Origin of the sequence: Stackebrandtia soli (genome assembly GCF_965137155.1) — a bacterium.
In the GTDB taxonomy this organism is placed as follows: Bacteria; Actinomycetota; Actinomycetes; order Mycobacteriales; family Micromonosporaceae; genus Stackebrandtia; species Stackebrandtia soli.
In genome coordinates this window covers 1-107767 of sequence record NZ_CBCRZX010000012.1, presented here as the reverse complement: position 1 = coordinate 107767, position 107767 = coordinate 1, and the positions used below count along the sequence as shown (strand labels likewise).

At 67.2% G+C, this 107767-nt stretch carries 106 protein-coding genes, 1 tRNA gene, 7 pseudogenes and 1 riboswitch; of the genes and pseudogenes, 57 read left to right on the top strand and 57 right to left on the bottom strand.

Features of this window, described 5'->3' with window-relative positions; genetic code table 11:
* Positions 1-72: 72 nt before the first annotated feature.
* Positions 73-1362: MFS transporter (locus tag ACM9NP_RS10145; protein ID WP_415646388.1), on the bottom strand; the 1290-nt coding region annotated here is incomplete at its 3' end.
* Positions 1363-1761: 399 nt separating this feature from the next.
* Here ACM9NP_RS10145 and ACM9NP_RS10140 point away from each other — a divergent pair.
* The 5 genes from ACM9NP_RS10140 (at position 1762) to ACM9NP_RS10120 (ending at position 8646) form a co-directional block, all read left to right on the top strand.
* The gene (locus tag ACM9NP_RS10140) at positions 1762-2346 is read left to right on the top strand and encodes an NADPH-dependent FMN reductase (protein WP_415646376.1); all 585 of its coding nucleotides are present in this window, start codon (positions 1762-1764) and stop codon (positions 2344-2346) included.
* A gap of 3 nt (positions 2347-2349) precedes the next feature.
* Positions 2350-3336, top strand: coding sequence for a zinc-binding dehydrogenase (locus ACM9NP_RS10135; RefSeq protein WP_415646375.1), 987 nt, complete (start codon positions 2350-2352; stop codon positions 3334-3336).
* A gap of 73 nt (positions 3337-3409) precedes the next feature.
* Positions 3410-6169, top strand: a complete 2760-nt coding sequence (locus tag ACM9NP_RS10130) for a helix-turn-helix transcriptional regulator (RefSeq protein WP_415646374.1) — start codon at positions 3410-3412, stop codon at positions 6167-6169.
* Positions 6170-6395: 226 nt separating this feature from the next.
* On the top strand, positions 6396-7523 hold the full coding sequence (locus ACM9NP_RS10125) for a glycosyltransferase family 4 protein (protein WP_415646387.1): 1128 nt from the start codon (positions 6396-6398) through the stop codon (positions 7521-7523).
* A 31-nt stretch (positions 7524-7554) separates the two neighbouring features.
* On the top strand, positions 7555-8646 hold the full coding sequence (locus ACM9NP_RS10120; RefSeq protein WP_415646373.1) for a mannose-1-phosphate guanylyltransferase: 1092 nt from the start codon (positions 7555-7557) through the stop codon (positions 8644-8646).
* Positions 8647-8708: 62 nt separating this feature from the next.
* Here ACM9NP_RS10120 and ACM9NP_RS10115 read toward each other — a convergent pair whose 3' ends face one another.
* From ACM9NP_RS10115 to cofD, 3 genes are read right to left on the bottom strand one after another with little or no spacing between them, the layout of a single operon-like run.
* Positions 8709-9488 carry an alpha/beta fold hydrolase gene (locus tag ACM9NP_RS10115; RefSeq protein ID WP_415646372.1) on the bottom strand — a complete coding sequence of 260 codons (780 nt, stop codon included), beginning with the start codon at positions 9486-9488 and terminating at the stop codon, positions 8709-8711.
* Positions 9489-9504: 16 nt separating this feature from the next.
* Positions 9505-10794 (bottom strand): coenzyme F420-0:L-glutamate ligase, encoded by a 1290-nt coding sequence (locus tag ACM9NP_RS10110; protein ID WP_415646371.1) that lies wholly within the window; start codon positions 10792-10794, stop codon positions 9505-9507.
* A complete protein-coding gene (gene cofD, locus ACM9NP_RS10105) occupies positions 10791-11738 on the bottom strand; it encodes a 2-phospho-L-lactate transferase (RefSeq protein WP_415646370.1) in 948 nt (315 codons plus the stop codon). The genes ACM9NP_RS10110 and cofD overlap by 4 nt, the downstream gene beginning before the upstream one ends.
* Positions 11739-11792: 54 nt before the next feature.
* Here cofD and ACM9NP_RS10100 point away from each other — a divergent pair, with 54 nt between their 5' ends.
* Positions 11793-12281, top strand: coding sequence for a hypothetical protein (locus tag ACM9NP_RS10100; RefSeq protein ID WP_415646369.1), 489 nt, complete (start codon positions 11793-11795; stop codon positions 12279-12281).
* Between the two features lie 280 nt (positions 12282-12561).
* Positions 12562-12807: pseudogene (locus ACM9NP_RS10095) on the top strand (WhiB family transcriptional regulator); the annotation flags it as partial.
* Between the two features lie 266 nt (positions 12808-13073).
* Here the strand turns inward: ACM9NP_RS10095 and ACM9NP_RS10090 are convergent.
* Positions 13074-13448 (bottom strand): metallopeptidase family protein, encoded by a 375-nt coding sequence (locus ACM9NP_RS10090; RefSeq protein WP_415646368.1) that lies wholly within the window; start codon positions 13446-13448, stop codon positions 13074-13076.
* 295 nt (positions 13449-13743) lie between these two features.
* Here ACM9NP_RS10090 and ACM9NP_RS10085 point away from each other — a divergent pair, with 295 nt between their 5' ends.
* The 7 genes and pseudogenes from ACM9NP_RS10085 (at position 13744) to manA (ending at position 20195) form a co-directional block, all read left to right on the top strand.
* Positions 13744-14211 carry a DUF3499 domain-containing protein gene (locus ACM9NP_RS10085; RefSeq protein WP_415646367.1) on the top strand — a complete coding sequence of 156 codons (468 nt, stop codon included), beginning with the start codon at positions 13744-13746 and terminating at the stop codon, positions 14209-14211.
* Positions 14212-14297: 86 nt separating this feature from the next.
* Positions 14298-15662 carry a phosphomannomutase/phosphoglucomutase gene (locus ACM9NP_RS10080; RefSeq protein ID WP_415646366.1) on the top strand — a complete coding sequence of 455 codons (1365 nt, stop codon included), beginning with the start codon at positions 14298-14300 and terminating at the stop codon, positions 15660-15662.
* Between the two features lie 26 nt (positions 15663-15688).
* Entirely contained in the window at positions 15689-15880 is a 192-nt protein-coding gene (locus ACM9NP_RS10075) for a Trm112 family protein (protein ID WP_415646365.1), read from the top strand.
* A 79-nt stretch (positions 15881-15959) separates the two neighbouring features.
* Positions 15960-16166 (top strand): annotated as a pseudogene (locus tag ACM9NP_RS10070) (SIS domain-containing protein); the annotation flags it as partial.
* Between the two features lies 1 nt (position 16167).
* Positions 16168-17162: SIS domain-containing protein (locus ACM9NP_RS10065; RefSeq protein ID WP_415646364.1), on the top strand; the 995-nt coding region annotated here is incomplete at its 5' end.
* A 766-nt stretch (positions 17163-17928) separates the two neighbouring features.
* Positions 17929-18879 (top strand): cation diffusion facilitator family transporter, encoded by a 951-nt coding sequence (locus tag ACM9NP_RS10060; protein WP_415646363.1) that lies wholly within the window; start codon positions 17929-17931, stop codon positions 18877-18879.
* 113 nt (positions 18880-18992) lie between these two features.
* On the top strand, positions 18993-20195 hold the full coding sequence (manA, locus tag ACM9NP_RS10055; RefSeq protein ID WP_415646362.1) for a mannose-6-phosphate isomerase, class I: 1203 nt from the start codon (positions 18993-18995) through the stop codon (positions 20193-20195).
* 395 nt (positions 20196-20590) lie between these two features.
* Here manA and ACM9NP_RS10050 read toward each other — a convergent pair whose 3' ends face one another.
* The 3 genes from ACM9NP_RS10050 to ACM9NP_RS10040 all read right to left on the bottom strand — a co-directional run bounded on the left by ACM9NP_RS10050 (position 20591) and on the right by ACM9NP_RS10040 (position 22822).
* Positions 20591-21712, bottom strand: a complete 1122-nt coding sequence (locus tag ACM9NP_RS10050; protein WP_415646361.1) for an LCP family protein — start codon at positions 21710-21712, stop codon at positions 20591-20593.
* A gap of 146 nt (positions 21713-21858) precedes the next feature.
* Positions 21859-22290, bottom strand: coding sequence for a methylmalonyl-CoA epimerase (gene mce / locus ACM9NP_RS10045; protein ID WP_415646360.1), 432 nt, complete (start codon positions 22288-22290; stop codon positions 21859-21861).
* 145 nt (positions 22291-22435) lie between these two features.
* The gene (locus ACM9NP_RS10040; protein WP_415646359.1) at positions 22436-22822 is read right to left on the bottom strand and encodes a hypothetical protein; all 387 of its coding nucleotides are present in this window, start codon (positions 22820-22822) and stop codon (positions 22436-22438) included.
* A gap of 272 nt (positions 22823-23094) precedes the next feature.
* Here ACM9NP_RS10040 and ACM9NP_RS10035 point away from each other — a divergent pair, with 272 nt between their 5' ends.
* From ACM9NP_RS10035 to ACM9NP_RS10010, 6 genes are all read left to right on the top strand, one after another.
* Positions 23095-24270 (top strand): acetyl-CoA C-acetyltransferase, encoded by a 1176-nt coding sequence (locus ACM9NP_RS10035; RefSeq protein WP_415646386.1) that lies wholly within the window; start codon positions 23095-23097, stop codon positions 24268-24270.
* Between the two features lie 22 nt (positions 24271-24292).
* On the top strand, positions 24293-25219 hold the full coding sequence (gene meaB, locus ACM9NP_RS10030) for a methylmalonyl Co-A mutase-associated GTPase MeaB (protein WP_415646358.1): 927 nt from the start codon (positions 24293-24295) through the stop codon (positions 25217-25219).
* Between the two features lie 325 nt (positions 25220-25544).
* Positions 25545-28163, top strand: coding sequence for a valine--tRNA ligase (locus tag ACM9NP_RS10025; protein ID WP_415646357.1), 2619 nt, complete (start codon positions 25545-25547; stop codon positions 28161-28163).
* 166 nt (positions 28164-28329) lie between these two features.
* Positions 28330-29610 (top strand): bifunctional folylpolyglutamate synthase/dihydrofolate synthase, encoded by a 1281-nt coding sequence (locus ACM9NP_RS10020; protein WP_415646385.1) that lies wholly within the window; start codon positions 28330-28332, stop codon positions 29608-29610.
* A 164-nt stretch (positions 29611-29774) separates the two neighbouring features.
* On the top strand, positions 29775-30182 hold the full coding sequence (locus ACM9NP_RS10015) for a DUF4233 domain-containing protein (protein ID WP_415646356.1): 408 nt from the start codon (positions 29775-29777) through the stop codon (positions 30180-30182).
* Between the two features lie 190 nt (positions 30183-30372).
* Positions 30373-30541: riboswitch (cyclic di-AMP (ydaO/yuaA leader) on the top strand.
* A gap of 10 nt (positions 30542-30551) precedes the next feature.
* Positions 30552-31553 (top strand): coiled-coil domain-containing protein, encoded by a 1002-nt coding sequence (locus tag ACM9NP_RS10010; protein ID WP_415646355.1) that lies wholly within the window; start codon positions 30552-30554, stop codon positions 31551-31553.
* Between the two features lie 444 nt (positions 31554-31997).
* Here ACM9NP_RS10010 and ACM9NP_RS10005 read toward each other — a convergent pair whose 3' ends face one another.
* Positions 31998-32918: a hypothetical protein gene (locus ACM9NP_RS10005; protein ID WP_415646354.1), complete on the bottom strand. Its 921-nt coding sequence runs from the start codon at positions 32916-32918 to the stop codon at positions 31998-32000.
* A 218-nt stretch (positions 32919-33136) separates the two neighbouring features.
* Between ACM9NP_RS10005 and ACM9NP_RS10000 the strand changes: the two genes are divergently transcribed.
* Positions 33137-33571 carry a MarR family winged helix-turn-helix transcriptional regulator gene (locus ACM9NP_RS10000; RefSeq protein ID WP_415646353.1) on the top strand — a complete coding sequence of 145 codons (435 nt, stop codon included), beginning with the start codon at positions 33137-33139 and terminating at the stop codon, positions 33569-33571.
* The gene (locus ACM9NP_RS09995) at positions 33568-34773 is read left to right on the top strand and encodes an MFS transporter (protein ID WP_415646352.1); all 1206 of its coding nucleotides are present in this window, start codon (positions 33568-33570) and stop codon (positions 34771-34773) included. The genes ACM9NP_RS10000 and ACM9NP_RS09995 overlap by 4 nt, the downstream gene beginning before the upstream one ends.
* A 53-nt stretch (positions 34774-34826) precedes the next feature.
* Here ACM9NP_RS09995 and ACM9NP_RS09990 read toward each other — a convergent pair whose 3' ends face one another.
* Positions 34827-36431 (bottom strand): VOC family protein, encoded by a 1605-nt coding sequence (locus ACM9NP_RS09990; RefSeq protein ID WP_415646351.1) that lies wholly within the window; start codon positions 36429-36431, stop codon positions 34827-34829.
* Between the two features lie 275 nt (positions 36432-36706).
* On the opposite strand from ACM9NP_RS09990, the gene ndk reads away from it, so the two are divergent.
* Positions 36707-37108 (top strand): nucleoside-diphosphate kinase, encoded by a 402-nt coding sequence (gene ndk, locus ACM9NP_RS09985; protein ID WP_415646350.1) that lies wholly within the window; start codon positions 36707-36709, stop codon positions 37106-37108.
* Positions 37109-37254: 146 nt separating this feature from the next.
* On the opposite strand, the gene ACM9NP_RS09980 is transcribed toward ndk, so the two are convergent.
* The 3 genes and pseudogenes from ACM9NP_RS09980 to ACM9NP_RS09970 all read right to left on the bottom strand — a co-directional run.
* Positions 37255-39375, bottom strand: coding sequence for an anthranilate synthase component I (locus ACM9NP_RS09980; protein ID WP_415646349.1), 2121 nt, complete (start codon positions 39373-39375; stop codon positions 37255-37257).
* 212 nt (positions 39376-39587) lie between these two features.
* Positions 39588-39836, bottom strand: a pseudogene (locus tag ACM9NP_RS09975) (carboxymuconolactone decarboxylase family protein); the annotation flags it as partial.
* A 1-nt stretch (position 39837) separates the two neighbouring features.
* Positions 39838-39983, bottom strand: a 146-nt coding sequence (locus tag ACM9NP_RS09970; RefSeq protein WP_415646384.1) for a carboxymuconolactone decarboxylase family protein, incomplete at its 3' end; no start/stop codon positions are given.
* A gap of 280 nt (positions 39984-40263) precedes the next feature.
* Here ACM9NP_RS09970 and ACM9NP_RS09965 point away from each other — a divergent pair.
* A complete protein-coding gene (locus ACM9NP_RS09965; RefSeq protein WP_415646383.1) occupies positions 40264-41367 on the top strand; it encodes an NADAR family protein in 1104 nt (367 codons plus the stop codon).
* Between the two features lie 9 nt (positions 41368-41376).
* Here ACM9NP_RS09965 and ACM9NP_RS09960 read toward each other — a convergent pair whose 3' ends face one another.
* Both ACM9NP_RS09960 and ACM9NP_RS09955 read right to left on the bottom strand, forming a co-directional pair.
* Positions 41377-43002 carry a peptide-N4-asparagine amidase gene (locus ACM9NP_RS09960; RefSeq protein ID WP_415646382.1) on the bottom strand — a complete coding sequence of 542 codons (1626 nt, stop codon included), beginning with the start codon at positions 43000-43002 and terminating at the stop codon, positions 41377-41379.
* Positions 43003-43042: 40 nt separating this feature from the next.
* Positions 43043-43840: a PP2C family protein-serine/threonine phosphatase gene (locus tag ACM9NP_RS09955; protein ID WP_415646348.1), complete on the bottom strand. Its 798-nt coding sequence runs from the start codon at positions 43838-43840 to the stop codon at positions 43043-43045.
* 90 nt (positions 43841-43930) lie between these two features.
* On the opposite strand from ACM9NP_RS09955, the gene ACM9NP_RS09950 reads away from it, so the two are divergent.
* The 3 genes from ACM9NP_RS09950 to ACM9NP_RS09940 all read left to right on the top strand — a co-directional run bounded on the left by ACM9NP_RS09950 (position 43931) and on the right by ACM9NP_RS09940 (position 46394).
* The gene (locus ACM9NP_RS09950; RefSeq protein ID WP_415646347.1) at positions 43931-45106 is read left to right on the top strand and encodes a LuxR C-terminal-related transcriptional regulator; all 1176 of its coding nucleotides are present in this window, start codon (positions 43931-43933) and stop codon (positions 45104-45106) included.
* Positions 45107-45181: 75 nt separating this feature from the next.
* Complete coding sequence (locus ACM9NP_RS09945) at positions 45182-46087, top strand: aminoglycoside phosphotransferase family protein (protein ID WP_415646346.1); 906 nt, start codon at positions 45182-45184, stop codon at positions 46085-46087.
* Positions 46088-46175: 88 nt separating this feature from the next.
* The gene (locus tag ACM9NP_RS09940; RefSeq protein WP_415646345.1) at positions 46176-46394 is read left to right on the top strand and encodes a hypothetical protein; all 219 of its coding nucleotides are present in this window, start codon (positions 46176-46178) and stop codon (positions 46392-46394) included.
* Between the two features lie 245 nt (positions 46395-46639).
* Here the strand turns inward: ACM9NP_RS09940 and ACM9NP_RS09935 are convergent.
* Positions 46640-46990, bottom strand: a pseudogene (locus tag ACM9NP_RS09935) (TRM11 family SAM-dependent methyltransferase); the annotation flags it as partial.
* 674 nt (positions 46991-47664) lie between these two features.
* On the opposite strand from ACM9NP_RS09935, the gene ACM9NP_RS09930 reads away from it, so the two are divergent.
* A tRNA-Ala gene (locus tag ACM9NP_RS09930) sits at positions 47665-47737 on the top strand.
* 73 nt (positions 47738-47810) lie between these two features.
* On the opposite strand, the gene ACM9NP_RS09925 is transcribed toward ACM9NP_RS09930, so the two are convergent.
* From ACM9NP_RS09925 to ACM9NP_RS09870, 12 genes are all read right to left on the bottom strand, one after another.
* On the bottom strand, positions 47811-49052 hold the full coding sequence (locus tag ACM9NP_RS09925; RefSeq protein WP_415646344.1) for a tyrosine-type recombinase/integrase: 1242 nt from the start codon (positions 49050-49052) through the stop codon (positions 47811-47813).
* Positions 49049-49282 (bottom strand): helix-turn-helix domain-containing protein, encoded by a 234-nt coding sequence (locus ACM9NP_RS09920; RefSeq protein WP_415646343.1) that lies wholly within the window; start codon positions 49280-49282, stop codon positions 49049-49051. The genes ACM9NP_RS09925 and ACM9NP_RS09920 overlap by 4 nt, the downstream gene beginning before the upstream one ends.
* Complete coding sequence (locus ACM9NP_RS09915; RefSeq protein WP_415646342.1) at positions 49279-49491, bottom strand: hypothetical protein; 213 nt, start codon at positions 49489-49491, stop codon at positions 49279-49281. Before ACM9NP_RS09915 ends, ACM9NP_RS09920 begins: the two co-directional genes overlap by 4 nt.
* A 5-nt stretch (positions 49492-49496) precedes the next feature.
* The gene (locus tag ACM9NP_RS09910) at positions 49497-50807 is read right to left on the bottom strand and encodes a replication initiator (protein ID WP_415646381.1); all 1311 of its coding nucleotides are present in this window, start codon (positions 50805-50807) and stop codon (positions 49497-49499) included.
* 90 nt (positions 50808-50897) lie between these two features.
* Positions 50898-51818: a hypothetical protein gene (locus ACM9NP_RS09905; protein WP_415646341.1), complete on the bottom strand. Its 921-nt coding sequence runs from the start codon at positions 51816-51818 to the stop codon at positions 50898-50900.
* A complete protein-coding gene (locus ACM9NP_RS09900; protein WP_415646380.1) occupies positions 51811-53160 on the bottom strand; it encodes an ATP-binding protein in 1350 nt (449 codons plus the stop codon). The genes ACM9NP_RS09905 and ACM9NP_RS09900 overlap by 8 nt, the downstream gene beginning before the upstream one ends.
* Before the next feature lie 146 nt (positions 53161-53306).
* A complete protein-coding gene (locus tag ACM9NP_RS09895; protein WP_415646340.1) occupies positions 53307-53579 on the bottom strand; it encodes a hypothetical protein in 273 nt (90 codons plus the stop codon).
* Positions 53579-53851 carry a hypothetical protein gene (locus tag ACM9NP_RS09890; RefSeq protein WP_415646339.1) on the bottom strand — a complete coding sequence of 91 codons (273 nt, stop codon included), beginning with the start codon at positions 53849-53851 and terminating at the stop codon, positions 53579-53581. Before ACM9NP_RS09890 ends, ACM9NP_RS09895 begins: the two co-directional genes overlap by 1 nt.
* A gap of 84 nt (positions 53852-53935) precedes the next feature.
* Positions 53936-54085 (bottom strand): hypothetical protein, encoded by a 150-nt coding sequence (locus tag ACM9NP_RS09885; protein ID WP_415646338.1) that lies wholly within the window; start codon positions 54083-54085, stop codon positions 53936-53938.
* A 41-nt stretch (positions 54086-54126) separates the two neighbouring features.
* Positions 54127-54543: a DUF3307 domain-containing protein gene (locus tag ACM9NP_RS09880; protein ID WP_415646337.1), complete on the bottom strand. Its 417-nt coding sequence runs from the start codon at positions 54541-54543 to the stop codon at positions 54127-54129.
* Entirely contained in the window at positions 54543-54740 is a 198-nt protein-coding gene (locus tag ACM9NP_RS09875; protein ID WP_415646336.1) for a hypothetical protein, read from the bottom strand. Before ACM9NP_RS09875 ends, ACM9NP_RS09880 begins: the two co-directional genes overlap by 1 nt.
* 408 nt (positions 54741-55148) lie before the next feature.
* Positions 55149-55511 (bottom strand): hypothetical protein, encoded by a 363-nt coding sequence (locus ACM9NP_RS09870; RefSeq protein WP_415646335.1) that lies wholly within the window; start codon positions 55509-55511, stop codon positions 55149-55151.
* Between the two features lie 127 nt (positions 55512-55638).
* Between ACM9NP_RS09870 and ACM9NP_RS09865 the strand changes: the two genes are divergently transcribed.
* From ACM9NP_RS09865 to ACM9NP_RS09820, 10 genes and pseudogenes are all read left to right on the top strand, one after another.
* Positions 55639-56454 (top strand): GntR family transcriptional regulator, encoded by an 816-nt coding sequence (locus ACM9NP_RS09865; RefSeq protein WP_415646334.1) that lies wholly within the window; start codon positions 55639-55641, stop codon positions 56452-56454.
* Complete coding sequence (locus ACM9NP_RS09860) at positions 56454-57254, top strand: glycosyltransferase family 2 protein (protein ID WP_415646333.1); 801 nt, start codon at positions 56454-56456, stop codon at positions 57252-57254. The genes ACM9NP_RS09865 and ACM9NP_RS09860 overlap by 1 nt, the downstream gene beginning before the upstream one ends.
* A 1438-nt stretch (positions 57255-58692) precedes the next feature.
* Positions 58693-59097: pseudogene (gene gvpJ, locus ACM9NP_RS09855) on the top strand (gas vesicle protein GvpJ); the annotation flags it as partial.
* Positions 59098-59104: 7 nt separating this feature from the next.
* Positions 59105-59851, top strand: coding sequence for a GvpL/GvpF family gas vesicle protein (locus tag ACM9NP_RS09850; protein ID WP_415646332.1), 747 nt, complete (start codon positions 59105-59107; stop codon positions 59849-59851).
* A gap of 32 nt (positions 59852-59883) precedes the next feature.
* A complete protein-coding gene (locus ACM9NP_RS09845; RefSeq protein WP_415646331.1) occupies positions 59884-60126 on the top strand; it encodes a gas vesicle protein GvpG in 243 nt (80 codons plus the stop codon).
* Positions 60127-60131: 5 nt separating this feature from the next.
* Positions 60132-60614, top strand: a complete 483-nt coding sequence (locus ACM9NP_RS09840) for a gas vesicle protein GvpO (protein ID WP_415646330.1) — start codon at positions 60132-60134, stop codon at positions 60612-60614.
* A complete protein-coding gene (locus ACM9NP_RS09835) occupies positions 60615-60983 on the top strand; it encodes a gas vesicle protein (RefSeq protein ID WP_415646329.1) in 369 nt (122 codons plus the stop codon). It abuts the gene before it with no gap.
* The gene (locus ACM9NP_RS09830) at positions 60983-61774 is read left to right on the top strand and encodes a GvpL/GvpF family gas vesicle protein (RefSeq protein WP_415646328.1); all 792 of its coding nucleotides are present in this window, start codon (positions 60983-60985) and stop codon (positions 61772-61774) included. Before ACM9NP_RS09835 ends, ACM9NP_RS09830 begins: the two co-directional genes overlap by 1 nt.
* Complete coding sequence (locus ACM9NP_RS09825; RefSeq protein ID WP_415646327.1) at positions 61771-61992, top strand: gas vesicle protein; 222 nt, start codon at positions 61771-61773, stop codon at positions 61990-61992. Before ACM9NP_RS09830 ends, ACM9NP_RS09825 begins: the two co-directional genes overlap by 4 nt.
* On the top strand, positions 61989-62291 hold the full coding sequence (locus ACM9NP_RS09820; RefSeq protein ID WP_415646326.1) for a gas vesicle protein K: 303 nt from the start codon (positions 61989-61991) through the stop codon (positions 62289-62291). Before ACM9NP_RS09825 ends, ACM9NP_RS09820 begins: the two co-directional genes overlap by 4 nt.
* Positions 62292-62516: 225 nt before the next feature.
* Here the strand turns inward: ACM9NP_RS09820 and ACM9NP_RS09815 are convergent, their stop codons facing one another.
* Entirely contained in the window at positions 62517-62777 is a 261-nt protein-coding gene (locus ACM9NP_RS09815; protein ID WP_415646325.1) for a Prokaryotic metallothionein, read from the bottom strand.
* A 208-nt stretch (positions 62778-62985) separates the two neighbouring features.
* On the opposite strand from ACM9NP_RS09815, the pseudogene ACM9NP_RS09810 reads away from it, so the two are divergent.
* From ACM9NP_RS09810 to ACM9NP_RS09800, 3 genes and pseudogenes are all read left to right on the top strand, one after another.
* Positions 62986-63209, top strand: a pseudogene (locus ACM9NP_RS09810) (SDR family oxidoreductase); the annotation flags it as partial.
* 151 nt (positions 63210-63360) lie between these two features.
* Positions 63361-63504 (top strand): GPGG-motif small membrane protein, encoded by a 144-nt coding sequence (locus ACM9NP_RS09805; RefSeq protein WP_415646324.1) that lies wholly within the window; start codon positions 63361-63363, stop codon positions 63502-63504.
* A gap of 142 nt (positions 63505-63646) precedes the next feature.
* Positions 63647-63976 (top strand): plasmid stabilization protein, encoded by a 330-nt coding sequence (locus tag ACM9NP_RS09800; RefSeq protein WP_415646323.1) that lies wholly within the window; start codon positions 63647-63649, stop codon positions 63974-63976.
* A 266-nt stretch (positions 63977-64242) separates the two neighbouring features.
* Here the strand turns inward: ACM9NP_RS09800 and ACM9NP_RS09795 are convergent, their stop codons facing one another.
* From ACM9NP_RS09795 to ACM9NP_RS09780, 4 genes and pseudogenes are all read right to left on the bottom strand, one after another.
* The gene (locus tag ACM9NP_RS09795) at positions 64243-65274 is read right to left on the bottom strand and encodes a GNAT family N-acetyltransferase (protein ID WP_415646322.1); all 1032 of its coding nucleotides are present in this window, start codon (positions 65272-65274) and stop codon (positions 64243-64245) included.
* Between the two features lie 373 nt (positions 65275-65647).
* Positions 65648-66652, bottom strand: coding sequence for an MBL fold metallo-hydrolase (locus ACM9NP_RS09790; protein WP_415646321.1), 1005 nt, complete (start codon positions 66650-66652; stop codon positions 65648-65650).
* Positions 66649-67103, bottom strand: a pseudogene (locus tag ACM9NP_RS09785) (PaaI family thioesterase). Before ACM9NP_RS09785 ends, ACM9NP_RS09790 begins: the two are co-directional and overlap by 4 nt.
* A 443-nt stretch (positions 67104-67546) precedes the next feature.
* Positions 67547-68779: a DUF418 domain-containing protein gene (locus ACM9NP_RS09780; protein ID WP_415646320.1), complete on the bottom strand. Its 1233-nt coding sequence runs from the start codon at positions 68777-68779 to the stop codon at positions 67547-67549.
* A gap of 122 nt (positions 68780-68901) precedes the next feature.
* Here ACM9NP_RS09780 and ACM9NP_RS09775 point away from each other — a divergent pair, with 122 nt between their 5' ends.
* Positions 68902-69660: a TetR/AcrR family transcriptional regulator gene (locus ACM9NP_RS09775; protein ID WP_415646319.1), complete on the top strand. Its 759-nt coding sequence runs from the start codon at positions 68902-68904 to the stop codon at positions 69658-69660.
* 98 nt (positions 69661-69758) lie between these two features.
* Here the strand turns inward: ACM9NP_RS09775 and ACM9NP_RS09770 are convergent, their stop codons facing one another.
* The gene (locus ACM9NP_RS09770; protein ID WP_415646318.1) at positions 69759-70421 is read right to left on the bottom strand and encodes a response regulator; all 663 of its coding nucleotides are present in this window, start codon (positions 70419-70421) and stop codon (positions 69759-69761) included.
* Positions 70418-71584 carry a sensor histidine kinase gene (locus ACM9NP_RS09765; protein ID WP_415646317.1) on the bottom strand — a complete coding sequence of 389 codons (1167 nt, stop codon included), beginning with the start codon at positions 71582-71584 and terminating at the stop codon, positions 70418-70420. The genes ACM9NP_RS09770 and ACM9NP_RS09765 overlap by 4 nt, the downstream gene beginning before the upstream one ends.
* Positions 71585-71716: 132 nt before the next feature.
* Here ACM9NP_RS09765 and ACM9NP_RS09760 point away from each other — a divergent pair, with 132 nt between their 5' ends.
* Positions 71717-72205, top strand: a complete 489-nt coding sequence (locus ACM9NP_RS09760; RefSeq protein ID WP_415646316.1) for a hypothetical protein — start codon at positions 71717-71719, stop codon at positions 72203-72205.
* Positions 72206-72442: 237 nt separating this feature from the next.
* The gene (locus tag ACM9NP_RS09755) at positions 72443-73702 is read left to right on the top strand and encodes an MFS transporter (protein ID WP_415646315.1); all 1260 of its coding nucleotides are present in this window, start codon (positions 72443-72445) and stop codon (positions 73700-73702) included.
* 139 nt (positions 73703-73841) lie between these two features.
* Here the strand turns inward: ACM9NP_RS09755 and ACM9NP_RS09750 are convergent, their stop codons facing one another.
* The 14 genes from ACM9NP_RS09750 to ACM9NP_RS09685 form a co-directional block, all read right to left on the bottom strand.
* Positions 73842-74747, bottom strand: coding sequence for a hypothetical protein (locus ACM9NP_RS09750; RefSeq protein ID WP_415646314.1), 906 nt, complete (start codon positions 74745-74747; stop codon positions 73842-73844).
* Positions 74744-75262 carry a SigE family RNA polymerase sigma factor gene (locus ACM9NP_RS09745; RefSeq protein ID WP_415646313.1) on the bottom strand — a complete coding sequence of 173 codons (519 nt, stop codon included), beginning with the start codon at positions 75260-75262 and terminating at the stop codon, positions 74744-74746. Before ACM9NP_RS09745 ends, ACM9NP_RS09750 begins: the two co-directional genes overlap by 4 nt.
* Before the next feature lie 15 nt (positions 75263-75277).
* Positions 75278-75586 (bottom strand): hypothetical protein, encoded by a 309-nt coding sequence (locus ACM9NP_RS09740; RefSeq protein WP_415646312.1) that lies wholly within the window; start codon positions 75584-75586, stop codon positions 75278-75280.
* A gap of 493 nt (positions 75587-76079) precedes the next feature.
* Entirely contained in the window at positions 76080-76490 is a 411-nt protein-coding gene (locus ACM9NP_RS09735; RefSeq protein WP_415646311.1) for a RidA family protein, read from the bottom strand.
* Between the two features lie 40 nt (positions 76491-76530).
* Positions 76531-77139: a chloramphenicol phosphotransferase CPT family protein gene (locus ACM9NP_RS09730; RefSeq protein WP_415646310.1), complete on the bottom strand. Its 609-nt coding sequence runs from the start codon at positions 77137-77139 to the stop codon at positions 76531-76533.
* A 79-nt stretch (positions 77140-77218) separates the two neighbouring features.
* A complete protein-coding gene (locus ACM9NP_RS09725; protein WP_415646309.1) occupies positions 77219-77899 on the bottom strand; it encodes a DUF1707 SHOCT-like domain-containing protein in 681 nt (226 codons plus the stop codon).
* Between the two features lie 288 nt (positions 77900-78187).
* A complete protein-coding gene (locus ACM9NP_RS09720) occupies positions 78188-79093 on the bottom strand; it encodes a C39 family peptidase (RefSeq protein WP_415646308.1) in 906 nt (301 codons plus the stop codon).
* Positions 79094-79290: 197 nt separating this feature from the next.
* Positions 79291-79965: a response regulator gene (locus ACM9NP_RS09715; RefSeq protein WP_415646307.1), complete on the bottom strand. Its 675-nt coding sequence runs from the start codon at positions 79963-79965 to the stop codon at positions 79291-79293.
* Entirely contained in the window at positions 79962-82517 is a 2556-nt protein-coding gene (locus ACM9NP_RS09710) for an ATP-binding protein (protein WP_415646306.1), read from the bottom strand. The genes ACM9NP_RS09715 and ACM9NP_RS09710 overlap by 4 nt, the downstream gene beginning before the upstream one ends.
* Before the next feature lie 39 nt (positions 82518-82556).
* Positions 82557-83462 carry a potassium-transporting ATPase subunit C gene (locus ACM9NP_RS09705; RefSeq protein WP_415646305.1) on the bottom strand — a complete coding sequence of 302 codons (906 nt, stop codon included), beginning with the start codon at positions 83460-83462 and terminating at the stop codon, positions 82557-82559.
* Positions 83459-85594, bottom strand: coding sequence for a potassium-transporting ATPase subunit KdpB (kdpB, locus tag ACM9NP_RS09700; protein ID WP_415646304.1), 2136 nt, complete (start codon positions 85592-85594; stop codon positions 83459-83461). The genes ACM9NP_RS09705 and kdpB overlap by 4 nt, the downstream gene beginning before the upstream one ends.
* A gap of 10 nt (positions 85595-85604) precedes the next feature.
* Positions 85605-87251 (bottom strand): potassium-transporting ATPase subunit KdpA, encoded by a 1647-nt coding sequence (kdpA, locus tag ACM9NP_RS09695; protein ID WP_415646303.1) that lies wholly within the window; start codon positions 87249-87251, stop codon positions 85605-85607.
* Entirely contained in the window at positions 87251-87340 is a 90-nt protein-coding gene (locus ACM9NP_RS09690) for a potassium-transporting ATPase subunit F (RefSeq protein ID WP_415646302.1), read from the bottom strand. Before ACM9NP_RS09690 ends, kdpA begins: the two co-directional genes overlap by 1 nt.
* Before the next feature lie 495 nt (positions 87341-87835).
* The gene (locus ACM9NP_RS09685; protein WP_415646301.1) at positions 87836-88384 is read right to left on the bottom strand and encodes a MarR family winged helix-turn-helix transcriptional regulator; all 549 of its coding nucleotides are present in this window, start codon (positions 88382-88384) and stop codon (positions 87836-87838) included.
* A 250-nt stretch (positions 88385-88634) separates the two neighbouring features.
* Between ACM9NP_RS09685 and def the strand changes: the two genes are divergently transcribed.
* From def to ACM9NP_RS09640, 9 genes are all read left to right on the top strand, one after another.
* Positions 88635-89168 carry a peptide deformylase gene (gene def, locus ACM9NP_RS09680; protein ID WP_415646300.1) on the top strand — a complete coding sequence of 178 codons (534 nt, stop codon included), beginning with the start codon at positions 88635-88637 and terminating at the stop codon, positions 89166-89168.
* A complete protein-coding gene (locus tag ACM9NP_RS09675) occupies positions 89165-89692 on the top strand; it encodes a chloramphenicol phosphotransferase CPT family protein (RefSeq protein ID WP_415646299.1) in 528 nt (175 codons plus the stop codon). The genes def and ACM9NP_RS09675 overlap by 4 nt, the downstream gene beginning before the upstream one ends.
* Positions 89693-89875: 183 nt before the next feature.
* Positions 89876-90262: a hypothetical protein gene (locus ACM9NP_RS09670; RefSeq protein WP_415646298.1), complete on the top strand. Its 387-nt coding sequence runs from the start codon at positions 89876-89878 to the stop codon at positions 90260-90262.
* A 230-nt stretch (positions 90263-90492) separates the two neighbouring features.
* Positions 90493-91572: a DUF4185 domain-containing protein gene (locus ACM9NP_RS09665; protein ID WP_415646379.1), complete on the top strand. Its 1080-nt coding sequence runs from the start codon at positions 90493-90495 to the stop codon at positions 91570-91572.
* Positions 91573-91791: 219 nt separating this feature from the next.
* Positions 91792-92997, top strand: a complete 1206-nt coding sequence (locus ACM9NP_RS09660) for a cytochrome P450 (protein WP_415646297.1) — start codon at positions 91792-91794, stop codon at positions 92995-92997.
* 50 nt (positions 92998-93047) lie between these two features.
* Entirely contained in the window at positions 93048-93644 is a 597-nt protein-coding gene (locus ACM9NP_RS09655; RefSeq protein ID WP_415646378.1) for a TetR/AcrR family transcriptional regulator, read from the top strand.
* A gap of 25 nt (positions 93645-93669) precedes the next feature.
* A complete protein-coding gene (locus ACM9NP_RS09650) occupies positions 93670-93867 on the top strand; it encodes a ferredoxin (RefSeq protein WP_415646296.1) in 198 nt (65 codons plus the stop codon).
* A 153-nt stretch (positions 93868-94020) separates the two neighbouring features.
* Entirely contained in the window at positions 94021-94500 is a 480-nt protein-coding gene (locus ACM9NP_RS09645) for a hypothetical protein (protein WP_415646295.1), read from the top strand.
* Between the two features lie 174 nt (positions 94501-94674).
* Positions 94675-95136, top strand: coding sequence for a hypothetical protein (locus ACM9NP_RS09640; protein WP_415646294.1), 462 nt, complete (start codon positions 94675-94677; stop codon positions 95134-95136).
* A gap of 214 nt (positions 95137-95350) precedes the next feature.
* Here ACM9NP_RS09640 and ACM9NP_RS09635 read toward each other — a convergent pair whose 3' ends face one another.
* The 4 genes from ACM9NP_RS09635 to ACM9NP_RS09620 form a co-directional block, all read right to left on the bottom strand.
* On the bottom strand, positions 95351-95890 hold the full coding sequence (locus tag ACM9NP_RS09635) for a hypothetical protein (RefSeq protein ID WP_415646293.1): 540 nt from the start codon (positions 95888-95890) through the stop codon (positions 95351-95353).
* 254 nt (positions 95891-96144) lie between these two features.
* Entirely contained in the window at positions 96145-96846 is a 702-nt protein-coding gene (locus ACM9NP_RS09630; protein WP_415646292.1) for a zinc-ribbon domain-containing protein, read from the bottom strand.
* Positions 96847-97068: 222 nt separating this feature from the next.
* Entirely contained in the window at positions 97069-97965 is an 897-nt protein-coding gene (locus tag ACM9NP_RS09625; RefSeq protein ID WP_415646291.1) for an RNA polymerase sigma-70 factor, read from the bottom strand.
* An 84-nt stretch (positions 97966-98049) separates the two neighbouring features.
* Positions 98050-98433, bottom strand: coding sequence for a DoxX family protein (locus ACM9NP_RS09620; protein ID WP_415646290.1), 384 nt, complete (start codon positions 98431-98433; stop codon positions 98050-98052).
* Between the two features lie 274 nt (positions 98434-98707).
* On the opposite strand from ACM9NP_RS09620, the gene ACM9NP_RS09615 reads away from it, so the two are divergent.
* The 3 genes from ACM9NP_RS09615 to ACM9NP_RS09605 all read left to right on the top strand — a co-directional run bounded on the left by ACM9NP_RS09615 (position 98708) and on the right by ACM9NP_RS09605 (position 102203).
* Positions 98708-99595 carry a hypothetical protein gene (locus ACM9NP_RS09615; RefSeq protein WP_415646289.1) on the top strand — a complete coding sequence of 296 codons (888 nt, stop codon included), beginning with the start codon at positions 98708-98710 and terminating at the stop codon, positions 99593-99595.
* A gap of 224 nt (positions 99596-99819) precedes the next feature.
* Positions 99820-100443: a TetR/AcrR family transcriptional regulator gene (locus ACM9NP_RS09610; protein ID WP_415646288.1), complete on the top strand. Its 624-nt coding sequence runs from the start codon at positions 99820-99822 to the stop codon at positions 100441-100443.
* Between the two features lie 254 nt (positions 100444-100697).
* Positions 100698-102203: a carboxylesterase/lipase family protein gene (locus ACM9NP_RS09605; protein ID WP_415646287.1), complete on the top strand. Its 1506-nt coding sequence runs from the start codon at positions 100698-100700 to the stop codon at positions 102201-102203.
* 176 nt (positions 102204-102379) lie between these two features.
* Here ACM9NP_RS09605 and ACM9NP_RS09600 read toward each other — a convergent pair whose 3' ends face one another.
* Positions 102380-103258 (bottom strand): Imm61 family immunity protein, encoded by an 879-nt coding sequence (locus ACM9NP_RS09600; protein WP_415646286.1) that lies wholly within the window; start codon positions 103256-103258, stop codon positions 102380-102382.
* A gap of 36 nt (positions 103259-103294) precedes the next feature.
* Between ACM9NP_RS09600 and ACM9NP_RS09595 the strand changes: the two genes are divergently transcribed.
* Positions 103295-103660 carry a YybH family protein gene (locus tag ACM9NP_RS09595; protein WP_415646285.1) on the top strand — a complete coding sequence of 122 codons (366 nt, stop codon included), beginning with the start codon at positions 103295-103297 and terminating at the stop codon, positions 103658-103660.
* Positions 103661-103778: 118 nt separating this feature from the next.
* On the opposite strand, the gene ACM9NP_RS09590 is transcribed toward ACM9NP_RS09595, so the two are convergent.
* The 3 genes from ACM9NP_RS09590 to ACM9NP_RS09580 form a co-directional block, all read right to left on the bottom strand.
* On the bottom strand, positions 103779-104612 hold the full coding sequence (locus ACM9NP_RS09590) for an undecaprenyl-diphosphate phosphatase (protein WP_415646377.1): 834 nt from the start codon (positions 104610-104612) through the stop codon (positions 103779-103781).
* A 141-nt stretch (positions 104613-104753) separates the two neighbouring features.
* On the bottom strand, positions 104754-104906 hold the full coding sequence (locus tag ACM9NP_RS09585; RefSeq protein WP_415646284.1) for a hypothetical protein: 153 nt from the start codon (positions 104904-104906) through the stop codon (positions 104754-104756).
* A 73-nt stretch (positions 104907-104979) separates the two neighbouring features.
* On the bottom strand, positions 104980-107514 hold the full coding sequence (locus ACM9NP_RS09580) for an Hsp70 family protein (protein ID WP_415646283.1): 2535 nt from the start codon (positions 107512-107514) through the stop codon (positions 104980-104982).
* Positions 107515-107767 lie beyond the last annotated feature (253 nt).

The following is a 107767-nucleotide window of genomic DNA, read 5'->3' as shown; positions in this document are numbered from 1 at the left end:
GGATGCCGTCGGTCGCGCCACCGTACCCGGACCGGAGGCGGTGGGTCGCGCGGCGATCCCGGTCGNGNCNGNGNNCGGCGCGGTGGTGATCGGGCGGCCGAGGACGAGGCAGCCGATTCCCAGCGTGTACAGGCCGACCAGGGCCAGGACTCCCGTTGTGTAGCCGGAGGATCCGCCGCCGCCCAGCGTCCATGCGAGAGCGACAATGGACGGTCCGATGGTGGCGGACAGGCTGCGGACCGTGGCGAACATGCCGCCCGCCGCGCCGATCGACTCGGATGGGGTCACTCCCATGAGATAGGTGTTGATCGGGCCGTTGAACAGTCCTCCGCCGACTCCGATCACGATGGTGCGCCAGATCAGGTCCCACACCGAGGAACTCGCGTCGAGCATCGTCAGCGACGCGATACCGGCGAGCGACACGATCGCGCCGAGCATCGCGATGAGATAGGAGCCGAAGCGGTCCGCCAGCCAGCCCGCCACCGGCGAGATCGGGGCCATCGCGCCGCTGAACGCGAGCAGCACCAGCCCCATCGTCGTCGGCGACTTGTGCAGTTCTCCCTCGATGAAGTACGGCAGCAGGAACGACACGAGGCCGACCATCATCGCCATCAACATGAGCCCGAGCGAGGACCAACCGAGCGCGCGAGAGGCGATGATCCGGACGAGCGGGCGACTCGTTCCCAGCCGGGTCCACGTCACCGCCAACACGACGGCGACGACGCCCAGCCCAATCGAGAGCATTGTGGACACGTTCGTGAACTCGAAGGCCAACAGCAGGGCCGTCACCGCGCCGCCCATCACGGCCGCGTCCCGCAGCAACGTCACCGACGGGACCGGCAGTCCCTTGCGGTTGTCCGGGATCGCCCGCCACCCCACCCACGCCGCCGCCGCGACGACGGGCAGCTTCATGACGAACACGGCGGGCCAGCCGAGCGCGTCGGCGATGAACCCGCCCAGGGGCGCGCCGACGATGCCGCCGAGCGTCATGATCGTGATGACGAAACCGATCGCGCGTCCCCGCTGGTCGGGCCGAACACTCGTCGACACGATCGGCATGTACACGGCCATCGTCAACACGCCAGCGACTCCCTGTAGGACACGGGCGGCGACGAGCAGACCGAAGGTCGGGGCGATGGCGGCGGCCACGCTCATGACCGCGACCCCGCCCATCGACAGGAGGAAGACCGCCCTCAGATTCGCCCGGTCGGCCCACTGTCCGGCCGAGATCGCGATGGCAGCCATCGGCAGCGAGTATCCGAGGACGACCCAGGCGGTCGCCGCCGCCGACACATCGAACTGACGGCCGATGCTCGGCAAGGTCACGGACGCGATCGTCATGTCGGACGTGACGATCAACATCGCCATCGCGAGCGCTATGACTGGCGCCCAGTGCGTGACGGCTTCGGCCTGGTGACCGGATTGTTTGATGTCTGTCATGTGATGAACGGTAGTTTCGCGTTGACCCGCACGGCATCCGTCAAGTGACGGTATCCGGGCCCCGTCGGCGACGGCGCGTCCGTGGTCGTTCGACCTTCGCTTGGCGATCTGCCTGTCGGTCGTCCTCAACCCGCCTTGCAATGGAACACGGGCTCCGGGAGTGCGCGCGACGCCGATATCGGTGGTCGTCGATCGACGGATGTCCGGCCGTCGTGGACGCCGACGGAGCCGTCATTCGACCGGTCACGTGACGGATGCCAACGTGGTCCCGTCGTTCCTAACGTGGTCTCGTCAACGACAACCACCCGTCAGGAGAGACGCATGACCACCCCGTTGAGACTCGCCGTCATCATCGGAAGCACGAGGGAGGGGCGATTCGGTCCCGTCCCGGCCGCGTGGATCGCCGATCGGGCTCGTCGGCATGGCGGCTACGACGTCGATGTCGTCGACCTCGCCGATTCCGACCTGCCACGCAATCTCGGCGGTTTCGGGGAATCCCCCCACCCGCACGACCACGTTCGCACGCTCTCGGAGCGCCTTGACCGCGCCGACGCCTTCGTCGTCGTCACCCCGGAGTACAACCACAGCTTCCCGGCGCCGTTGAAGGCCGCGATCGACTACTTCCAGCTGGAGTGGCACGCCAAGCCGATCGGATTCGTCTCCTATGGAGGCGTCGCCGGCGGGCAGCGGGCCGTCGAGCAGTTGCGGCAGGTCTTCTGCGAGACGCACTCGATGACGGTGCGGAACACGATCGCGTTCGCCAGGTACTGGGAACTGTTCGACGACAATGGTGAACCGTTCGACTCCCACAGCGCCGACTCCGCCGCGACGACGATGCTCGACCAGATCGCGTGGTGGGGTTCGGTCCTGCGCACCGCGCGCGTCGACACCCCGTACGGGTGGTGAGTCGTGTACGCCATAGAGCAGACGCGTTTCGGAGGGCCGGAGGAGCTGCGCCGGACCGAGATCCCCGATGTCGAGGCGGCGCCCGGTTTCGTGCGGATCCGGGTCGAGGCCGCGGGGGTCCATCTCATCGACGCTCAGGTGCGCTCGGGAGTCGCGGAGGCCCTGCCGTTCTCGCTCCCGGAGCTGCCGATGGTCCCCGGCCGAGAGGTCGCGGGGACGATCGACCGGCTCGGCGAGGGCGTCGACCCCTCATGGGCGGGTCGTCGAGTCGTGACACACCTCGGGATGGCCTTCGGCGGCTACGCCGAGTTGGCCGTACGTGAAGTCGAAGCGCTGCACGCGATTCCGGAGGGAGTGTCGCCGGAGGTCGCCGTCGCCATGATCGGCACCGGGCGGACCACCGTCGGGATCCTGCGCCGCGCGGCCATCGAGACCGACGAGGTCGTCCTCGTCCTCGCGGCGGGGGGCGGCATCGGCGCGATCGCCGTCCAGGCGCTCGCCGCGCGCGGCGTCACCGTCGTCGGGGTGGCGGGAGGTCCGGAGAAGACGGCGCGGGTCGCCGCGCTCGCGCCGGGCGTCGTCGCCGTCGACTATCTGGATCCCGACTGGCCGAGTCGGGTGCGTCAGCGGCTTTCCGGGCGTGACATCAACGTCGTGCTCGACGGTGTGGGCGGGGACGTGGGACGGGCGGCGTTCGATCTGCTCGGATTCGGCGGCCGCATCGTCCTGTTCGGATGGAGCGCGGGCGATGTGACGCCCGTGTCGGTGGCGGACCTGTACGCCAGGAACGCGACCGCGATGGTGGCACTCGGCTCGTCGATCATCCCGAAGCGGGGCGGAATCCGGGCGTTGGAGACGGAGGCGCTTCGCCTCGTCGAGGACGGCGTCGTCCGACCTCTGACGACGGCGTTCCCGTTGGGACGCGCGGCCGACGCGCACGCGGCCCTTCAGTCGCGGGCGACCGTGGGCAAGGTCGTCCTCATTCCCTGATGCGGCATCGGTACTGATCACACTCTTCCGTGAGCCGCGTTCCGCTCCTTCCGACGCGCAGTACAGTTCGCGCATGCTGTACGGACGGACCCCCGAGATCACCATTGTGGAAGAACTGGTGTCGGGGGTCCGTTCCGGGGCCAGCGGCGTCCTCGTCATCAGGGGTGAGGCGGGCATCGGGAAGTCCTCCCTGATGGACGTCGCGGCGGCGGCCGCCACCGACACACGGCTCATCCGGGGTACGGGTGTCGAGCCGGAGTCGAATCTGCCGTACGCGGCGCTGCATCTTCTGTTGCGGCCGTTCATGTCCCGATTGGCGGCCCTCCCGTCGACGCAGGCGGTGGCCCTACGCGGCGCGCTCGGCTTCGACGTGGACACGGCGCCGGACGCCCGGTTCGTCGGCCTCGCCGTCCTCACTCTGCTGGCCGAGCTCGCGGAGGAGTCGCCCGTTCTGGTCCTCGTCGACGACGCGCACTGGCTGGACCGGGAGTCGACCGAGGCCCTGTTGTTCGCGGCCCGGCGGCTGTCCGTGGAACGGGTCGGCGTGATCTTCTCGGCGAGGTCCGCGCACGCCCCGCCGTTCTCCGCGCCGGGAGTCCCGAACCTCGACGTCGCGCCTTTGTCTACTGAGGATTCAACACGGCTCGTCGCGGGCATCGCACCGGACGTCCCGGCGTACGTTCGCGACCAGATCGTCCGCGAGGCCTCCGGGAATCCCTTGGCGCTCATCGAGTTCCCGACCGCGCAACGCGAAGGGCGACTCTCCGCCGGACCGTACGACGTCCCCGGTCTGCCGACTCACTCGCGGATTCAGGCGAGCTTCACCGAACGCATCTCGGCCCTGCCCGCGCCGACGCGCGACCTGGTCCTGGTCGCCGCCGCCGACGGCTCCGGCGACCTGGGCGTCATCACCGCCGCGGCTGCGGCCCTCGGCGCGGACGCGGACGACCTGGACCGCGCGATCGAGAGCGAGCTGCTCGTGGCCCGCGAACCGACCCGGATCGAGTTCCGGCACCCGCTCGTACGGGCGGCCGCGTACCAGGGCGCCCCGATCGGGCGCCGCTCCACCGCGCATCGCGCGCTCGCCGACGCGTTGGCGGGCACCACCGGCAACGAAGAACGTCGCGCCTGGCACCTCGCCGCCGCGACCACCGGACCCGACGAGGACATCGCCGCCGCGTTGGAGGCCAGTGCCGAACGCGCCAGATTCAGGGGCGGCTACAACGCCGTCTCGATCGCGTACGAACGCGCCGCCGGGTTGAGTCCCGATCGGGGCGACCGGGCGAGACGACTCGTCGCCGCCGCGCGCGGCGCCTTGGACGCGGGCCAGCTGACACGGGCGGAATCGTTGGCGGACAACGTCATTCACCTCAGCGAAGAGCCGGTGAGTCTCGCACTCGCGGCGGACGTGCGGGCCAACGTCGCCAACTGGCGGGGCAGCCCGATGGTCGCCTACGGCATCTGGATGGACGCGGCGGGCGAGGTCGCTCCGCACTCACAGGACCACGCGAGCATCATGCTGTTTCACGCCGCCGAGGCCGCGTGGGGCGCCGGAGACTTCTGCTCGGTCGCCGGGTGTGCCGTGCGGGCGGAGGAACTGGGCCTCCGCAACGCCCACCGGGTCGCGGCGCTCGCGACCGTCGCGAAGGGAATGAACCAGCTCGGCGGTTCGACGATGGCCGACGCCCTGGACGCACTCGACCGGCTCCTCGGTCTCGTCTGCGGCACCTTCGAGACGATGAGTCCACAGTCGGCGGCCGGTGTCGTGTGGTGGACGCTCATCCGCGGTGACCAGCACACGGGAGTCACGCTCGCCGAACAACTGGTCGACCGGTGTCGTCGGCAGGGCGCCGGGGGCGTCTTCCCGCGAGCGCTCGCGCTCCAGGCGAAGGCCTACCTACAGGCCGGTCGCCACCTCGACGCTCGGGCGACCGCGCACGAGGCGTTGGCGATCGCGTCCGACATGGGCAAGAACGCCGTCCTCGTCGGGACGCCGCTCAGCGTCGACGTCTTCCTCTCGGCGATGGAGGGGGACGAGGCGCGCTGTCTCGAACTCGTCGCGGAGGCGGGGAGGATCAAGGCCGATCACGGGATCGTCGTCCACGACGGCGCCTTCGCCCTGCTCGATCTCGGTCTCGGCCGCTACGAGGCGGTCGTGGACCGGGTGGAGACGCTCATCGCGCAACGGAACCGGATGGACATGCTCCACGTCGTGCCCGATTTCGTGGAGGCCGCCGCCAGGCTCGGGCAGCCGGAACGGGCCAGGTCGGCATTGGACTGGTACGCGTCCTGGGCCGAACACAATGGCCAATCGTGGTCGGCGGCCGTCGCCGCGCGCTGCCGGGCCCTGCTCGCGCCCGACGACGACACGTCGGGTGCCGCGTTCGCCGCGGCCCTCGACCTCCATCAGGGCCGGGGCGATCGGCCGTTCGAGCGTGCCCGCACCGAACTGCTGTACGGGGAGTGGCTGCGTCGGCGTCGCCGTCCCGCCGAATCGCGGGCCCGCCTGCGTTCCGCCGCCGAGACCTTCGATCGGCTGCGGGCGGCCCCGTGGTCGGCGCGGGCCGCCGCCGAGCTGCGGGCCGCCGGAGAGAGCGCGCCGACGACTGGTGAAGGTCCGGACCCGTTGGCGGCGTTGACACCTCAGGAGCTTCAGGTCGTTCGGCTCGCCGCCACGGGTCTCACCAATCGCGACATCGGGGCGCAGCTGTTCCTCAGTCCCCGGACCGTCGGCTATCACCTGTACAAGGCGTACCCGAAACTCGGAGTCGTGTCGCGTTCGGAGCTGGGACGCCTCGTCGTCGCCGAGGTCGTGGGCGTAACCAAACCCTGATCGACGCCGTTATTTCAGCATGGGGTCGTGGCGATCCGACGCGACACCATGAAAGGCCGATGGTCCACTCGGTAGTCGCTGTCACGGCGTGCCGACCGGGAGCTGACCACAGGTGGCGGGACGCGGCGCGTGAGGGGCGATCGCGCGCCGGGCGTACGCTTTGCGGTGGGAAGAATCACAAGTATCGCCATCCGTCAGGAGTGAATCTACTGTGTCCGGTGTACGTGTGCTCGTCGACGCCACCTGTGTCTCCGCCGATCGCGGCGGTGTTGGGCGCTATGTGGACGGTCTATTGGCGGCGTTGGCGCGCACGCCCGACGAGTTGTCGCTGTCCGTCGTCTGCCAGCGCACCGACGCCGATCGGTACCTCGCGCTCGTGCCCGGTGCCGAGGTCATCGCCGCACCCACCGCCGTCTCGCATCGACCCGCCCGGCTCGCGTGGGAGCAGACCGGCCTGCCGATCCTCGCCCAACAGCTCAATGTGGACGTCCTGCATTCGCCGTTCTACACGTCTCCACTGCGCTCCTCCTGCCCACTTACCGTCACCATCCACGACGCGACCTTCTTCACCGAACGCGACCACTACGACAAGGCGCGCGGCACGTTCTTCCGCTCCGCGATCAAGACCTCCCTGCGCCGGGCCGCGCGCGTCATCGTCCCCAGCAAGGCGACCAGCGACGAACTCGTCCGCCTTCTCGACGCCGACCCGTCCATCGTGGATGTCGCCTACCACGGTGTCGACCCCGCCGCGTTCCATCGTCCCAACTCGGCCGAGATCGAGCGCGTCTCCGCCCGGCTCGGCCTCGCCGGCGTCGGCTACATCGCCTTCCTCGGCGTGATGGAGCCCCGCAAGAACGTCCCCAACCTCGTTCGCGGTTGGGCGGCCGCCGTCGCCGACCGGCCGAACCCGCCCGCCCTCGTCCTCGCCGGTGGCGCCGGGCACGACGACGCCATCGACGAAGCGGTCGCCGCCGTACCCGCGCACCTGAAGGTCGTCCGGCCCGGCTACCTCCGCCCCACCGATCTGCCCGGATATCTCGGCGGCGCCCTCATCGCGGCCTACCCCTCCCACGGCGAGGGCTTCGGCCTGCCGGTCCTCGAGGCGATGGCCTGCGGGACTCCGGTTCTCACGACGCCGCGCCTGTCTCTGCCCGAGGTCGGTGGGGACGCCGTCGTCTACACCGGCGAGGACTCCGAAACCATCGCCAAGGACCTCTCCGAGCTGCTCGCCGATGATCAACGTCGCGCGAAACTGTCGATTCTAGGCACGGAGCGCGCACGCGACTTCACGTGGGACGCAAGCGCTCGTGTCCACCTGGAGACTTGGCGTCGCGCGGCGGGGAAGGGCGACTGAACGCCTCGGCATGAGTCGGCATACTGATCCGATGTTGCATGCGGTGATCACGGCGGGCGGCAGCGGAACCCGATTGTGGCCGCTGTCTCGCGCGAGTAACCCCAAGTTCCTGCACCCGTTGACCGGAACCGAGCGTTCGCTCCTGCAGGCCACCGCCGACCGGCTCGCCACGATCGCCGACCCCGATCATCGATACGTCGTGACCGGCACCGCGCACGCCGCCGCCGTGGCGCGTCAGCTGCCGGACGTCCCGGAGCGCAACATCCTCGTCGAGCCGTCCCCTCGCGACTCGGCCCCGGCGATCGCGCTCGCGGCCGCCGTCATCGCGGAGCGCGAACCCGACGCGATCATGGGATCGTTCGCGTCCGACCACATCATCGCGGACCCGGACGGCTTCGCCGACACGGTGCGCCGCGCGATGACGCTCGCCGCGGACGGCCTGCTCATGACGATCGGCATCACCCCGACGGGCCCGGAGACCGGCTACGGATACCTGCGCCGGGGGGCGCCCGTCGGAGACGGGAACCTGTTGGCGGAGTACAAGGAGAAGCCCGACCATGTGGCCGCCGTCGAGTACGTCTCGTCGGGGGACTACCTGTGGAACGCGGGCATCTTCGTATGGCGGGTCGACGCGTTCCTCGGTGAACTCGCGCGGCAGCGTCCCGTCCTGCACGAGACCGTGACGCGTCTCGCCGCGGCGTGGGAGGGCCCTGACCGGGACGAACTGTTCGGGCGCCTGTGGCCGAAGCTCGAGAAGATCTCCGTCGACTACGGCGTCATGGAGCAGGCCGCAGCGCGCGGCGTCGTCGGTGTCGTACCCGGTGACTTCGGGTGGAACGACGTCGGGGACTTCCACACGCTCGGCTCCGTACTCGCGCCGAGCGACGAGTCGCTCAACGTCGTCGTCGCGTCCGCCGGACACAAGGGCGAGGTGGTGTCCCTGGACGCCCGTCGCAACGTCGTGGTCGCGGGCTCGGGGCGGTTGATCGCCACCCTCGGCGTCGACGATCTGATCATCGTGGACACTCCGGACGCGTTGCTGGTCGCGCCCAGGGATCGCGCACAGGACGCCAAACTCATCGTCGACAAGCTCCGCGCGCGAGGCGAGACCGACCTCCTCTGATGGTCCGCTAGGGACCGTCCGTCATGGGTGTTCATTTCGTCGAGCGAGGGAAGCGTTCCGCCTCAACGATTCCGGTGCGGTGCTCGTCGGACCGGTGACAACACGATGGGACGCTCGCGGCTGAGGAAGTCGTCGACGATCGTGTAGACCTCGACCGGACGCTCCATGATCAACAGATGCGAGGTGCGTGGCACGATCGCCAGCGCCGCATCGGGAATCGCCCGGTACAGCGCGACGGTGTGCTCCAGCGGCATGACATCGTCGTCGGCCGCCATGACGAGCGTCGGCACGGCGATGAAGGCGAGCTCCGTCGTCGTCAGCGTCGGGCCGCTCCGTGCCATCGCCAGGTCCTTCGCCGCGACGACGTCGAAGTGCTCGGCACCGTCGGGTGATACCTCGCCGTGGCGGCTCGCGAGGCGTTGGATCGACCGGTCGTCGGCGAAACCGTCGAGGACTCCCGGTAGCAGGCCGTCGTGATGGAAGTTGCCGCTGATCGTGACGAGCCGTCGTACCAGGTCCGGCCGCCGCGCGGCGACGATCAACGCGATGTTCGCGCCGTCGCTGAAACCGACGAGATGGGCGGAGCCCTCGACGACCTGTTCCAAGAACGCGATCGTGTCGTCGGCCAGCAGCTCGTAGGAATACGGACCGTCCATATCGGGGGTACGGCCGTGGCCGCGCCGATCGACGGTGAAGACGCGATACCGGGGCGACAACAGCGTGACGGCCCGCTCGAAGCTTCGCGAATCGACGAGTCCTCCGTGAAGGAGGACGACCGGTTCGCCGGCACCGTTCACGGCGTACCAGGTCGGCACGCCCCCAATGAGTGGCAGCTCCGTCATCGTCGTTCCTCTCCCGTCACCTGTCGATGAGGAAGTCGGTGGCGACGCGCTCGGGTCGCACCGCCGGGTCGCTCGCCGGATAGCCGATCCCGATCGTCCCCATCGGACGCCAGTCCGGGGGCAGGTCGAGCTCCTTCGTCACGACGTCGGCGCAGAACATCGTCGACGACACCCAGCATGAGCCGAGACCGCGCGCGGCGAGTGCCACGAGCAGGTTCTGCACGGCCGCTCCGGCCGCGACCGCGAACATCGTCGCCTCCGCCTCGGCGCGTCGGGAGTCCGGGTACGGGTGGGCGCCGTCGCCGGTCACGAACGGCACGACGAGTTCCGGCGCGTTCCACAGGACGTCGCCACGGGCGATCCGCCGACCGATCGCGTCGGGGCCGAAACCGTCGCGGCGCAGGTCCTCGATCCACGCGTCGCGCATCGCCGTCAACAGCTCCACCCGGCGTCGGCGCACGTGGACGAACCGCCAAGGCGTCGTGTGGTGCGGCGCCGGCGCGGTTACCGCGGTCGCGACCGCCTCGGTGATCGCCTCGCGGGGGACGGGCGCGTCGGTGAACGTTCGGACGGTGCGGCGCAGCCGGGCCGCGTCTCGTCGTCCGGCGGCGTGGGCCTCGGCGGTCCCGAGTCGGAACAGGTCCTCGTGAGGCGGTCGGACCAGCGCCACGGCGCCGGGACCGTCCTCGCCACCCACACCCGACAGTCCACGAAGGATCGCCACGGGCACTCCGCCCAGTTTGCCCTTGACGAGGTCCGCGGCGGCGGCGATCTCGTCGGCGACGGCGGTGATGGTGGCGCTCAACGGATTGCCGTAGTCGTCGACGCCTCCGCGGAGGTCGTGGGCGGGTTCGAGCCCGGCGACGCCGATGGCGGCGTCCGTCTGCCCGGCGCGCCACGCACGGCCCATCGTGTCCGTGATGACGATCCCGACGTCCGCGCCCGTCAGCTCCCCGAGCCTGGCTCGCAGCGCGCGGGCGGACCCGTCGGGGTCGACGGGAAGCCGTAGTACCCGGCCCTGCGGCACATTGGACGCGTCGACGCCGGCGGCGGCCATGACCAGGCCGTGGGGGGTCCGCACGATCCGCATGTCGCCCTTGGCGGCCACGACCTCGACCGTGTCGAGCTCGATCGCCGCCCGTCGATCGCCGGCGACGTACCGGTCCTCGGCCTTGCTGACGATCTTGCTGGTCACGGCGACCACGTCACCGTCGCGCAGGGAGGTCGCGGAGGCGATGATCGCGGCGAGGTCGTCACCGGGGGCGATCTCCCCGATGCCGGCCACCGGCACGATCTCGAGCGTCACGGCCGAACTCCCACCAGGCCCAGGCCGTCGCGGATGATCGCCTCGGTCTCCTCCGGCGTCGTCATCCACAGTGGCCGCGCCAGGATCGGAAGTCCCTCGACGGCGGCGCGGGCGTCGGAGTCGTCGACGAGCCAGCCGTCGAGCAGTCCGCCCTCGGCGCTAGGGCCGTACAGACCGGCGACGGCCGCCGCGCTCACCTCGGTGTCGAGGGTGGCGAGGCATTTGTCGGCCATGCCGCGCACCGGTGCGCCGTCGATGATCGGGGAGACGCCGACGACCGGCGCCCTGCTCGCGACGATCGCGTCGCGGACGCCCGGGACGGCGAGGATGGGGGCGATGCTGACGACGGGATTCGACGGCGCGATGACGATCGCGTCGGCGGCGGCGATCGCTTCGACGACGCCCGCGCCGGGCGCGGCCTCGGCGGCCCCGGTGAAGACGAATCGGTCGGTGGGAATCTCGCCCCGGTACCGGACCCACCATTCCTGGAAGTGGATGGCGCGGCGGCCCTCGTCGTCGGTGACAACGGCGTGCGTCTCGACGCGGTCGTCCGTCATCGGCAAGATCGTGATTCCGGGTTCCCACCGGGCGCAGAGCGCGGCGGTGACGGCCGACAGCGGATATCCGGCGTCGAGCATCCGGGTCCGTACGAGGTGGGTGGCGATGTCCTTGTCACCGAGCGAAAACCACGGCGCCTCGGCGCCGTAGGCGGCGAGTTCGGAGCCGACGGCCCAGGTCTCTCCGGCGCGACCCCAGCCGCGTTCCGGGTCGGCGGCGCCGCCGAGCGTGTACATGACACTGTCCAAATCAGGACTGATGTGCAGTCCGTGCAGTGTCACATCGTCCCCTGTGTTGACGATGGCGGTAACCTCGGCGGGCAGCCGCCGTGCGCCGAGCAGGAAACGAGCGCCACCGATTCCCCCGGCGAGCACGACGATACGCATGTCGACCATCCTCGCGCATCGGTCGGGGTGGGTTGCGGAAAGGTGTGGCAAAACGTGACGGAATCGCTGGGACTGACGCCGCGTGCTCGAAGAACGACGGCGGTCCTGCTGCTGACGGTGGCCTTCGTCTTCGTGGCGGTCGCCGTGTCGGCGCTGTTCGTGGGCTCGGGAACGGATCCGCGTGAGTCGATCGGTTCGCGCGCGGCCGGGTTCGGGTTCTCCGATTGGGCGAGCCCGATGGTGTACTCCCCGGTCCCGTTGGTGTCGCCGCTGCTGGCGGTCGCGCTGTTGCCGACGGCGGGGACGCGGCTCGTCGCCGGCGGGGTGTACGGGGCGCTTCTGGTGGTTCAGGCGACGGTCGCCGTCTCCGCTCTGCTGTTCGGTCTCGACGTGGGCGCGGAGCAGTCCCTCGCGGCCGGGGTGCGGTTCATCGACGAGCGTGCCGCCGTCGAACGGTTCGCCGTAGACGTCGCGATGATGGCGTTGACCTGCGCGGGGATCGTGCTGACGCGGACTCTGACGCGTCGACCGAAGGCCGCCTGAGTCGTTGTCCCCCAAGTGGGCTACTGTGCGTGATTGATTGGCTCCTGGTGGGTTTGGGGGGCGGAATGAAAAAATTTGTGCCTAATACCAGGTTTGGCGAGACAAGACACGGATGACACGCGTGTAATTTCCCTGTGGGGTATCGGTGACGGCCGTGACGGTCGACGCCACCACAAAGGCCGGTTCGGCGAGGTCCGTCTGGGGAGGCGGTGCCGGGTCGGCGTCATTGGGGGCTTTGCGTCGGTGCGATATCGACGGATCAAAGAGGAGGCGGACGTAGATGGACGGCCGAGACTTTCTGGCCGATCTTTTGGGAAGTGTTCCGCAGTGGCAGGAACGCGCGTTGTGCGCGCAGACCGACCCTGAGGCGTTCTTTCCGGAAAAAGGGGGATCAACGAGGGAGGCGAAGCGGATCTGCACGCGGTGTGAAGTGAAGGCCGAGTGTCTGGAGTTCGCCTTGGCGCACGACGAAAGGTTCGGCATCTGGGGCGGTCTATCCGAAAGGGAGCGTCGAAAGGCGAAGCGAGAGGCCCGCGAGGCGGCCCGTTTGGCCGAGGAACAGTCGGTCGTCATCCCGATGCCCGCTCGACCCCTGGCTCGCGCCGAGTCCGAGGACGCCGCTCGTGAATCCGAGGCGATCTCGACCGCCGCGTAACAGTGCGGCCTCATCCCGCCAACACGAGGCGTCGCGGCGGACCGTCCGGACAGGATGGTTCGCGCCGCTCGTGACGACCCGGTGGACATCGACGGCCCCGCGCACCACGTGTGCGGGGCCTTTCGCTTGACCGGCGGTCAGAGATCCGGGTCGATCTCCTCCGGCCGCACGTTGAGCAGGTTCGCGACCTGCTCGACGACGACGCTCCGGATCAACGCGGACAACTCCTCCGAGCCGTGCGCCCGCAACTCCAGCGGGCGTCGGTAGACGATGATGCGCGGCTTCGGACCCACCGAACCCGATTGCGCCGGAAGCAATCGCGCCAACGGCACGTCACGGTCCTCCAACACGTCGGTGTCGTAGCCGGTGACCTCACCGGGAACGTCCTCCACCGCGAACTCGACGCCCTCCAATCTGGTGTCGCTGAACCGACCGTCCGAGACGGAGCGTTCCACCGCCTCGACGGCCTCCAAGACCAGATCGTCGAAACTCTGCGCGCGTGTGCGCGACATCGGCACGGTTGTGGGCACCAACCGACCTCTAAGGCCGCGACCGCGGCGATCCCTATGACGCACCCGTTAAGGGTAGGGGAGGCGGTCGGCCTGGTCACGGACACCGGCCTCGCGGGTGTGTTCGGGGCCATCGGCGCGGTGGATCCGTGACGGCGGTGGTGCTTTCGTACGTGGCCGCATTGACGTACATTCGTCACGTGACAGCTGTAAACCGACTCGCCCGCAAACCGTGGCCCCGGCGTGTCGATCGCATATCGGCTACCGCTCGTCGCCCACAAGCGATAGCGTCTCGCCCGTGAGGTCGCATCGGCGTTGTTCCCGCAACGGCTGCCGCCAAGGCGCGGTGGCCACACTGACTTATGTCTACAATGACTCGACGGCGGTGGTCGGTCCGCTGTCGACCACACAGGAGCCGCACACCTACGACCTGTGTGAGGAACACGCGCGGAAGCTCACCGCCCCACGCGGGTGGGAACTCGTCAGGCACGTCGACGACTACGCGACCCCGATGCCGTCGGGCGACGACCTCGTCGCCCTAGCCGACGCCGTCCGCGAGGCCGCCAAGTCCAAACCGGAACCCGTTCCCGACGTCCCACCGACGCCACGCCGCCCCGGCGTCCCCACCGGACGAGTCCTCACCGGCGAGCCCGCGCCGTCACCCGCTCGTCCCCTACCGACGGCCCCGCCCCTGACCGGCCGATCCCACCTGCGCGTCGTCGGCAGCGAACCGACCGGTGACGAACGCCCACCACGCCGAGACTGAACCGCGACGTCCCGTGCGCGACCGTCACCGCCCATCCGTTCGGTAGGCTTCCACAGCGTTGACCGTCGAGAAAAGAGGGCGTGGGCGTGCCGGAACTGGCTGAGATCGTCAAGGCATACGACATACGGGGACTCGTCCCAGCACAGTGGGACGACGCGGTGGCCGAAGCGCTCGGCAACGCGTTCGTGACAGTCACGGGGGAGCGGCGGGTCGTCGTCGCACGAGACATGCGCGAATCGGGACGCGACCTGTCCATCGCGTTCGCGCGCGGCGCCGCCGACGCCGGGGCCGACGTCGTCAACGCGGGCCTGTGCTCCACCGACGAGATGTACTACGTGTCCGGCAGCCGCGACATCGCCGGCGCCATGTTCACCGCCAGCCACAATCCGGCCGGATACAACGGCATCAAACTGTGCCTGCCGCACGCGCGCCCGATCTCCCTCGACTCCGGCCTGGCGAAGATCCGCGACACCGCGCAGGCCATTCTCGACGGTGAACCGCCCCACGCGGCCGACCTCCCGGGCACGATCACCGACAACGACTACCTCGCCGACTACGCGCTGCACCTCCACAGCCTCGTCGACCTGACCACGATTCGCCCGCTCACCATCGTCATCGACGCGGGCAACGGCATGGCCGGGCACACCGCGCCCGCCGTCCTCGGCACGATCGGCACCCTCACGATCATCCCGCTCTACTTCGAACTCGACGGCACGTTCCCCAACCACGAGGCCAACCCGCTCGAACCGTCGAACCTCGTCGACCTGCAACGCGCCGTCGTCGAACACGGCGCCGACATCGGGCTCGCCTTCGACGGCGACGCCGACCGCTGCTTCGTCGTCGACAACACCGGCGCGCCCGTGTCGCCCAGCGCGATCACCGCGTTGGTCGCCGAGGCCGAACTCGCGGCCCACCCCGGCGCGTCGATCATCCACAATCTCATCACCTCCCGAGCGGTGCCCGACATCGTGACGGAGAACGGCGGCACCCCGATCCGCACGCGCGTCGGCCACTCCTTCATCAAGGCCGAGATGGCCGCCCACGGCGCGGTCTTCGGCGGGGAGCACTCCGCCCACTACTACTTCAAGGACTTCTGGAACGCCGACACCGGCATGCTCGCCGCGATGTACGTCCTGCGGGCCCTCGGCGGCGGTGAGACCCCACTGTCCGAACTGGTCGAATCCTACGATCGGTACGTCGCCTCCGGCGAGATCAACTCCACCGTCGACGACGCGCTCGGCACCGTCGACGCCCTGGCGGAGCACTACGCGGCGACACCCGGCGCCACCATCGACCGGCTCGACGGCCTCACCGTCGGCTTCGAGGACGGCGCCTGGCTCAACATTCGGGCCTCCAACACCGAGCCGCTGCTTCGCCTCAACGTCGAGGCCGCGACCGCCGCCGAGATGGAACGCCACCGCGACGACGCGCTCGCCCGGATCCGCGCATGACCGTACCAACCACACAGGAGAGTCCCATGTCCCTCGACCCGGCGTTGCTCGACATCCTCGCCTGTCCCGACACGCACCACGCGCCCCTCGACTACGACGAGGCGGCGCAGACCCTGACGTGCACCGAGTGCGGCCGAGTGTTCCGCATCGACGACGGCATCCCCGTGCTCCTGCTCAGTGAGGCGGACGAGCCCGACACCGGCGCCGAACCGGCCTGACGACGTCAACTCCGACGGCGACGCTCGCCGTCCATCATCGACATACCCATCGCCCACGCGGCCAGCACGAGGGGACCACATGACCGACGACAACCAGACCGGCGTCTCCGGTGATCGCAACGTCGACCCCGACCGGATCGACAAACCGGAGACCCTCGCCAAGAACGACCCGAAGGGCGCCCTACTCGCCGTCGCCGCCGCCGGGCCGCAACTGCGCGAAGCCGCCGCGCTCGCCGCGGAAGCCGACCTCGCGCAGCTCGCGGACGGCGGGCGTCCCCGAGCCGTCNTCGTCGCGGGCGTCGGCACCGCCGCCCGCACGGGCGACATCCTCTCCGCCGTCGCGGGGCCGCACTGCCCGGTCCCCGTCATGTCCCATCGCAGCGCGGGCGTTCCCGGCTGGGTCGGCGCCGCCGACGTGGTCATCGCCGTCTCCGCGTCCGGGCGCAGCCCCGAGGCGCTCGCCGCGGCCGAGGCCGGCGCCCGGCGCGGCGCCCGTCTCATCGCCGTCGGCGCACCCGACTCGCCGTTGCAGGCCGTCGCCGAGCGCGCTCGTGCGCCGTACATCCCCGTCCCGCGTCGCTCCCCGGCCAGAATGAGCCTGTGGGCGCTCGCCGTGCCCGTCCTGCTCGCGGGCCGCGCGTGCGGGATGGTCCGGGTCAACGAGGCCGACATCGCCGAGACGGCGGCCCGCCTCGACAGCGACGCGGAACGCTGCAACCCGCGCAACGACTCCTTCGTCAACCCGGCGAAGGCGCTCGCGCTCGATCTCGCGGGCGCGATCCCGGTCGTGTGGGGCGGTTCCCCGCTCGCGGGCATCGCCGCCCGTCGTTTCGGGGACATGCTCGCGGCGAACGCGCGATACCCCGTCATCGCCGGTGAACTGGGCGAGGTCGGCCGGGGGCGGGTCGGATTGCTCGACGGCGTGTTCGGATCGCTCGCCGAGGGCAGCCGCGACATCTTCGCCGACCCCGACCAGGACCAGGAGTCGACCCGGCTTCGCATCGTCCTGTTGCGGGACAACGGTCTCGACGGTGACGACGCGCCCCGGCCGGACACCCGCAGAGTCGACGCGGTGGCCGAGCTCGCGGAACGCCGGGGCATTCGCTGCGATGTCATCGCGGCCGAGGGCGGCTGCGCGCTCGAACGGCTCGCGTCGTTGGTCGCGGTTCCGGACTTCGCGTCGATCTATCTCGCGCTGGCGCACGATCTCGACCCGATGGCAGTGCCTGCGGTCGGTGAGATGAAGGATTTGACGAACAACTTCGGTGAGTCGACGCTCTAGGGCGGCTTCGGGAACCGCGTTCTCCGTTGCGTGCACCGGTGGCGCCTCACGGCGTTCTCGGCGCTTCCGCGAGCCGGAGGTGTCGAACACCGGGACGCGGCGACTCTTCCGACTCGCGACGCGTCCGCTTGGACCCGTTCGCGAGGAAGATGATTGCGAGCACGCCAAGGTTCGTGTCCGATATCGATAGACGCCCGGCCGGGGCCCCACCCCCGGCCGGGCGTTCGGCCGTCACGGTTCGCGCGTGGCGTCGAACGGCCCATACGATGGGGACGGCACGGTCGCCGTTCCCACCAGTGTGATGCGGACAAGCTCAACCGACGACGATTTTCGCCGTGACGAAAACCGTTGTGGTGGAGCCATTCTGACCTATCGCTCGGCGCGACGGCGTCGACCCCGCCCCGTCGTCCGGTTTTGCCTCTCCAGCGGGGGCGACCGAAGACTCGGTTCGAATCGTGTCTGATTCGGACAGAACGATTCGGATCTCCAGGGTGTGGCCGTGACCGTCGCGCGACCACGTCGTCCGCGCGTCGCGCCGAATATCCATTGTGCAATCACACGGTATCGATCGATGGCGATCGTGGATGTCAAGTGTCGGTAACCGGACACTCGGGATGGTGCTCGCGTCGGCGGGGGAGCAGACCGTGAAACCCGCGTTGGCGGGCTCGGGTGATAATCGTCCGGCGGTGCGGCTGTCGCGCCGAAGGGTTGTCATCGTGGGCGGATTGTCGCCGCCCCGTGAAGTCATGGATAAGGACACACGTGTATGAGCGTTGAAGGCGGGACCAAGGCGATCGTCGCCGCCCTAGTGGCGAATCTCGGTATCGCGGTGACGAAACTCGCCGCGTGGCTGTTGACCTGGTCGTCGTCGATGTTGGCCGAGTCGATTCACTCCCTCGCCGACTCCGGCAACCAGCTTCTGCTGCTCATCGGAGGCAAGCGCGCCCGCCGCGGAGCGACTCCCGAGCACCCGTTCGGGTACGGCCGGGAACGGTACATCTACGCGTTCATCGTCTCCATCGTCCTGTTCAGCGTCGGTGGCCTGTTCGCCTCGTACGAGGGCATCCACAAGATCGAGCTGACGCTGCACGGCGAGCCGAACGAGTTGTTGGCGTCATCATGGTGGTGGTTGCCGCTGGTGGTGCTCGTCGTCGCGATCGGCCTCGAGGCGTACTCCTTCGGCACCGCCATCAAGGAGTCCCGCATCGCCAAGGGAACCGCGACCTGGAGCCAGTTCATCCGCCGCGCGAAGGCCCCCGAACTTCCCGTCGTCCTGCTCGAGGACGCCGCCGCGATGCTCGGTCTGATCTTCGCCCTCTTCGGCGTCGGTCTGACGCTTCTGACGGGCAACGCGATCTTCGACGGCGCGTTCACCCTCGCGATCGGTGTCCTGCTCATCGTCGTCGCGGTGATCCTGGCGCTCGAGACGAAGAGTCTCCTGCTCGGCGAGTCCGCGACGCCCGAACACGTCGCCGACATCGAGCGCGCAATCCTCGCGGGCAACGACATCGAGCGGATCATCCACATGAAGACCCTCCACCTGGGACCGGAGGAGCTCCTCGTCGCGGCGAAGATCGCCGTCAGCCGCGACGAGACGGCCAGCCAACTCACCGAGGAGATCGACGGCGCCGAGCGTCGAATCCGAGAGGCCGTGCCGATCGCGCGGGTCATCTACCTGGAGCCCGACCTGTACAACCCCGAGCGCGACGCCAACTGACACGCGCCCGCCCGACCGTCGCCGCTGTGGCACATGAGCGCTGAGTGACGGTTGGGCGGGTATCATAGGCCGTTGCGGTGAATCGACGAGACGACGACAGGAGCTTTGGCGCTGTGGAACTCCTCGACGGGGCTATCCGACGGTATCCGTGGGGGTCTCGCACCGCGATCGCCGCGTTGCAGGGCCGTCCCATGCCGAGCGCCACGCCCGAGGCGGAACTCTGGTTCGGCGCGTACGAGTCCGCCCCCGCGACTCTGTCCGACGGTCGTTCGCTGACGTCGTACATCGGCGCCGACCCGACGGGCGTGCTCGGTCCCGACAGCGTGAAGCGTTTCGGTTCCCGGCTGCCGTTCCTGCTGAAGGTCCTGGCCGCCGACGAACCGCTCTCGTTGCAGGTGCACCCGAGCCGGGAACAGGCGGAGGAGGGTTTCGCGCGCGAGAACGAGGACGGCGTCCCACCGGACTCGCCACTGCGCAACTATGTCGACGCCAACCACAAGCCGGAACTGTTGTGCGCCATGGCGGACTTCGAGGTCCTATGCGGGTTTCGGGATCCGCGGCACTCGGCGTCCGTACTCGAGCGGCTCGGCCTCGGCGGCCTCTCGTCGGTCGTCGCGCTGTTGCGTCAGACGGATCCCGTCCAGGCGCTCCGCGAGACCGTGACGACGCTGTTGACGCTGCCGATGGATCACCACGGCGCGCTCATGCAGGAGGCGATCGGCGCGGCGGCCCCGCTCGCGGCCGGGGGCGGCGATGACGCGTCCGATTTCGCGATGCTCATCGACCTGGGGAAGCGCTACCCGAACGACCCAGGGGTGTTCGTGACGCTGCTCCTCAACCACGTGACCCTGCGGCCCGGCGAGGCGATCTACATGCCCGCCGGAAACCCGCACGCGTACCTGTCCGGGGTCGGAGTCGAGATCATGGCCGCCAGCGACAACGTGCTGCGCGGCGGACTGACGCGCAAGCACGTCGACGTTCCGGAATTGTTGCGAGTATTGGACTTTCGAGTGTTGGCGGAGCCGCTGGCCAGGCCGCGCACGATCGCGCCGGGTCTGGCCGAGTGGCCGGTTGACGTCGCCGACTTCCGGTTGGCTCGCCTTCGGCTCGACCAGGGCGCCGCCGAGACGCCGATCCCGATTCCCGGTCCGAAGGTGCTGCTGTGCTGGTCTGGCCAGGTCAGGCTGGACGACGGACGTCGTCCGATCACGCTGCGCCCTGGTCAGGCCGGGTTCGCGTCGGCGGACGCGGGTGACGTGTACGCCTCCGGATTCGGTGAGGTCTTCTGCGCGGGCATCGGCGCTTTCGACCGATAGCCGATACCGGTTCTGTCCGAACGGACGATGGTGTTTTTTCGTTCGATCCAAAATTTTTCGACGACTTTCGCGGAAAGCCCTTGACATGGCCGATGCGGTGAGTCAGTATCTAAGTACGCAGCGTCACTGAGTGAGGCCGAAACGGCCGAGATTCTCGCCGACGCTCGCGGGGGAACCAAACCGGGGGGAGTGCCGGGCAGTCTGGGGTGGCTGCCCGGCACGTTCCGTTTGTGGGCCCATTCGATCGCCACCGTCTCACGGTTGCGCCCCGGCGATCAGCGCCTTCCCAAGAAAACTCGCCGCTCGATCTCACATTTCGCCATCGCGGAACGTTTACATGAAGAACGGCCCGACACGCGGGCCGCTCGACGATGGGGGAGTTGAGGTTGGTGAGGTCAGTCGCCCTTGCTCACGAGATCCGGGTTGGCCTTGATCCACTTGTCGAGCGTGTCCTCGCGCAACGCCGTGAACAGGTCGTTCATGATCGCTTCCTCGGGAGAACCGGGGACGACGGTCTCGTAGTCCTCGTTCTGGCCGGTGAAACTCTCCGTGGACGTCGTCGTCGGCAACCGGATCGTGTCGATATTCCCGGGTTCGATATTGCGCATCGCCAGCGCGAACTCGGGGATGCTCCCGTTGACGTCGACGTCAAGTGACGGGCCGATCTGCTCGATGAGATCGGTGATCTTCCCCGGGTTGGAGGTGTAGCCCTCCTTGCCGGCCTTGACCAGCAACTGCTTGATGAAGTGCTGCTGCATGCGCTGGCGCCCGTAGTCACCGACACCGAACTTCGGGTCGGCGTTCGGGTTCAAGTCGGGGTTGTACGCGTAGCGCTCCCGGACGATGTACAGCGCCTCGGTGTGGTTGTACTCCTTGCAGCCCTTTTCGTAGAGCTTGTGGTTGTCGGGGTTCTCGAGCTTCTGGTGTTCCAGGTACATGTCGAACGGCAGACACAACTCGATACCGCCGAAGGTCTTCACCGCGTTGAGGAAGCCCTCGAAACCGAGGATCGCGGCGCCGTGGAACTTCTCGATACCCGTCACGGAGCTGACGGTCTTGGCGAGGTTTCCGAACTTCTGCTTACGATCCCACTCGTCGGGGCGCGCGTTGTACGAGGAGTTGATCTTGTAGGTACACGGGCTCGAGAACAGGACCCCGCAGTCCTCGATCTCGACCTTGAAGTCGCGCGGAATCGACACGAGCGTCGCCTGGTCATGCGCCTCGTTGATGTGCATGATCATGATCGTGTCGGCACGGTCCTGACCGTCGGAGTCATTGACCCGCAAGTCCGTCCCCACGATGAGGAGGTTCAGTGGACCTTCGATCTCCTGCGCCTCGTCACCGTCACCGAGCAGGTCGGTCTGGTTGACCGAATCGTCGATCGTGTTCAGCAGAACGTTCGCGTAGACGATCGTTCCCGCCGCCAGCACCATGAGAACGCCACCGACGCCGATGAGCAGTTTCGCCCACAACGGCGATCGGGGGGACAACGGCCGACGCACTCCATGTTGACTCATGTGAATCCTTAACTGGCGGGGAACGACGAGCTCAACGGTAGCTGACCGCGGCAATACCCAGAAAGCTTGCGGTGCAGACAATCCGACTATAAAACCGACAAAACGGACCTACGATCTGCCGGGGAGAACTCACTGTGCCGGACAGATTACGGTGCGGGCTCGACCAGTTCGACGAGTACCCCACCGGCGTCCTTCGGATGCACGAAGTTGATCCGCGATCCGGCCGTTCCTCGCTTCGGAGCGTCATACAGGAGACGCACCCCGCGCTCCCGAAGGGCGTCGCACGCCGCGTCGACGTCCACGACCGTGTAGGCCAACTGCTGAAGACCGGGCCCCCGCCGATCCAGGAACTTAGCGATCGTCGACTCCGTCGTCAGCGGCGCGAGCAGCTGCAACCGGGTCGAACCGTCACCGATCGCCAGCATTGCCTCGCGGACGCCCTGCTCGGTGTTCTCCTCGATGTGCACGCACCGCGCGCCGAACACGTCCTCGTACATCCGAATCGCCGCGTCGAGATCCGCCACCGCGATTCCCACGTGATCGACCGCCACGAGCCCGACTGGTTTCACCGTCTCCATGCGCCCAGTCTGCCGAAGGGCCACGACGTTCACCGCGCGGACCACCGAATCGCGACCGACCGTCGTCCGCCCCGCCCGAGCCCGAGGTGGCGACGCGACCGACCGGACCGTCGCGATCGCCACCCCGGGGCCCGGAAGACGCGAGTCAAACGAGCATTGACTCCACCCGAGACAGGATCGCGTCACGGATTTCGGCGGTGTCGGGAACCTCGCCGTTCATATCGCCGTTGACATCGACCTGCACCACCACACTCGCGCCGGGGATCGCGAAACTCGCGAGGGCGGCACCATCGATCTCCCAACCGCAGTAATCCCGCTGGCCGACCGAGCCGTCCTCGAACGAGCCCGCCTCTGCCTCGCCGACCGACCGCACCTCCGCGCACGCCTCGGTCCGAGCCTCCTCGGACGGTTCCGCCACGACGATCCGCCCATCGAGTTTCGGTCCGCGCGGTTCGTCCATCGGATCATCGGCACAACCACCGACGATGGCGGCGATGGCGGCGAGCGTCACCACCTGCGTCCAAGTCGCCACCGGTCTTCCATCCGCCATCGAGGTCATCCCAGCTCTGTTCCCCATGGTGTCCCAGTGGTGCAAGCGGTGTCGTGACGTAATTTGTCCTCGTTCGCGATCGTCGCTCGCGTTCCGGCGGCAGGGACGGTTCCAGGCGACGCGTGACGGGCGCCGACATGTCCGACGCCACAAAGACACACGGTTACCTGCTGACCCGAACGACCGTTAAGCTGGAAGCAGGAGCTACACCCCCGACCAATGGAGGCGGACAGAACATGACAGGTGGCGACCCCATCACCAGCGTCATCGTGCATGGCGCGCGCACGCCGAACGGCAAGCTGCTCGGCGCCCTCACCGACGTCTCGGCCACGAAACTCGGTGGGCACGCGATCAAAGCGGCCCTGGAACGCGCCGGTGTCACCGGCGACCAGGTCGACTACGTCATCATGGGCCAGGTCCTCCAAGCTGGCGCGGGGCAGATGCCCGCACGTCAGGCCGCCGTCAACGCCGGCATCCCCATGAACGTCCCGGCCATCAGCATCAACAAGGTGTGCCTGTCTGGCCTCAACGCCGTCGCCCTCGCCGACCAGCTCATCCGCGCCGGCGAGTGCGAGATCGTCGTCGCCGGAGGCATGGAATCCATGACCGGGGCGCCGCACCTGTTGATGGGGCAGCGCAAGGGCTACAAGTACGGCGACGTCACGATGGCCGACCACATGGCCCTCGACGGTCTCACCGACGCCTACGACGGAATCCCGATGGGCGAGTCCACCGAGAACCACAACGGTCGCCTCGACATCTCCCGCACCGAGCAGGACGAGTTCGCGGCGAGCAGCCACGTCCGCGCCGCGGCGGCCCAGAAGGACGGGCGTTTCGACCGGGAGATCGCGCCGATCGAGATCCCGCAACGCAAGGGCGACCCGCTCGTCATCGACACCGACGAGGGCGTCCGGCCCGAGACGACCGTGTCGACGCTCGCGCGCCTGCGCCCGGCGTTCTCCGCCGGTGGAACCATCACGGCGGGCAACTCCTCGCCGATCTCCGACGGCGCCGCCGCGCTGGTCGTCATGAGCAAGGCGAAGGCCGAAGAACTCGGTCTGCCCTACCTCGCCGAGATCGTCGCGCACGCCAGCGTCGCCGGCCCCGACAACTCGCTGCACTCGCAGCCGTCCAACGCGATCAAGGCGGCGCTCGCCAAGGCGGGTCGTGACGCCAGTGAGCTGTCCGTCGTCGAGATCAACGAGGCCTTCGCGTCCGTCGGCATTCAGTCGACGCGCGACCTCGGCATCTCGCCCGAGATCGTCAACCCCAACGGTGGCGCGATCGCGATCGGTCACCCGATCGGCGCGTCCGGCGCTCGGCTCGTGCTGACGCTGGCCCACGAGCTCGCCCAGTCGGGCGGGGGCCTCGGTGCCGCCGCGTTGTGCGGCGGCGGTGGCCAGGGCGACGCGTTGTTGTTGAAGGTCTGAGCGGACGGGACAACGTACCCACATGAGCCACATCGACGAATGGGCGCCGCGCGCGTTCGATGGCGACCCGCGCGCTCTCGGGCGCCTCATCAGCATCGTTGAAAACGGTGGTGACGGCGTGCGCGAGATCGCGGCGGCTTTCGCCGCGCGCGCGGGGCGCGCCCAAGTGGTGGGGCTGACCGGTTCGCCGGGGGTCGGCAAGTCCACGACGACGACGGCCCTGGTCAGCGCGTATCGGGCGCAGGGCCGTCGAGTCGCGGTTCTCGCCGTCGACCCGTCGAGCCCGTTTTCGGGTGGCGCGATCCTCGGTGACCGGGTTCGGATGCAGGAACACGCGACCGACCCGGACGTCTACATCAGGTCGATGTCGTCGCGGGGGCACCTCGGTGGTCTCTCCGCGACGACGCCGCAGGCCGTTCGCGTACTCGAGGGCGCGGGCTTCGACGTCATTCTCATCGAGACCGTCGGCGTCGGACAGGCCGAAGTGGACATCGCCGGGCTCGCCGACACGACCTTGGTGCTGCTCGCCCCAGGCATGGGGGACGGGATCCAGGCCGTCAAGGCCGGGATTCTCGAAGTCGCCGACGTGTTCGTCATCAACAAGGCCGACCGGGACGGCGCCGACGCGACGTACCGCGACATCCGGTCGATGATGGCCTTGGTGACGCGGGAGCCGCACGAGTGGCGGCAACCCATCGTGAAGACGGTCGCGCACCGCGTCGAGGGCATCGACGAGTTGGTGGAGGCGATCGACAAGCACCACACGTGGCTCGGCGAGCACGGCGAACTCGCCCGCCGCCGACTGGCTCGGGCGCGCGCCGAGGTCACCGCGATCGTCTTGGGCACGCTCGCGTCTCGGTACTCGGTGTCCGAGGGGCTCTCGGCGAAGGTTGCGGACGGCGAACTCGACCCGTACGCCGCCGCCGACGAGGTGCTCGCCGCATCGTAGTGAACGGTCGCGAAACGCCCGTCGTTTCGCGACCGTCGACCGGTCGGCAGCGGATATCTCTGCGGCGCAAGCGGAAGCGCGCCGTCCACTCCCGGTCTCATGCCCGACCGATCTCGTCAATATTCCACTGTGGCCTGGATGTGGGGGCCTCCAACCTCCGCCCCTAAGGTGAACGTAACCCTGAAACGCTGAAGCCACGCTAAAGCGGGCTGAAGAACGCTTCAGGCTGCCTGGTCTGCCCCCGTTCGCGCGGTGCCATCGGTCGCGGCCAATGGCCGAAACCTCGGTGACAACGTCGCGGACGGCTTCGTAGAATTGTCCCGTGATGAATGAAGCGAAAAACCAGGCCCGTACGGAACTCTCTTCTCAGTACGCGCCCGCCGACGTAGAGTCGCGGCGCTACGAGAAGTGGGTATCCGACGGCCGGTTCTCCGCTTCCGACGACAGTGACAAGCCCGCTTACACGATCGTGATCCCGCCGCCGAACGTGACGGGCAGCCTGCACCTCGGGCACGCGCAGGACCACACCATCATCGACGCGTTGACCCGTCGCGCCCGCATGCGCGGCTTCGAGGCACTGTGGATGCCCGGCATGGACCACGCCGGCATCGCCACGCAGAACGTGGTGGAGCGGCAGCTCGCCGCCGAAGGGCTATCCCGCCACGACCTTGGCCGCGAGGCGTTCGTGGCGAAGGTGTGGGAGTGGAAGTCCGAGTACGGCGGCAAGATCAGCGGGCAGATGCGCCGCCTCGGTGACGCGGTGGACTGGGACCGCGAACGGTTCACCATGGACGAAGGCCTGTCGTCGGCGGTCCAGACGATCTTCAAGAAGCTCTACGACGACGACCTGATCTACCGCGCCGAGCGCATCATCAACTGGTGCCCGCGCTGTATGACGGCGCTGTCCGACATCGAGGTCGAGCACTCCGACGACGACGGCGAACTCGTGAGCATCCGGTACGACGACGGCGACGACTCCATTGTGGTGGCGACGACCCGCGCCGAGACGATGCTCGGCGACACGGCCGTCGCGGTGCACCCCGACGACGACCGCTACCGGCATCTCATCGGCCGAGAGGTGACGCTGCCGTTGACCGGGCGTCGCATTCCGGTCATCGCGGACGCGCACGTCGACCCGGAGTTCGGGACCGGCGCGGTGAAGGTGACTCCCGCGCACGACCCGAACGACTTCGAGATCGGCCGCCGCCACGACCTGGCCGCGCCGCTGATCATGGACGAGCGCGGCGCCATCACGGCGCACGGGCCGTTCCAGGGCATGGACCGTTTCGAGGCGCGGCCCGCGATCGTGGCGGCCCTGCGCGCCGAGGGTCGGATCGTCGCCGAGAAGCGCCCGTACGTGCACGCGGTCGGCCACTGCGAACGGTGCAAGACGACGGTGGAGCCGCGCCTGTCGAAGCAGTGGTTCGTGAAGGTGGGGCCGCTCGCGGAGGCCGCAGGTGACGCGGTGCGTTCCGGTGAGGTGCGCATTCACCCGCCGGAGCAGGAGAAGCGCTACTTCTCGTGGGTGGACAACCTGCTCGACTGGTGCATCTCTCGGCAGCTGTGGTGGGGCCACCGGATTCCGATCTGGTACGGCCCCGACGGTGAGATGGTGTGCGTCGGTCCGGGTGAGACCGCGCCGGAAGGCTACACACAGGACCCGGACGTGCTGGACACGTGGTTCTCGTCGGCGCTGTGGCCGTTCTCCACTCTCGGCTGGCCCGAGAAGACACCGGCGTTGGACAAGTTCTATCCGAACACGGTCCTGTCGACGGGTTACGACATCATCTTCTTCTGGGTGGTGCGGATGATGATGTTCGGCATCTACGCCACCGACAAGGCGCCGTTCAGCGACGTGTTCCTGCACGGGCTCATCCGTGACGAGCACGGCAAGAAGATGTCGAAGTCGGCCGGCAACGGCGTCGACCCGATCGACCTGATGGACGAGTACGGTTCGGACGCGTTGCGGTTCTTCCTTGCGCGCGGCAGCACCCCGGGCGGCGACATCGTCATCAACAACGAGTGGATCGCGGCCTCCCGCAACTTCTGCAACAAACTGTGGAACGCGACCCGTTTCGCGCTCATGTCCGGTGCCACCGTCGACGGTCCACTGCCGACCGAACTGTCCACGATAGATCGATGGATGCTGTCGCGGCTGTCCGCGACGATCCGCGAGGTCGACGAGCAGTTCGAGAAGTTCGAGTTCGCGAAGGCCACGGAAGCGCTGTACCACTTCGCGTGGGACGACGTCTGCGACTGGTACCTCGAACTGAGCAAGCCCGTGCTCGCGGCCGGTGGCGCGCCCGCCGACGCGACCAGGCGCGTGCTCGGCCACGTCCTCGACAACCTGCTGCGCCTGCTGCACCCGATCACGCCGTTCGTGACCGAGGAGCTGTGGTTGGCCCTCACGGGCGGCGAGGAGCGCGGTGAGTCCATCATGGTCGCTCCGTGGCCGACGGTGGGCGAGACCGACGCGGCCGCCGAGGAGACGGTGGGGCGGCTTCAGCACCTCGTCACCGAGATCCGTCGATTCCGTTCGGACCAGGGCCTCAAGCCGGGCCAGCGGGTGGAGACCCGACTGGTGGGCCTCGACTCGGTCGGCCTGGCCGCGTACGAGCCGCTGATTCGCGCCGTGGCTCGGTTGGAGCACCCGGGCGACGGTTTCACGGCTTCGGCGACTTTGGCGGTGTCGGACAGCCTGACGGCCGAGCTCGACACGAGCGGCACGATCGACGTCGCCGCCGAGCGCGCCCGTCTGACGAAGGCGCTCGCGGAGGCGAACAAGGAACTGTCGACGTGTACGGCGAAGCTCGGCAACGACGCGTTCCTGGCGAAGGCGCCGGAACCGGTGGTGGCGAAGATTCGCGGTCGCAAGGACGCCGCCGAGTCCGACATCGCCCGGTTGACGGAGCGTTTGGCGGCGCTGGGGCAGACCGCCGCGTGACGCCGTTCACGCGAGTCGATACGAGACACTGATGGGGTGGGGGCCGATTGGCCTCCACCCCATCACATTGATCGCTACTTCCGGGGAGTCCGACGTGAGCAGTGCCCGTGAGCACGCCCAGTACCTGGCGGCCGAGGCCGCGCTGTTCGCGCGGGGCTACTCGCGCATGCACTTCGATTTGGACAAGGTCAAGCGGTTGCTGGAACTGCTCGGTGATCCGCAGCGGTCGTTCCGGGCCGTTCATGTGACGGGTACGAACGGGAAGACGTCGACGGCGCGGATCACGGAGTCCTTGATCAGGGCGCATGGTCTGCGGACCGGTCGGTACACGAGCCCGCACCTGGACAGTGTCCGTGAGCGGATCACGATCGACGGCGAGCCCATCGGCGAGGCGGCGTTCACGGCGCTGTACGAGGAGATCCGCCCGTACGCGGCGATCGTCGACGCCGAGTTCGATGAGCCGTTGACGTTCTTCGATGTGACGACGGCGATGGCGTTCGCGGCGTTCGCCGACGCGCCCGTCGATGTCGCGGTCGTCGAGGTGGGGCTCGGCGGGGAGACCGATTCGACGAACGTTCTGGGCGCGGAGGTCGCCGTCATCACCCCGATCGGGCTCGACCACACGCAGTGGCTGGGGGAGACGGTGTCCGAGATCGCGCAGATGAAGTCCGGGATCGTCCACAAGGGTTCGACTTTGGTGACGTCGGAGCAGGACCCGGAGGCGATGATTCCGCTGGTCGAGCGCTGTCACGCCGTCGGGGCGAGCCTCATCGCGGAAGGCCGACGGTTCACCGTGGACGAGCGGCGGGTCGCGGTCGGCGGGCAGCAGTTGACGATCACGGCCCCGTCCGGGGCGACGTACGACGAGATCTACCTGCCGTTGCACGGCGCGTACCAGGCGCACAACGCCGCCGCCGCGCTCGCCGCCGTCGAGGTCCTGCTCGGAGCGGGGGAACCGAAGGCCCTCAACGGTGAGGTCGTGGGCGAGGGCTTCGCGAAGGCGACGTCGCCGGGCCGACTGGAGCGCGTACGCTCCGCGCCGACGGTCCTGCTCGACGCGGCGCACAACCCGTCGGGGATGACCGCGGCCGTCGCCGCGATCGAGGAGGAGTTCGCGTTCTCGCGTCTCATCGGTGTCGTCGGGGTGTTCGGCGACAAGGACGCGGCGGGCATGTTGCGGTTGTTGCGTCCCATCTGCGATCGACTCGTCGTCACCCAGTCGTCGGCGGAGCGCGCTCGCCCGGCGGCGGAGCTCGGGGCGCTCGCCCGCCAGATCTTCGAACCGGAGCAGGTGACGATCGAGCCTCGACTCGCGGACGCGATCGAGACGGCCGTTCGGATCGCGGAGGAGGACGAGGACGCGTTCGGCGGCGCGGGCGTCCTCATCACCGGTTCCGTCTACACCGTTGCGGACGCCCGGAAGCTGCTCGTCAGGGACGAGCGCTAGGCGTTCGACCCGTCGAGGACGGAACACCTTGCTCTGCTCGGTCGGGCAAAACTGTCGAGCGGAGCGAGCAGTCTGCTCGCGCGAGGGGACGGTTCGTTCGGCGTCGTGACGCGGCTCATCGACCCCGACACGGGCGGGAGGCGGCGATCCGCCACAATCGGTTCATGAGCGCTGTGGAGGTCGAGGAAGGTCGGGGCGTCGAGGACGACGAGACCCGGTCGGGGCTTAAGGACCCGGCGCGAGCAGTGGCCGCGCTCGGGGCGATCATGCTCGGGACCGAGGCGCTCGTCTTGTTGATGGCGCTCGCTCCACTGCGGATTCTTTTGGATGACAGTGGGACGGCGATCTGGGTCGTGCTCGCGTTGACGGTCGCGTGTGTGGTCGCGGCGGGGCTGATTCGGCGTCCGTGGGCGTGGCACCTGGGTTCGGTCATTCAGGTGGGCTTGCTCGCGTCCGGCGTCCTGCATTGGGCTTTGGCAGGTGTAGGCGTCATCTTCGCGATCAGTTGGGTGTTCGCGTTGTCGGTGCGGCGCAAGTTGAGCCGTCCACCGGTTCGGGTGACGCAGCGCTAACGATTTTCGGAGTGTCGACTACTCTGTGCTGTCGAAAGGTTCGTTATCGTGGGCTTGGAACCCCGTCGGGATAACGGAATCGTCTCAATCAGTACCGTGATGACAACGTTTTGTCGACTGTTGTATTTCGCGCCCGATGCCTCTAGTCTTGCCGTGGTCCGTCGCACCCACCCCAGCCGACCAACGGCTACGACGGCCCACGCTTAATCGTCTGGCGACAGGCGAACCGGGGACCCACCCGCTGCAGACGGTGCATCCGTTGGGCGGCAATGAACCGGGGTGAATCCGCGAACCAAGCGGTAGGGCGTTCTTCGGCCCGAACCCGACAGCTAACCCGGTAGGCGTTCGACGGAGAAAGACAGCGACTACGTGACACGACACTTCCTCAGCCGTCAGACGCTCCTGTTGACGGCGATCCTGTGTGCTCTGAGCCTGGTGTTCGCACAGCCCGCCGCCGCGGACCCGGATGAGGGCAGTATCGACGGTGAGCTCAGCGAGGCCATCGACGCTTACCTGGAGGCCGAACAGGTCTTGGCGGGCACCAAGGAACGGCAGAAGGAGATCAAGACCGAGATCAAGGAGGGCAAGGCCCGGATCAAGGAACTCTCCAAAGAGGTCAACGCGTTCGCCGAGGCGGCTTACCGCAACGGCGGGATCTCCTCCGCCGCGGCGATTCTGTCGACCGGCTCCCCGGAACGCGCCGTCGAGGGAATCTCGATCATCAATTATCTGGGGGAGCAGCAGGGACGGCAGATGCAGGACCTGCTGGACGCGCGCGAGAGCCTTGAGGCCGAGAAGGAGGCGTTGGCCGACGAGGTCGAGGCCGCGGCTCAGGCCGTCAAGGACATGCGGTCCGCGCGAGACCAGGCCGCGAACAACATCGCCGCGGGCGGTGGTGGCGATTCGGCCGGTCCGACCCCGGGTAACTTCCGTGCCGCCGATCCGGCGCCGCGCAACAGTGACGGGACCTGGCCGTACGAGGGCTGCGACGTCGACGACCCGACCACGAACGGCTGCATCTCCGGGCGCACCCTGCACGCGCTTCAGCAGTCGATCTACACCGGCTTCGACCGGTACACGGCCTGCTATCGATCGGCCGAGGACGGCGGTGAGCATCCACGCGGCAAGGCGTGCGACTTCTCCGTTGAGCCGGGCGGTTTCGGCGGGCACGCGGGCGGCGAGGCCTTCACCTACGGCGAGAATCTCGCGGCGTGGCTCGTGGAGAACGCGGGCGCGCTCGGCGTCCGGTACGTCATCTGGAACAACCAGATCTGGGAACCGGCCAACGGTGGTTGGGGGTACTACGCGGGATGCGGCGGCGGTAATCCGTCCTGCGACCACACCAATCACGTGCATTTGTCGATGATCTGAGCGTGACGTGATGCGCCCGCCCTGGCAAGGGGCGGGCGCATCGTCGTGTTCGGGGTATCCGTCATCGGCCGCGAACCGGCGATGACGTCGCGGCGGACCCGTGAGTCGGGTCGGGTTCCCCGGCAGGACGCGAGACCGGTGTTCGAAGCCCCGCTGGCGTACGGCGCGGGAGCTTCGAGGACGTGGTCGACGTCGTTCCGGCCCGGGCGAGAACCACCGGCCTTGAGCTTGTCTCGTTCCCTCAGATCGTGTGAGGCGAGCGGCACGTCGTCACTCGGCGGGGCGCAGGATCGCCCGCATACGGGTGTCTGCCATGCCTTCCGGCGTGCTGGAGCACGGCCGGTGATCCGACAACGCGGCCGATGGCCGTCGAACCGCGTCGGTGGTTCGATCATGAACACCGCGACACCGCCGGAACCGATCCGCCGGGGAACGAGACGGTCTCTAATCGGGGGAGGCCCTGCCGAGGATCGCGTCGACGCGGTGGACGCGGGCCGTGACCTGATCCGGGTCGAGGATGAGACACGTCGGCGCGCCGAGTTGGGTCTCGTGGACGATCTCGTCGTCGAAGACGATGACAGCCGAGTCCGTGTCCGACCACCATGACGCGATCGTGTCGTTCTTCACGAGGGACACGTCGGCGTCGGTCGAGCGCAGCGCGCGGACGGCGTCGTCGGCGTCGGTCGTCGCGTCGACGATGACCGTCCACGCCACGGTGACGCCCCGGACGACGGCCGCGGAGCAGCGGTCGATCAGGTCCCGGTCCATGTGCCGGGCGACGTCGGAGGTCACGACGCCTCGCAGGCTCGTTCCCGCTCGCGCCGTCAAGCCCAGCAACCAGTCCCTCGACTCCGTCTCGGCGATGATCTCGCCACCGTCGAGACCGTCGAGGAATCGGGCCATTCGGCGCAGTTGCGCGTTCGCGAGACCGACGGCCAGGGAGGGTGTCTCGGCGGGGACGCGGGCTCCGGCGCGGATGACGCCTTCGACGGTCGCCGAGTCGACGGGGGAGCGGTCGAGGTCGGCGAGGGCGCGCGAGATGCCGCCGAAGCGGGAGAGGCCGCGGTTGAGAATGCGCTCGGTCGTCTGGTGGTGCTGTCCCTGTCTGGACTCGATGCGTCGTAGTCGACGGTCGACCTCGACGAGGACGATGCACACGAGCGCGGCCCCGCCGACGGCGGCGGCGGCGACGAGGGCGACCGCCGTGTCCCCCGCCATGCGCGCGGCGAGCACGTGGGCGAGTGCGGCGAGCCCCGTGGCCACGGCCGATGCGAGCGCGAGCCGGGTGGTTGGTCCGGGGCGCCGTCGGACGATGGCGGGCCGGCGACGGGGTCCTGAGGGGTGAGCGGTCGCGGTGGGGGACATGACGGCACTATAGGCCGCAGCCCTGCGAAATCGTTGCAGTGGAACGAATACCCGGCGGACAGTGCGCCGAGCGGACGTGCTAAGCGGCGCCCGATGATCATCCTTTTTCGACAGTCGTGGGTGTCGGATCGCACATCGTCGCCCATCGACCGCCGCACCCACGCGGAGATATGCTTAGGCGAACTAACTTAGTCAGGCTAACTATTGAAGGGTCGTCCATGACGCGTCAACTCGCCGACGAGGTCAACCGCCTCCTGCGCGATCTCGTCCTGCTTCTGCGCCGCACCCACGTCACCGCTGACGCCAGCCCGCAGCAGCTCGCCGTGCTCGGTTCCCTCTCCGATCGGGACTGCCGGATGAGCGCCCTCGCCGACGAACACGGCGTTCGGCTGCCGACGATGACGGCGCAGATCAACCGGCTCGAACGAGACGGCCTCGTCGCCCGACGCGGTGACGCCGCCGACGCCCGCGTCGTCGTCGTCACCCTCACCGACGCGGGACGAACCACGCTCGCCGACGGCCGTGCCCGCCGCGTCGAGGCACTCGAACACCGATTGGCGACGCTCACCGACGACGATCGCGCCCGCATCGCCGCCGCCCTCCCCGCCCTGTCGAGGCTCGCGGCCGCCGAACCGACAGGAGGAGAACGATGACAGCTCCCGGCACAACGATCCTGAGGCAACCGCCCGCCGTGTGGGCGACCGCGTTCGCGGCCGTCGTCGCCTTCATGGGCATCGGTCTCGTCGACCCCATCCTCCCGTCGATCGCGACCGGCCTCCAGGCCACACCGAGCGAGGTGTCACTGCTGTTCACGAGCTACTTCCTCGTGACGGCGGTCGCCATGCTCGTCACCGGGTACGTCTCCAGCCGCATCGGCGGCAAGCGAACCCTCCTGATCGGACTGAGCCTCGTCGTGGTGTTCGCGATCCTGTCCGGGACGTCGAACTCGGTCGCCGAACTCGTCGGCTTCCGCGCAGGCTGGGGCCTCGGCAACGCGATCTTCGTCGCGACGGCCCTGGCCGTGATCGTCGGTGCCGCCAGCGGAGGAGCGGCCTCCGCGATCCTCCTGTACGAGGCGGCGCTCGGCCTCGGCATCTCCGCCGGACCGCTGCTCGGAGCCGTCCTCGGCGACTGGCACTGGCGGTACCCGTTCTACGGGACGGCCGTGCTCATGGCCATCGGATTCGTCCTGATCGCCGTCCTGCTACGGCGGGACCGCCCCACGAGCCGTACACGCCTGTCGGACCCGATTCGCGCCCTGGCGCACGGCGGTTTGTCCACGACGGCCGTCGCCGCGCTGTTCTACAACTTCGCGTTCTTCACCGTGCTCGCGTACACGCCGTTCATCCTTGGCATGACCGCGTACGGGATCGGCGCCGTCTTCTTCGGCTGGGGCGTCGCCGTGGCACTGTCCTCGGTGCTGCTGGCACCGCGCCTGCACCGCGTCATCGGCTCCGTGCCGACCATGTACCTGGCATTGGGATTCCTCGCGCTGTGCCAGATCGGCGTCGCCGTCTTCGCGGGATCGGACGCCCACGCGGGCGTCGTCACGTGCACCGTCCTGACCGGCCTCGCGATCGGCGTCAGCAACACCGTCTTCACCGAGTCGGCGATGGAGGTGTCGGACGCGCCCCGCGCTGTCGCCTCCGCCGGTTACAACTTCGTGCGCTGGCTCGGCGCCGCGTTCGCGCCCGTCATCGCCAGCCGGCTCGGAGACGAGGTCGGCGTGAGCGTCCCATACGCTCTCGGAGCGGCCTGTTGTGTCGTCGCCGTCGCCGTGCTGGCCGTCAGGCGCCGTCATCTCGTCGCACTGACGGGACGACCGGAACCCGCGCTCGCCGAGGCCGCCGTCTGAGCCGACGATCGGCACTGTCGATAAGGCTCGGGTCCGCGCCGACCCGAGCCACATCACTCGCGCCGCTTCAGTTCGGTGATCGCGAGGCCGTGCCCGTCCGGGTCGAGGAACGACGCCGCCTTCACCTCGTGAATGGCCCCGGCCAGGGCCGAACGCGGTGGGTGCGTGAAGGTGATGCCCTTGCCGCGCAGGGTGCGATACGCGACGTCGATGTCGCCGACCTCGAAGGTCAGGTGCATCACGGGATTGCCACCGGCGGGCGCGTCGTCGCGCTGCCACAGCAGGACCCGGCCGAAACCGGCCTCCAGCAGCACCGCGTCGGAGGCCCGATCGACTTCCACCAGACCGAGCAGCTCCGTGTAGAACATCAAGGATCGGTCCAAATCGGACACAACGAGGGTCGCGGCGACGTCGCGGACCGCCTCGGCGGGCAGGCCCTCCTCCGCCCCGACATACGCCGACAAGACCTCGGCCGCGCCACTCGACAGCGCCGGGATCGCGCGCGACTGCGGCTCGTCGTCCTCGTCCTCGTCGTCACGGTCGAACACGTCCAAGTCGAGGACGTCCAAGACCGCCAGGGCCTCGGCGGCGTCCACCGCGGCCTGATCGTCGTCGACGACTCCGGGGCCGGTCGCCGCGTCGAGCGTGTCCACGTCCTTGGCGGTCTGCTGTTTCGGGATCGAGACCGGTGCCGTCGTCGGCGACTCCGCCTCGGTCTCGGACTCCGCGGTCGCCTCCGATGCCGCGGCGGGCTCGGATTCCGGGCTCGTCTCGGACGCCGGTGTCGGTGCCGGTGGTTGCGCGACGGAGTGGCTCACCGCCGTCGTCACATTCGTTGTACCACCGGTCGGCGGCTCCGGGGCGGGAGCCGACTCGGGGGGCGGTGGTGCCTGCGCCGGCGTGTACAGCGGCATGCCACCGCCGAAACTCCGGTCGAGGTCGTCCAGAGAACCGAGCTCGTCGTCTCGCTCATCCTCGATCCGCAGATCGTCGACGGTGAAGTCCCGCACCGGTGCCAGCGGCTCGGAGGCCTGCGGGTACGCCTGGAAATGGGCCGCGGCGCGTGCGGCGGTCGCCAACGCGACCGACCCGCCGAGGAAGGCGAAACCGATGATCCCCGCGATGACGCTGCTCGCGCCGAGCGCGATCGACAGGGTGAAGAAGCCCAGGAGCAGTAAAGTGAACACGCCCGTCAGGCGTCCCCCGCTCCAGTACCGCATTCCCGCGATCATGCCGATTCTCGGCTGCGGCGCGCCAATGCCGCGGTCCTCCTCGCGGGCGAGGCGGTCCATCTCTGCGGTCGCCCACCAGCTGCGCCAACCCCGATACGAAGCGGACACCCGCGTTCGGGGCACGGCACGCCCCGCCGTCCGAGTGGTCGCGCGCCCAGCCCGCCCCGCCCGGGCCCGCTGCGCCTGTGCGCGGGCCTGAGCCTCCCTCGCGTGCTGCGCGTTTCGGGCGTTCGTCGTAGCCGCTCGCTGCTTCGGAGTCGGAGCCTTCGCCGCCTTGACGTTCTTCGCGGCGCGCGGTGCCGCCTTCGCCTGACGCGCGGCCTTAGCGGCCTTCGGAGCCGGTTTGGCCTGCCGGGCCGCCTTCGGGGTGGCCTTCGCGTTGTTGCGCGGTGGTTGCCGTGGCGGCTGACGCGGTGTTTGAGCCATAGTTGTGTGCCTCCCGCAGACGCATGATGTTCGATGGTACGTGTGTGTCCCGCGCGTCACAACACACCGTGGAGGGAACGCGCCCAAGCGTTTCCGCCACTTCATCCTTAATGGATGGTCCATGGCGGTCGATTCGGTCGGCACGCCGTCACCGTCTCGCCCGTGACCACGGCGTCTCTCCTCTGTCCCCACCGGGCCGGACGGCCCCGCCGAGCGACCTCTAAACTCAACGCCCCACAGTTCGGCCCCTCAAAGATGCTGCCTAGGAGCGCACCGTGTCCCAACAGACCCTCGTCCTGATCAAACCCGATGCCGTCGCCAGGGGCCTGATCGGAGAGGTCGTGTCCCGCCTGGAGCGCAAAGGGCTGACGATCGAGGAGATGCGGATGCGGACGATGGACGCGGCCCTCGCCGACGCCCACTACGCGGATCACGTCGAGAAGCCCTTCTACCCGCCGCTGAAGGAGTTCATGACGTCCGGGCCGCTCGTCGCGTTGATCGTCTCGGGTGACGAGTCCATCGCCGCCGTGCGGGCCCTCGCGGGAGCGACCGACGGGCGCAAGGCCGTGCCGGGCACGATCCGCGGCGACCTGTCGCTGTCGAACCGGGAGAACCTGATCCACGCCTCCGACTCGCCCGAGTCCGCGAAGCGTGAGATCGCCCTGTGGTTCTCCTGATCCTCCTGTCGCGCGGTCGAACGCGCGGATGATCCTCGGGTCGTCATCCTTCGACGACGCGACCGGTCCTCGCGCGGCCGTTCCGCGCCAGAGGCCTTTTAGGACCAACATCGGCCGCCCCTGGACCAGGGGCGGCCGAACCGTGTTCAGTGGGCCGTGAGTCGAAGCATGTTACCGAGAATTCGCAGCCCCGCGGAGTCGTGCGCGGTCAGGATCGACTCGGGATGGAACTGCACCGCGAAGCGCCGATGTGGACGGTCCTCGATGGCCATGACGACGTCGTCGGTCATCGCCGTCACCTCGAAACCATGCACATCGGACGGTGTCGCGTACAGCGAGTGGTACCGAGCGGCCGTGAACTCCCCGCCGAGCCCCTCCAACAGCTCGCCCCCGGCCACCTTCACCGTCGCCGGCTTCCCATGCCACGGCACCGCCAGACGGGCGAGCGTTCCGCCCGCGTGCTCCACCATCGCCTGAAGCCCGAGGCAGACCCCGAAGACGGGCAATCCGCGCTCGTACAGGCGATCCAGCAGCTCGGCGCAGCCGAAGTCGGCCGGGACTCCGGGCCCCGGCGACAGCACCACGAGGTCGGGCGCGATCCGGTCCAGCACCTCATCGTCGAATCCGAATCGGACGGTCGTGACCTCGGTGCCGTGCTGCCGTAGGTAGTCCGCGAGCGTGTGCACGAAGGAGTCCTCGTGGTCGACGAGCAGGATTCGCCGACCGACGCCCGCCATCCCACCCGCGACCTCGATCGGCGCCGGCTTGACCGGCGCGGTGGTCTCCGCCCCGCCAATAGCCTCCAGGAGCGCGCTCGCCTTCAGGTAGGTCTCGTTCTCCTCGGCGTCCGGATCCGAGTCGAACAGCAGCGTCGCCCCGGCCCGCACCGTCGCCACGCCGTCCTCGATGTGCGCGGTCCGCAGGGTCAGGCCCGTGTTCATCGAACCGTCGACACCGATCTTGCCGACGGCCCCGCCGTACCAGCGACGCGGCGTCGTCTCGTGTTCCTCGATGAACCGCATCGCCCACGTCTTCGGCGCGCCCGTCACCGTCACGGCCCACATGTGCGTGAGGAACGCGTCGAGGGCGTCGAAACCGGGGCGGAGGGTTCCCTCGATGTGGTCGACGGTGTGGATCAGCCGTGAGTACAACTCGATCTGACGCCGCCCGAGCACCCGGATCGACCCCGGCTCGCACACGCGGGCCTTGTCGTTGCGGTCGACGTCGGTGCACATCGTCAGCTCCGACTCCTCCTTCGGCGACGCGAGGAGCGCGGCGATGTTGGCCGCGTCAGCGAGCGCGTCGTCGCCGCGCTTGATCGTGCCCGCGATCGGGCAGGTCTCGACCCTGTCCCCGGTGACCCGCACGTACATCTCCGGAGACGCGCCGACGAGGTACTCGGCGTCGCCCAGATTGAAAAAGAACTCGTACGGCGCGGGGTTGTCGCGTCGGAGGCGGCGGAAGAACGCCGCGGGCGACGGGCACGGCGCGTGCATGCGATGGCTCGGCACGACCTCGAACAGGTTCCCCGCCGCGAACTCGTCGCGTGCCCGGCGGACGGTGTCCGCGTAGGCGCCGGGCGTCGGCGGCTCGGGCGCGGTGGTGGCCGGGACGTAGGGAACCGTCGCCGTGGTTCGGGCCAGACCGTCGGTGCTGACCCCGTCGACGGTGAACTCGTACCGGAACCGGTGAGCCAGTTCGCGTTTGCGGTCCCACACGCTGATCTCGTCGGGCAGCAGGAGGACGAGATCGCGGGCCGTCGGGTCGCGGTCCTTGGCCGGGGCGATCGGCTCGAACTGGAAGGCGAGGTCATAACCGAAGGCGCCGTAGAAGCCGAGATGCGGGTCGTCGCAGGCGAACGCGTGCCACAGGGCGCGGACCGCGGTGAACACGCTCGGCTGGCGGCTGCGCTCCTCCTCGGTGAACGGTCGGTCGGACGCGGGCACGTGCGCCGCGACCGTGTCGGGCCCGACCGTCGGGTCGAGCCCGACCGCGACCAGTGCCTCCCGGCAGACGGGTAGGAGAACGGCCCCGCGCTCGTTGAGTGCCCGCACCGTGACGTCTCGGCCGATCGCCGACAGCTCCAGACATGGATCGACGAACGCCATGTGCCAGCGGCTGTACCGACCCGGATACTCCATTCCAGAGCTCAGGACACCGCCGCGTCGGGTCTGCACGCTGTCGATGACGGAGTCGAGGTCGCCCTCGGGGAGGTCCTCGTCGGTGCGGCGTATCCGCACTCCGCCCGGGGTCGTCAGGTCGGTCAACGGTCTGCCCTCTTTCGGGTTGGGCCGAGCCGGGCGGGCCGAAACGCAGACGACCGCCTGGCGAGGCGGTCGCGGTTGGTGCGAGAGTGCGCGTCAACGTCGATGGGCCGCCTTTAGCGGCGCCACCAGCATCGGGGCATCGTTGAACGCATGCGGCAAACCATACACGGAGGGGCGCGCGTTCCACGGTCCCGTACCAACGGGTGGGCGTGTCAGGGGGCGAACGGCCGCAGCGGTGGATCGATCGGCGCCCGGGTGAGCCGATTGGCGAACGTCGACAGCGTGTAGGCGCCGACGCCGAGGACGACGTCGAGGGCGTCCCGCGCGGTGAAGCCGTGCTCGGTGAACGCCGTCAGCTCGTCGTCGGACACGCCTCCGGCGGTCGTGACGACCGCGAGTGTGAAGCGGCGCAACGCCTCCAACCGCTCGACGGGGATCGGGCTCGCGGCACGCAGGGCCGCNACGACGTCGGCGTCCGCGCGCAGCCGTCGCAGGATCGTGGTGTGCATCGCGACGCACAGTTCGCAGTCGTTGCGGGTCGCGATGGTCATGACGACGACCTCGCGTTCGATCGGTGCCAGGGCGGACGCGTCGAACAGGCGGGTCATGATGCCGAAGCCGTCGAGCAGGCCGGGCGAATGCGCCATCCGCGCGACGGCGTGGGGTAGGTAGCCGAGGCGGTCGCGCATCGCGCGCATGTGCGGTCTGGCCTCCTCGGGGGCGGTTTCGATCGTCAGGTCGGGGAAATAGGGGTGCGACATGAGAACCTCCGTTTAGTCAATGCACTTGACAATATAGTCAAGCTGCTGGACTTTATCGACGGGGGTCCTCGTATCTCTTGTGGACCAACGGATGGGCTCGCGGATGTCGGAAGGCGCCGCTACCGTGATGTTCGTGAAGCGCACATATCGATATGTCGATGGTGCTCGCGTCGAGGGGACGTGGCAGCACATCTTCATCCGCAACGGAGACACGTACTTCCTGACCGACATGGCGATCTACGCGGACGGCACCGTCGACTGCTGGGGTCTCACCGATCTGGACGGTCTGCGGCGACATCTGGAGACCGGCTGGGTCGCCACCGAGATTCCGCAGGGCGCTCGGGCGTCCGCCTCCGACCTCGTCGACTGGAACTTCGACGAGCCCGAGTTCTTCGTCTCGGCCCAGGGCCTACTCGGAGAAACCGCCGACAAGATCGACGAACTCAACGGCCGCCCCGACTCGAGCGTTCGGTGCCTGATGGCGGTGGACACCTTCCTCGACGATCCGACCGAGTCGAATCGCACCGCGGCCAGGGAGGCCTACCTCGCGATCCCGGAGCACCTGCGGATGTTCGCACTCGGCGACATGGACAGCAAGGACTGGCCGCTCGCGACCCTCGTGACGGCGGTGGGGCAGAGGCGTGCCGGGTACGACGACCGCGTCGTCACGGCGGAGATGCACGCCCACACCGAGAAGTACTTCCGCGATCGGGAACGCCTGCGCGCCAGCCTGCCCGTCGCGCCCCCGGACGGCCCCGTGACCGCGGCGTCCCCGACCGTCCAGCTGCCGATGGCCCACTTCCACGAGGACCGTCTCGCCGATCCCGGTCGGCACATCCTCCAGATCGACTATCCCGCGCCGATCGAGTACGACGGCCGGACCTACCCGACGGTGGAGCACGCGTACTGGGCGATGTCGACGAGCGATCCCGAAGCACGCGAACGGATCCGGACCGCCACACGCACTCACGACGCCCGGACGCTCGCCGCCGACGCGCCGCGTCGAGACGGCTGGCCGGTCGCCCGTCTGGCCGTCATGGCCGACCTCAACCGCGCGAAGTACACCCAACACCCCGACCTCGCCGAGACCCTGCTCGGCACCGGCGACGCCCGGATCATGCTCGCCGGAACCTTCTCGGGGTACTGGTACGGGCACGGCAGCAACTGGGTCGGGCGCCTGCTCGAAGTAGTCCGCTCGGAGCTGGTCGTGGCGCGGTGGAGGGACGATTGAGGGGCGGTGTCAGCAGCGATCCCGGTCGATGGTGACGTAGCCGTTCCGGCTGCGGATCACCCGGTCGTAGCAGGTTCCGGCGGTGTCGCTGACGACCACGTAGCGGTTCTGGGACACGCCGACGCCACGCCGATCCGGGCGCGGCTGGTCGATGTCGAACGCGGCGGCGCCGAGGAAGCTGTCGCGCACCTTCAGGTGGCGAACCCGTCCGCTCGGGGCCGTGTGCAGGACCTCGCGCTCGTCGAGCAGCGTGATCGTCGTCGTCAGCCGATTCTCGTCGTCTATGCCGATGCGCCCGTTGACGCTGAACGTCCGGTCCACCTGGGTGACGTCGACGTCCGACTCGTTGGAGAGCACCGTGCGCGTCTCCATGTCGAACCACTCGGCCCGCAGCGCGTCCGGATTCTCGCCGGGCGCCCACGAATGGGTCGACATGTTGCCGATCGTTCGATCCACCGTCGTCATGACGCTGCCGTGCGACGTCTCCAGCCAGCCGGTCGCCGTGTGCTGTCGGCCCGCCTCCACCTGAACTCGGGTGTGCCGACTGGCGAGGATCGTGATGTCGTTGGTCAGCGGGGTCGTCTCCGAGGTCAGGACCCCGCCGTTGACGACCTGCGACTCCTCGTCCTGCCAGACGCGGAACGCCACCGGCGTCGACCAACCCGCCGCGTCGGCGGGCATGCCGACCACGCGCACGGCGACGTCATGCGCGGCGCCGTCGTTGAGCAGGCCCAGGTAGGGCGTCAGGTCGTAGCGCAGCGGCTCCAGGTCGAAGGCGCGTGGCGCTGGAATCGTGTACCACAGGTAGGGGTTCGACCATCCACCTGTGTAGATATGCGGATACGGTGCGGCGATCCCGGCGATCTGGCCGTCGATGAGCACCTGAACCTCGCGGTACGGACCGTCCGGCGCCGCGCACGAGTAGCCCGTTTGCGGTGGGGCCGTGAGGTACCAGAACTCCTCGCAGCCGCCGCCCGAACCCGTGGCGTAGACGTCGGCGATGAGCCGTTCCGAGTTCGTCGGCACGGTCAAGGTGCCGCGCAGGTCGGGGGTCGAGTCGTCCTGGTCGCTCAACGGCAGGAGCCGATCGGGCACGTCGGGCGCGGGCGCGGAGGAGGAGGCCTCGTAGAAGGTCAACGAGACCCGCACGTCGAGCACGCCGTCGTGAACGTCGTCCACGACGTTGCCGAGCGACATGAGGGTCGGTTGCGTGGACGCCAGGAGCGGGGCGTACTGCGTGACATCCCGTTCGACCGACCAGGTGATGCCCTGCGGGGACGGTTCCGGGGTCGAGGTCTTGAACACCGGCACGCCACCGATGTCGAGCTGACCCAGGCGGTCGTACTGGCGGCCCGCGACGCTGCCGTCGAGCCGCAGCACCACCATCGACCACTCGTCACCGCACTCGGTCGGGGGTACGAAGGTCCCCGTGAACGGTTCGAAATCGTCGAAACGATGATCGACGATGGGCACCTCGCAGGAAGCAACGTCCGGCGTGTCGATCGGCGGTGCGGCCGTACGGGGGTCGTCCCAGTCGTCACCGAACTCGGGGGGCACGTTTCCGGCATGGGCTGGGACCGGGGAGAAGGTGGTCACCGCGAGGGCGGCGGCGACCAGGGCGGATAGTCCGCGCATCACGCGACTCTCCTCAACTGGGCAGGGGCATCGGGGTTTGTCAACGTCTTGGACGCATTATCCCCACTGTCGCCTTTGGTTGTCGAGGGGGCGGGAAGTTTGTCGAATACCGGCTTCGGGTCAGCACGGACGGTAAAGACGCATCGACAATTATGATTGTGATGTTGTCCGGGCCGCCCGCTTCCAGCGCCAACCGCGTCAGTTCCTCGCACGCGTCCGTGCCGTCGTCGACCTCCGTCAGCGCCCGCGCGATGTCCTCATCACTGACCACATCAGACAGTCCGTCGCTGCACAACAGGTACCGGTCGCCCGCCGCGACGTCCACCTCGCCGATCGTCGGTTCCACCGGCTCACCCAGCAGCGCCTTCAACACCACCGACCGATACGGATGGGTGCGGACGTCCGACTCCGCCAACGCGCCCTTGTCGATGAGCATCTGCACGTAACTGTCATCGCGCGTCAACCTCGCCAGTTCGCCACCGCGAAGCCGATACGCCCGCGAGTCACCGACATGCGCCACGTGCGCGCCCTCATCCGAGAACAGCAGCGCGACGACCGTCGTGCCCATGCCCCGATACGCCTCGTTCTCCTTCGCGGCCGCCGCGATCGCCGTGTTCGCGCCGACGATCGCCGCGCGCAACACCTCGACCGGATCCGGCACCGGCTCCTGGGCGGCGGTCAAGCCCTCGAACGCCTCCACCGTCAACGCCGACGCGACCTCACCCGCCGCGTGCCCGCCGACGCCGTCCGCGATCAACGCGAGCCGTCCCCCGATCGCGTGGGCGTCCTCGTTGTGATCACGAACCGAACCAGGGTGGCTGACTGCCGAAAAACTCACGGTGACCATACTTTAGGAGCATGCCCGTCACCGGCCCCCACGTCCATACGTAGATATGCGTAATCCGAGGAGAAAGGCTCACCGAAGCGAATGCCCTTCGCGGCCGACACCCGGCGCGCCCTCCTCGAACACCTCGTCGAGGCGTGGCGCGACGTGGCCAAACGCGATGAGCCGCAACGCATCGTCATCGTCACCGGCCTGCCCGCGGCCGGCAAGAGCCGCCTCGTCGCCGACGCCATCACCGACTTCACTCCCGCGCCGACCGTCACCCTCATCGGCCACGGCCGACCCGCCGCACCCGGCCCCTACGACTGGACCGCGACCGCGCTCGACGGCCACGAACTCGCCCCCAGTCGACCGGCGGAGGACCGCGACTCGACCGAACCGCCCCTCGGCGACGCGATCGCCTGGCTGACCCGCCGCACCACACCGCAATCCCGACGCATCGAACCGACCGCACTGCGCCGCGCCGCCATCGGCATCGTCAGACACCTCACCGGAGACGGCTCCGCCGTCCTCGTTGCGGACAACGCCCACGCCCTCGACCCGGCCAGCCTCGAACTGCTCGCCACCCTCGCGGCCGCCCCCGACCTGTCCGCGCTCCTCGTCGTCGTCGCCCGCACCCCCGACGCCGCCGGACCGCCGCGCAACGCCGATCGCGCCCTTCGTGACCTCGCCGCCGCCCGCCACGCGACGACGATCGCCCTGCCCGACCCCCGACCACGCCTCACCGAGGTCGACCCGCTGGTCAACTGGGCCCGGTACACGCACGCCACCAACGACGCCGCCCGCCACGCGGCGACCCTCGACGCAGCGGCCGCACTCATTCGCGACGGTCGCGCGACCGACGCGCTCGACCTCATCGAGGAATGCCTCACCACCACACCGGGCTCACTCCCGAGCGACTCCGAGACCTCCGCACGCCTCGCGCTCGCCCGCGCGCTGATGGCACTCGGACACCCCGGCGAGGCGGGCCGCGTCGCCGCCGACATCGACCCACGCCGCGAGCCGGGAGCCGCCGCGCTCGTCGACACCCTCCGCACCATCGACGAACTGACGTCCCGCGAACGCGAGGTCCTGAACTGCGTCGCCGCCGGGATGACGAACCAGCAGACCGCGACCGCCCTCGGCATCTCGATCCGCACCGTGACCGTGCACGTGTCCAACCTCCTTCGCAAGACCGGCACCACCTCCCGTACCGAGGCCGCGCTCTGGGCCGTCCAACACGGTCTGACCCGGCGCGAACCCCCGCCGCCCCGCCGCTGAGCGCCCGGTCGAACCGCTTCGCGAGGACGATTCGCCGCCGCGGAGTCAGCCGACTCACCGAAGGAGAACGCTCACGTGTCCGACCTCCAGATCCCGGAAGCCTTCCAGCGCGGTCGATGGAGCCGCGAGGGAGCCCTCGGACGGCAGTGGCGAGCGGCTCTCCCGTCCGTCGTAACCGGCCTTTGTCGACAGTGGGCGCTGCGTCCGGACGGCGCCGTGCTGTGCGGGGACAACGGGATCGCGGTTCCCGTCCGGCGCGGCTGGGAGGCGGCCGTCCTCAAGGTCTCCTGGCCGGACGACCGGTCGGCCCACGTCATCGCAGCCCTTCGATGGTGGGACGGCGGCGGCGCGGTCCGGCTCCTCGCCGACGATCCCCCGACGAACGCCGCGCTGCTGGAACACGTCCGACCCGGCCATTCGCTCGGCACGATCGAGTGGCGGACGGCGCTGCCGATCGCGGCCCGGCTGCTTCGCCGTCTCGCGATTCCGGTGCCCGCCGACGCGGCGGAACTTCCATGCACAATGGATACCGCGACGTGGATGGCGGAGACCGTGGAGCGGCGTTGGGACGATCAGGGCAGGCCGTTCTCGTCGACCCGATTGGGCTCCGTCGTCGACAACGCCCGCTCCTTGACCGTCGACGCGCCCGAACTCCTCGTCGATCACGACCTGTACGACGACAACATCCTGTACGACCGCAAGCGCTCCTGGGTGGCGATCGATCCCATGGTGATCGTCGGCGATCCGGAGTACCAAGTGGCGCAACTGTTGTGGACCCGATTCGACGAACTGGCCGACACTCGAAGCGTCCGACGCGCGTTCGATCTGATCGTCGACGAGGCCGGTCTCGATCGGGATCGGGCGCTGGCGTGGACGCTCGTCCGTTCCACCGGATACCTCCTGTGGGGCCTGTCCGTGGGCTTCGATCGGGACCCGGCCCGCTGCGTGGGTGTCCTCGACGCCCTCGGATTCCCGAGTTGACGGGCACGCCGATAGAGCCTCGCGGGAACCTGGGACACGCCGGTGTCGTTGGGGGAACCCGCGTCCGACAACTCCTAGTGTCTCCACCATGACTGTTTCATACCGTCGACTCGGAGTCGCCTGTGCGGCGTCCATCGCGAGCCTCGCCGTCGTCGGCACTGCCGCGGCGTCGGCGACGCTCGCCCCCGCCGCCGCCACGCTCACCGACTCCGCCGAATCGACGCTCGTCTCGTGGATCGGCATCATCGGCACCGTCCTGACCCTCACCGGCGCGGCGATCTTCGCCTTCATCCGCCACCGGTCATGACCAGGCGGCTCGGCACCTCGTACCCGCGTCCACGCGGGCGGACCGTTCAGGATGGACCTGTCGATCGCGGGGAAGACCCTGCGGGCCGGTCGATCCCGCAGGACGCCTAACCGGCCCCGGCGGGTGGTGACGACGTAGGCGCTCGGGTGGGCGCCGCCCGTGGTGAAGGTGATGTCCTTGATGATGCGCAGGCCGCGCGTGCGCTGCACGGTGTCGACGAACAGGCGCTTGTCCTCCGTCAGGAAGACGGCCCTTCCCTTGCGCGGCAACAACCGCGCGACCTCGGAGAGGACCGCGGGGTAGAGCGTCTGGTTGCCCGCGTGCGAGCCGACGCGCTTCCCGAACGGGAGATTCGAGACGATTCGATCCGCGACACCGTCCGCCATCGGAATCGCCCGCGCGTCGCCGCGCCAGACCACCCCGTCCACGCCGACCCGACGCAGGTTCTCGGCCGTCGCGGCGGCCCACCGCGCGTCGTGGTCCCCGCTGAGGACCCGGCCGAACGGGCCGCGCCCGACGGTCGCCAAGAGCGTTCCCGCGCCACAGAAGGGATCGAGAACCGTCGACTGGTCCTCGATCTTCGCCAACCTGGCCATGACCGAGGCGATCACGGGGTTCGTCGACGCGGGCGCGCGGAGCAGCTCGCCGAAACGGCGCGTCCAGTACAGTCCGCCGATCTCGGCGCGCCAGCCGCCCACATCCCGAACCGCGAACTGTTGTCCCGGCCGCGCGTGCGGGGGAGCGTCGTCCGGTTCGATGTTGACGTCCCACGCGCCCGGATCGTTGTGCCAGCCGGCCGCCGTCAGCGCGTCACGCAACTCCCACCTCGCGTCACCGATCGGGCCGACCCGAAACCGAACGGACGCAGGCAAACCCGCGAGCACACCGTCGTCGACGGCGGTGACGAGCGCGGCCACGGCCCCGTCGAGATCGCTCGGCAGGGGCACCGCGGCGCTCTGGAAATACGGCACCCGCGCGAGGACGGACAGCGGTCCATCGAGTTCGACGGTGAGACCGTCGCCGCGTCGCCGCAGTATCGTCACCCCGTCCAGGTGGCGCAGTTCTTCGGCGAGGTAGTCGACGGCGCCCGGCACCGTTGACAGCGACAACGGGCCCCGCACCGCCCGATCCAGATCCAGCACGCGGTTCACGGTACGGCCCCGCCTTCCGGCCGCCCCGAGGCGACCCGAAAACGCAGCTCAGCGCCGAGCTGATCCCCGGCTTTGCGCTCGGGAGACCCCCGTGTACGATAATCCAGTCTCAACGATCCGGGGCTGTGGCGCAGCTGGTAGCGCACCACACTGGCAGTGTGGGGGTCAGGGGTTCGAGTCCCCTCAGCTCCACCCGAGGTCAAGGGCGGTTTCTCATCACGAGAAACCGCCCTTTTTGTGTTTGTGCAGCAGCAAAGTACAGCAGCTACTCAAGCAGCTCCCCGAGCTTTCTCAGCGCTTCTCGTGTCGACTTCGACGAGACCTCGGTATAGACCTCCATCGTCATCGAGAACTTCGCGTGCCGCAGAATCTGCATCGCCACCCGAGGGTGGACATCGAGATCGGCGAGGATCGAGGCACAGGTACGCCGCGCGTCATGAACCTTGATCCGGCGAACACCAGCCTCTTTTATCCGAGCGTGAAACGACCGGTTGAAGTTACGCGGTTCGACCGGCGTGCCGAGCCTGGTCGTGACAACGAAGCCCGATGCCTGCCAGGCGGTGCCCGCCACCTGTTGCCATTCCGCCTGGCGCGTCATCTGATGTCGAAGCGCGGCAACACAGATGTCCGGCAAAGGAAGCACCGACATCGACTTTGGAGTCTTCGTCTTGCGGTGCAGCAACTCGCCTCGGACCCGTTGAAGCTGCCGTTCGATACGCAGTTCGCCACGGTCGAAATCGACACACGACCACGTGAGCCCCAGGACCTCACCTCGCCGAAGTCCAAGAACAAGCGTCAACACGTAGGCGACGTACGCGGGATCGTTGCCATCACGCGCGGCCTGAAGAAACGCGTTAACCTCCTCAGTGGACCACCATGATCGGGATCCTCGATCAATCGAACCCAACTCCACGGATGCCATCGGATTCGAGCCGGTGACCACGCCCGCCTTCGCCGCTCGGTTCCACAAAGCACTGAACGTGGTTCGTATGCCGTGCAACGTATCCGCCGACGGAACCGCTTCACAGCACGCTTTTGGGATTCGCGCACAGCACTTCCGATCTGCGACCAGCCGACCTTCATCAGTTCCGCGATAACAGCACTGACACGTTGCCGCGATCTTGTTGAACCACGACTGCAACATGAGCGGGCGGAGCGTCGACAGCTTCTTTTGCCCGAGAGTCGGAAAGATGAACAACCGACAGAACCGCTCATGGTTGTCGAACGTGCCCGGAGCACGATACGGCTTGATGATCTCGTTCAACCAGAACGTCCCATACGATGCGACGGTCGGCGCTTTCGACGCCACAGGTCCCGCAGCAGCTTCACCATGCAGCTTGATCCACTTCGCATGGCATGTCGCCCGATCCGGTCCGTAGACGTACTTTCGGGACTCCGTTCCGTCAGGCCGTGTCACCCAGGCGTAGGCCGCCCATCCGAGGTCGCGGCCGTCCTTGGCGGACCCGCGGTGGTAGATCGAGCCCTCCTTGCTGCTGCGCTTGCTCATGCGGCCATCCCGAAGTTGTCGTCGTGCTGGTCGGCGACGACGGAGGCGATGTACTCGTCGATCCACTCGGGAAGGATGCGACGCGAGCCGCCGTCCTTGATCGAGCGGAGGCGTCGCTGTGCGACAAGGCCCTTCGTTTTCGAGAGCGAGTAGCCGAGGGCGGTGGCGGCCTGGCGGACCGTCAGCCAACGCGGACGGATGATCGACGTCGAGGAAGCCGAGGTGTTCATGTCAGTGGTCCTTCCAGGTGCGCCACCGGATCAGGGGTGGTCGGGATGAGGTCGAGGTACACGAGATGGTGGCCGTCGTAGCGGTTGGACGGGAACTCTCGGGTGCGGACGTGACCGGCGTCGCCGATGACCCCGCGCATGAAAGAGGCCAACTCATCGGCGAGTTGGCCTCCCACGGGTTGCAGTACCCGTATCTGATATCGCTCCATATTGATCACTCCTTACTAGATTCTACTTTGGATTCCCTCATGGACTGTTGATGCTTCCGTTGGCGTTCGCCGATCGCAGCGGCCAGCTCATACTCAGCGGTCGAGCGGTGGCCCGTGCCGGTCCAGGCCCATTCGTTGACGATGAGGACGTCGTCATCGGACCGACCGAGCTCGTCCAGGAGATCGGCCAGGCGGTGCAGACGCCGAGCCGTGCGAAGTCGACTGAACGTCACGGAGTAGAGCTTGCTCTTGGTGAGAAAGTGCCCGGGGAAGCCGAGCATGTGGCACCAGCGGCGAGCCTGGCCCCCGGCATCCCAAGCGGCGCGCATCATCGCGCGGTGGTGTGGCGAGATTCCCGGCAGGCAGTCGATGGCCTCACGCGAGCGGACCGGCCGATCGATCCCCGAGTTGGAGGCGCCGGACGACTTGGTGGAGTACTTCGCGATGTACCCGGCGAGGACACCCGCGTCAGTGCCGGTCGTGTCGATGCGGCGGACGTCGAGCTGCTGGCCCCACGTGAGCGCTACTTCCTTGCCCGTGTCCGGTCGATCCGCGGTGACCTCAGTCGACGCGACAGCGGCACGAACGGCTTCCTCCAGGACGTCCGGCGTTGCCCACGACGGTGGGGGAGTATCGGGGCCGTCAGGGCCGTCGATCCGCACGACCGCGTGGAAGTGGATCAGGCCCCTCCTCTGATACTCGCCGACCTTCACATAGGACACTCGGGCGACATCGGCAAAATCCTTCACGCGGATGCCCGCCCGCATGGCGAGTTCTCGGCGGACGCGGATCGTGAACCGATGCCACAAGACGCTCGCGTTGAGCTGCCAGATGACCGCGCCCATGTAGTCATACGTCTCCGGGTCGATGGCCTGCCCGAGCATCGGCGAGTCCAGGGCGTGCCGACGTCGACAGGCACACGGCCGGATACCCCCACCCGGCAAAGTCCCAGCACTATGGACAGCACCGAAGCTGCTGGCCGTCAGCGTGAGGAACAGACGTGGCGTTGACGCATCGATGGTGATGTCTTTCGATTCATCACCCGTGATCCCCGCGCGGACGAGGTGGAACGCGTCCTGCGAGTACCGCTGTGCGCAGGACGGGCAGATCGACGCTCGCCGTGTCCCGCAGGCGGCGAGGATGTGCCCCGATCGGTGGCGAAGCACATTGCCCGAGGTTCGATCGGTCACCGTCGAGGAACCCGACAACCGCACCGGCGAGAGGCAGCCGCCCGTTGCTTCGACTTGCTCCCGCCATGCCCGATACCCAGACGATCGGAGCAGGTCACGCCATTCACGATTCTCGCGTGTCAGCACAGTAGACGCCACAGTAGACTCCAATTTAGTCAGTAAGAAGGGGCGCCACTCGGTGTGCGAATGGCGCCCCTAGGGAAGGAGGAGCAAGGACTACGCGGAAGCGAGGCTCCCGTTCAACTGGTCGAAGACTTGTCCAGCGAGTGACGCCGGAATGCGGCCAGCCGTGGCAACATCGTCCACAGTCGGCGTTTCACCCGAGGCGATCACGTCAACCAGGCGTGCCGCGATCCGGTCTTTGATCGATTCGGGCAGTGCCACCGTCACCGGAGACATGTCCACTGTCACCGGTTTCGCTGGAATAGGAGGCGTGATCGGGTCGGGCATGATCACCGGAGCCGGAGCCGGAGCCGGAGCCGGAGCCGGTTTGACGTCGACCACGGGTGTCGGTACCGAGGTGGCCGGAGTCAGTTTCGGAGCCGTTGATTCCACAGTGTCTTCCATTGTGGTTTCCACTGTGTCCTTGATCGGTTCGGGTAGCTCAATATCGCGTCGTGCCTGGGTGCAGTGCCGCTGGATGACGGGCATGACTTCCGCGAGCAAGAACACCAAGAGTGGGACGACGATGTGTGCGGCGATCATGCCGCTCGACGTGTCCGACCCGACCGACAGGACATTCATGAGCAGCGTCGACCCGAGAAGTAGCCACTTCAGGGTGTTGACCCACCCCGATCGGTGCTCAATGCCGCGAGCCAGCATCTCGGCTTCCCACCGTAGGACGGTGACGAGGATGCCAGCAAACGCCGGTTCGACGAGCCAGCATGCCCACCAGATCGGATCATCGATGGTGGCGTCGCCCGCCATGAACTTCTGGACCCCGGCTGACGTGAACGCCAACCCGAGGCAGAGGAAGAACCACAGCGACCTGGTGACCGATCGGCGAAGCCGTTCGATGTCGACCACCTCCAGAACCGGATTCTGTTCGAGAGCGTGCAGCTGACCGGCGACGTCCAGACGTTTCTCCAGCCGCCGCACCACCCGAGGCGCGGACTCCTGTTCGTCCTTTTTAAACATCCTCGGACACCTCCTCGGTGATCGTGGTGGTGGCACCCAGCTCGGTGTGTGGCCATCCGGCGACCTTCACGAACTCCGCGATGTCGCCGTCGCTGGTGTACGCGGCTCGCACGCGAAGTGGTGTGCGGGAGCGTTCGCGGACGACGAACCCGATCCCGGCCGTATCCGGCAGGTTGGGAATCTGGTCGGCGAGGCCGCCGCGTAGTCGCATGTCCTCGCCGAGCACCATGTCGACGTGCGCCGACGAGGTGGTGCGGAGGATGACCCGTTGGGTGAACAGGTCACGAAGCGGAACGACCTCTTTGGTGGGTTCCTGGACGGCTCCGATGACGGACCCGTTCAGGGCGCGTGCCTGAGTCAGGATCAGACCCAGGATTCGTTGAGTCGCGCGCAGCTCGCGTGGTTCGCCACCATAGGCGAGGACGGCCGCCATCTCATCGATGACGAGGACATCCAGGGGCGTTTCACGCGAGAGCGTCGCGGTTCGTAGGCCCTGGTCGGCCAGGATGCTCTTTCGCTTCTCGATGGCGTCCCAGAACTCCGCGATCAGGAGGCGCGACTGTTCGTCGCCAGCGGCGTAGCGGTACGCGACCGGGGCCGCAGCCTTCAACTCGGTGCCCTTGGGGTCGACCAGCCACAGCCGCGCCAGGCCGTCGCGGATGAGCGGAGCGAGCTGGGTGATCGGACCCCAGACGATCGAGCCCTTGCCGGAGCCGGTCGCACCCGAGATGAACCAGTGCTGCCCACGAAGCGGGGCGCGCCACTCGGTCCCGTACTCGGTCTCGCCGAGGTAGAGGTCCGACACGTCGACCACATCGGACGATGTGGGAACCTCGGGAGGAATGATCATCTGTTGGAACGGTTCGGTGCGTTGCACTCGAAGAGCCACCCGGAGCGGTTCGGTCTCCTCGACGGCGACCCGTTGAACCCGCAGTGCGTGGCCGAGAGCCTCAGCCGCGTCCGTCCACGTGCCGGGCGTCTGGCCCATCAGCATGTCCACATAGATGGTCTCTGTGGACGGTGAGTGGGAGACGATTCGACGCACACGCGGAACCAACTTCTCCTTGGTGTCCGGGTCCAGCTTCGTCAAGTCGAGCATGGTCATGATCTTGGCCCAGTGCTTGCCGCGATACGTCTTTGTCAGCCACCGGCGATGCGCCGACCGCATACGAGGAGCCACCACCGAATCCCACGACCGAGGATGACCCCGGTACCACGTCACCGCTCCCGCCGCGATCCCCGCCGCCACCGATCCCGCCGTCACCGGACCCGCCGCGATGACGCCAGCCAACGCAGCGCCAGGCACCAGGGCGAACCCCGGATGCCGCCCAACCCACTTCATCGCCTTGAACTCTTTCCCCTGCGCACGACCCACGACGGGCCTCCTTCCCAGATTGATATGAGGGGTACGACGAGGGGCCCCGCACCACCGTGATGCGAGACCCCTCAACCGTCGATCGATCTAAAAGGACAGTAGTCCTGTGTGGACTAGTGTCCGTGTTTCTTGCTCCGCCCGCACGTCTTGTTCATCGCGTGCGCGTCCTTGACCTTCTTCTTGGCCTTCGCCGGTTCCCCGGTGAACAGCGTGTTGAACTCGGAGACGAAGGTGGTGATCTTGGTCAGCTTCGCCACCATGTCCTCGTGCTCGCGCCGCAGCGGACCGAACCGGTGCGGGATGTATCCCATGGCGTCTTTGATCCGCTGAAGCGCGTGCGTCATCTCGTCACACGCCTCAAGCGCGGTCAGGTTCACTCCAGTCATTACAGCGTCAGCTCCTTAGCCAGCAGCTCGGCGTCACGCACGAGCAAGCCGTGTGAAAATGAATCGATTCCGTCGCGGCCCGCTTTCCACAAGCCACGCATTTCGTCTTCCGTGGGGGCCGTCCAGATCGAGTCGCCCGCCTCGTCGTCGTACTTCGGCATGAGCGCGTCCAGACCTTCCATGGACCGTTTCACCGCATCCAAGGCCGCCATCAGTTCGAAGAGCTTCCCCTCCGAATACGTGCGGACCGCGCGCTTGACGTTCACATCCACGATGTGTCTCCTTCCTTTTTCTGTCCTCGGTGGACCCCACCCGTCACCGCAGTGCAATGACCGATGGGCTTCACCGACGAGGTGCTATCGACCCGACGTCCACCACGCCTTGCGAACCGAGCGACGCCACAACCGCCACGCCCGATCGATTCGCCGCCACAACGCCCGAACCGCCAAGACGTTGACGACGATCGACGCGATCACCAGCAGCGCTATCCACGCCTCACTACTCACTGTCTCTCCCTAATAGATTCTCTTGTGGATTCCCTTGTGTCCTAAGCGATGATCAGCAGCGACACGGGGAGCATCCAGCCGATATGCCAGGACTGATCGAGCAGGTACGGACCGCAGATGCCACCAGTTCTCACTTGGTAGAAGTCCCTCGACCCGGTGACGCCTGCCAACCACTCGATGAACCACCGTCGATCGGCGAGGAAGTGCGTCGCACCCGAGAGCACCAAGCCAGCCGCGAACCACACCGGTTCGAGATCGAGCCCGAGTCGCCATGCGACGACGGCGACAGCCGCGCCCGAGATCACCGTGTGAATCGAGACGTGCAGGGCGCACCAGGCCCGGCCACACCAGCCCGGTTTGGCCTTGTTCGTCGCCTCCACATGGGTCTGTGCCCAGTGGTCGGCGACCATGTGAGCGATGAACAGGGTTACCGCGACCGCCGCGAACTCGCCCGCCATCACTTGGACTCCTCGTTGTGGTGCTGCTCAACGAAGTAGTTGGCTTCCTCCAACTGCCCCAGGGACTGGCACAGCGCGAACTCTGCATGTCCCAGGTTCCTGTGATGGCCTTGAATCCGCCGTGCCTCGCTCCTCGCCCGCTCAACGGCGTCATGCGCCTCGCCGATCAACGCCTTGAAATGCTGCGTATCTACCATTCGATTGCTCCTTTGTCGAGGTACTTACGGCCGCTCACCGACCAAAGCCAATGAACGACCGATGACACCGCGCCACACAATCGATATTCAGTTGTTGATCCCTACTAGCGTCATTCCTCCTTTCTCATGTCTGCCAGCCGCTCACCCACGTCGAACAGGGGAAACGCCCTGGACTTCACATCCACCCACAGCACGAACGACCACACTCGACATACGTGATCTGCTCGTCGTTTGGGCAGGAAGAACCACTATGTTCACTCGTCATGCGAATGATTCTCAAAAAACAATTCACGAGGGAAGCACCAGCAATTTGGGTCCCACCCACAGATCCCGCAGGACTGTGGACCGCTAGCGCCTCGGACCGGAATCGAACCGGTCGAACCTGCCGAACCAGGCGAGGCCGTCGCTCTATGCGACCTTGATCAGAGCCTCAGCCCGGTAGCTCACACCCGAGATCGTCTTGCCCTTCTCGGTCGTGAAGGAGAACGTCGACATCGTCATCCCCGCCACGCTGACGACGTCGTCTTCCTCGATGTCATCGCACGGAGTCGTCAAGGTGACCTTGATTTCCTCGGAGTCCTTCTTTCCGAAGTCGTCCTTCTCGTTCGCGCGGATGTACAGCACCGCCTCATACAGCGCGATCCCACCCGGACCAGACGCCGGAGTCTCCGACACGACCTTGCCGTTCTCCATCTTTCGCTTCATCTTCAGATCCGGAGCCTCCACCACACGAAGCTTGTAGTGACTCACGTCGATCGGCGCACCCTGCATTGCTTCCTCCTCCTCAGTAAGTTTGCTAGTTTGCTAGCAACCTTGTGTGATTGAGGCTACCAGAGGGCAATGCCGGTCCGCAAGGGGTTTGCTAGCAAACTTCCGAAAATTTCTGTACGATGGCCTTATGCAGCCAAAACACACCCCGGCAGACCCAACAAAGGCGATTCAGATCGCGGACTACTTTCGAAACGAAGTCGCCCAAGGGGTTCTTAAGGCGGGGGATTACTTGCCCCCGCTGGACAAGATCGGCGAAGACTGGGACGTCAACGTCGGCGTCGTCAGGGAGGCCCAGACGATCATGAAGGCCGAGGGCTTGATCTCAACGAGCCGTGGTCGGCCAGCGCAAATCCGCAAAGCTCCCGACCGCATAGTTCGTGACTCGCGGCGGCATCAGGAAGAGAAGGACCGTGTCCACCTTGACCATGAGGAGCGTCGCGTGCGGGGCGCCGCTGAGGTGGACCACGGTCAACAGCTGGACGCTCTCACCTTCGTTGCCCACTATTCCCGCATGGATGACCTCGGCAAGCGAAACGATTTGTTCAAAATGGACGATAAGGGTCAGCTTCTCCGTCGGGAATACGAGCTTCGCGATGATCGGAAGCGGTTGGCCTGGAGTGTTTCGTACATTCCGGTGAGTCTCATCGAGGGCAATCCGGACCTGCTTGATCAGGACCAGGAGCCGTGGCCAGGTGGAACCATGCATCAACTGTCAACGGTCGGAATCGAAGTGGCGGAAGTAATCGACGAAGTTCACGCTCGGATGCCGACCACGATAGAGACTCGTGAGTGGAGTATGGAACCTGGTGTTCCGTTGTTGGTCGTTCGAAGGATCTCGATCGATACTCGGGGTCGTGTTGTAGAGGTATCTGACGCAGATTACCCCGCAGACCGTATTGAGCTGCGGTTTCATACGCCCCTCACCGCATGGAAGGCTGAGTAGTGCTGGTTTCAGTGATTACCCCAACTCATGGTGGTAGCCCATTCATTCGCGAGACCTACCGGTCGCTTGTGGATCAGTCGATGCCGGACGGTTGGAGCTGGGAGTGGTTGCTCCAGGAGGATGGTTCAGAGCCGTCCTTGGACGGGTCTACATTTGCCGATCCACGTGTTCGGTACGAGGCGAACGGAACTCGCCTCGGCGTTGCGATGACACGCAATATGGCGCTGTCTCGGGCACGAGGGCAGTTTGTCCAGGTACTCGATCACGATGATCTGCTGCTGGCTGACGCGTTGAACAGGCACATCGATGCTCTTAGTGATGCTCGTATCGGCTGGGCTATCGGCCAGGCAGATGACCTACTGCCAGACGGGACCCGTGAATCGTTCGCTCCCTTGATTCCACTTGGTTTGGTTTCGAAGGGTGCCGTGATCGACTACGCCGTCGCGAATGGCGGGAACTTCCCACTTCATTGTGCAAACCTGTTCGCTCGTACTCCGCTCATTCGTGCACTCGGAGGATGGGCAGCGAGCCCAGCAGATGAAGATCTCGTCCTCGCGGCGGCTTTGTCCGAGCTTGCCTCGGGCTGGCATGGAGCCGACGTAACTTGGCTATACCGTCAGCACGCCAGTCAGATCACCCGAGATCCACGTACGACGAAGTGGAGTGAGCTATCTCGACGGATTGCCCTTCAACGCGCGGATGCCGTTCGGCAGACAGGGTTGGTGTTTGGCAATTCGTCGACCGATGCAGAAGGTGGTCTGCGGATCGAAATTGGTCCAGCTGAGAAGCGGCCAAGCTAACGCGTTTGGTCAGCGCCGGATGATGGCAGCGGCGTACGTGTTCAGACTTTCTTTACTTGTTCAAGGCGGCCGCCTGGCGGCGGCCGCTGGTGGCTTTGGGCGTCGGCTTGCGCGTGCGGCGCAAGCGCCGTTCGCGCCGCCGCCCAGCCACGCGGGAACCGGATCATGAGAAGGGGCCCAACCAGGGCGGTCGATGAGCGCGCGGCCAGCGAACACGGCGGGCAACGTCGGCGCCCCCTGTTCCCACATCCCAGGTAGGAGCTGCTCTACCGAGGCTCTGTGCCTGCTCTCGCATGTTGGCTGAGTCGGTGCACCACGTTCGGCTGGCGTCGTTGCTTGCCTGGCTGTGGCCCGGCCCCAAGACCTGGATTCATCGTGGGCGTCTGTCTTGAGTTCATCGAGGGCCAGCAGACGTTGAAGGTCAAGAGCGCCTCCGGCGGGAACCTCCGCTCCGAGATGAGTGGGTGCGCCGGTTCGGTCCGGGTGGGTGGTCAGGGGTCTGTCATCTCTCTGCGGTGTGCTCGGTCCAAGGACTATCGGACTGAACCTCCCCCTGCAAGGACCCGTGCGAGAGTGCGAGTCTCGTTGTCAGGTTGCAGGGGGAGAACCAGCCCGATCCACAGGGTGCGAGCCCACCGCGACGAGATGACAGACTGGCCAGAGTTACGCTTGCAGCGAGCCCAAACCGGTGTGAAGTCTCCGCCGAGTGTTCTGGCCATTGTGGACTACCGTTACAGCACGAAAGTACAGCAACCACCTTGTCCACGGCTGTACTTCATCGATCAGCATGATCGCTGTGACCTCGGCATTGACCTTCTTTGGACCATGCGCCCCGTTCTGGCAGTGTGGGGGTCAGGGGTTCGAGTCCCCTCAGCTCCACCCGGGAAAGAGCGGTTGGCCTGCATTAGGCCAACCGCTCTTTCGTCTACTGTGCCGCTCAATCGGCGCGCCGGCCACTCGCCAGCGGGATTCGGCATCGGGCACCATCAAAACGCTGGCCCGCAGGACCATCCGGCGATGCCCACCACCTGGATGGACTGTCGTGACGGTGGTTCGTTCCGTCGGCGACGGCGCGATTTCGTGTGGCGCTGTTCGGGAGAAGATGCCGACTCCGAGGCGGGACGGCGGACGACTCTTCGAGTTGATCGGAGGCGTCTATTCCTATGTGGGGTATTGCCGGCTCGTCCCCGTCCCTCGGTGCTGCGATGTTCGTGGTCCGGTGGGTGGTTCGCGCGCAGGACGGCGTGGGGGTGGTCGACTTCGTGGGCGACGAGGCGTGCGACGGCTATGCAAGTGGCCGATGTCGGGTTGGTTGTGCATTGTGCGGAAGGCGTCCTGCGCAAGCCTTAGTCTTGTAGCGTTCGTATGACTCAACGTGATGGGATCTGTCGCTGTCAGGCGCGCGGAACCGCCGTAACTACGCCCGGGGAGGGGCCGGATGACGACGACATCCATGCAATCGATTCGAACGAGAAGCGTGTTGGACCGGCCCTGCTCGTGCGGGTTGCTCGACGTGGTCGACACGATTCTCGACAAGGGCCTCGTGATCGACGTGTTCCTACGGGTCTCACTGGTCGGCATCGAAGTGCTGACCATCGACGCCCGCATAGTCGTGGCCAGCGTCGACACCTACCTCAGGTTCGCCGAGGCGGTCAATCGGGTCTATCTCTCGGACGTCTCCGAGCCCAAGAGGTTGAGCGAGCTGGCCGGAGACTTCGCCGAGGGCGGGGCCAAGAAGTCGACGAAGGGCGTGCTGGAAGCCGCCGGAGACAAGGTCAAGGAAGTCTTCCATCGTGGCGACTCCGATGACGACGATGATGATGAGAAGTCCAAGAAGAGCGGTGGCGGCCGTGCCCGAAGTAAGTTACGTATACGGAATCGTGTCCGCGGGGGCGCGATTGGCGGCCGACACGCGGGGAGTGGGGGAGCCGGCCGCCGAGGTGCGGCTGATCCGGCACGAGAACGTGGCGGCTCTGGTCAGTTCGATGGACGCGGACCGCCCGCTCGGCCTGCCGGACGACCTTCGCGCCCACTTCACGGTCCTCAATGAAACCGCCGAGCGGATGGCGGTTCTGCCACTGCGGTTCGGCGCGGTGATGGCGGATTCCGAGACCGTCGTCGACGAACTGCTGGCTCCTCACCACGACGACTTCGTCGCGTCGCTTGACGAACTCGACGGATACGAGCAATACCTGGTGAAGGGTCGCTATCCCGAGGACCGTGCGCTCCAGGAGGTGTTGGAGAACAATCCCGAGGCATCCCGGTTGTGCGCAGAGATCAACGACCTGGGTCCCGACGCCAGTCACGATCAGCGCGTCGCGCTCGGGGAACTCGTTCACGCCTGCTTGGAAACCCTGCGCGACAGCGACACTCAAGTGCTTCTGGAAACCCTTGGGGCCTGGACTGCGGCCGTCGAGCTGCGGGACGCGGCAAGCGAGCAGGACGCCTTCCAGGTCGCGGTCCTGGTGACTCCCGACAACGCCGAGAAGCTCGAACACGCCGTCAGCGGTCTTGCGCGGGAGTGGCGGGATCGCTTGGCTGTGCGGCTCATCGGCCCGATGGCCCCGTACGACTTCGTCATCGCTCCGGACGCGTGAGGTGTCCCATGTGGTTCATACCGGGTGTGGCGATGATGCCTGTCAAAGGGCTCGTATGGCTCGCCGAGATAGTGCGAGATCAGGTCGACCAAGAGCATGAGAACCAGTCGCACTCCGCCAGGCGACTGCTTGACGAGATCGAGGCCGCGCGAGCCGCCGGCGAGATCTCCGATGAGGAGGCACGGCGAAGGGAGCCGGAGATCCTCGCGCAAATCACGGGCTTGCCGACCGCGGGGGAAGCGGCCCGACACACGTCCAATGCCGACAGTGGGTGATTGAAATGGCCAGGTCCAGGAAACGATCCGAAGACGACGACAACGGCAACGAGGAACAGGAATCTCAGGAGGAGGAATACGAGGACGAGGACGAAGAGGAGTCCGAAGAGTCCGAATCCGAAGAGGAGTCCGAGGAGAAGCCGAGCAAACGGTCGAAGAAGCACACCGGCGGCAAGTCCTCCTCATCGCGAAAGCGGCACAAGCGGACCTCCGCGGATGGCGATTTGAACGCGAACAAGGCCGCCGCATGCGCCATGGAACAACTCGCGGAACTCACCTGTCACGAGGCTCTCAGCGCGACCGCGGTGGAACCCACCGAGGACGGCTGGAACGTGGAGGTCGAGGTACTGGAGGAGAGGCGGATTCCCTCCACTGCGGACCTCCTGTCGCTGTACTCGGTCGTGCTCGACGAACAGGGCGACCTGCTCTCGTATCGGCGCGTCAAGCGCTACGCCCGTAACCGCAGCGACGGAAGCGGGGGATGCTGAGTGAGCTACGCGAAGCTCTCCTCCGCCTCGAGCAACGCGATCGCGCACGGTGGTTCCACGAATCTCGCCGACATCCTTGAACGGGTCCTCGACCAAGGCTTGGTGATCGCGGGCGACATCCGGGTGAACCTGCTCGACATCGAGCTTCTGACCATCAAACTCCGTCTGGTGGTCGCCTCCTTGGAAACCGCGCGGCAGGTGGGCATCAACTGGTGGGAGACCGATCCCTGGTTCAACGGCGACGCCGCGACCTTGGAATCAGAGAACGCGAAACTGCGTAAGCGTGTGCGCGAACTGGAGTGCGAATCCGACGAGAACGGATCGCACAAGGAAGACTCTGAAGAGAGCGAATCCCGGGAGCGTGCATAGTGGTACGAGCTGACGAGGGGGTCTGGCTGTACGCGGTGACCCGCGAAGTCCCGGCACCATGGCTCGCCGACCTCACCGGCGTGGACGGTGAACAGATTCGCGTGGTCGTCTCGACCGGATTGATGGCAATCGTCGGCACCGTCGATCTGGCCGATTTCGGCGAGCAGGTGCTGCCCGCACGTCTTGAGGACATCGATGTTCTGGCCGCACTCGCGCGGGATCACGACGGGGTGATCGAGGCCGCGGTGCACCGTGTCACGACGGCCCCGATGCGCTTGGCCACCATGTACTTCGACGACGCGCGAGTGGGTCAGATGCTCAAGGACCACCACGACGACCTCGACCGGACCCTGCGCCTGATCGACGGTTGCGAGGAATGGGGAGTGAAGGGCTTCGCCCCGACGGTGACGACCCCGGCGCAACGCGAACCGGAGACGTCAGCCTCGCGCGATGCCCCAGGTGGTGGCGCGGCCTATCTGCGCCGTCGAAGGAATCAGCTGATGGCGCGAGACGAGTCCGAGAACATGGCCTACCGGCGGGCCGAACTGGTCCACGACTCCTTGGTTCGACTATCGAAGTTGGAACGGCGACATCCGCCGCAGGACCCCAAATTGACCGGGGTCGATACGGCGATGGTCCTCAATGGCGCATACCTGGTGCCTCGGGAACGGGCGGCGACGTTCGCTGAAACGGTTGCGGTTCTGGGTCGGCAAGCAGGCGGACTACGTCTGGAACTCACCGGCCCATGGCCGGCGTACTCGTTCACGGGGCTTCGGGAGACCACGACATGACCGAGCTGATACCTCCGCCACGTTGTCAGGTCCCAGAGCAACGCCCGGTGGCCTTGGTCGATTTGCTGGACCGCGTTCTGGCCGGTGGGGTCGTCATCGCGGGCGAGGTGACATTGTCCCTGGCCGGAGTCGACATGGTACGGATCTCGCTTCGGGCGCTCGTGGCCTCGGCGGGAGCGTTGGAGTACGGTGCCCAACGACGGGAGATCACGTCATGACCGTGCCCCAGAAGCGGATGACGATTCCCGACCGACTCAACACCGATCCCGACAACGTCGAACGCGGCCTCGTGGGCCTGGTACTCACCATTGTGGAGCTTTTGCGTCAGTTGATGGAACGGCAGGCGATCCGCCGCATGGACGACGGAGTGCTCACCGAGGAACAGATCGAACGGGTTGGCACGACCCTGATGGCACTGGAGGACAACATGGCGAAGCTGAGAGAGCACTTCGGGCTGGAGCCGGAGGAGCTCAACCTCGACCTCGGTCCACTGGGGCCCCTCCTGTCTCACAAGTGACACCGCGGCGAACGGCCGGGTATCTCTAAGCGATCGTTGTCCTCCACGCGCTTCCTTCGGCCTGCGACTCGGACTGAACAGGGTTGTCGGTCCGGGTGTGGCCACCTCGTGAAATCTGTTCTGGACACACTGCGTCTTGCTGCGGACGGACGAGGCGTTTCGATGACGTGGCCAAAGGCGAGGCGTCGACGGGTCATTCAATGCTGGTCGTCGTTCCTATGTTGATCAGGTGTCGGGTGTTGTGGAGTCTTGAATCCGGTCTCCTGCTGGTTGGTCGCTCGAGCGGGCGCAGTGCGCGCAGCAATAGAACCGGCCCGACACCTCGGCTCCGTGGCCGATGATCTTGCAGCCGCAGTGCGCGCAGGTGGGCGCCAGTTCATGGATGGCGCACTCGAACGAATCGAAGGTGTACGTCTCGCCATCTGGCGCGCGAACTTGGAACGCCAGGGCATAGGTGTTACCGCATACGGAACATGGCGCGTTCATGATGAACCTCCCGACTCATGCTGGTCGTGTGCTTGCTCAGGTAGTACCCGGAATCCGTGGCGGTTACTCCTGTGTCGATGACGATGGAGCCGGCCGCCGCAATGGGAGTTCTCATTCAGTCGTCGGAACAGTGGAGGGGCTCATGACCGAGTCGCGACGTCCGCCGCAGGAGCCGGACTGCCGGGACATACCGAGCGGATGCGGCCAGAACTACGCCGCGACCAAGGGTGCCGTCCATGTCTGGACGTACTCGATGGCCAGGCCCTGATGGATCGCGGCATCAGGGTGAACCGCGTCGCTCCAAGTCCAGTGTGGATTTTACTCGGTCCGGCCATGTTCCCCACCGAGAAAGTGGAAGAGTTCGGAACACAGGCGCCGATGGGTCGAGAGGCGCAACCCGACGAGATCGCGCCCAGCACGTTCTTTCGGGCCTGTCCTTGAACTGCTTGTTGCCTTGTAACTGAACGTGTTGGAGAATTCGGCGGTCGTGGTCACTCCTGGATTCATCGGCTTGGCCTCAGCGTCGAAACTCGGTTCGTCTGCCCAGGTGTTGGGTAAACTGGCGAGGGGGTTATCGCAAGCCATGGAATTCGTACTCTGGGTCATCGCGGTTGTACTGGTCATTTCGGGCATCGTGTCGATAGTGCGCGGCAGTCTGCTGTGGGGCATCGTCCTGATCGTCATCGGACTGCTCGTCGGCCCCGGCGGTGTCAGCGTCTTCACGTAGCCGCGCGTTCGATTCATCCCGCACGTCTAGGGATCCGATGCCGTAGGACGACTTCGCGGCATGAGTCTTCACCGATGAGAGGGTTGAACATGCCGCCCGCCGGGTATTACACGCGTGACGCCGTTCTAGGGAGGGATCGACAGTGCCGCAGGAAGCATGGGGTAAGAAGCGAGAGCGTCAGTACCAGCACATCAAGAAGAGCCAAATGGACCAAGGCAGGTCGGAAGACCGCGCTGAGGAGATAGCCGCCCGCACCGTCAACAAGGAACGGGCGCGTGCCGGAGAATCCCAAACCGCCAGCAAGACTTCGACCAAGGACATCTCCTCGGGGCGCCGCGGCGGTAAGCGGTCACATTCAGGGCCGCGGGGTCGCACCAAGGACCAGTTGTACGCCGAGGCCAAGAAGAAGAACATCTCGGGCCGCTCCAAGATGAACAAAGCGCAACTGGAGAAGGCAGTTGGGCGGGGCTGACGACGCCGGCCGACGGCCAGTTGCGTTGCCACGGCTACGACTGGCAGCGTGAATCCGGTCGGCGCTGTTCGCCCGACGGCGATACCACAGTCCTTAGTGCTCGCGGCAAGTCGACCACACCGCGGCAAAACTGGTCGGGGTGGCTCCTCAGTCGGTGGGGATCGACCGACCGACGCCTCAACACGGGATCACCTCGGCCGGAGACGTGACCTTGTCACGCTCCCCGGCCTAGGTGTGGGTTCCTTGCCGCTCATGCCATCCCAGCGCTACTGGATCGTCTTGATCGGACCTTGCCAGCTGACCGTGGCATCGCAGAGGACGAAGCCCATGGCGTCGTTGATCGCGATCATGTGGTCGTTCTCATCGGCGTTCGTCGTGTCGATGTACTTCAGATCTGGCTCCGCCAGGCGGGACTCGCGCAGATTCGCCAGCTTGACGATCGTCCCCAATCGCCTGCCGCGGTGCTCGGGCGCCACCACGGTGGTCTGTTGGATCGCGTGCGATCGCGGCCGCTGCGGCACTATCAGCGCGGTGTAGGCGGCGAGCCGTCCCGTCGGGCGGTGTCGAGCCGCCGCGTAGTACTGGGTGCGCTTGCGTTTGGCGGCCATCTCCTCAAGCCCGCGCCACCGCGCCACGTCGAACTCGGCCGCCTCCCATTCGAGGTCTCCGGTCGGTACGTCCGAATGGAGGCGACTCTCCAGATAGGCCAGATCCGCGACGAGTGAGTCGTCGGCGCGATCGCGCCACGTCACCACCTCGAATTCGGCGGCCCTCGTCCAGGCTCGGGCCGCGAGTTCGTTCAGCGACGCGGAATCGACGGTCGTCACGTCGAGCCGACGTCGAATCTCCACAAGGGCACGAGTGAGGCCCACGCTCTCGCAGAACGCCGCACCGGCGATCGGATGCCCCACAATGCCGCCAGGCACCGACTCGTACGTCGGGAAGGTGACGGCGTGCCGGTCCAAGTCCCGGGCACGAGCCCCCAACCGGCGGTACAGGGCCGTGGCGACGCCCCGACGCCGGAACTCCGGGTGGACCCACCCGATGGAATGGACGTGGGCGCGGTTCTCCCGCTCCGGCAGCACCATGTCGAAGTAGCCGACGAGGGTGCCCTCCGCGTCGCGCGCTCCCCAATGTTCCACGGAGGTTCCGGGCTGCGAGGAGAGCATCGACGCGCGCAGCGCCTCCTGTCCGAGTGTCGGCTGATCGGCGCGATCATGACTCATGTGTGCGAGGTACAACCGATACTGCTCGGCCATCACCGAGTCGACACCGAGGTCAAGGGCTTCAATACGCATCGACGCAGTATGCGTTCCCGCCCGAACCGGGACAACGGTATTTTCGCCGCTGTTCGCGCCAGGCGATGAGAGGCGCGGACGCTGGACTGCGCTGCCACCGGGATCGGCCCCTCCGCGCTCCGGGCGGGGTCGCCTTGGGGTGACGGTCGGTTCGGCGATGGCGGTTCGCATGATCCGGGTGTCGAGTCGACGATCGTGTCGAACCGACCAACGGCCTCAAGAGAACGCTGCGAACCCGGTCTCCATCGATAATGGACTAATCTGGGATTCGGGCCGGGCGTGCGCCAATCGACTAGCGGTGCCGTCCGGTCGTAGCGAATGGAACCATTGGGGCCCTTCAGTTAGCAGCAGGACGGCTCCGCCGCGTAGTTATCTATTTAGGATGAACGGAGTCGCTTCCCGGTGGCTCGGCAGAAGGCCAGTCGCGGGGGAATCGGACGTCCAGCGCGCTCGCCGCGACCGCCGTGTGTTCGGCGGTGGCGTGGAGGCGTCGGTCGCGCTCGACGATCGCTCCGCTGCGGAGCATGCCGTCGACGAGTTCCGTGGCGAGCTTCTCGGGTGTCAGGCCCAACAGCCGCGCCGCGTCGGTCAGCCACGTTCGCGCGTGCAGGTACGCGTCCACCTCGGCGATGGGAATACCGTCGCGGATCATGAGGGCGAAGGCGAAGATCCGGCGAGCGCCGTACCAGACGGCACCGCCAGGGTCGTCGACCAAGCGTTGGGCGCGTCGCAGCGCGTGGGCGATGGCGGCGCCGGTGTCGGCGGGGATCGGGCCGTGCGACGGGAGCAGCACCCTTGGCGCGAGGTCCGCGAGGCGCTGGATCGAGTTCAGTGCGGTCGTGGTGGCCTCGGGGCCGTCGAGCACGAGGTTGACCCAGCCGACGTCGTAGTCGGAGAGGGCGTCGCCGACGACCAGCAGCCGCTCCTCCGGTTGCCACAGCGCCACATGGCCGACGGTGTGACCAGGTGTGGCGATGACCTCCCAATCGGTGTCGCCGAGCCGGAGCATTTGCCCATCATGGAGTGATTCGTCGACTGTGTACGGCGCGACCGGCTGGTCGAGGAACTCCGCCGAACAGCAACCCGGGTCGCGTCGTCGGATCGCCTCGGCGTCGGGTGCACTGGCGGCGACGCGCGCGCCCGACGCCTGCAGCAAGGCGTTCCCCCCGACATGGTCCGAATGCCAGTGGGTGTTCACGACCAGGTCGAGGCGTCCGGTCCGGGCCTGAACCCAGGAGCGTGTCTCCTCCGCGTGGCCGACGAAGCCGCTGTCCACGAGCGCCGGCGCACGCCCGGGCAGGAGGAGCAGGTTGGCGTCGGGAAACGGCCTGTGCTGCCAGATCGCCCAGGTGGGAAGCAGTTCGGTCGGGTTGTTCACTGTTCCGCTCTCTCGTTCACTCGAATCAGGGTCTGCTGTCCGGTGGCCACAAGGGTTCGCTCGTCGTCGCGGACTCCGTGTACCTCGAGTCGGCGCACGGTCAGCGTCCGTCCGGCCTTCACGACGGTTCCGATCGCCTCGATGTGATCGCCCTGCGCGGGTGCTAGGAGGTTGATCTTGTACTCAACGGTCAGCACGGCCGTGTTCTCCGGGAACAGGGTGAAGGCCGCGTAGCCACCCGCGCTGTCGGCGATGGCGCTGGTGGCTCCCGCGTGGATGTAGCCGTGTTGCTGGGTGACTTCCGGGCGGCTCGGCAGTTCGACGTGAACGCGCGCCCCGACTCGATCCGGGTGATGCGGGCACCGAGATGACGCATCATGCCCTGGTTGTCGAAACTGGCGCGGACGCGTTCCCGTACTTCGGGACTGGCCGGCGCCGCCTGAGTTTCCATGTCTTTCCCATCAGATGTCGAGTCGGGTGAGGACGGTTATCCGGCGAGGTGCCCGGTCACGAGGAACCCGCCGATGGCGATCATCATGGCACCACTGACGCGAGTGACCACACGAGCGGCGTTCGGGCGGGCGCGGAGCACGCGATCCGCCGACGGACGACGTGGGCCGGGCCATCGCTCGCCGGCTGTCCGGCATCCGACTTCGACGGTCGTGCCGGAGTGGTTCGTTCGGCGACTGTTGACAGTGGGCCTCTTCGCGTCCGTTTCGCCCGTTGGGATCGAGGACGATGAGCTGTCGGCCGATCAGTTCCACCTCGCTCGCGCGGATCTCGCCGCCTTCACGTCCGTGTTCGAAGGAGTGCGACGTGCGTTGCGGCAGTGGGGGTGTGGTTCGAGGCCGCCGCTCCGGAAGGCGTGCGGCGGCCCCGAAGTCCAATGTGCTTTTACGTCGATCGGCGTCGGCCGTAGGTGAGGCGACGCAGCAGGGTCTCAGCTGGACCGCGATAACCGTTGCGGTGCATCAGGTAGGCGATCACCACCGAACTCAACCAGATCGCGACGGCGCAGGCCGCCGAGACGTAGGTCGGATGGTCGACTGTCGTTCCGAGCGCCAGCGTGTACGGCGAGGCCAGGACCAACCAGGCGATCGACTGGAGGATGTAACCGCTCAGTGAGCGCTGGCCCAGTGCCGTCAGCGCGGTGACGATCGTGCTGGGCGTGGAACGGTGCGAACGCCTCGACAGGCGGAGTGCGACCAGTCCGAAGACGCAGACGTAGCCGATGCCGCCGAAGAAACCGGAGGTCTGGTACAGCAGCTTGATCAGGTCGCCGGTGCCTTCGTCCACGTGGAGGAAGCCCGCAGCTTGCAGGCCCATCGGGAGGCCGCCCGCGATGCCGACGACGAAACCGAGGATGGCGCCGAGCCGCAGTGCCCGGCGGTGTTTCGCGGGTTCTTCCAGGACGCGGTGCCGCGCGGCCCACGCACCGAACCAGACGACGAGGATGAACGACAGGAACGTCAGCGTTCCCAACGGCCATTCGCCCAGCCGGATCAGTATCGAGTCGAGGTAGTCGGCGCCGGTGGCGGTCATGAACGGGACGGTCGAGACGGTCGCGTCGCCGTCTCCGGAGCCCATGATGCCGACGGTCACCAGGACTGCCAGCACCGCGAGGTACACCGCGCCGAAGACGACGTACGCCACCGCGACACGGTGCACCTTGTCTCCGCGACGGAGTAGGACGAGGGTGAAGATGATGCCGAGGATGCCGTAGGCGCCGAGGATGTCGCCGGAGAAGAGCAGGATGCCGTGCAGGGCGCCGAATACGAACAGCCAGGCGTTGCGGCGCAACAGGATCGATCGGGTGACGCGTGGGTCTTCACCGATCGTGTCCTGGCGGCGAGCGAGCTGGATCAGGCCGTAGCCGAACATCAGCGCGAACAGCGGCAGGCCCCGCGCGTGGACGAAGGTGAACAGGAAGATGTTGTAGAGGCGTTCGAGGCCATGGGGTGTGGTGTCGACGCCGGGGGCGTTGTCGAAGAAGACCGACGGCGCGTGCGCGAGGGCGATGATCAGCAGCATCGCGCCGCGTGCCAGGTCGGGAGCGAGGGCGCGGTCGGCGCGACGCACGGGGCCGGGGACCGCGCCGGGAGGGCGAGTCTGGAGTGGGGTGGTCATGTATGTCCCTGCAATGAAGGCGATCGGATTAAGTATCTTGAAGATACTATCTGAGGGATACTAATTGCTGTGGGATGATCTTCCTCATCGGGTGGCAGTACGAGGCGGAAGGTGGGCCCGCGATGAACGACGAGAAGGTTCCGGCCGAACTGGACCGGCTGTGGCGGCTGTCCGCCGAGTCCCGGCTCGGTCGACCCGCGAAGCTCGACGTCGACCGTGTCGTTCGTGCCGCGATCGAGCTGGCCGACCGCGACGGCCTGTCGGGGGCGACCCTGCCGAAGATCGCCGAGGCTCTCGGCGTCACCAAGATGTCGCTGTATCGGCATACGGGATCGAAGGACGAGCTGCTGGACCTGATGGCGGATCTCGCCGTCGGGCCCGCCCCGCTGTCGTCCGCCGTGGCCGGTGAGTGGCGGACGGGCCTGACGGACTGGTCGCTCGCCCAGGCCGAGGTGTTCCGGCGGCACACCTGGCTGGCGCGACTGCCGATCAGCGGGCCCCCGAAGGGGCCGAACCAGATCAGTTGGCTGGACGCGGCGCTTCGGGTGTTGAGGGACACCGGCCTCGGTTGGCTGGCCAAGTTGGCCGTCGTCGGCCTGCTCGGCGGTTATGTCCGCAGCGCGTCCCAGCAGGCCAATGACATGGCCGAAGGTCGACGGGGCACTGGTCTCGACCAGGACCAGGCGGAGCGGGAGTACGGTCGGGCGCTGGCGAAGCTGGTCGACGTCGAGCGCTTTCCCGAGGCGGCCAAGCTCTTCGGAGCCGAGATCTTCGAGACGCCGGTCGCCGAACCGGAACCGTCCGATAGGGACTTTCGTTTCGGTCTGGACCTCATCCTCGACGGCGTTGCGACCGCGATCGATCGGCGGAACCCGGACTGACTCCGGCGCCGGTCCTCAGGCTCCGCTCGCTTCGTCCACTTTCTTCAGTCGTTGACCGGGTCGGCGTGGGACCGTCCACTCCCGAGGCATCGTTGACGTCAGTCATCGGCGGCGCGATACAGGCCGGAACGGTGGGCGATGACGGCCAGCTCGGTGCGGTCCCGTGCGCCGAGCTTGGCGAGGATGCGGCTCACGTACGTTCGCGCCGTCGCGGGGCTGATGAACAGGACCGCCGCGATGTCGCTGTTGGTGTCGCCGTGGCCGATGCGCACGAGGACCGCGAGTTCGCGCTCCGTCAACTCCGCCAGGCGGGGATCCGGTGTGGGCGGTGGTGGCGCGTGCGCGACATGCTCCATGACACGGCGAGCGATCTCCGGCGACAACAGATTGCCGCCGGCCGCGACGGTGTGGACGGCGCGGCGCAACTCGTCCGAGGGAGTGTCCTTCAGGAGGTACCCCGCCGCCCCTAGTCGGACGGCCTCCAGGATGTCGGCGTCATCGTCGAAAGTGGTCAGTATCAGGACGCGGACCCCGGCGAGGTTCGGATCGGCCCTGATCGATCGGGTGGCCTCGATGCCGTCCATGTCGGGCATGCGAATGTCCATGAGGACGACGTCCGGACGAAGCCTGCGCGCCAAGGTGACCGCCTCGCCCCCGGTGCGCGCCTCGTCGGCGACGTGGATGCCGGGATCGTTCGACAGCAGCGCGCGCAGACCCGTTCGCACGAGCTCCTGGTCGTCCACTATGAGGACATTGATCACGGTTCGTCTCCCAACGGCAGGATCGCCCGGACGGCGAAACCGTCCCGTCCGGGCCCGATCTCGAGCGTGCCACCGACCGCCGCCGCCCGTTCCCGCATGCCCGTCACGCCGTGGCCCGGAGTGAACGCGGCACCGGTCGACGACCGTCCATCATCGATGATGCTCAGTCGCAAGGTCTCGTCGTCGGCCACCGCCTCGACGTGGACCCGGGTGGCGGTCGAATGCTTGACGAGATTGGTGATGGACTCCTGGACGATTCGGAACGCGGCCGTGTCCACGGTGGGCGGCAGTCGACGTGCCAGGCGAATGTCGGACGTGACCTCGATCCCCGACCGAGACGCCGCCCGGAACGTCGCGTCGACGTTGTCCAACGAACTGACCGTCCGCGTCCCGTCGGTCGGAGTCCGCAGTAGACCCACGGTGCGACGAAGGTCGGCCATCGTCGTGGCCGTGGCGTTCTTGATGACGATCAGGGCGCCCACCGCCGCCGCGTCGTCTCGGCCGACGGCCTCCCGGGCGACGTCCGCGTGCAACGAGATCACCGACGTCGCGTGCCCGACCGAATCGTGCAGGTCCCGGGCGATCGCGACACGTTCGGCCTGGACCGCCGTCTCCGCGTCGCGCCGAAGCCGCTCGGCGGTGAGGGCGATCACCCGCCGGGCGCTCGTGGTGGCCAGGCGCCGGGAGCGGACACTGTCTCCGAGAGCGATCGCCGCCGCCATGAGCAGCGCGTGCCCGGCGAGCTCGTAGCCGACGACCAGCGAGAAGTCGTCGCCCTCCGCCAAACGGAAGAACACGCTCGTCGCGAGAACGAACACCGCCATGCCGACCGTCCATGCGAGCCGACCGAACTCCGCCGCCGAGTACAGGGCCGCCGCGACCGGCACCGCCACCCCGATCGCGGGATAACCGGCCGCGTAGTACGCGAACAGGCCGAGGACGGTGACCGTCAAGACGATCAGGGGGTATCGGCGCCGCGCCGACATCAACGCGCCCAGCCCGACCGCCCACAGGTAGGCGACGGCGTCGGGATCGTTGTCACCGCCGTAGTTCGCGCTGATGACGAACGCGACGGTTGCGGTCACGGCGGCGCCGAACACGGCGTCGACCACCCACGGAGGGAGGGACCTCCGCTTTCCGTCACCGCTCGATCGGGCGTTCATTCGACCAGACTAGGGCGGGCCGCCGCAGGTCGCAGTCGACGCGAAGCGCGAGTCCATGTCGCCTTTCGACGTACGAGACGCGCGATCGGCGACGGATGCCAGCCGACCGTCGTCGTTCATACCGTGGTCGTCATGGAACCTTCGAACACGGAGCTCAGCACCCTCGACGCGCGTCGAGCCCGCTTTCCCGGCCTCCCGTGGGCGGTCGTGATCGGGCTGGCGATGTTGGCGATCCCGCGCGTCGTCCTGCACGATCTCGGTCTCATCGAGGAGGGCACCGGCACCAATGCCGTGCTCGTCTTCGTGCCGCCGGCGGTGTGGGTCGCCGTCGCGCTCTGGCGACGAGTCCCCAAGCCGTTCGTCACCCTCCTCGTCATCGGGGCGCTCTCCGGGGTGTTCCTGACGGTTGGACACCAGTTGCTGTGGGACGTCGGCTTCGGTGACGACCCGCCCCGACTGGGTGGAAATCTGACCGACCTCGACCCGGCCGCGCAGGCCGCCATCATCCGGTTCTTCGCCGCCGTCTCCAGCCTGTTCACCGGCGTCATCATCGGCGCGGTCACGGGCCTCATCGCCTGGGGCTTGAGCAAGATCACCCGACGAACCGCCGCCGACACCTGACTCCCCTCCCTACCCCACTCCGCTTGGTTGGTCAAACGTCTCGCTTGGTTGGGCAAATTGCGAAAACACGCCTGTTTCGAACATTTGCCCAACCAAGCGGAACTTTTGCCCAACCAAGCGGAACTTTTGCCCAACCAAGCGGGGTAGGTGGGGGAGAGGACCCGCGATCGATAATGGCTGGTCTCGGCCGGGGCCACGTGTTTAACTGGCGCGTTTTCTGAGGGAGGGTTACGGGCCATGGTGATGAGATTGCTTCGGTTGGCGCGTGGTTGGTCCACGCCTCGCCGCGGCTACTACGTGCTGGCGGCGGGGTGGGACTTCTTCCACGCCATGGCCTTCACCCTCGCCCTCGTCTATCAACTCCAGGTCGCGGGCCTGACGCCGTTCCAGCTCATCGTCGTCGGCACCGTCATGGAGCTGACCTGCTTCCTGGCGGAGGTTCCGACGGGCGTCGTCGCGGACCTGTACTCCCGCAAACTGTCCATCATCATCGGATTCGTCCTCATCGGAGCCGGGATCGTCGTTCAGGGCGCGGTGCCCGCGTTCTGGTGGATTCTCGCGGCCCAGGTCGTGTGGGGGATCGGCTTCGCGTTCACGTCCGGCGCGGTCGAGGCGTGGATCACCGACGAGGCCGGCCCGGAACACGTCCTGCCGTTGTTCACGCGTGGCACCCAGATCGGCTTGGTCTTCACCTTTGTCGGGACCCTGGCGGCGGGCGCCCTCGGCATCGTCTCGCTGCGGTTGCCGCTGCTGGTCGCGGGCGTCGGCTTCGCGGCGCTCGCCGTGGTTCTGGCGGTGATCATGGAAGAACGCAATTTCACGCCCGTACGGCCGGAACGGCGGGAGTCCTTCGCGCACATGCGCGCTTCGTTCACGGCGGGGCTCGCTCAGGCGAGACGTCGACCGGTCGTCCGTTCGTTTCTGTTGATCAGCCTGCTGTCGGGGTTGTCCAGCGAGGCGTTCGATCGCTTGTGGACGGCGAGGATTCTGGAGGACTTCGCCCTCCCGTCGGCCTTCGGCGCCGCGTCGGCGGTCTGGTTCACGGTGTTCGCGCTCATCGGTCACCTCGTCGCCTTGGTCGCGAGCGTCGTGACGCAGCGGCTCAGCCCCGTGGCGGTGAACGCCGCGCACCCTGGGGCACTGCTCGCGGTACTGGTAATCGTGCAGGCCGGGGGCATCGCAGGGTTGGCGTTGTCCGGGAACCTGTGGTTCGCCGTCGGTGCCGTGTGGATCCGGGACGCCGCGCGGGTCGTCTCCGAACCGATCCAAGCGGCGTGGCTCAACCGTTCCGTCGACTCCGGGACGCGTGCCACGGTCCTGTCCATCAACAGTCAGTTCAACGGGATCGGCCAGATCGCGGGCGGACCGCCGCTCGGCGCCTTGGCCGGGCGGACGTCCATTCCGGTGGCGCTGCTCGTGTCCGCGGGCCTCCTGGTTCCGGCGGCGCTGGTGTTCGCGCGGCTTCGCGGCGGCCGGGCCGGTCCGGGACTCCGATAGCGTTCGACGGTTCGTTCGCGCAGGCCGATGGGCCGAGCGGTGAACTCGGCCCAAGGGGTGATCACACCATTATGGATGAATATACGTCCTCTTCGGATTGATCAGGGTTGTCGTGTGGATGCCGAGGCGCGCGTGTTCGTCAGTCTTCGCCGTCGGTGATGGGCACCTCCGGCAGACCCATCAGGATCTCCGCGAAGACGTCCGCATCCATGGTGTCCGCCGAGCAACTCGCGGCGGAGGACTCTTCGTCCTCATCACCGGAGGAGCACTCGAAATACCCCTTGAGCGCCGTCCCGTCGGTGCGGAAGATGATGGCGCCGACGGAGACTTCGTCGATGTCATCGCGCGAATGGCCCTTCTCCTGAACGATCATGACGACCTCCTCCCCGCCGGGACCGGTCGAATCGGAGCATTCGGTGAAGATGCCCACATCCGCGCTCTCCCAGCAGGAGTAGACGTTCCCCGGCATGACGTGGAATGCCCAGCGGCTCATTTCGACGGGTTCGTCCGTCCATCCGCCCGGCTCGTACAGCTCGACGAAGACGTCACCGATGCGCGCGCCGTCAGTGTCTTCGATGGACGCCCCGCCGCTGTACGGGATCTCCCAATCGGTGGGATCCTGCTGCTCGATCTCCGCCAACGCGAATGGCTCGCGTTCTGGCTCGAAGTACGGCTCCCCGAACACGAGGTTGGGATAGTTCTCGGCGAAGCCGGTGCGCAGCATTTCGGTGTGTTCGGTCAAGTCGGGGCCCGGTGGGTCAACTTCCACCTCGGGGCCGCGCGTGGGGTCCATCGTGGGTGGTTCGGTGGCCTCCTCGGTCGTCGAATCGGCCGCGGTGTCGGTGGTCGCGGCCGGAGCGAGGTTCGGCAACAGCAGCACCCCAGCCGTCGCGGCGGCGATGACGGCGAGGCCCCCGCCCGCGAAACCGATGCGCCGCTTCAGGTGCCGTCGCTGCCCCCGTGCGAGCAGACGCTGTGGGTCCATAGTGAGGGGTGGTTCGTCGGCGGGCAGGGTCTTGCCCAGGATGTCTTTGACGTCGGTCATGACGGGACTCCTTCGAGGTGCTCGTGGACGGGATCGGGTAGTAGTTCGCGCAGTGTCCGCAACGCCTTGGCGGTCTGGCTCTTCACCGTGGAGACCGAACAACCCATGATCTGGGCGGTCTCCTCGACGGTGTGGTCCTCCCAGTACCGCAGGACGAGGGTCGCTCGTCGTCTCACCGGAAGCTTCGCCAAGGCGTCGAGCAGGACGATGCGCTCGTCACTGTCATCGGTGGGAAGCGGCGGTGCGACGTCGGGAACGGCCTCCTTGGTTCTCTCCCGGCGGAACCATCCACGTCTATGGATGTCATGCAGCGCGTTGACGACCATCCGGCGCGAGTACGGGCCGATCGCCCGTCGCTGCGCCTTGTTCCAGTCGGTGTAAAGCTTGACGAAGACGGTCTGCACCGCGTCCTCGGCGCGATGCCAGTCGCCGCACACCAGGTATCCGAAACGCCGCAGGGACGCCATGTTCGAAGCCACGAACTCGCGATACTCGGCTTCCTGGCTTGGCCGCATTTGGCCTCCTTATCTCTACTGTCGGCCTCTAGAGGCTGTCCCGTCGTCCGCGATGAGACGACGGGACAGCCCATAGACGGACTCAACCGTCGTTCCGGACGCCCGGCTCGTGATGTTTTCTTCGGCGCCGATCGCGAACGCGCCGGTGACGAACGCGCCGGTGACGGTCGAACCGCAGCCGGGCATGGCTCCCTCAATGCAGGCACCCCGCCCGCTGATGAACTCGCGTTGCGGTGTCCGATGGCGGAAGGCGCCTCGGTATCGGAGTGACTTCGAGCCGCGTCTGACGCGCGGGAGTTCGATGGTCTCTTCCAGAATATCCATGGTGGACTCACGGGCGCGGTCTGTCCTGAAACGATCGAGGTCCATGCCCGGTGTGAGGTCTCGGGTCGCCGAGGCATGTGGGCAACCGGGTCAGGCGAGCTGCTTCGGATCGGTCGACGTGTCGACGTATTGCCGCGTGCCGCGTGCCGCGTGCCGCGTGGCGTCTGCTCTGCGCTCACACCAGGGAGGATCGGGCGCCTTTCCTCTACCAGGATCCACAGTCGAGGGATCTGATCTCGCGGCCGAGGGTCGACCACGACCAGATCGTCCGGTCCGGATCGCCTGGGGCGGCTCATTTCGGACTCCCCGACGGCGCCCAGATCCAGCCGAGGTCGCGGTAGCGACGGGAGCGCGACGACTCGCCGGTGGTGACGGGGACGTACTTCTCCTATGGAGGGAACCCCGTCTCCGTCTGAGGCGCCCCAAAATCCATAATGGGGTGTCGGACTCCCCGCTCAACCAAGGACGACTCGGAGGACCGGCGCCCGGTGGATCAGGAACTCTTGCGGATCGCGAAGACGTCGACCTCGACGAGGACATCCGGGGCGGACAGCGTGGTGACGGCCGCGAAGGTCCCGGCGATGACGCGACCGTCCACGAAGGCGTCACGGATCGCCGTCACCAACGGCAGTCCGCCCTCGTCGGCGACGTAGTACGTCAGTTTGATGATGTCGTCGAGCCCGACACCTTCGGCCGCCAGCAAACTGGTCACGTTCGCGAACGCCTGCCGCGCTTGGGCTTCGACGTCGCCGACTCCGACGAGACGTCCGTCGTCACCGTACGGGCCGATGGCGGCGATCGTGATCAGCCGTTCGTCGTTCGCCTCGTCGGACGTGTCGGGACCGGCGTCCGTCGTCTCGTCGATGCCACCGAATTCGATGCCCGGGATCTCGTCGTCGCTCATCCGTGCAGTATGCCGGTCGCGATCCAATGCCGCCCGGACGTCACAGGCTCAACAGCTCGAACGCGGCCGGGTCGTTGGTGGCACAGTGCTCGAGGATTCGTCGGGCGCGATCGACCGGAGTCCCGGGTTCGCTCGTGTCGACCTCGATGTCGTACCGCCGATGCTCGTGCACGGTCGCGAGTTGGCCACGGGCGAGACCGATCGGGCGATTGTCCCGCAGCGCCTCCCGCTGATCGAGCACCTCGACCGGACAGCGGACGCCCACCAGGTACACGCGCGCGTTCGCCAGAGAGTGGAGCCAACCGGCGAGGATCTCCGGCCCGAGCAGCATCTCGTCAATGAGGACGGAATCGCCGATCGACGGCAACGCCGCCACCGAACGCTGGTGGGCGCGGATCACCCGCGAGCCGACCTCTCCATATCGGACGCGGACCGTCGGCCGATCCTCGGCGTCGAAGCCGGATTCGAAGTAGAAGCCGTCGACGGCGTGCTCACCCTCGCCAAAGGCCGACCACGGTGGCGGCATCAGTTTCGCGCACGCGTCGAAACCCGTGTACAGATACGGCACCCCGGCGATGTCCTGCATGGCCCGAGCGAGCGTCGTCTTGCCGGAACTCGACGTGCCGTTGAGCATTATGACGTGATTCATCAGACCCCCCGGCTCAGCCTAGAGGCTGTTCCGTCGTCCCAGGCCTGAGAAGTGAGATGGGGAGACCTGCGCGGTGTGGTTAGCGGCCGCCGCCCCAGCGGTGCCAGGGGCCGCGTTTGCGGGTCGAGTGGTGCGTGTCGTCGCTGACGCGCAGATCGCCCATCACCGTGGTCACCCTCACCCTGACCGTCGGTCCGTTGGGCGAAGCGGCGACGCCGCTCGTCCGCACTCGGGCGTCGCCCATGATCTGCATGCCGTCGTTGTGCACGGCGATGCCGTCGGGGACGATGATCCGCAGGTCTCCCATCACCACGTAGCCGCTGATGACCACCTCGTTGTCGGGGATGATCGCGTCGCGCAGGTCGATCGTCAGATCGCCCATGACGCAGATCGCTTTCAGGTTCCCGGGGATCGAACCCTGCAACCGCTCCTTGGAATCGCCCATGATGGACATGTATCTGCGCTCGCCCTGGCGGTCGGCGCTCGACGACTGCCGACCGAAGCCGCTGTGCGCGGGTGCCACCGCGGACGAGGCGGCCGACCTCGGCGGCGGAACCCCGTCCGGCAGGTCCGCCGTCAAACCGGTCAGGTCTCCACGTGTCACCGCCGCGTACGCCGCGGTCGTGCGCTCGCTGAACTCGGAGAGCGTCAGACGGCCCTCGGATGCCGCCCGCTGCAACAGTTCCGCGACCGCGTTGCGGTCGGCGTCGGAAACGCGGATCCGATCGTTGGGTACGGGGGCGCCGGGCGTGTCAGTCATGAGATCGAGGATAGCCAAGGCCCACCCGCCTCCGCCTCGACGAAGGCGGTCATCAAACGGACCGCCCACCTACCACCCACGGACCGGCGGCGAACCACCCGCGGACCACCCGCGGACAGCCGCGGACCACCCGCGCCGATCGGGAGTTCCGCTTGGTTGGGCAAAGGTGCCGCTTGGTTGGGCAAATTGCGAAAACAGGCCTGTTTCCGATATTTACCCAACCAAGCGGAGGTGTTTGGCCAACCAAGGCAAAAGGGACGGACGGGCTTGGGAGGCGGATGTCGCGGGTTAGGCGAGCACGCCCGCTCGGCCGAGGTTGTGGTCGAAGAACGCTGCCAGGGTGGCCCGGCTCGCGACCTTCACGGTGTTGTTGACGGCGATCGGGTCGACGACGAGGTATCCGCCGTTGCCGTCGTAACCGGCGACGGTGAGGAAGTGCGGCACCCCGTTCGGGCTCGCGACGTTGACCGGCCACGGCAGGTCGATCGTGTTGCCGGCAAGGACCACGGGTCGTCCCGAGCGCACGTGAGCGAGGATCGTGTCCAGATTCCAGCTGGTGTATGTGGACAGTCCATAGGTGGCGAACGCGCGATTCACCTGGGTCTCGTTCGTGCCGCCGGTCTTGACGTTGCGCGCCAAGCCCATGTCCTCGCGGGCACGGTGGATCGATTCGACCGTCGACGTGTTCCAACCGTGCGGCGTGATGCCGAGCGCCAACAGGGCCGCGACGACGCTCGTCGGTCCACAGTCCTCCCACTGCGTGAACTGGCCCTGGTTCTGTTGCAGCGGCGTGATGTCGCCGCCGGGCGGTGGGGCGTCGTCGCACTCGGGGACGCCGGGGATCCGACCGTCGTAGCCGGTGTTCATGTACGCGTCGGCGAGATAGCCGCCGTCGTCGGAGGAGTAGTCCCACAGGTTCGAGCTGAAGCCGCGGGTGTTGGTGACCCACTGCCCGTACGCCTGGCAGGTCACGTCGATGACGTCACCGGTCTGCGCGAGACCGACGGGGGAGGAGGCGGTCGTCGGTGCTTGGCGGATGTTGAGCCCGTCGCCGTCGGTGTTGCCGACGGTGGCGGGGTGCCCGGCGTGGGCGGTGGCGGGTAGCGCGAACAGCGCGGTTGCGATGGTGGCGACGATTATCAGGGCGCGCCTGGCTAGTCGGCGGCACGGGCGGGCCGAAACGACGTCGGTCATGTCGTTCTCCTCTGTTCTAGGGGTCGCGCCACCGGTGGTCGACCGCGCGTTCGCGGGCGTCGAGTGCCGGGTCTGGACCGGTGACGCGCACCAAGACATCGATGATGGTCGATCACATTACCACGATTTCGTAGTATTCGAAATCGAAGTAGCCACGGCGCCAACGCTTCCGTATCGACTACCGAAACGAGGTCCGATCACGGCCGGAACCGATACCCCATTCCCGGTTCGGTCAGCAGGTGCTCGGGACGCGCGGGGTCGCTCTCGAGCTTCCGGCGCAACTGCGCGAGATACTGCCGCAGGTAGTTCGTCTCGCGATCGTAGGTCGGCCCCCAGACGTCGTGCAGCAACTGGCGTTGACTGATCAGCCGACCAGGGTTCCGCAGCAGGATCTCCAGCACCTGCCACTCCGTCGGCGTCAGCCGCACCGGCTCGCCGTCGCGAGTGACCGTCCGCGCCGCCAGATCGACGACGCTCGGGCCGATCGTGACCCGGGGAAGGTCCTCACCGACGCCCGCCCTCCGGGTGGCCGCTCGCACCCGGGCCAGCAGCTCGCCGACATCGAACGGCTTCGTGACGTAGTCGTCCGCGCCGACGTCGAGGGCCCGGATCTTGTCGGCGCTCGCCGCGCGACCCGACAGCACCAGCACTGGAACCCGTGTCCAACCGCGCAGGCCCGCGACGACCTCGACACCATCCATATCGGGCAATCCGAGGTCGAGGATGACGAGGTCGGGGTTCATCGAGGTGGCGGCCCGCAACGCGCTCGAACCGTCCGCCGCGACGACGACGTCGTAGCCGTGCGCCGCCAGGTTGATGCGCAGCGCCCGCCGGATCTGCGGGTCGTCGTCGACCACCAGGATCGTCGTCACATCGTCTCCTTTCGACTGGGCGCCGAACCGTCCGGTAGCGCCAGCACCATCGTCAGACCACCACCGGGAGTCTGCTCCACCGTCAGAGTGCCGCCCATCGCCTCCGCCAGTCCCCGGGACAACGCCAGGCCCAGTCCGACTCCGCTCGTGGTGTCCCTATCTCCGAGCCGCTGAAACGGGGTGAAGATCAGGTCTTGATCCTCACCCGAGACCCCCGGCCCGGAGTCGATGACCCGCAGCTCGACCAGGCCGCCGTGCGCGCTCGCCGTCACCAACGGCGGCTCGTCCTCCGGACTGAACCGCAGGGCGTTGCCGATGACGTTGACGAGGATCCGCTCCAGCAGGCCCGGGTCGGCCGAGACGACCGGCAGATCGTCCGGGATGCTCAGACGGACGTCGCGGGCCTCCGGGCCGAGCTCCTCCAAGGCGGGCGGGACGGCCTCCTCGAATCCGATCGGAACCCTGTGCACCCCAAGGGAATCCGCTTGAAGACGACTCATGTCGAGCAGGTTCGACACGAGTCGGTCCAGCCGGTTGAGCGATTCGTCGGCAGTCTCCAGCAACTCGTCTCGTTGCGCCGCGCTGTACCGGCCGTGCCGATCCCGTAGACCCGCCAACGACGCCTTCGCCGACGCCAGCGGGGTGCGCAGGTCATGGGACACGGCCGCCAGAAGGGCCGTGCGCATCTTGTCGGTCTCGGAGAGTCGTCGCACCGTCGACGCCTGTTCGGTGAGTCGATTCTGGCGCAGCGCGGCGGCGGCGTGCACCGCGAACGCCTCGACGATGCGGCGATCCGCCGCCTCCAAGGTTCGGCCCGACAGCGCCAACGCCAGGTCGTCACCGATCGGGATGTCCACATCGGCGTCACCCGGGCTGGCGCAGCGTGTCGACCCCGCCGCCGCGACCACCCGCCACGCCTTCGGGTCATGCCGTTCGTCCGGTCCCGCGGTGCCCTCGTCCCGCTCGAAGAAGGTCACAGAGGACAGTGTGAACGTCGACCGCAACTGTTCCAACAGGTCCGGGAGCCGATTGCCGCCACGAAGGACGGAGCCCGCGAGACCGGCCAATGTGTGCGCCTCGGCGGCAGCCCGGGCGGCCGCGCGCGCGCGTCGCGCCGACAGGTTGACGAGGGTCGCGCCGGCTATCGCGAGCAGCACGAACACGAACAACGCGAACAACTGTTCCCGGTCGGACACGACCAGGGTGTGGTACGGCGTGGTGAAGAACAGATTCATCAGAATGAATCCGCCGACCGCCGCGAGGAGCGCGGGCATGACACCGCCGGTCAACGCGATGGCCATGATCGCCGTCAGGACGACGAGGATCACGCTCGACAGGGACAGATCCTCGCCGAACGGCCGCAGCGCCGCGATCAGGAGAGGTAGTCCGAACACGGTCATCAGATAGGCGGCGACGCGGCGTCTCCTGCTGAGGACCGGCTTGTTGGCGCGGACTCGGCGCCCGGTCGCGACCCGCTCATGCGGCACGAGGTGGACATCGATCGATCCCGACCGCGCCGAGGTGGTCACCCCGACACCCTGCGCGAACAGGCGGGCGAGGCGACCACGTCGCGATGCCCCGAGGACGAGCTGGGTCGCGTTGACGCCGCGAGCGAACTCCAGCAGCGCGTCGGGAACGTCGTCGCCGATCACCTCGTGAAAGGTGCCGCCCATGCTCTCGACGAGCGATCGCTGCCGCGCGAGGTGGTTCGTGTGCTTCGACAGGGCCAAACCGTCGCCGCCGGTGACGTAGACGGCTTTCAGGTCCGCGCCGCCGCTGCGCGCCGCGATCCGGCTCGCCCTTCGGATCAGGGTGTCGCCCTCGACGCCGCCGGACAACGCCACGACGACCCGCTCGCGCGACTCCCACGTCGCGTCGATGTCCTTGTCATGGCGGTACTTCGACAGCTGCGCCTCGACCTTGTCGGCGAGCCACAGCAGCGCCAGTTCCCTTAGCGCGGTGAGATTCCCGACGCGGAAGTAGTTGGACAGGGCCGCGTCGATCTTCCCCGGTGGGTAGATGTTCCCGTGGACCATGCGGCGACGCAGCGCCTCGGGCGCCATGTCCGCCAGTTCGACCTGGTCCGCTCGCCGCACCACCTCATCCGGGACGGTCTCGCGCTGCGGCACGCCGGTGATCGAGGCGACCACGTCGTTGAGCGACTCGAGGTGCTGGATGTTGACGGTCGAGATGACGTCGATTCCGGCGCTGAGCAGGTCGTCGATGTCCTGCCAGCGCTTCTCGTTGGGGGAACCGGGAACGTTCGTGTGCGCCAACTCGTCCACGATGGCCACTTCGGGACGTCGACGCAGGGTCGCGTCGACATCGAATTCCTCGAATGTGGAGCCCCGATACGTCGCGGTCCGACGCGGCACGACCTCGAGGTCCTCCACCAGTCGAGCCGTCGCGGCCCGGCCGTGCGTCTCCACGAAGCCGACCACGACGTCGGTGCCGCGCTCGATCCGCCGATGAGCCTCCGCGAGCGCCGCGTACGTCTTCCCGACGCCTGGCGCCGCCCCGAGATAGATCCGCAAGACCCCACGTGTCGCCACTTCGGTCTCCCTTCCACTCCCGCGGCGGCGCCGCGAACATCACGATGCGACCGGGAAATCCCGATCCAGGGCGAGATTCAGCGTCACCACGTTGACGCCGGGCTCCCCGAGCACGCCACCGGTCGTGTGCGCCTTCACCAGTACTTCTATCCGCTCGACCGTAGTCCCGCGCTCGTCGGCGACGCGCGCGGTCTGCAACCGGGCGTAGTCGACGCTGATGTGCGGGTCGAGTCCCGAGGCGCTCGCGGTCACGGCGTCGGCCGGCACCACGGGATCGGCGGGGGCGTCCCCTCGGATCGGGGTGGGCACGGCCTTGCCGTGGTCTTCGCCGTATTCGGCGCATTCCACCGTGACACCTTCATAGGACGTCACGAACGGCTTCTCGACGGTGCCGCACTGCTCGTTCAGGCTGATGACGCGCTCGACGTCGCCGCTCAGTCCGTCCGAGTAGTACACGCCGAGCACCGCGCCGACGGCGGAGTCGCCGCTGTCGGCGCAGTATGGCCGGGATCCGTCCACGCCTTCGGTTTCCGCGACGGTCGCGCTGCGTTGACACACCTGGGTGAGGAGGCTCGTCGACGCGTTCTCGTCGCCGTCCCAGCCGAGGGACGGGTCCGGGAGCACGTCGACGATGTTCTCCGGGCCGAGGTTCGAGGCGGACGTCGACAGTGGATCATATCCGTCGCCGGCGGCCGATGGACGCGACTGGAAGTACTCGCGCAACGGTGAACCGTCCTCGTCCGTGAAGGACTGTCCGATGAGCTCGGCGCCGACGACGTCGCCATCGTCGGTGATGAGCGAACCGTCGGCGTGGTGTTTCAAGCCCGGCATCTGCGCGACGGCGAGGATCGCCAACGGATAGAGGATGCCGGTGAGCACCGTGAACACGAGCAGCGCGCGTAGCGCCGCCACATGGCCGGAGAACCAACGAGGAATACGACTCATGACGCCATCCCTGGGATGAGAGCGACCAACAGGTCGATGAGTTTGATGCCGATGAACGGGGTGATCACGCCGCCGAGTCCGAACACCAGCAGGTTGCGTCGCAACATGCTCGACGCGTTCCCCGGCCGGTATCGGACCCCCTTCAGCGCGAGTGGGATCAGCGCGACGATGACGATCGCGTTGAAGACGACGGCCGAGACGATCGCGGACTCCGGACTGGACAGTCGCATGACGTTCAACGCGTCCAATCCGGGATAGATCGCCGCGAAGATCGCCGGGATGATGGCGAAGTACTTCGCCACGTCGTTGGCGATGGAGAACGTCGTCAACGCGCCTCGCGTCATGAGCAGCTGTTTGCCGATGGCGACGATCTCGATGAGCTTCGTCGGATCGGAGTCGAGGTCGACCATGTTTCCGGCCTCTTTGGCCGCCGACGTGCCGCTGTTCATCGCGACGCCGACGTCGGCCTGCGCCAACGCGGGAGCGTCGTTCGTGCCGTCGCCGGTCATCGCGACCATGCGGCCGTCGGCCTGCTCGCGTTTGATCAACTCGAGTTTGTCCTCGGGCGTCGCCTCGGCGAGGAAGTCGTCGACGCCCGCCTCCTCGGCGATCGCCGCCGCCGTCCGGGCGTTGTCGCCGGTGATCATCACCGTGCGAATGCCCATGCTGCGCAGGGTCGCGAACCGGGCCGTCATGCCTTCCTTCACGACGTCCTTCAGGTGAATGACACCGAGTACAACCGGCACCGACTCACCGGCGGCCCGCTCCGCGACCAGGAGGGGCGTGCCGCCTTCGGAACTCACCTCGTCGACGCGGGTCGTCACGGCCGAATCCACCGTGCCGCCGTTGTCGCGAACCCATGCCATGACCGCGTTCGCGGCGCCCTTGCGGACGACGCGCGCGTCGCCGTCGACGGCCAGATCGACGCCGCTCATGCGGGTCTGCGCCGTGAACGGAACCCATTCGGCGTGTTCGAGTTCGCCCGCGTCGCGTTCCCGCAAGCCGTACGAGCCCTTGACGAACACGACGATCGACCGGCCCTCGGGCGTCTCGTCGGCCAGACTGGACAGTTGCGCCGCGTCGGCGAGGCGCAGCCCCGGGATACCCGGGGACGCGTACAGTGCCGCCGCGCGCCGGTTTCCGTGCGTGATGGTGCCGGTCTTGTCGAGCAGCAGGGTCGTCACGTCGCCGGCCGCCTCGACCGCCCTGCCGGACATGGCGAGGACGTTGCGCTGCACCAAGCGGTCCATTCCGGCGATGCCGATCGCCGACAGCAGCGCCCCGATGGTGGTCGGAATGAGACACACCAGAAGGGACACGAGGACGACGCCGGTGACCCCGTCGCCCGTGATGACGTTCGAGTCGAGCGCCGCGCTCTGGTCCTTCGCGAAGATCGCGATGGGCTGAATCGTGGCCACGGCCAGTAGGAAGATGATCGTCAGCGCCGCGAGCAGGATGTTCAGCGCGATCTCCCCCGGTGTCTTGCGCCGGTCGGCGCCTTCGACGAGCGCGATCATCCGGTCGAGGAAACTGTCGCCGGGTTCCTGGGTGATGCGGACGACGACCCAGTCGGACAGGACGATCGTGCCGCCCATGACGGCGGAGCGGTCTCCGCCCGACTCGCGGATGACGGGCGCCGACTCGCCGGTGATCGCCGATTCGTCGACGCTGGCGATACCGGCGAGGACGTCGCCGTCGCCCGGGATCGTCTCGCCCGCGGTGACGAGCACCAGATTGCCGCGTCGCAGCTGTGTCGCCGGGACCTCGACCGTCGTGACGTCCGGCCCGGTCGGTTCCTGACCGGGCGCGATCATCCGCGCGATGGTGTCGGTGCGCGCCTTGCGCAGGCTGTCGGCCTGCGCCTTGCCTCGGCCTTCGGCGATCGCCTCGGCGGTGTTGGCGAACAGCACCGTCAACCACAGCCACACGGTGATGACCCAGGCGAAGACGCTCGGTTCGATGGCGGCGAGGACCGTGGTGAACACGGCGCCGATCTCGACGGTGAACATGACGGGGTTGCGCCACAGTGTTCGCGGGTCGAGTTTGCGGAAGGCGTCGGGAGCGGAGGCGATCCATTGTCGAGGATCGGTCAGTCCGCCCTTTTCGCTACTTTGTACTGTCTGTTGTGACATCAATGATCTCCTATCCCAGCGCCTCGGCGAGTGGGCCGAGTGCCAAGACCGGCAGGTAGGTCAACGCGACGAGCAGGACCAGCACGCCGATGACCATTCCGATGAACAGGGGCGTGTGGGTCGGGAACGTTCCCGAGGAGGCGGGAACGGCGCGTTGCTTGGCGAGTGATCCGGCGAGGGCGAGCACGAGCACGATCGGCAGGAATCGGCCGAGGAGCATGCAAATGCCTAGCGCCGTGTTGAACCAGGGGGTGTTGGCGCTGAGACCGCCGAACGCGGATCCGTTGTTGTTGGACGCCGACGCGAACGCGTACAGCAGTTCTGACAGGCCGTGCGGGCCGCCTTCCTGAAGCGACTCCACGTTGCCGGGGACCGCGATCGTGACCGCTGTTCCTATGAGGACCAATGCCGGTGTCGCGAGGAAGTACAGGGACGCCAACTTGATCTGCGGGGTGCCGATCTTCTTCCCGAGGTACTCGGGTGTTCGCCCGACCATGAGTCCCGCCACGAACACGGTGATGACGGCGATGACGAGCAGGCCGTACAGGCCCGCACCGACGCCGCCGGGGGCGACCTCGCCGAGCAGCATGTTCACGGTGAGCACGCCGCCGCCGAGGGCCGAGTACGAGTCGTGGAACGAGTCGACGGACCCGGTCGAGGTCAGGGTGGTGACGGCCGCGAACACCGCCGAGTCGGACACGCCGAATCGGACGTCGCGACCCTCCATGGACTCCCCGATGGCGGTCGGGACCGTCCCCGACGGGTTGCCTTCGAGGGCGACGACCGCTCCGATGCCGACGAGCGCGACGGTCCCCATGATCGCGATGATCGCGAGGCCCTGTCGGTTGTCGCCGACCATGCGCCCGAACGTGCGCGGCAGGCACACCGGGATGACGAGGATCAGGAAGACGAGCAGCAGGTTCGTCCACGCCGTCGGGTTGGAGAACGGGTGCGCGGCGTTGACGTTCGTGTAGCCGCCGCCGTTGGTTCCGAGGTGCTTGATGACCTCCTGGCTGGCGATGAGTCCGCGGGGGATGGCCTGTTCTCCGCCGGTGATCGTCGCGGCCGCCGTGTCGGTGAGGTTCTGCACGACTCCGCCACCGATGAGGACGACGGCGGCGATCGCGCTGATGGGAAGCAGTACCCAGATGACGACACGGGTCACGTCGACCCAGAAGTTCCCGAGTTTGTCGGTGCGGGTGCGCGCGAAACCTCGGACGAGCGCGATGGCGATGGCGATGCCGACGGCGGCCGAGACGAAGTTCTGCACGGCCAGGCCGGCCGCCTGAAGCAGCATGCCCATGGTGGACTCGCCGGAGTACGCCTGCCAGTTCGTGTTCGTCACGAAGCTGACGGCGGTGTTCCACGCCAACGCCGGATCGACCGCGTCCCGGCCGTTGCCGAACGGCAGCACGTGCTGGAGACGCTGCATTCCATAGAGGAACACGACGCCGACGAAGGAGAACGCCAGGACACTGCGGGCGTAGCCGCCCCAGGTCTGCTCGGTGTCCGCCTTGACGCCGACGAGCCGATAGACGAGACGTTCGGGACGTCGGTGCTCGGTACGGGTGACGACGCGGTAGATGTGGTCGCCGAGGGGCCGGTATGAGACGGCGAGCGCGGCGATGAGGATGAGGATGAAGACGAGGCCGCTCATCAGAACCGCTCCGGGAACAGTAGGGCCGCGACGAGCAGCGCCGCGAGTCCGATGACGAGTACCAGTGAGACCAGGTTGACCGCGCTCACGACCGTTCCACCGCCCTGACTACCAACGCCAGTACGGCGAAACCCAGCACGGTGAGTGCCAGATAGGCCAGATCGAGCATGACTCTCCTTCAGTGAGGGGGCGGGCCGTCCATCGGACGGTTCGCGAGGCTTCGCTGTGAAGCCGTGGCTGAGTCAACGCCGGACTTGGACCCGTGCCAAGTGCCGTTGACGGCTTCCTGACGGTTGCCGGCGGCATCTTGACGGGTCCTTGACGCGCTGTGACGGTCCCTACTGCGGCACGCAAGAGCTGTCCCGCCGTCCCGCTTGTCGGGCGCGCGTCGGCCCCGCAGTCGGTCTTCCGGCCCGTCGTCGTTCGCCGTGCGTGAGCGGACGCGGCCGCGAACGCCGGGGTCCGGTCCAGCCCGGGGCAGCGCTCAACGAGGAACGGGCTCCGGTGGGAAAGGCCTGATGGGTCGCCGACTCGGTCGCCGAACGGTCGTTCTCGGGACGGTCACTCGGGCTAGGCGCCCGTCGTCACTCCCCGGACAGGGCGAGCGTGACGCGGCGAGGAGCCGCGCCGAGGCGGTCCTCCAGCAGCGTCATCGTCCGGTTGAGCAGGCGCGCGAGCGTGTCGAGTTGCGCCGCGCTCAGGCCTTCGAAGATCTCCCGCTCGATCGTCGCCTGTTCGCTGACGATGCGCTGGAACAGGGTGTGTCCCTCGTGCGTCAACTGCGCGGTCATGGATCGGCGGTCGTCGGGGTCGGCGGCGCGGGTGATCAGTCCGCGCTTCTGGAGGCGGTCGAGTCGACTGGTGACGGTGGTCGCGGCCGTCATCGTCCCGGCCGCGAGTTGGCTGGGCCGCAGACGATGCGGCGGGCCGACCCAGAACAGGCGGGCGAGGATCTCATAGTCGGGGCGTTGCAGGGAGTGCTTCGCGGCGAGGTCGCTGGCGAGCCGGTCCAGGTAACGCGCCGAGATGAGGACGCGGTCGACGACCCGCTCGACTTTCGGATCGATGTCGGGAACGACGGCATGCCATTGTTCGACCAGCCGATCGGTGTCGTCGGATTCCCGTCTCGTCATGCGCCGCCTCCTGTGGATCTCGGCCACCTTATCCGGCGGTCGGCGGCGACGCCTCGCAGCCGGTGCGTGGATGGTCGCCGACGTCTGCGATTCTTGGTGTTCGAATCGGCGGGCTGGTGACCGTCGTGCCGCCGATGGTGTTCTCGTGCCGCCCTAGCCGAGCCGCCGGGTAACGGGACAACCTCTAAAGTTGACGCCGCGCGCACGTGACACCGCGTCGTGACAAACCACTCCCGGGAGGAACGCCACCGTGGCCGAGACAGGCACCGTCCATCCGATCGTCTACTACGGCGATCCGATCTTGCATCGTCCCTGCCAGAAGATCACCGAGTTCGACGAGAAGCTGAAGCAACTCATCGACGACATGTTCGCCAGCATGTACGCCGCCGACGGCGTCGGCCTGGCCGCGAACCAGATCGGCGTCGACGCCTCGGTCTTCGTCATGGACATCACCGGCGACGACGGGAAGCAGGTCGTCGCGCACGTGGTGAACCCGACGCTGCTGCCCGCCGAACCGCCGCGTCGGCTCGAAGCCGACTCGGAGGGCTGTCTGTCCGTGCCCGGCCAGTACACAACGGTTCCTCGCGTCGACTCGGCGACGGTCACCGGCTTCGACATGAACGGTGAACCGATCACGATCTCCGGAACCGGTTACGTGGCCCGTTGCCTTCAGCACGAGACGGATCACCTGCAGGGCCTCGTCTTCGTGGATCGGCTGCCGCGCCGGATGCGCAAGAAGCTCCTCGAAGGCGCCGGGTTGCCGACGGACAAGCCGCGTCCGTGACGGTCATCGTCCTCAACGGAACGTCGAGTTCGGGAAAGTCCAGCATCGCCGCGGAGCTCCTGTCGATATTGGACGACACCTACTACCACCTTCCGAGGGACGCGTTCAACGCCATGCGCGCGCGCCGACCCGTCGACGACGAGCAACTTGAGTCCATACTCGACAAGATGGTGCGCGGCTATCATCGCGCCGTCGCGGGCATGGCGGCGACGGGCAACAACGTCATCGCCGATCACGTCGTCAGGGAACGGTCCTGGGCGCTCGACCTGCTCGACGTGCTGTCCGGCGACGTCGTGCTCGTCGGCGTCCGATGTCCGCTGCCCGAGTTGATCCGCCGGGAGACCGAGCGCGGTGATCGGGAGCCCGGAATCGCCGCCCGCCAATACGATCGGGTGCACCGCGACCTGCCATACGACCTCACCGTCGACACGAGCGTGGAGTCCCCGCGCGAATGCGCGCTGCGCGTCGCCCGGTTCGTCGAATCCGCGTCGCCACGACGGTTCGGGGCGCGCGGCGTCGAATGACCCACAGGCCGGCGGTGTCGGTGGGCCCGGGAAGGGCCTGACATGCGCTCGGCTCGTCCATGATGTAGTCACAGTGGATCGTATCCGTGGTCTTGACGACGCTCCATACGCTGTGGCCGTCACGGCCGCGTTCACTCTGTTCACGGGAGCGCGGCCCCGTCGCGTCGATCCCGAGGAGAGTCCATGTCAGACAAACGAGAGTTCGTCGGGTTCGGAAGGCTGTACGCCGCCGTCGCCGTCGCCGTGCCCGTCGTCCTCTCGATACCGCACTACGACATGGAGAACGGGGCGTACATCACCGCCGACATGATCCTGAACGGCGGAACCGTCGTCGCCATCCTCATCCTGGTGGGACTCTTGACATGGGGAGCCTTCAATCCCCGTCACTTTCTCGTGCCCAGTGCGGTCCTCTTCGGATCTGTGAGCGGCTTGGCCGCGACCTCCGCCAGCGACGGACCGTCCGAACTCGGCTGGCTGGCATACGGGCGCAGCATGACCATGTTGTGCGTCCTGTTGACGGTGCTCGGGCTCGCCCACGTGATGGCGCGCCATGTCCGGGTCACTCGCTGAGATCCGGTGAGCCCGCAGTGGTCCGCACGGCGCTTCGGCGGCCGCAACTGATCAGGACCGCGTCGAAGCCTGGATTCGACACGTCCGGACGGTACGCCGGAGGAACGCAGCCCGCGCACTTCGAGAACCGGAGCCTTCGCGAAGTCTTGAGAAGCCCGCGCTCCGTCGATATGGTGCCGTCACCACGTTCGCAGCTCTACCGGCAGGAGACACCCGTGAACGACAACCTCATGAACCGGCCCATGCGCCGGTCCACACTGTTCAAGACGGCCGCCGCGCTCGGGGTCACCGCCGTCGTCGGCGTGCCCGGTCGTGCCGCCGCCGACCCGGTTCCCCAAGCCCTTCACGTCACGAAGGTCGCCGACCTCACCGGACCGGGTCTGACGACCCGCTTCCGTATGGAGGCGACCGACCTCGGCATCCCGGCGACCACCCCGGACGGACGCACCCTCTGGGTCTTCGGTGACACCTTCGAAGCCGCGCACGTCGGTGGCGGCTGGTGGCGTTCCCCGGTGGCGTTGTACTCCACGACAACGGATCTGGCGGCGGGCGTCACCTGGTCGGGCGCCGTCGGCGGTGAGCACGCGCAACAGCTGTGGCACTACGACCACGACAACCCGGTCTTCTCCACCGTCCTCCCGTCGGACGTGATCACCATCGGCGGCACGATGTATCTACACGCGATGGTCAACAAGGGACTCGGCAACGTCGTGTGGACGGAGATCTGGCGCTCCGACGACTCCGGCGCCACCTGGGTGCACACGGGGGCGAAGTTCGACCCGAACCTCCACGGGGGCATGTTCCAGATGTTCACCTGGGGCCTCGGCAACGACGGGTACGTCTACGTCTACTCGACGGGCTTCCAACGGAACAAGTCGCTCATCCTGCATCGGGTTCCGGCCGACCGCATCGCCGATCCCGCCGCGTACGAGCCGTGGGGTTGGCGCGACGGAACCTGGGCGTGGGGCCACGCTCCCACGCCGATACTCGAAGGCGCCTTCGGTGAACTGTGCCTGCGGCCCCTGGGCGGCAAGTGGGTCCTCACGTGGTTCAACGCGGGGGACTACCGCATCGACGGGATCATCATGGACACCCCGACGTCCAACCTGTACACCGCGTATCGGCGCACGCTGGTCTGGGGTGGTGCCTGGGGCAACGAGGATGGCTCGCACGTGGCGCAGTTGTACGGCGGGTACGTCATCCCCGGTTCTACGCTCAACGACCTGCATCTGTCGGTCAGTCAATGGAACACGGCCAACGGCTGGCCGTATCGCGTCATGCAGCATCGCGTCCAGGGTTTCGGCACCTGACGATCACCGCGAGGCGGGCCTGGATCGCGACTCCGGCCCGCCTCGCTTATGGATCTGACGGCGCGACACAGGGGACCATGCCGCTTCAGCTGGGGTGGAACACATTCCGACACCGATCCGTTCCTCCGCTCTCGACATCCATCAAGTCAGTCACTTGACTTAGGTTCACTCCTGGTGTTTCCTTGGTATGCACCGACCGCAACGCCGAGGAGGCACATCGTGTCCGACAGTGAGCGCGACGACGTCCTGAACTACCCCATTCCGCGCCCCGGCCCCCTGGACGCCCCCGAGGAGTGGGCGCGACTGCGCGACAAGTGCCCGGTCGGGCGAATCTCCCTCCCCAGTGGAGACGAGGCGGCGCTCGTCACGCGCTACGCCGACGTCAAGAACGTGCTGTCCGACCCGCGATTCGGCAGGCTCCTCGACGCGGACGACGCGGCGCGTCTGACCGACGGCGAAACCGGACTGTTCAACAGCGACATGGCGCAGGTCATCCCGCAAAGCGGCGAAGGCCACCAACGTTGGCGTCGCCGCGTCGCGAAGTGGTTCACCGCCAAGAGGATGCGCGAACTCAGCCCTCGCGTCGAGGCCATGGCCGACAAGCTCGTCGACGAGATGACACGGACGCGCCAACCAGCGGATCTGAAGGCCGCGTTCGGATTCCCGCTCCCCGTCTGGGTCATCTGCGAACTGCTCGGCGTTCCGTCGTCCGACCGCAGCAAGTTCGGGCACTGGTCCGACACGATGCTCAACCTCACCCGATACCGCGACGACGAGGTGCGCGCGGCTCAGGCGCAGTTCGTCCAGTACATGGCCGCCCACGTCGCCGCCAAACGCGACAGTCCGGGCAACGACCTCCTCAGCGAACTCGCCCACGGCGACGACCCGCTGTCCGACGCCGAACTCGTCGCCACCGGCCAGGGCCTACTCGTCGCAGGCCACGAGACCACCGCCAACATGATCGTCAAGATGATCGCGATGCTCCTCGCCGACCGCTCACGCTGGGACCTTCTCCTCAACGACCGGGCCCTCGTGCGGACCGCCGTCGAAGAGTCCCTGCGTTTCGACGCCAACGCGGGCATCGGAATGGTCCGCTACCTCACTGACGCGGTGGAACTCTCCGGCGGCACCGTTCCTCGCGGCACGACCGTCATGTGCAGCATGGCGGCGGCCAACCGTGACGAGACCACCTTCGACGACGCCGACATCATGCGTCTCGACCGCAGCCCCAACCCCCACCTCGCATTCGGCTCCGGCCCCCACTCGTGCCTCGGTCAGGCGCTCGCCCGAACCGAGCTCCAGGTCGCGCTGGAGACACTGCTCCGCCGACTCCCCACCCTGGACCTCGCCGTGCCGGTCGACGACCTCCGCGACCTCGACGGGCTCGCCGTGGGCGGCCTCGAAACGCTCCCGGTGACCTGGTGAACGCGACCAACCGGCGAACCGACCGGACCCGCGTCACCCGGCACATCATCATGGCCACCGCAGAGCGCCTGTACGCCGAGCGCGGCCTGACCGCCGTCTCCAATCGACAGATAGGGGAGGCGGCGGGACAAGGCAACAACACGGCCGTCTCGTACCACTTCGGTACGAAGACCGACCTGATTCGAGCCATCACCCGGGAGCACGGCGACCGCGTGGAGAACCACCGGGCGTCCATGGTGGCGGCCGCCGCCGGATCGGCCGACGTCCGTACGTGGATCGCCTGCATCGTCCGACCTTTCACGGAGCACCTGAACGAACTCGGCACCCCGTCATGGTTCGCCCGGTTCACCGCCCAAGCCAACACGGACCCCGCCTTCCGCGAGATCATCGCCGCCGAGTCGCTCTCGTCGAGGGCGCTCGTCCAGGCGATGGACGGTCTCAACGCCTGCCTTCCGGCCCTGCCGTTGGAGGTTCGCGTCGAACGGGGAGACATGGCCGCCCACCTGCTGCTTCACGCCGTCGCCGAACGCGAGCGGGCACTCGCCGAAGGGGCGTTCACGCCCCGAGCGACGTGGAACGACGCGGCGTCCGGCCTGGTCGACGCGCTCGCCGGACTGTGGACGGCACCTGTCGGTCGAACCGCATGACGCACACCCATCACGAAAGGCCGGTATGAAGATCACTGTGGACGAAGATAGGTGCTGCGGCGCGGGGCAGTGCGTCCTGCTCGCGCCCGACGTGTTCGACCAGCGCGATGAGGACGGAATCGTGAAACTCCTGACGGCGGAGCCGCCGACGGGAACCGAGGGCGCCGTCACCGAGGCGGCGGTCGTCTGCCCGACGGGCGCCATCCGAGTGGACGACGCGTGATCGATCGCGGTGATCCGGCCTTGATCGCCCGTGGATCGTGACGGCGTGGTCCGCTTCCGGCGGCGTTTGGAAGCGAACCACGCCCTCGCCTCGAATCGGGTAGCGGTGGCATGACTTGTCTATCCTTCTGGCGAAGACCAGAGAGGACATCCGATGAACGCCCCCGAACCACACTCGCCCAACCAGAATCGGCTCGGAGGCTTTCCTCCGCTGTACGGCCCCGTGGTGCCGTTCCTGATCGTGCTGCCGTCCTGGCCGTACTATGTGGATCAAGAGGGTTGGATCGTCCTACCGTTGTGGGAGTCGATGAACGTCTTCTTCCTACCCTTGCTGTTGCTCGCCGTCGTGCTGGTGATGGCGGTGTTCCGTCCGGATCGGATGCTCCCGCCCGTGGTGATCGGCTCCCTGGGGTTCCTGTTCACGGTCTGGCTGTTCACGCGATACGGTGCGTCCGAGACGATCGAACTCACCCCGGCGGGCACCGCGTCGTTGCTGCTGGCCATTGGATTGACCGTCCTGGCAATCGTCCATGTTCGAGTCTTGCGGAAGCTGGCAGCGAAGCGGCCGAAGAGTGAGCAGGCGGCGAAGGCGCGGACCTCGAGCGACGATACGTCGCTCCCCGACTACTACTGACATCGCGCTCGCGAAGCACCGCCATCCTCCGTGTTGTTGGGGCACAATCGATCTCGGACCGTCGTTCGACGTGTTCGCGCGTACGACCAGACTTCGGCCCCGTCGCACCGGCATCCACGCGTGGACGCCGGTGGGGCTGCCCTATCCTTCGGGCCGGAGTAGAGAGGACTTCTCATGGTCAACCAGTCGCCCGATATCGACCCGAGACGCCGCCTGAGCGGTTTCGGATCGCTGTACGGCCCCGTCATGTTGCTGGCGATCGTGCTCCCTGCATGGCCGTACTACCAGCGCGAGGACGGATCAGGGTTCATTCCACTGTGGGAGGCGATCGCCGAGGGAGAGGTCGGCGTGGTTCTGTTCGTACTGGTGATACTCGTCGCCGCGCTCATGGCGGGCGTATTCCGTCCAGATTGGATCGTCCCGCCCATCATCGTCGGCATCATCGGTCTGCTGCTCATGGCCATGCTGCTCGCGAGGTTCGGCGCCTCCGACTCCGTCGAACTCGCCCCGGCCGGCACGGCGTCCCTCCTGCTGGCCAGTGTGATGACGCTCGTCTCGATCGGTCACCTGGTCTGCGCGGTCGTCCTGGCGCAGCGACGGCGCACGGCGGCGATCTACTACCACGGGCAATCGTGATCGCCTAGCCGGCCACGTCCGGTGTGGACTCTCGGCGTCCGAACCGTCTCGATGGACGGCGGTCGCGGTCGTCGGGACACCCCCGTCGCGCGACTGGCGGTTTGTCCCCGTTGGAATCGGCGATGCTGACGCGCGTGTCTCAGTTGGACGACTCGTTGTCGCCGTGGACGATCAGGTTCCCGATCTCGCCCGAGATGACGACCCTGTTCTCGTCTCAGTTCACCGTGATCGAACCGTCGCCGATGTCGATGCGACCGCCGTCGATGATGATGTCGTCGATCTCCTGATCCGTGATCTGGACGTCGCTGCCGATGACGTTCACCTCGTCCAAAGCGTCGACGTTGATCGAGGTGTTGCTCGCCTCGATCACGAGTTCATCCCAGTCTCGGCCGCGAAGGATGGCGTTGTCACCCCGGACGACGACCTTGTCGGCGTCTTCGATGTCGCCGTCGACCTTCGACCCGGTGATCGTGACGACTCCACAGTTTCCGGTGATGGTCGGACTCGCGCCGTCGGTGTCGATCGTGACGTCCTGGCCGTCGGCGCATGTTCCACCCCCGCTCAGGTCCGTGACAGTCGCGTCGTGCTGCCCGTTGTTCGTGTCCTGTCGATCCGCGTTGGGATCGATCGACCCGTCCTCGGGCGAACACGCGGTCAAGGCCACTCCGCAGGCGACCACGGTCACGGCACGTACGAACAGAACCTTCACGGCGGCACCGTCCTCTATCGGGTGAAAAACCTCGGTTTTGGCCATCTTCGCCGAGCATAAGTGCCGACACCGTGACAGTCCGATTCATCCTTCGCGACGCGCCGACACGGTGTTCGTCCGATCGAGATCCGGCCGCACGGCCGCTCGCCAAGATCGGAGCCCGATGAAGCGTCGGGTGCCGTATTCATCGATATAGGACTCTTCTGGTGCCGGCAGGAACGTCGGGGAGTCGGCTCTCGGCCGAAGGACGGGAGGCTGGACATCCTGGACGGACCGAGTGTCCGGTACTCGTCTGGAGTTCAGGCAGGTTCCTCAGAGGCGTCCCTGTTGACCGCGTCCGTGGTCGTGGACGCCTTAAGCAGGGTGAGACGAAGTTCCGCGTCACCGCGCAGTTGGCGCATGGCCCGTCGTCGTGACGGTCGGGTGGCCACCACGAAGTGGCCGTAGGCGTCCGCCGCGGAGTCGGCGCGGTCCGCCAGTTCGTGTGCCCGCCCCTGCCAGTACCAGGCGGTATGGCTGCTGGGGGAGAGCCGCAACGCCTTTCGCGCGTTGGCGATGGCCGTCTCGATGCTGCCGGCCCCGATCTCCTCGTGCAACGCGATGATCGCGGCTGCCCAATCGAGTAGGACGTCGGCGTCCTCTGGGGAACGGCGAGCCGCTTCGGCGGCCTCCGCGAGCCGCGCGTTCAAGACGTTGGGGCGACGACGCGTCCGACGGCAGGGCGCGCAACGGATCGGGCGCGAGTCGAAGCTGAATCCCAAGGCCTCGTACCAGAATCGCTGTTCGGTGGCGGAGAAGACGAAGTCGGCGTGGCAGTCCAGGCACCGCCGTCGGTCGTCGGCGTAGAAGTACTTCGGGCCCCACATGCCCCGGTTCTGACGGTCGGGGTCGGCGAGTACGGTTCCAGCCGGTGGCCGTCTACCCTCCAAAGGGGAGTTCCACAGGGCTCCGTGCTCGGGGTGCAGTTCTCGAGTCACCGGCGAGGGGGCGTTGTAACTCATGTCGTCGAGGGTAGGGCGGGCTGTCTCGTTTCGGGTCGAGTTCCGTGCCCCAGCGCAACCGAATCGGGTGGCGGCGCCCCACTGACAGAAGGCCTCGGGATGGCCGATCACGCTGGTGAAGCGGCCGAACGGTTCGAAGCCGAACGTCCGATTCTCTACGGGCCGGGCGTTGAGCACTTCACGCGTGATCCCGCGGAATGCGGTCGTATATGGATACCCGGGTCAGCGTCGGCTCAGCGTCGTCGTCGATTCGACACGGGACAGTTTCTCCGGGTTGCGGACATAGTAGAGGCCGATGATTCGGGCGCCCTCGACGCGGAACGCCATGACGCCGTCGACGTCCCCGTTCAGACGTACGAGAAGTGCCGGATTCCCGTTGACCACGGTGAGCGTGGCGCTGATCGCTCCGTGGTTCTTGTCGTAGCCGCCATGTATCAGTCGACCCACCTTGTCGGCACCGACGATGGGTCGCGGCGGAGCCGGTTTGACTCCGCCCCCATCGCTCACGAGTACGACCTCCGGGGCGAGCACGCTCATGAGTCCATGGAGGTCGTTCGTCTCGATCGCGCGCCGAAACGACTCCAGCGCGGCTCGGGTCTCACGTGGGGAGACCGTCTGAAGGGGACGCCGGGCGTCGACGTGGCGACGGGCGCGGTGCGCGATCTGACGCACGGCGGTGGGGCTTTTGCCGACGGCGGCGGCGATCTCGTCGTAGTCGGTGTCGAAGACCTCGCGCAGCACGAAGACGGCGCGCTCCGTCGGCGACAGGGTCTCGAGAACGAGCATGAGAGCCATCGACACGGCCTCGGCGAGTTCGACGTCCTCGGCCACGTCCGGAGAAGTGAGCACCGGTTCGGGCAGCCACTGGCCGATGTAAGTCTCCTTGCGACGTCTCATGGCGCGCAACCTGTTGAGTGCCTGCCGGGTCGTGATCCTCACGAGATAGGCGCGCTGATCGCGGACGTCCTCCATATCGACCTTCGCCCACCGCAGCCAGGTCTCCTGGAGGACGTCCTCTGCCTCGACCGCGGAGCCGAGGACTTCGTAGGCGACGGTGAAGAGCAGGTTCCGATGGGCGACAAAGGCCGTGGTCGCCGCATCGGTGGCGTGGTCGTCCATCTGATTCCCATCCGGCGCGGCCGACCCGAGGCGTCGTACCGCGCGTTCACATCGAGGTCGATCGGATCGTGCCATGCGCACTCGTCAGCCGGTGAACGGCTCGAGAACGAAACGGCCCCACGCGACGAAGGCCGCGATGACGAGATAGACCAGGTTGAGCATCACGAGCGGGACCTGGCCGAAGCGGCCGTGAGTGATCATCGCGCCGACCATGAGCACGACCCAGCAGACGGCGGTCACCGGCACCAGGATCGGCGCGATGTCGAGGACGGCGGGCAGGACGAGCCCGACCGCGGCCAGGAGTTCAAGTGCCCCAAGGGTCTTGACGAAGCCGACGCTGACGTGTCCGGTCCATTTCCCGCCCTCGTGCACTGCCAGCCTCTCCTTGGGTACGAACGACTTGCTGACGCCACCGGCCAAGGCGATCAACGCCAGCAGTCCGGCGGCGATCCACAGTGCGACATTCATGGGGCTCTCCTTCGTTCTCTGGGTTCGGGCACAAGACACCACGCGACAGAACGTTGTGACATCACATGACCCAGATCACAATGCGAGGCTGTGCCGAGGCTTTCGGGGCGCACCCTCCGCCACCGTCGCGTCCTCGGTTTCGTTCCGGTGTGGACGCTCGTTCGTGGACGAGGAGAGTCGCCATTAACCAAGGGGCGCAAGAGATCCAGTTCCAATCTGATTCACTATGACGGACACTTCGAGTACTAGTGCGAAGCAGTGAAGGCAGCTTTCGATGAGAAGACATGTGTGGATCGGCATCGGTGTCATCGTTCTGGGCGTGGTCGTCGGCCTGTGGGGCGAGATCATGTCGGCGTTGCCGCTGACCTGCCAAGGCAATCCGTTCCCAGCGAACGGCGAATGCAAGGTCGGCGAAGGAGAGTGGATGACCCTCGCCGAAGCGATCGAATCACGTGAGATCACCGCCCGTCGGGCGCCGTTCCTGGGCCTCGCGATCGGCCTAGTCGGGGTCGGCATCATCCTGTACGCCAAACGCCGCGCACGCCTCGTCGAATCCACCCCCAACGTCAATCCGCGACCCGATGACATCGGCGAACCGGTCGCTCGGTGGGCGTTGACCCAAGACCGGACGATCACCGCGTTGAGCGGCGGTTTCGCCTTGACGGACGGCTACGGCGCGACCTCCTGGTATCGATGGCGCGATTTCAACGACATTCGCGTCGAACCCTTCGAGCGCAACAAGGTCGGCGGCTTCAACAAGTGGCGGACCGTCATCCAGCTGTGGGACCAGCCGACGAACCTCAAACTCGTCACCAACTCCGTCGAACTCACCGCCTTTCTCCAGCACGCTTACGAGTCGGCCACGGACGCGAACAAGGACGTGGTCCGCCACGCGCTCGCCGCCAACACCTCCATCGCCGCCGATCGCAAGGGCACGATCCTCTTGGACGCGGCGGGATTGACGAAGCTGTCCGGGAAGTCCTCCCATCGACTGACCTGGTCCGAGATCGCGTCCATCGAGTACGACGAACGCAGCGAGCGGACGGTCGTCATCGCGTCCGCCATTCCCGGGAAACCGTGGGTTCGATTCCGCTCGGCGACGGCACGCGGAGCGGCCGTCAACGACATCGCCTACGAACTTCTGACGGCGAACCGTTCCTGACCCGCGTCGCGCTCCGGATATGGTGCGCCCCAGCGAGTTCCGCTTGGCGGTACGCTCGAATTCGGGGTGAGGACACCGCCATGGCCATCGGGATTTCCTTGCCGTCCAAGGGTTTCCCGGTGGACCGGAGTCGTTCGTCCTGTTATCGCCTGCCCCGGTGCGGCCCGGTGGGCTGACGATTGAGCGGGGCGACCCTGATAACAGTACGACTGTATGATTCTGACGTGCCGAGGGTAGCTGACCATGACGAACGTCGCGCGCAGATCGCGCGGGCTTTTCAACGACTACTGGCCGAGGAGGGCTACGCGGCCGTCTCGTTCTCCCGAGTGGCGGCCGAGGCCGGATTCTCGGTCGGCCTGATCCAGCACTACTTCGCGAACAAGGACGTGTTGCTGCGGTTCGCCTACGAGGACGCGCTCGATCAGCTGAGCCGACGAATCCGCGTCCGGGTCCGCAACGGGGAGGCGGCCGGTCGCTCGGTCGCCGAGGTGCTGCTGGACACCCTGTCCGAACTCCTGCCGCTCGACGAAGAGCGCGAGGTCGAACACCGTGTGCGGCAGGGATTGCAGACGCAAGCCCTGCACAACGACGGTCTCGCCGAGGTCGCCCGACGGTCCGGGGGCGACATACTCGGCTACGTCACGGCCGTAGTGCGGAGCGGGCTTGAACGGGGGGAGGTTCCGTCGGGCACGGACCCGGTGGTGGCGGCTCGCATGATCCTCGCCGTGGCGCAGGGCCTGGCCGAGCAGGTGAACCTCTCGGGACCGGAGGCGTTCCCGGCTCGCGAGGTGCTGGCCGTCGGCATCGCCGCGGTCTTCCCGGAGCGCGAGGGCGTCGAAGACCACTGAACCCCACCTCCGCTTGGTTGGGCAAAAGTCCCGCTTGGTTGGGCAAATTGCGAAAACACGCCTGTTTCGAACATTTGCCCAACCAAGCGAGGCGTTTAACCAACCAAGCGGACGGAGGGCATGCCCTTGTTTCGGTGGGGCGTGCGCCCGGCAATTTTTAGCAATATGATCATATTGCTAAGATGGCGATCATGAACGTTATTTCGTCGAGCAGTGGCAGCGATCGACCCTCACGTGCCGACCAGGAGGTACCCATGACCGATTCCGCCACCGTGCGGCTGAGTCACGGCGCCGTCCGTGGGCTGCGGCTCGACGGACACCTGTCGTTTCGGGGCATCCCCTATGCCGCGCCGCCGGTCGGCGACCGGCGCTGGTGCCCGCCGGCCGCGGTCGAGTCATGGTCGGGCGTCCTCGACGCGACCGAGCCCGGAAGCCCCGCGCCTCAGTCCGCCCAGTCCTTCGCCGACGTCACCTCACTGGACGAGGACTGCCTGACGCTGGAGGTCACCGTGCCCGAGGCACCGGCGACCGGCCGCCCGGTGTTGGTGTGGCTGCACGGCGGCGGCGGAACCAACGGCTCGACGACCGACTTCGACGCCGGACGGTTGGCCGTCACCGGTGACCTCATCGTGGTGAAGCCGACCTTCCGGCTCGGCGTGCTCGCCTGCTTCGGGCATCCCGGAATCCCCGACGGCGGAAGTTTCGGCGTTCAGGACCAGCAGGCCGCGTTGCGTTGGGTGCGCGACGAGATCGCTCGCTTCGGCGGAGATCCGGGGAACGTGACCCTGGTCGGAGAGTCCTACGGCGCACTCACCGTGTCCGCCCACCTGGTGTCGCCCGGCTCAGCCGGACTGTTCCACCGGGCGATCCTGCAAAGTGGATTCGCCATCATGGGCCCGACCCCCGCGAACACTTTCATCCCAGGCGTTCCCGAGTTGCCCGCGAATTGGATCCCGGCCGCCGAGTTGGACGAGTTGGGCGCCGTCACCGCCGTCGATCACGGTTGGGCGAGCGCTGGCGATGATCCGGAATCCACGATGGAGCGACTGCGGCAGGTTCCGGTGGTTGACCTGCTCGCGGTGTCGGGCGCGTTCATCAGGCCCGCGTTCGGAGGAACGGTACTGCCCGAGTCGCCGGGCGTTGCGCTGGCAGCCGGACGCGTCCACCGGGTTCCGGTGTTGCTCGGCACCGCGCGGGACGAAGCGCGGTTCTTCGTCTCGCTGTTCGCCGACCTGGCTGGAAGTCCCGTCACCGCCGAAAGCTATCCGCGTTTGCTGGCCGAGGCGTTCGGTGCCGACGCCGAACGTGTCGCCGCCCGATACCCGCTCGACCGTTTCTCGACTCCGAGCCTCGCCTGGGCGCAGATCGCGACCGACCGGGCGTGGGCACGACCGACTTGGGAACTGGGCCGCGCCCTCGCCGCAGTCACCGGCACGTGGTTCTACGAGTTCGCCGACCCCGACGCCCCGCCGACGGTGCCTATCCCTGGTTTCCCCACCGGTGCCGTGCACGCGGCCGAACTGCCGTACCAGTTCGACCTGCCGGGCGGTTCTCCGCTCTCGACGGAGCAGCGTGATCTCGCCGAGACCATGAACCGGTACTGGGCGGCCTTCGCGCGTGACGGCGACCCCGCCGGCGAGGACCTTCCCGTGTGGCCGGGCTTCGGTGCCGGGCATGTCCAATCCCTGGCGCCGCAGGCGATCGGTGGTGTCGACTACGCGGGGGACCACCGGCTCGACTTCTGGGCCGAGCTTGGCTGAGGCGACGCCGTCGTTCGTGAACCTCAGGTCCGCGCGGGTGGGAGCGTCCCGGGAGGCGGTGCCGCTCTTCGGTTCGGGGGCCACACTTGGCGCGAACGGTGGTGGTGAGTAGCGAGGTCCGGCGACGGGTGGCGGCATGTTCCCACGTGGACATTCAGACGTCCATCGTGGTGCGGCTACCTCCCCGGTCCGAGCTTCTCCGGTGGGGTGCGTTGGCCTGAACGGAATACGGACAGGCCAGCGTCGAAGTCCATTGCGGAACTGGCGAACAGGGCCGAACCGTCCGGGGCGACATAGACCTTGCCTCCGCCGCGCACGGTGTGCAGCACACAGACGCCGAGCCGATCGGGGAGCTCGACCACTCTCAACGTCGCTTCGTCGGAATATGGTGCGAGGCACGCCTTCCCGATCTCGGCCAGTCCGGCGAGCGCGCTCTCCGTCAGTAGTTCCGTGACCGGCCATGATGGATCGTAAAGGCGCATGATCGCCTCTTCGCTCCGATCCGCGATCATCGCGAATCGCAGTGCCTCGCTCTTGCCTCCGAGGGAGTTCGGGAACCGGGCCGAGCGTCTTCCGTTGTCCGACCAGGAGAGGACGAGTTCCGCGTCGACCTCGGTGAGGCTGAATCCCGCGCGCATCGGATCCGTGGGGGACCGCAGAACCAACCGAGGGAGCCGGGCTTGGGCGCGTACGCCGTCCCCCAGGACCGCGACGAGGAAGCGGCGGACGACGTCGAGGTCGTCGCTGGCGATCAGCAACCGTGGGCGGGATCCCCGGTCCGACTTGCCGAGTTCGAATCGGCCGGCGCGTTCGACGACGGTGAACAGCAGCTCCATGTCGCCGAAGTTCAGGACGGCGTCCACCTTCGGGAACGACGTGTACCGGCCCTTCTCCGCGAAGGTGGCGAGCTGTGCGTCGGCGACCCTGGACATCTCGCTGCTCCTCACCTCGGGGGACGAGTTGGTGGCGCGAGTGTATCCGGCATGCGGGGTCGTGTCGTCGCCGCGATCGCGGCTGAGCTGGCGTTTCACCAGTGTGTCGGAGGTGTCTGGCATGATCCGATGGCATTCGGATGGGGGAGGGAGACAGCGGTGTCGGACGGTGATCAGGGGTACGAGAGCGCGGCACGACCGGAGGATCTGAGTCGCCTCATCGTCGAACGGCTGAACGCGGGTGACGTCGACGCCTTGGTCGCGTTGTACGAACCGGACGCGGTCCTGGCCTTGCCGGAAGGTCGCGTCGCGACGGGCTCGGGCGAGATCCGGGAGACGTACCGGCGACTCCTCACGGACGGTCCGACGTTCGCGCCGGGCCGACAACTGACCACTGTGCGCAACGGCGACCTGGCGTTGACCTCGGTGCGGTTGGCCGACGGCACCGTCACCGTCGAGGTGGCTCGCCGCCAGACGGACGGCACGTGGCGGTGGGTGATCGACCAGCCGAACCTTCTCGATTAGGAACGCCGGTTTCTTCGAGTTCGACTGGCGGACAACGGAACTGTCAGGTCCTGGACTGTCGCCCGGACCGGTATCGTTCGCGACGCGAGGGGCCGGGCCCCTCGCGTCGCGCACCTCGTCACGTCGCGTCGATGAGGCCGCTACTGAGCAGGGCGATCACGAACACGCCGAGCGCGACGCGGTACCAGACGAAGATGTAGACGCTGTGCTTGGCGACCCACTTCAGGAGCCAGTGGACGGCGGCGAGCCCGACACCGAAGGCGATCACCGTCGCGACGACCATTTGCGCCGTCGTCGGAATGAGGCCCACACTGGACGGAGCGAACGCGTCGGGGAGGCTGTAGAGGCCCGATCCGAGCACCGCCGGAATCGCCAGCAGGAACGAGTATCGCGCGGCGACGGCGCGGTCGATGCCGAGGAAGAGCCCGGCCGTCATCGTCGCGCCGGAACGGGAGACGCCCGGGATGAGGGCGCCCGCCTGCGCGAAACCGAGCAGCACGGCGTCCTTCCGTGTGAACGTGTCATAGGACCGGGTCTTGCTGCCGAGCCGTTCGGCGACGCCCAACAGCAGACCGAAGGCGATCAGGCTGGCCGAGACCAGCCACAGGTTCCTCGCCTGGTCGCGGATCTCGTCCTTGAAGAGCAGTCCGAGGACGACGATCGGGATCGTGCCGATGATCACGTACCAGGCGAGTCGGTATTCGACGGTCGCCCGGACGGCCTTGTCCCGGAAACCGAGGAACCACGCCTTCAGCATTCGGCCGATGTCGGACGCGAAGTACAGCAGGACGGCCGCTTCCGTGCCGAGCTGGGTGACGGCCGTGAACGACGCGCCCGCGTCGGCGTCGAAGAAGAGCGCCGAAGCGAGTCGCATGTGAGCGGACGACGAGATAGGCAGCATCTCGGTGAGCCCCTGGATGACGCCGAGGACGATCGTCTCCAGCCAGGTCATGTTCACGAACGGCCTCCACGTGAGTTCCTTGTGCTCGAAGCAGAGCCGGTTCACGATATCCGCTGCCGAATCCATTCCGTCCACAGCGGGGCGCTTCGCGCGGACGCTGTGACGGTCAGGGAGCCGACACGACGTCGGCGGTCACACCACGATCGCGTTCACGACCGACCAACCACCGTCGACTTCGGACATCGTGAGGACGATTCGGCTCTGGTCGACCTTGCCGCCCTCGATGGACGAGCTCTGAGTCGTCTGATTCACGAAGGCGAGGATCTCGACGGCGTCTGGGTTCACCGCCCATTCGTCATCGGTGAACCTCAGGTTCGGGTCGCCAGTCCAGAATGTAGTGAGAATGGATGGTCGTCACCTACTGGTAGGAGCCGGTTCCCGTGATTGTGGGCGGCGGTTGGGCTTCGAATGCGGAGCGGGCGCGGTGAGTCAGGGGGATGATCGCGATCGCGGGGGAGGCGCACGCCATGAGCATGCCCGTGGTGTCAAATTCGAGCCCGGTCGCGGCCAACAGGACCACCGTTGCGGCGACGATCGTGTACTGCGTGCCGAGGGCGATGCCCCGGAACGTCGAGGAGGGTGGAAGGGCCGCCAGCGCCCAGCCGGTGATGGCCGCGGCGACGATCGCCGAGGTGAACAGGGGAACCGCCACCATGAACTCGTCGTACTCGCGGTCGGTGGCGGTGGCCAGTTCGTCGATGCTGACCAGCCAGCCGATGACCAGGGCCGTCAGTTGGAGCCCGGCCAAGGCGCGCGCCGCGTGGACCGTCTTCGGCATGTTCGGTGCCGCGACGTCGGAGAAGCGATGGGACGAGACGTTGAGGAGCGTGAGGACGATGGTCGCCATCGCCCCGGACAGTGTGAAGCAGATGACGCCGTCATCGCCGTCGATTCCGAACAGGGCGACCGTCACGCCGACGAGGGCGACGGCCCCGTACTGGGCTCCGAGGGCGAGCCGGCGGTGCGGTATCCGTCGCGGCCGCAGTCTGAGAATCACGGCGCTGCCGACGGACAAGAGCAACAGGATCAGGAACATCGCGAGCGCGCCCGGCCTCGACCCCGGGTAGTCCTCCAGCGCGGCATAGCTCGACGAATGCAGGTTGTCGACGACGATGACGGCTCCTACGCCGAGCGTCGCCGCCTGCACCCAGCCCAGGATTTCCGCGACGAGTAGGGGTGATAGGTGACGCGTGGCCATAGGGCGCTCGGTGTTGCCGTCGAACAATTGTTGAGTGTGGATCAAGAGCGGGACGAAGATGAGAGCCGGGGCCGAGATCAGGAGCGGGAAGAAGCGTGCGTCGTCGTGTTCGTTGACCGCTAGGCCGGTGAGCCCGATAGGTATGAGCGTGGCGATCGCGACGACGGCAGTCCACAATGCTGCGGATCCCCGCCGATAGAGGAGTGTTCCGGTCGTGCCGGTGGTGGCGACGATCGTGCCGATCACGCTGACGATCGCCCCGCCGAGGTAGTCGTCGTTGCCGTCGGCTGCGACGAACATCCCGATGGTGCCGCCCAGGAAGAGTACTGCTTGGACGGCGGTCAGTCCCTGGATGACGCGAAACCAGGCAGGGACGTGTCGGGGTGCGATCGACGCGTTCGGTCCCGCCGTCAGCGGTGGCGAGACCGGCGCGCTGACCGGGTTCGGCGGCGTCGCGACCGGTGGACCGGACGGCCAGCCCACCATGGGCGGGCTCGACGGCGGAACGGGCGGGCTCGATGGTCGGACCGCGGGCGAGACCATGGCGGGGATCGGTGCGGGCGTGTGGACTCGACTCTTGTCCGATCGCTGCCGTGGTGCAACGATCTGATCGGTTCGGGGTGTCGACGCCTCGTCGATCAGTCCGATGGAGAAGGTCGCGCCGTGGGCGACGACGAGTTCGGGCTGGTCGATGATCGTCGGGGCGATCCCGGTCTCGCGGTGCAGCATGGTCGCGACGAGCGGCATCCGGCTGGCGCCGCCGACGAGGAACAGGCCGGCGATGCGGTCCGGGGTGAGCGTGGAGGAACGGATGACGGCTCTGGTCACCCGGATGGCGCGGGCCAGCAGCGGCCCCGTGAGGGCCTCGAGTTCCTCCCGGGTCAGGTGTGTCTCCTCTCCGATGAGCGGGACGACGAGTTCCGTCCGGTTGTGCCGGGACAGTTGCTCCTTCGCCGAGCGGACGTCGTCGATGAACAGACGGTGCATTCGCCGATCATCCGGCGACTGTGGACTCATCAGGCGCGCCCATTCCGGCTTGTCGCCGTATCGGGTTCCGAGGTGTTCGATGAGCCGGTGGTCGATGTCGACTCCTCCGAGGTCTTCGGCGCCGTCCACGGTGACCACTCGGAACCCCGACACCGAACGTTCCACAGCGGACACGTCGAGAGTGCCGCCGCCGAAGTCGAAGACGACGACCGAGGAACCATCCACGATGGTGTTGTGCCAACCGAAGTACATCGCCGCCGCCACCGGTTCCGGCAACAGTCGCGGCCCGGGGTATCCGGCCGCCATCGCGGCGTCCTCCAACGCCAGCCGCCGGGTCGGGCCCCAGGTCGCGGGATGGGTGAGCGTCGTCGGAGGGACGGCGCCGTACACCCGGACGGTCTCCTGACGCACCCTCCGGAGCACGGCCGCGAACACGTCGATGATCGACGGTTCGGCGTCTCCCAAGAGGAGCGCTCCGTCGTCGACGCGCCGCTTCGGGTTCGGCTCGAATCGGGTCGGGTCTATCCGGGCGGAATGCAGGGCATCCCTACCGGTGCGCAGCTGCCCGTCGTTGGCGGCGTACACGGCGGACGCCAGCAGCGGTGAACCGTCGAACATCAACGGTGTCATCGAACCGTCGTCGTGACGTAGGACGGCGACGGTGTGCGAGGTGCCGAAGTCGACACCAAGGTGGACAGGGGAGGACATCGTTCAAATCTAGGCGAAACCGGACGACGACGCGAGCGCCCCCGCCGAGGCGCGTTCTCGTGATCTCGTTCAGCGGCAGGCCGACCCGTCGACGTCCATCCATCATGGCTGATCGGATCACGGAGGCGATCGACTCGGGCTGCCCCGCACTCCTCATGGGCTGTGCCGATTTCCGCTTGGTTGGGCAAACGCTCCGCTTGGTTGGGCAAATTGCGAAAACACGCCTAATTCGAGAATTTGCCCAACCAAGCGG

Bases quoted from the DNA above. Each gene is read 5' to 3' on its own strand.
- ACM9NP_RS09765 (WP_415646317.1), bottom strand. From the start codon at position 71,584: ATGAACGCCCGATCGAGCGGTGACGGAAAGCGGAGGTCCCTCCCTCCG.
- ACM9NP_RS09805 (WP_415646324.1), top strand. From the start codon at position 63,361: ATGGAATTCGTACTCTGGGTCATCGCGGTTGTACTGGTCATTTCGGGC.
- ACM9NP_RS10025 (WP_415646357.1), top strand. From the start codon at position 25,545: ATGAATGAAGCGAAAAACCAGGCCCGTACGGAACTCTCTTCTCAGTAC.
- ACM9NP_RS10130 (WP_415646374.1), top strand. From the start codon at position 3,410: ATGCTGTACGGACGGACCCCCGAGATCACCATTGTGGAAGAACTGGTG.
- ACM9NP_RS09950 (WP_415646347.1), top strand. From the start codon at position 43,931: ATGCCCTTCGCGGCCGACACCCGGCGCGCCCTCCTCGAACACCTCGTC.
- ACM9NP_RS10050 (WP_415646361.1), bottom strand. From the start codon at position 21,712: ATGAGTCAACATGGAGTGCGTCGGCCGTTGTCCCCCCGATCGCCGTTG.
- ACM9NP_RS09875 (WP_415646336.1), bottom strand. From the start codon at position 54,740: ATGGTAGATACGCAGCATTTCAAGGCGTTGATCGGCGAGGCGCATGAC.
- ACM9NP_RS09965 (WP_415646383.1), top strand. From the start codon at position 40,264: ATGTTCGTGAAGCGCACATATCGATATGTCGATGGTGCTCGCGTCGAG.
- ACM9NP_RS09990 (WP_415646351.1), bottom strand. From the start codon at position 36,431: ATGGCTCAAACACCGCGTCAGCCGCCACGGCAACCACCGCGCAACAAC.
- ACM9NP_RS09735 (WP_415646311.1), bottom strand. From the start codon at position 76,490: ATGAGCGACGACGAGATCCCGGGCATCGAATTCGGTGGCATCGACGAG.
- ACM9NP_RS10015 (WP_415646356.1), top strand. From the start codon at position 29,775: ATGAGCGCTGTGGAGGTCGAGGAAGGTCGGGGCGTCGAGGACGACGAG.
- ACM9NP_RS09640 (WP_415646294.1), top strand. From the start codon at position 94,675: ATGGTCAACCAGTCGCCCGATATCGACCCGAGACGCCGCCTGAGCGGT.
- ACM9NP_RS09760 (WP_415646316.1), top strand. From the start codon at position 71,717: ATGGAACCTTCGAACACGGAGCTCAGCACCCTCGACGCGCGTCGAGCC.
- ACM9NP_RS09670 (WP_415646298.1), top strand. From the start codon at position 89,876: ATGTCAGACAAACGAGAGTTCGTCGGGTTCGGAAGGCTGTACGCCGCC.
- ACM9NP_RS09645 (WP_415646295.1), top strand. From the start codon at position 94,021: ATGAACGCCCCCGAACCACACTCGCCCAACCAGAATCGGCTCGGAGGC.
- ACM9NP_RS09705 (WP_415646305.1), bottom strand. From the start codon at position 83,462: ATGAGTCGTATTCCTCGTTGGTTCTCCGGCCATGTGGCGGCGCTACGC.
- ACM9NP_RS09870 (WP_415646335.1), bottom strand. From the start codon at position 55,511: ATGCAGGGTGCGCCGATCGACGTGAGTCACTACAAGCTTCGTGTGGTG.
- ACM9NP_RS09995 (WP_415646352.1), top strand. From the start codon at position 33,568: ATGACAGCTCCCGGCACAACGATCCTGAGGCAACCGCCCGCCGTGTGG.
- ACM9NP_RS09920 (WP_415646343.1), bottom strand. From the start codon at position 49,282: ATGAACACCTCGGCTTCCTCGACGTCGATCATCCGTCCGCGTTGGCTG.
- ACM9NP_RS09780 (WP_415646320.1), bottom strand. From the start codon at position 68,779: ATGACCACCCCACTCCAGACTCGCCCTCCCGGCGCGGTCCCCGGCCCC.
- ACM9NP_RS09825 (WP_415646327.1), top strand. From the start codon at position 61,771: ATGACCGAGCTGATACCTCCGCCACGTTGTCAGGTCCCAGAGCAACGC.
- kdpA (WP_415646303.1), bottom strand. From the start codon at position 87,251: ATGAGCGGCCTCGTCTTCATCCTCATCCTCATCGCCGCGCTCGCCGTC.
- ACM9NP_RS09820 (WP_415646326.1), top strand. From the start codon at position 61,989: ATGACCGTGCCCCAGAAGCGGATGACGATTCCCGACCGACTCAACACC.
- ACM9NP_RS09865 (WP_415646334.1), top strand. From the start codon at position 55,639: ATGCAGCCAAAACACACCCCGGCAGACCCAACAAAGGCGATTCAGATC.
- ACM9NP_RS09685 (WP_415646301.1), bottom strand. From the start codon at position 88,384: ATGACGAGACGGGAATCCGACGACACCGATCGGCTGGTCGAACAATGG.
- ACM9NP_RS09840 (WP_415646330.1), top strand. From the start codon at position 60,132: ATGGCCAGGTCCAGGAAACGATCCGAAGACGACGACAACGGCAACGAG.
- ACM9NP_RS09905 (WP_415646341.1), bottom strand. From the start codon at position 51,818: ATGTTTAAAAAGGACGAACAGGAGTCCGCGCCTCGGGTGGTGCGGCGG.
- ACM9NP_RS09720 (WP_415646308.1), bottom strand. From the start codon at position 79,093: ATGACCGACGTCGTTTCGGCCCGCCCGTGCCGCCGACTAGCCAGGCGC.
- ACM9NP_RS09900 (WP_415646380.1), bottom strand. From the start codon at position 53,160: ATGAAGTGGGTTGGGCGGCATCCGGGGTTCGCCCTGGTGCCTGGCGCT.
- ACM9NP_RS09940 (WP_415646345.1), top strand. From the start codon at position 46,176: ATGACTGTTTCATACCGTCGACTCGGAGTCGCCTGTGCGGCGTCCATC.
- ACM9NP_RS09725 (WP_415646309.1), bottom strand. From the start codon at position 77,899: ATGACTGACACGCCCGGCGCCCCCGTACCCAACGATCGGATCCGCGTT.
- ACM9NP_RS09795 (WP_415646322.1), bottom strand. From the start codon at position 65,274: ATGCGTATTGAAGCCCTTGACCTCGGTGTCGACTCGGTGATGGCCGAG.
- ACM9NP_RS09925 (WP_415646344.1), bottom strand. From the start codon at position 49,052: ATGAGCAAGCGCAGCAGCAAGGAGGGCTCGATCTACCACCGCGGGTCC.
- ACM9NP_RS09615 (WP_415646289.1), top strand. From the start codon at position 98,708: ATGAGAAGACATGTGTGGATCGGCATCGGTGTCATCGTTCTGGGCGTG.
- ACM9NP_RS10140 (WP_415646376.1), top strand. From the start codon at position 1,762: ATGACCACCCCGTTGAGACTCGCCGTCATCATCGGAAGCACGAGGGAG.
- ACM9NP_RS09655 (WP_415646378.1), top strand. From the start codon at position 93,048: ATGGCCACCGCAGAGCGCCTGTACGCCGAGCGCGGCCTGACCGCCGTC.
- mce (WP_415646360.1), bottom strand. From the start codon at position 22,290: ATGGAGACGGTGAAACCAGTCGGGCTCGTGGCGGTCGATCACGTGGGA.
- ACM9NP_RS09730 (WP_415646310.1), bottom strand. From the start codon at position 77,139: ATGAATCACGTCATAATGCTCAACGGCACGTCGAGTTCCGGCAAGACG.
- kdpB (WP_415646304.1), bottom strand. From the start codon at position 85,594: ATGTCACAACAGACAGTACAAAGTAGCGAAAAGGGCGGACTGACCGAT.
- ACM9NP_RS09745 (WP_415646313.1), bottom strand. From the start codon at position 75,262: ATGCGGCCAAGCCAGGAAGCCGAGTATCGCGAGTTCGTGGCTTCGAAC.
- ACM9NP_RS09740 (WP_415646312.1), bottom strand. From the start codon at position 75,586: ATGGATATTCTGGAAGAGACCATCGAACTCCCGCGCGTCAGACGCGGC.
- ACM9NP_RS09755 (WP_415646315.1), top strand. From the start codon at position 72,443: ATGGTGATGAGATTGCTTCGGTTGGCGCGTGGTTGGTCCACGCCTCGC.
- ACM9NP_RS09600 (WP_415646286.1), bottom strand. From the start codon at position 103,258: ATGCCAGACACCTCCGACACACTGGTGAAACGCCAGCTCAGCCGCGAT.
- ACM9NP_RS10075 (WP_415646365.1), top strand. From the start codon at position 15,689: ATGTCCCTCGACCCGGCGTTGCTCGACATCCTCGCCTGTCCCGACACG.
- cofD (WP_415646370.1), bottom strand. From the start codon at position 11,738: ATGCGTATCGTCGTGCTCGCCGGGGGAATCGGTGGCGCTCGTTTCCTG.
- ACM9NP_RS09895 (WP_415646340.1), bottom strand. From the start codon at position 53,579: ATGACTGGAGTGAACCTGACCGCGCTTGAGGCGTGTGACGAGATGACG.
- ACM9NP_RS09605 (WP_415646287.1), top strand. From the start codon at position 100,698: ATGACCGATTCCGCCACCGTGCGGCTGAGTCACGGCGCCGTCCGTGGG.
- ACM9NP_RS10060 (WP_415646363.1), top strand. From the start codon at position 17,929: ATGAGCGTTGAAGGCGGGACCAAGGCGATCGTCGCCGCCCTAGTGGCG.
- ACM9NP_RS09665 (WP_415646379.1), top strand. From the start codon at position 90,493: ATGAACCGGCCCATGCGCCGGTCCACACTGTTCAAGACGGCCGCCGCG.
- ACM9NP_RS09630 (WP_415646292.1), bottom strand. From the start codon at position 96,846: ATGAGTTACAACGCCCCCTCGCCGGTGACTCGAGAACTGCACCCCGAG.
- ACM9NP_RS10020 (WP_415646385.1), top strand. From the start codon at position 28,330: ATGCACTTCGATTTGGACAAGGTCAAGCGGTTGCTGGAACTGCTCGGT.
- ACM9NP_RS09635 (WP_415646293.1), bottom strand. From the start codon at position 95,890: ATGGCCAAAACCGAGGTTTTTCACCCGATAGAGGACGGTGCCGCCGTG.
- ACM9NP_RS10000 (WP_415646353.1), top strand. From the start codon at position 33,137: ATGACGCGTCAACTCGCCGACGAGGTCAACCGCCTCCTGCGCGATCTC.
- ACM9NP_RS09915 (WP_415646342.1), bottom strand. From the start codon at position 49,491: ATGGAGCGATATCAGATACGGGTACTGCAACCCGTGGGAGGCCAACTC.
- ACM9NP_RS09775 (WP_415646319.1), top strand. From the start codon at position 68,902: ATGAACGACGAGAAGGTTCCGGCCGAACTGGACCGGCTGTGGCGGCTG.
- ACM9NP_RS09580 (WP_415646283.1), bottom strand. From the start codon at position 107,514: ATGTCCTCCCCTGTCCACCTTGGTGTCGACTTCGGCACCTCGCACACC.
- ACM9NP_RS09960 (WP_415646382.1), bottom strand. From the start codon at position 43,002: ATGCGCGGACTATCCGCCCTGGTCGCCGCCGCCCTCGCGGTGACCACC.
- ACM9NP_RS10005 (WP_415646354.1), bottom strand. From the start codon at position 32,918: ATGTCCCCCACCGCGACCGCTCACCCCTCAGGACCCCGTCGCCGGCCC.
- ACM9NP_RS09590 (WP_415646377.1), bottom strand. From the start codon at position 104,612: ATGACCTGGCTGGAGACGATCGTCCTCGGCGTCATCCAGGGGCTCACC.
- ACM9NP_RS09625 (WP_415646291.1), bottom strand. From the start codon at position 97,965: ATGGACGACCACGCCACCGATGCGGCGACCACGGCCTTTGTCGCCCAT.
- ACM9NP_RS10090 (WP_415646368.1), bottom strand. From the start codon at position 13,448: ATGTCGCGCACACGCGCGCAGAGTTTCGACGATCTGGTCTTGGAGGCC.
- ACM9NP_RS09650 (WP_415646296.1), top strand. From the start codon at position 93,670: ATGAAGATCACTGTGGACGAAGATAGGTGCTGCGGCGCGGGGCAGTGC.
- ACM9NP_RS10120 (WP_415646373.1), top strand. From the start codon at position 7,555: ATGTTGCATGCGGTGATCACGGCGGGCGGCAGCGGAACCCGATTGTGG.
- ACM9NP_RS09880 (WP_415646337.1), bottom strand. From the start codon at position 54,543: ATGGCGGGCGAGTTCGCGGCGGTCGCGGTAACCCTGTTCATCGCTCAC.
- ACM9NP_RS09620 (WP_415646290.1), bottom strand. From the start codon at position 98,433: ATGAATGTCGCACTGTGGATCGCCGCCGGACTGCTGGCGTTGATCGCC.
- ACM9NP_RS09815 (WP_415646325.1), bottom strand. From the start codon at position 62,777: ATGAACGCGCCATGTTCCGTATGCGGTAACACCTATGCCCTGGCGTTC.
- ACM9NP_RS09845 (WP_415646331.1), top strand. From the start codon at position 59,884: ATGATGCCTGTCAAAGGGCTCGTATGGCTCGCCGAGATAGTGCGAGAT.
- ACM9NP_RS10115 (WP_415646372.1), bottom strand. From the start codon at position 9,488: ATGACGGAGCTGCCACTCATTGGGGGCGTGCCGACCTGGTACGCCGTG.
- ACM9NP_RS09750 (WP_415646314.1), bottom strand. From the start codon at position 74,747: ATGACCGACGTCAAAGACATCCTGGGCAAGACCCTGCCCGCCGACGAA.
- meaB (WP_415646358.1), top strand. From the start codon at position 24,293: ATGAGCCACATCGACGAATGGGCGCCGCGCGCGTTCGATGGCGACCCG.